Origin of the sequence: Bifidobacterium indicum, from assembly GCF_036987015.1 — a bacterium.
Lineage (GTDB): Bacteria > Actinomycetota > Actinomycetes > Actinomycetales > Bifidobacteriaceae > Bombiscardovia > Bombiscardovia indica.
In genome coordinates, this window is the sequence record NZ_BTXM01000001.1 from 230,686 (window position 1) to 346,028 (window position 115,343).

Annotated in this window: 95 protein-coding genes, 1 tRNA gene, 1 other RNA gene and 6 pseudogenes (1 of these 103 running past the window's edge); 75 read left to right on the forward strand and 28 right to left on the reverse strand. The window is 61.7% G+C overall.

All coding sequences use genetic code 11. The features are described from left to right. Positions 1–222 precede the first annotated feature (222 nt). Positions 223–1,062 (forward strand): aldo/keto reductase, encoded by an 840-nt coding sequence (locus tag AACP59_RS00890; RefSeq protein ID WP_297317206.1) that lies wholly within the window; start codon positions 223–225, stop codon positions 1,060–1,062. Between the two features lie 133 nt (positions 1,063–1,195). Here AACP59_RS00890 and AACP59_RS00895 read toward each other — a convergent pair whose 3' ends face one another. Next, on the reverse strand, positions 1,196–2,005 hold the full coding sequence (locus AACP59_RS00895; RefSeq protein ID WP_502260901.1) for a GTP pyrophosphokinase: 810 nt from the start codon (positions 2,003–2,005) through the stop codon (positions 1,196–1,198). Between the two features lie 96 nt (positions 2,006–2,101). Between AACP59_RS00895 and miaB the strand changes: the two genes are divergently transcribed. The 4 genes from miaB to AACP59_RS00915 are packed head-to-tail and all read left to right on the forward strand — an operon-like array spanning position 2,102 to position 6,226. Next, positions 2,102–3,529 (forward strand): tRNA (N6-isopentenyl adenosine(37)-C2)-methylthiotransferase MiaB, encoded by a 1,428-nt coding sequence (miaB, locus tag AACP59_RS00900; RefSeq protein WP_339349405.1) that lies wholly within the window; start codon positions 2,102–2,104, stop codon positions 3,527–3,529. Continuing rightward, positions 3,516–4,565: a tRNA (adenosine(37)-N6)-dimethylallyltransferase MiaA gene (miaA, locus tag AACP59_RS00905; RefSeq protein ID WP_339349406.1), complete on the forward strand. Its 1,050-nt coding sequence runs from the start codon at positions 3,516–3,518 to the stop codon at positions 4,563–4,565. The genes miaB and miaA overlap by 14 nt, the downstream gene beginning before the upstream one ends. A gap of 33 nt (positions 4,566–4,598) precedes the next feature. Next, positions 4,599–5,162: a MerR family transcriptional regulator gene (locus AACP59_RS00910; RefSeq protein ID WP_297317202.1), complete on the forward strand. Its 564-nt coding sequence runs from the start codon at positions 4,599–4,601 to the stop codon at positions 5,160–5,162. Continuing rightward, positions 5,159–6,226, forward strand: coding sequence for a zinc-binding dehydrogenase (locus AACP59_RS00915; RefSeq protein ID WP_297317201.1), 1,068 nt, complete (start codon positions 5,159–5,161; stop codon positions 6,224–6,226). Before AACP59_RS00910 ends, AACP59_RS00915 begins: the two co-directional genes overlap by 4 nt. Positions 6,227–6,404: 178 nt before the next feature. Here AACP59_RS00915 and AACP59_RS00920 read toward each other — a convergent pair whose 3' ends face one another. Then, complete coding sequence (locus tag AACP59_RS00920; RefSeq protein WP_339349410.1) at positions 6,405–7,151, reverse strand: Fic family protein; 747 nt, start codon at positions 7,149–7,151, stop codon at positions 6,405–6,407. A gap of 119 nt (positions 7,152–7,270) precedes the next feature. Between AACP59_RS00920 and AACP59_RS00925 the strand changes: the two genes are divergently transcribed. The 7 genes from AACP59_RS00925 to AACP59_RS00955 all read left to right on the forward strand — a co-directional run bounded on the left by AACP59_RS00925 (position 7,271) and on the right by AACP59_RS00955 (position 14,850). Beyond that, entirely contained in the window at positions 7,271–10,042 is a 2,772-nt protein-coding gene (locus AACP59_RS00925) for an FtsK/SpoIIIE family DNA translocase (protein WP_339349412.1), read from the forward strand. Positions 10,043–10,138: 96 nt separating this feature from the next. Further along, a complete protein-coding gene (gene pgsA / locus AACP59_RS00930) occupies positions 10,139–10,774 on the forward strand; it encodes a CDP-diacylglycerol--glycerol-3-phosphate 3-phosphatidyltransferase (protein ID WP_339349413.1) in 636 nt (211 codons plus the stop codon). 101 nt (positions 10,775–10,875) lie between these two features. Beyond that, positions 10,876–11,430, forward strand: coding sequence for a CinA family protein (locus AACP59_RS00935; RefSeq protein WP_297317208.1), 555 nt, complete (start codon positions 10,876–10,878; stop codon positions 11,428–11,430). Between the two features lie 112 nt (positions 11,431–11,542). After that, positions 11,543–12,064, forward strand: coding sequence for a helix-turn-helix domain-containing protein (locus tag AACP59_RS00940; protein WP_370465933.1), 522 nt, complete (start codon positions 11,543–11,545; stop codon positions 12,062–12,064). A 205-nt stretch (positions 12,065–12,269) separates the two neighbouring features. Further along, positions 12,270–12,503: a DUF3046 domain-containing protein gene (locus AACP59_RS00945; protein WP_297317197.1), complete on the forward strand. Its 234-nt coding sequence runs from the start codon at positions 12,270–12,272 to the stop codon at positions 12,501–12,503. Between the two features lie 252 nt (positions 12,504–12,755). Then, positions 12,756–13,940, forward strand: coding sequence for a recombinase RecA (recA, locus tag AACP59_RS00950; RefSeq protein WP_297317196.1), 1,185 nt, complete (start codon positions 12,756–12,758; stop codon positions 13,938–13,940). A 415-nt stretch (positions 13,941–14,355) separates the two neighbouring features. Continuing rightward, on the forward strand, positions 14,356–14,850 hold the full coding sequence (locus tag AACP59_RS00955) for a regulatory protein RecX (protein WP_297317195.1): 495 nt from the start codon (positions 14,356–14,358) through the stop codon (positions 14,848–14,850). 34 nt (positions 14,851–14,884) lie between these two features. On the opposite strand, the gene rnpB is transcribed toward AACP59_RS00955, so the two are convergent. After that, an RNA gene (gene rnpB, locus AACP59_RS00960) (RNase P RNA component class A) lies at positions 14,885–15,259 on the reverse strand. Positions 15,260–15,486: 227 nt separating this feature from the next. On the opposite strand from rnpB, the gene hpf reads away from it, so the two are divergent. From hpf to trpD, 4 genes and pseudogenes are all read left to right on the forward strand, one after another. Beyond that, positions 15,487–16,152: a ribosome hibernation-promoting factor, HPF/YfiA family gene (gene hpf, locus AACP59_RS00965; RefSeq protein ID WP_297317194.1), complete on the forward strand. Its 666-nt coding sequence runs from the start codon at positions 15,487–15,489 to the stop codon at positions 16,150–16,152. A gap of 271 nt (positions 16,153–16,423) precedes the next feature. Then, positions 16,424–18,914, forward strand: a pseudogene (gene secA, locus AACP59_RS00970) (preprotein translocase subunit SecA); the annotation flags it as partial. Positions 18,915–19,171: 257 nt separating this feature from the next. Continuing rightward, positions 19,172–19,357, forward strand: a pseudogene (locus AACP59_RS09570) (SEC-C metal-binding domain-containing protein); the annotation flags it as partial. Positions 19,358–19,557: 200 nt separating this feature from the next. Next, entirely contained in the window at positions 19,558–20,631 is a 1,074-nt protein-coding gene (trpD, locus tag AACP59_RS00975) for an anthranilate phosphoribosyltransferase (protein ID WP_339349415.1), read from the forward strand. A 144-nt stretch (positions 20,632–20,775) separates the two neighbouring features. Here the strand turns inward: trpD and AACP59_RS00980 are convergent, their stop codons facing one another. Then, positions 20,776–21,321 carry a hypothetical protein gene (locus tag AACP59_RS00980; protein ID WP_339349417.1) on the reverse strand — a complete coding sequence of 182 codons (546 nt, stop codon included), beginning with the start codon at positions 21,319–21,321 and terminating at the stop codon, positions 20,776–20,778. Between the two features lie 48 nt (positions 21,322–21,369). Here AACP59_RS00980 and AACP59_RS00985 point away from each other — a divergent pair, with 48 nt between their 5' ends. After that, complete coding sequence (locus AACP59_RS00985; protein ID WP_297316174.1) at positions 21,370–22,059, forward strand: lysophospholipid acyltransferase family protein; 690 nt, start codon at positions 21,370–21,372, stop codon at positions 22,057–22,059. 46 nt (positions 22,060–22,105) lie between these two features. On the opposite strand, the gene AACP59_RS00990 is transcribed toward AACP59_RS00985, so the two are convergent. Both AACP59_RS00990 and AACP59_RS00995 read right to left on the reverse strand, forming a co-directional pair. Next, complete coding sequence (locus AACP59_RS00990; RefSeq protein ID WP_339349418.1) at positions 22,106–24,352, reverse strand: protein kinase domain-containing protein; 2,247 nt, start codon at positions 24,350–24,352, stop codon at positions 22,106–22,108. 45 nt (positions 24,353–24,397) lie between these two features. Continuing rightward, positions 24,398–25,591, reverse strand: coding sequence for a polyprenyl synthetase family protein (locus tag AACP59_RS00995; protein WP_297316172.1), 1,194 nt, complete (start codon positions 25,589–25,591; stop codon positions 24,398–24,400). A 283-nt stretch (positions 25,592–25,874) separates the two neighbouring features. Between AACP59_RS00995 and AACP59_RS01000 the strand changes: the two genes are divergently transcribed. The 5 genes and pseudogenes from AACP59_RS01000 to AACP59_RS09575 all read left to right on the forward strand — a co-directional run. Then, positions 25,875–26,663, forward strand: coding sequence for a hypothetical protein (locus AACP59_RS01000; RefSeq protein ID WP_339349421.1), 789 nt, complete (start codon positions 25,875–25,877; stop codon positions 26,661–26,663). A 114-nt stretch (positions 26,664–26,777) separates the two neighbouring features. Next, positions 26,778–28,421, forward strand: a complete 1,644-nt coding sequence (locus AACP59_RS01005; protein ID WP_297316170.1) for an RNA polymerase sigma factor — start codon at positions 26,778–26,780, stop codon at positions 28,419–28,421. Positions 28,422–28,569: 148 nt separating this feature from the next. After that, positions 28,570–30,969 (forward strand): DNA gyrase/topoisomerase IV subunit B, encoded by a 2,400-nt coding sequence (locus tag AACP59_RS01010; RefSeq protein ID WP_339349423.1) that lies wholly within the window; start codon positions 28,570–28,572, stop codon positions 30,967–30,969. A gap of 106 nt (positions 30,970–31,075) precedes the next feature. Next, positions 31,076–34,075, forward strand: a pseudogene (locus AACP59_RS01015) (DEAD/DEAH box helicase); the annotation flags it as partial. Between the two features lie 528 nt (positions 34,076–34,603). Next, positions 34,604–36,049: pseudogene (locus tag AACP59_RS09575) on the forward strand (Lhr family ATP-dependent helicase); the annotation flags it as partial. 43 nt (positions 36,050–36,092) lie between these two features. On the opposite strand, the gene AACP59_RS01020 reads toward AACP59_RS09575, so the two are convergent. Continuing rightward, positions 36,093–38,711, reverse strand: a complete 2,619-nt coding sequence (locus AACP59_RS01020; protein WP_297316167.1) for a DNA gyrase/topoisomerase IV subunit A — start codon at positions 38,709–38,711, stop codon at positions 36,093–36,095. A 118-nt stretch (positions 38,712–38,829) separates the two neighbouring features. Here AACP59_RS01020 and AACP59_RS01025 point away from each other — a divergent pair, with 118 nt between their 5' ends. Continuing rightward, complete coding sequence (locus AACP59_RS01025) at positions 38,830–40,053, forward strand: alkaline phosphatase family protein (RefSeq protein WP_339349425.1); 1,224 nt, start codon at positions 38,830–38,832, stop codon at positions 40,051–40,053. A 59-nt stretch (positions 40,054–40,112) separates the two neighbouring features. On the opposite strand, the gene sepH is transcribed toward AACP59_RS01025, so the two are convergent. Further along, complete coding sequence (gene sepH / locus AACP59_RS01030) at positions 40,113–41,354, reverse strand: septation protein SepH (RefSeq protein WP_339349426.1); 1,242 nt, start codon at positions 41,352–41,354, stop codon at positions 40,113–40,115. Positions 41,355–41,505: 151 nt separating this feature from the next. Between sepH and AACP59_RS01035 the strand changes: the two genes are divergently transcribed. The 3 genes from AACP59_RS01035 (at position 41,506) to AACP59_RS01045 (ending at position 44,730) form a co-directional block, all read left to right on the forward strand. Continuing rightward, positions 41,506–41,799 carry a DUF4193 domain-containing protein gene (locus AACP59_RS01035; protein WP_297316164.1) on the forward strand — a complete coding sequence of 98 codons (294 nt, stop codon included), beginning with the start codon at positions 41,506–41,508 and terminating at the stop codon, positions 41,797–41,799. After that, on the forward strand, positions 41,799–42,287 hold the full coding sequence (dut, locus tag AACP59_RS01040; RefSeq protein WP_297316163.1) for a dUTP diphosphatase: 489 nt from the start codon (positions 41,799–41,801) through the stop codon (positions 42,285–42,287). The genes AACP59_RS01035 and dut overlap by 1 nt, the downstream gene beginning before the upstream one ends. A gap of 88 nt (positions 42,288–42,375) precedes the next feature. Further along, complete coding sequence (locus tag AACP59_RS01045) at positions 42,376–44,730, forward strand: RelA/SpoT family protein (protein ID WP_339350060.1); 2,355 nt, start codon at positions 42,376–42,378, stop codon at positions 44,728–44,730. A 123-nt stretch (positions 44,731–44,853) separates the two neighbouring features. On the opposite strand, the gene AACP59_RS01050 is transcribed toward AACP59_RS01045, so the two are convergent. Then, positions 44,854–46,476, reverse strand: a complete 1,623-nt coding sequence (locus AACP59_RS01050; RefSeq protein ID WP_339349429.1) for a DUF349 domain-containing protein — start codon at positions 46,474–46,476, stop codon at positions 44,854–44,856. A gap of 84 nt (positions 46,477–46,560) precedes the next feature. Here AACP59_RS01050 and hisS point away from each other — a divergent pair, with 84 nt between their 5' ends. The 7 genes from hisS (at position 46,561) to AACP59_RS01085 (ending at position 56,601) form a co-directional block, all read left to right on the forward strand. Beyond that, entirely contained in the window at positions 46,561–47,946 is a 1,386-nt protein-coding gene (gene hisS, locus AACP59_RS01055) for a histidine--tRNA ligase (protein ID WP_297316161.1), read from the forward strand. A gap of 38 nt (positions 47,947–47,984) precedes the next feature. Next, the gene (gene aspS, locus AACP59_RS01060) at positions 47,985–49,790 is read left to right on the forward strand and encodes an aspartate--tRNA ligase (RefSeq protein ID WP_297316160.1); all 1,806 of its coding nucleotides are present in this window, start codon (positions 47,985–47,987) and stop codon (positions 49,788–49,790) included. Between the two features lie 368 nt (positions 49,791–50,158). Continuing rightward, complete coding sequence (locus tag AACP59_RS01065) at positions 50,159–50,974, forward strand: amino acid ABC transporter ATP-binding protein (RefSeq protein ID WP_297316159.1); 816 nt, start codon at positions 50,159–50,161, stop codon at positions 50,972–50,974. Positions 50,975–51,031: 57 nt separating this feature from the next. After that, positions 51,032–51,871: a transporter substrate-binding domain-containing protein gene (locus AACP59_RS01070; protein WP_339350061.1), complete on the forward strand. Its 840-nt coding sequence runs from the start codon at positions 51,032–51,034 to the stop codon at positions 51,869–51,871. 2 nt (positions 51,872–51,873) lie between these two features. Continuing rightward, complete coding sequence (locus AACP59_RS01075; RefSeq protein ID WP_297316158.1) at positions 51,874–52,551, forward strand: amino acid ABC transporter permease; 678 nt, start codon at positions 51,874–51,876, stop codon at positions 52,549–52,551. A 5-nt stretch (positions 52,552–52,556) separates the two neighbouring features. Beyond that, on the forward strand, positions 52,557–53,735 hold the full coding sequence (locus AACP59_RS01080) for an amino acid ABC transporter permease (protein ID WP_297316157.1): 1,179 nt from the start codon (positions 52,557–52,559) through the stop codon (positions 53,733–53,735). Between the two features lie 340 nt (positions 53,736–54,075). Further along, on the forward strand, positions 54,076–56,601 hold the full coding sequence (locus AACP59_RS01085) for a DEAD/DEAH box helicase (RefSeq protein ID WP_339350062.1): 2,526 nt from the start codon (positions 54,076–54,078) through the stop codon (positions 56,599–56,601). 111 nt (positions 56,602–56,712) lie between these two features. Here the strand turns inward: AACP59_RS01085 and AACP59_RS01090 are convergent, their stop codons facing one another. Both AACP59_RS01090 and AACP59_RS01095 read right to left on the reverse strand, forming a co-directional pair. Next, on the reverse strand, positions 56,713–57,555 hold the full coding sequence (locus AACP59_RS01090; protein ID WP_370465937.1) for an amino acid ABC transporter ATP-binding protein: 843 nt from the start codon (positions 57,553–57,555) through the stop codon (positions 56,713–56,715). Then, positions 57,552–59,063 carry an amino acid ABC transporter substrate-binding protein/permease gene (locus AACP59_RS01095; protein WP_297316156.1) on the reverse strand — a complete coding sequence of 504 codons (1,512 nt, stop codon included), beginning with the start codon at positions 59,061–59,063 and terminating at the stop codon, positions 57,552–57,554. The genes AACP59_RS01090 and AACP59_RS01095 overlap by 4 nt, the downstream gene beginning before the upstream one ends. A gap of 321 nt (positions 59,064–59,384) precedes the next feature. Here AACP59_RS01095 and AACP59_RS01100 point away from each other — a divergent pair, with 321 nt between their 5' ends. After that, on the forward strand, positions 59,385–60,776 hold the full coding sequence (locus AACP59_RS01100) for a replication-associated recombination protein A (RefSeq protein ID WP_339349432.1): 1,392 nt from the start codon (positions 59,385–59,387) through the stop codon (positions 60,774–60,776). Positions 60,777–60,952: 176 nt separating this feature from the next. On the opposite strand, the gene AACP59_RS01105 is transcribed toward AACP59_RS01100, so the two are convergent. The 6 genes and pseudogenes from AACP59_RS01105 to AACP59_RS01130 all read right to left on the reverse strand — a co-directional run bounded on the left by AACP59_RS01105 (position 60,953) and on the right by AACP59_RS01130 (position 65,512). Then, a complete protein-coding gene (locus AACP59_RS01105) occupies positions 60,953–61,393 on the reverse strand; it encodes a MarR family winged helix-turn-helix transcriptional regulator (RefSeq protein WP_297316154.1) in 441 nt (146 codons plus the stop codon). Positions 61,394–62,305: 912 nt separating this feature from the next. After that, entirely contained in the window at positions 62,306–63,352 is a 1,047-nt protein-coding gene (locus tag AACP59_RS01110; RefSeq protein WP_339349435.1) for a Gfo/Idh/MocA family protein, read from the reverse strand. After that, on the reverse strand, positions 63,345–63,836 hold the full coding sequence (locus AACP59_RS01115) for a very short patch repair endonuclease (protein ID WP_297316152.1): 492 nt from the start codon (positions 63,834–63,836) through the stop codon (positions 63,345–63,347). Before AACP59_RS01115 ends, AACP59_RS01110 begins: the two co-directional genes overlap by 8 nt. 15 nt (positions 63,837–63,851) lie before the next feature. Continuing rightward, a complete protein-coding gene (locus tag AACP59_RS01120) occupies positions 63,852–64,391 on the reverse strand; it encodes a peptidylprolyl isomerase (protein ID WP_339349438.1) in 540 nt (179 codons plus the stop codon). 52 nt (positions 64,392–64,443) lie between these two features. Beyond that, positions 64,444–64,697, reverse strand: a pseudogene (locus AACP59_RS01125) (YccF domain-containing protein). Next, entirely contained in the window at positions 64,694–65,512 is an 819-nt protein-coding gene (locus AACP59_RS01130; protein ID WP_297316149.1) for a TetR/AcrR family transcriptional regulator, read from the reverse strand. Before AACP59_RS01130 ends, AACP59_RS01125 begins: the two are co-directional and overlap by 4 nt. A gap of 325 nt (positions 65,513–65,837) precedes the next feature. Here AACP59_RS01130 and AACP59_RS01135 point away from each other — a divergent pair, with 325 nt between their 5' ends. The 16 genes and pseudogenes from AACP59_RS01135 to AACP59_RS01210 all read left to right on the forward strand — a co-directional run bounded on the left by AACP59_RS01135 (position 65,838) and on the right by AACP59_RS01210 (position 85,677). Further along, a complete protein-coding gene (locus tag AACP59_RS01135) occupies positions 65,838–67,553 on the forward strand; it encodes an MFS transporter (protein ID WP_297316148.1) in 1,716 nt (571 codons plus the stop codon). A 322-nt stretch (positions 67,554–67,875) separates the two neighbouring features. Next, positions 67,876–69,558, forward strand: coding sequence for an NAD+ synthase (locus AACP59_RS01140; protein WP_370465939.1), 1,683 nt, complete (start codon positions 67,876–67,878; stop codon positions 69,556–69,558). A gap of 123 nt (positions 69,559–69,681) precedes the next feature. After that, complete coding sequence (locus AACP59_RS01145; RefSeq protein WP_297316147.1) at positions 69,682–69,927, forward strand: hypothetical protein; 246 nt, start codon at positions 69,682–69,684, stop codon at positions 69,925–69,927. A gap of 265 nt (positions 69,928–70,192) precedes the next feature. Beyond that, entirely contained in the window at positions 70,193–72,568 is a 2,376-nt protein-coding gene (pflB, locus tag AACP59_RS01150) for a formate C-acetyltransferase (RefSeq protein ID WP_297316146.1), read from the forward strand. A gap of 96 nt (positions 72,569–72,664) precedes the next feature. Then, a complete protein-coding gene (gene pflA, locus AACP59_RS01155) occupies positions 72,665–73,546 on the forward strand; it encodes a pyruvate formate-lyase-activating protein (RefSeq protein WP_297316145.1) in 882 nt (293 codons plus the stop codon). A gap of 179 nt (positions 73,547–73,725) precedes the next feature. Continuing rightward, positions 73,726–75,006, forward strand: a complete 1,281-nt coding sequence (locus tag AACP59_RS01160) for an HRDC domain-containing protein (protein ID WP_370465978.1) — start codon at positions 73,726–73,728, stop codon at positions 75,004–75,006. 49 nt (positions 75,007–75,055) lie between these two features. After that, positions 75,056–76,462 (forward strand): trigger factor, encoded by a 1,407-nt coding sequence (tig, locus tag AACP59_RS01165; RefSeq protein WP_339349443.1) that lies wholly within the window; start codon positions 75,056–75,058, stop codon positions 76,460–76,462. A 262-nt stretch (positions 76,463–76,724) separates the two neighbouring features. Continuing rightward, positions 76,725–77,342, forward strand: a complete 618-nt coding sequence (locus AACP59_RS01170) for an ATP-dependent Clp protease proteolytic subunit (protein ID WP_297316142.1) — start codon at positions 76,725–76,727, stop codon at positions 77,340–77,342. 8 nt (positions 77,343–77,350) lie between these two features. After that, positions 77,351–78,019 carry an ATP-dependent Clp protease proteolytic subunit gene (locus AACP59_RS01175; protein WP_297316141.1) on the forward strand — a complete coding sequence of 223 codons (669 nt, stop codon included), beginning with the start codon at positions 77,351–77,353 and terminating at the stop codon, positions 78,017–78,019. A 167-nt stretch (positions 78,020–78,186) separates the two neighbouring features. Next, complete coding sequence (clpX, locus tag AACP59_RS01180) at positions 78,187–79,545, forward strand: ATP-dependent Clp protease ATP-binding subunit ClpX (protein WP_297316140.1); 1,359 nt, start codon at positions 78,187–78,189, stop codon at positions 79,543–79,545. Between the two features lie 120 nt (positions 79,546–79,665). After that, positions 79,666–80,589: an NAD kinase gene (locus AACP59_RS01185; protein ID WP_339349446.1), complete on the forward strand. Its 924-nt coding sequence runs from the start codon at positions 79,666–79,668 to the stop codon at positions 80,587–80,589. Then, positions 80,589–82,322 carry a DNA repair protein RecN gene (gene recN / locus AACP59_RS01190; protein WP_339349448.1) on the forward strand — a complete coding sequence of 578 codons (1,734 nt, stop codon included), beginning with the start codon at positions 80,589–80,591 and terminating at the stop codon, positions 82,320–82,322. The genes AACP59_RS01185 and recN overlap by 1 nt, the downstream gene beginning before the upstream one ends. Before the next feature lie 72 nt (positions 82,323–82,394). Next, positions 82,395–83,060 (forward strand): HAD family hydrolase, encoded by a 666-nt coding sequence (locus AACP59_RS01195; protein WP_339349450.1) that lies wholly within the window; start codon positions 82,395–82,397, stop codon positions 83,058–83,060. Positions 83,061–83,366: 306 nt separating this feature from the next. Further along, positions 83,367–83,640: pseudogene (locus AACP59_RS01200) on the forward strand (GntR family transcriptional regulator); the annotation flags it as partial. Positions 83,641–83,848: 208 nt separating this feature from the next. Then, entirely contained in the window at positions 83,849–84,958 is a 1,110-nt protein-coding gene (locus tag AACP59_RS01205; RefSeq protein WP_370465942.1) for an ABC transporter ATP-binding protein, read from the forward strand. Continuing rightward, the gene (locus AACP59_RS01210) at positions 84,955–85,677 is read left to right on the forward strand and encodes an ABC-2 transporter permease (RefSeq protein ID WP_339349452.1); all 723 of its coding nucleotides are present in this window, start codon (positions 84,955–84,957) and stop codon (positions 85,675–85,677) included. The genes AACP59_RS01205 and AACP59_RS01210 overlap by 4 nt, the downstream gene beginning before the upstream one ends. A 158-nt stretch (positions 85,678–85,835) precedes the next feature. Here AACP59_RS01210 and thrC read toward each other — a convergent pair whose 3' ends face one another. Continuing rightward, positions 85,836–87,326: a threonine synthase gene (thrC, locus tag AACP59_RS01215; RefSeq protein WP_339349454.1), complete on the reverse strand. Its 1,491-nt coding sequence runs from the start codon at positions 87,324–87,326 to the stop codon at positions 85,836–85,838. Positions 87,327–87,617: 291 nt separating this feature from the next. Here thrC and glyA point away from each other — a divergent pair, with 291 nt between their 5' ends. The 12 genes from glyA (at position 87,618) to AACP59_RS01275 (ending at position 99,048) form a co-directional block, all read left to right on the forward strand. After that, entirely contained in the window at positions 87,618–88,925 is a 1,308-nt protein-coding gene (gene glyA / locus AACP59_RS01220; RefSeq protein ID WP_339349456.1) for a serine hydroxymethyltransferase, read from the forward strand. 255 nt (positions 88,926–89,180) lie between these two features. Beyond that, a complete protein-coding gene (locus AACP59_RS01225; RefSeq protein WP_339349457.1) occupies positions 89,181–90,515 on the forward strand; it encodes a glutamate-5-semialdehyde dehydrogenase in 1,335 nt (444 codons plus the stop codon). Beyond that, positions 90,512–91,105, forward strand: a complete 594-nt coding sequence (locus tag AACP59_RS01230; protein ID WP_297316132.1) for a phosphoribosylglycinamide synthetase — start codon at positions 90,512–90,514, stop codon at positions 91,103–91,105. The genes AACP59_RS01225 and AACP59_RS01230 overlap by 4 nt, the downstream gene beginning before the upstream one ends. Next, complete coding sequence (gene nadD, locus AACP59_RS01235) at positions 91,102–91,824, forward strand: nicotinate-nucleotide adenylyltransferase (protein WP_339349461.1); 723 nt, start codon at positions 91,102–91,104, stop codon at positions 91,822–91,824. Before AACP59_RS01230 ends, nadD begins: the two co-directional genes overlap by 4 nt. Positions 91,825–91,910: 86 nt before the next feature. Continuing rightward, positions 91,911–92,927: a ribose-phosphate diphosphokinase gene (locus AACP59_RS01240; protein ID WP_502260903.1), complete on the forward strand. Its 1,017-nt coding sequence runs from the start codon at positions 91,911–91,913 to the stop codon at positions 92,925–92,927. Between the two features lie 103 nt (positions 92,928–93,030). Beyond that, positions 93,031–93,101 (forward strand) — tRNA-Gln (locus AACP59_RS01245). Between the two features lie 66 nt (positions 93,102–93,167). Then, complete coding sequence (locus AACP59_RS01250) at positions 93,168–93,965, forward strand: HAD-IIA family hydrolase (RefSeq protein ID WP_297316131.1); 798 nt, start codon at positions 93,168–93,170, stop codon at positions 93,963–93,965. After that, on the forward strand, positions 93,965–95,356 hold the full coding sequence (gene glmU, locus AACP59_RS01255; RefSeq protein ID WP_339349463.1) for a bifunctional UDP-N-acetylglucosamine diphosphorylase/glucosamine-1-phosphate N-acetyltransferase GlmU: 1,392 nt from the start codon (positions 93,965–93,967) through the stop codon (positions 95,354–95,356). Before AACP59_RS01250 ends, glmU begins: the two co-directional genes overlap by 1 nt. A gap of 134 nt (positions 95,357–95,490) precedes the next feature. Beyond that, positions 95,491–95,976, forward strand: coding sequence for a ribosome silencing factor (rsfS, locus tag AACP59_RS01260; protein WP_339349465.1), 486 nt, complete (start codon positions 95,491–95,493; stop codon positions 95,974–95,976). Next, a complete protein-coding gene (locus tag AACP59_RS01265) occupies positions 95,973–96,704 on the forward strand; it encodes a histidine phosphatase family protein (RefSeq protein ID WP_339349467.1) in 732 nt (243 codons plus the stop codon). Before rsfS ends, AACP59_RS01265 begins: the two co-directional genes overlap by 4 nt. A 170-nt stretch (positions 96,705–96,874) precedes the next feature. Then, positions 96,875–97,834, forward strand: coding sequence for a hypothetical protein (locus AACP59_RS01270; protein ID WP_339349469.1), 960 nt, complete (start codon positions 96,875–96,877; stop codon positions 97,832–97,834). Between the two features lie 128 nt (positions 97,835–97,962). Next, positions 97,963–99,048, forward strand: a complete 1,086-nt coding sequence (locus AACP59_RS01275) for a glycerol dehydrogenase (RefSeq protein WP_339349471.1) — start codon at positions 97,963–97,965, stop codon at positions 99,046–99,048. A gap of 67 nt (positions 99,049–99,115) precedes the next feature. Here the strand turns inward: AACP59_RS01275 and AACP59_RS01280 are convergent, their stop codons facing one another. The 5 genes from AACP59_RS01280 to AACP59_RS01300 all read right to left on the reverse strand — a co-directional run bounded on the left by AACP59_RS01280 (position 99,116) and on the right by AACP59_RS01300 (position 105,098). Continuing rightward, complete coding sequence (locus AACP59_RS01280) at positions 99,116–100,105, reverse strand: PfkB family carbohydrate kinase (protein WP_339349473.1); 990 nt, start codon at positions 100,103–100,105, stop codon at positions 99,116–99,118. Then, positions 100,098–101,564, reverse strand: a complete 1,467-nt coding sequence (locus AACP59_RS01285; protein WP_339349475.1) for a purine-cytosine permease family protein — start codon at positions 101,562–101,564, stop codon at positions 100,098–100,100. The genes AACP59_RS01280 and AACP59_RS01285 overlap by 8 nt, the downstream gene beginning before the upstream one ends. 144 nt (positions 101,565–101,708) lie before the next feature. After that, complete coding sequence (locus AACP59_RS01290; RefSeq protein WP_297316123.1) at positions 101,709–102,704, reverse strand: ADP-ribosylglycohydrolase family protein; 996 nt, start codon at positions 102,702–102,704, stop codon at positions 101,709–101,711. After that, positions 102,691–103,440, reverse strand: coding sequence for a GntR family transcriptional regulator (locus tag AACP59_RS01295; protein ID WP_339349477.1), 750 nt, complete (start codon positions 103,438–103,440; stop codon positions 102,691–102,693). The genes AACP59_RS01290 and AACP59_RS01295 overlap by 14 nt, the downstream gene beginning before the upstream one ends. Positions 103,441–104,354: 914 nt before the next feature. Continuing rightward, positions 104,355–105,098, reverse strand: coding sequence for a hypothetical protein (locus AACP59_RS01300; RefSeq protein WP_339349479.1), 744 nt, complete (start codon positions 105,096–105,098; stop codon positions 104,355–104,357). Between the two features lie 206 nt (positions 105,099–105,304). Between AACP59_RS01300 and AACP59_RS01305 the strand changes: the two genes are divergently transcribed. Next, positions 105,305–105,676 carry a hypothetical protein gene (locus AACP59_RS01305; protein WP_339349481.1) on the forward strand — a complete coding sequence of 124 codons (372 nt, stop codon included), beginning with the start codon at positions 105,305–105,307 and terminating at the stop codon, positions 105,674–105,676. A 125-nt stretch (positions 105,677–105,801) separates the two neighbouring features. On the opposite strand, the gene AACP59_RS01310 is transcribed toward AACP59_RS01305, so the two are convergent. Both AACP59_RS01310 and AACP59_RS01315 read right to left on the reverse strand, forming a co-directional pair. After that, positions 105,802–106,152 carry a YebY family protein gene (locus tag AACP59_RS01310; protein WP_339349482.1) on the reverse strand — a complete coding sequence of 117 codons (351 nt, stop codon included), beginning with the start codon at positions 106,150–106,152 and terminating at the stop codon, positions 105,802–105,804. Positions 106,153–106,218: 66 nt separating this feature from the next. Then, the gene (locus tag AACP59_RS01315) at positions 106,219–106,518 is read right to left on the reverse strand and encodes a hypothetical protein (protein ID WP_339349483.1); all 300 of its coding nucleotides are present in this window, start codon (positions 106,516–106,518) and stop codon (positions 106,219–106,221) included. Between the two features lie 213 nt (positions 106,519–106,731). Here AACP59_RS01315 and AACP59_RS01320 point away from each other — a divergent pair, with 213 nt between their 5' ends. Further along, positions 106,732–107,766, forward strand: coding sequence for a hypothetical protein (locus tag AACP59_RS01320; protein WP_339349484.1), 1,035 nt, complete (start codon positions 106,732–106,734; stop codon positions 107,764–107,766). A gap of 238 nt (positions 107,767–108,004) precedes the next feature. On the opposite strand, the gene AACP59_RS01325 is transcribed toward AACP59_RS01320, so the two are convergent. The 3 genes from AACP59_RS01325 to AACP59_RS01335 all read right to left on the reverse strand — a co-directional run bounded on the left by AACP59_RS01325 (position 108,005) and on the right by AACP59_RS01335 (position 109,641). After that, positions 108,005–108,607, reverse strand: coding sequence for a hypothetical protein (locus tag AACP59_RS01325; protein WP_339349485.1), 603 nt, complete (start codon positions 108,605–108,607; stop codon positions 108,005–108,007). Between the two features lie 210 nt (positions 108,608–108,817). Continuing rightward, positions 108,818–109,261, reverse strand: a complete 444-nt coding sequence (locus tag AACP59_RS01330; RefSeq protein ID WP_339349486.1) for an ImmA/IrrE family metallo-endopeptidase — start codon at positions 109,259–109,261, stop codon at positions 108,818–108,820. Continuing rightward, positions 109,258–109,641 carry a helix-turn-helix domain-containing protein gene (locus AACP59_RS01335; RefSeq protein WP_339349487.1) on the reverse strand — a complete coding sequence of 128 codons (384 nt, stop codon included), beginning with the start codon at positions 109,639–109,641 and terminating at the stop codon, positions 109,258–109,260. Before AACP59_RS01335 ends, AACP59_RS01330 begins: the two co-directional genes overlap by 4 nt. 99 nt (positions 109,642–109,740) lie before the next feature. Here AACP59_RS01335 and AACP59_RS01340 point away from each other — a divergent pair, with 99 nt between their 5' ends. The 11 genes from AACP59_RS01340 to AACP59_RS01385 all read left to right on the forward strand — a co-directional run. Further along, a complete protein-coding gene (locus tag AACP59_RS01340; RefSeq protein ID WP_339349488.1) occupies positions 109,741–109,989 on the forward strand; it encodes a hypothetical protein in 249 nt (82 codons plus the stop codon). A 143-nt stretch (positions 109,990–110,132) separates the two neighbouring features. Next, positions 110,133–110,288: a DNA-binding protein gene (locus AACP59_RS01345; RefSeq protein ID WP_339349489.1), complete on the forward strand. Its 156-nt coding sequence runs from the start codon at positions 110,133–110,135 to the stop codon at positions 110,286–110,288. 20 nt (positions 110,289–110,308) lie between these two features. Next, positions 110,309–110,626 carry a DivIVA domain-containing protein gene (locus AACP59_RS09440; RefSeq protein ID WP_370465979.1) on the forward strand — a complete coding sequence of 106 codons (318 nt, stop codon included), beginning with the start codon at positions 110,309–110,311 and terminating at the stop codon, positions 110,624–110,626. Then, entirely contained in the window at positions 110,623–110,820 is a 198-nt protein-coding gene (locus tag AACP59_RS01350) for a hypothetical protein (RefSeq protein WP_339349490.1), read from the forward strand. Before AACP59_RS09440 ends, AACP59_RS01350 begins: the two co-directional genes overlap by 4 nt. Next, positions 110,817–111,014 carry a hypothetical protein gene (locus AACP59_RS01355; RefSeq protein ID WP_339349492.1) on the forward strand — a complete coding sequence of 66 codons (198 nt, stop codon included), beginning with the start codon at positions 110,817–110,819 and terminating at the stop codon, positions 111,012–111,014. The genes AACP59_RS01350 and AACP59_RS01355 overlap by 4 nt, the downstream gene beginning before the upstream one ends. Further along, complete coding sequence (locus AACP59_RS01360; RefSeq protein ID WP_339349494.1) at positions 111,011–111,616, forward strand: single-stranded DNA-binding protein; 606 nt, start codon at positions 111,011–111,013, stop codon at positions 111,614–111,616. Before AACP59_RS01355 ends, AACP59_RS01360 begins: the two co-directional genes overlap by 4 nt. Positions 111,617–111,659: 43 nt before the next feature. Further along, positions 111,660–112,133 carry a RusA family crossover junction endodeoxyribonuclease gene (locus AACP59_RS01365; RefSeq protein ID WP_339349495.1) on the forward strand — a complete coding sequence of 158 codons (474 nt, stop codon included), beginning with the start codon at positions 111,660–111,662 and terminating at the stop codon, positions 112,131–112,133. 206 nt (positions 112,134–112,339) lie between these two features. After that, entirely contained in the window at positions 112,340–113,407 is a 1,068-nt protein-coding gene (locus AACP59_RS01370; protein ID WP_339349497.1) for a helix-turn-helix domain-containing protein, read from the forward strand. Continuing rightward, positions 113,400–114,380 (forward strand): DNA-methyltransferase, encoded by a 981-nt coding sequence (locus AACP59_RS01375; RefSeq protein WP_339349498.1) that lies wholly within the window; start codon positions 113,400–113,402, stop codon positions 114,378–114,380. The genes AACP59_RS01370 and AACP59_RS01375 overlap by 8 nt, the downstream gene beginning before the upstream one ends. Positions 114,381–114,390: 10 nt before the next feature. Next, positions 114,391–115,158 (forward strand): DNA-methyltransferase, encoded by a 768-nt coding sequence (locus AACP59_RS01380; RefSeq protein WP_339349499.1) that lies wholly within the window; start codon positions 114,391–114,393, stop codon positions 115,156–115,158. 55 nt (positions 115,159–115,213) lie between these two features. Next, positions 115,214–115,343, forward strand: partial view of a hypothetical protein gene (locus tag AACP59_RS01385; protein ID WP_339349501.1) — the start only. 317 nt of this gene lie beyond the right edge of the window; only the first 130 of its 447 coding nucleotides appear in the window; it begins with the start codon at positions 115,214–115,216; its stop codon lies beyond the right edge, outside the window.

The window sequence follows — 115,343 nt, forward strand, 5'->3', positions numbered from 1 at the left end:
TCAAGTATACCTTGTGGCAGGCATGCGGGTATTTGCATTCAATATCGTTCTCTTATAACGGTAAAGGTTGTCTAATTGGCAAGGTAAAACAGTTACGAGTGCTTGGGCTCTTTAAAGCGCCTACTTTGTTTTTGATGTCATTTTTTGTCTTTGGTTAGTAAGCGTAATTGAACTTAGACTGTGTTTACATGCTCAATACAATCAAGCAAGGAGCGGAACCGTATGAGTGAAAACGTCACCGACACCATGATCACCCTGAACAATGGGGTTGATATTCCCCAGCTGGGATTGGGCGTCTTCCAGACCCCGGACGGGCAGGCCACCAGCCAGGCGGTGACCTGGGCCCTCCAGGCCGGGTACCGCCACATCGACACGGCGATGATCTACGGCAATGAGGAGTCCGTGGGGCAGGGGATGCGCGATTCCGGGCTGAAGCGCCGGGACATCTTCCTGACCACCAAGTTGTGGAACGACGACATCCGTGCCGGTCGGACCAGGGAGGCCTTCGAGGAGAGCCTGGACAGGCTGGGCACCGACTACATCGACCTCTACCTGATTCACTGGCCTGCCGAGGGTTGGCAGCAGGCCTGGGAGGATATGGAGGAGCTCTATACCCAGCGCCGGGTGCGGGCCATCGGGGTCTGCAACTTTCAGAAGCACCACCTGGAGGAGCTTCATTCCATCAGTTCCACCAAGCCGGCCGTGGACCAGGTCGAGTCCTCACCCCAGTTCGTCAACCAGGAGCTGATCGACTACTGCCACGGGGAACTCCGGGTGGATGTCGAGGCCTACAGCCCGCTGGGCGGCACGGGCGGATCCGTCCTGACCGATCCCAGGCTCGAGGCCATCTGCAGGAAGGTCGATCGGTCCCCGGCCCAGGTCATTCTCCGCTGGCACATTCAGCGGGGTCTGATCGTCATCCCCAAGTCCACCCACAAGGAGCGGATCGAGGAGAACGCCCGGGTCTTCGACTTCGTCCTGGACGAGGATGATATGAGGACCATCTCCGCCATGGATTCCGGAGTCCGCCACGGTAGCGATCCGGACAACTTCGACTTCTGATTCCCCTTTATGTGTGTTGACTCCTGAACGACCGCTCCACGGAGTGGGGCAGGCATGGAGGCCGTATGCAGGACAAGGCCGGGTGGAGTTGGTGAACTTCCACCCGGCCTTGCCGTCTGTTCCGTCTTCAGGATCAGCGTTCGGCGGAATCCTGAAGACGGCCGCCGATTCGCATGTCGGAACCGTTGGCCAGGTTGGACTTGGCGGCCCGGATGGCGGCGTCATCCGATTCCTGCTCCTGGGGCGACCCCGAGATGTCGCGGTGGATGGACTGCATCTGCACCTCGATGTTCTGCAGGGACCGTGCGCAGTCAAGCAGGGTCTGGGAGTGCTCCGCCAGACGGTTGTCGGGCAGGTTCGATTTGTAGCGGAGCTGATGTTCCAGGGAGGCCCAGTAATCCATGGCGATGGTTCTGAACTGCACCTCGACAGGGGTGTAATGGGGGCCGGAGGTCAGGAAGACAGGCACGGCGTAGATCACGTGGAGGGAGCGGTATCCGTTCTGCTTGGGGTTGCGGATGTAGTCCTTGACCCTGAGCACCTGGATATCGGACTGGTCCGACAGATAGCGGGAGACCGAATATACGTCATCGCGGTAGTTGCAGATGACCCTGACCCCGGCCACGTCGAAGATATGGTCCCGGACCGACTCGATCGATACGGGCAGATCCTTGCGGCGGAGCTTGCCGACCAGGGAGTCCACGCTCTTCAGGCGGCGTTCCATGTGGTGGATGGGATTGTGGCTGAACCTGACCTGGAATTCGGTGTCCAGAACGTCCAACTTGGTCGAAATCTCATACATGGCCCCCTCATATGTCTGCATGAGGTTGACGAATTCGACGATCTCGTCCTTGTCCAGGCTGGGGCGGTTTTGCTCATCCAGGTCCGCAAGCCGTTGTCTCATCTCGGATGCACTCATGGTGTTGTTCCGGTCAAGTATCACACAAACCTCCCAGGCCGTCCTTCATCAGACACACCACCATGGTACGCACATGCTGCGATGGCTTCCTGGACGTAGCCTGTGGATACAATCGGGCTTATGAAGACAGGACAGGGCGTGGGACCCGCCAGGGTGGCTGACAGGGCGGTGGCGGACCGGGGCGTCTATTACGTGCACACCCTGGGATGCCAGATGAACGAGCATGACTCCGAGCGCATTGCCGGGGTCCTGGAGGCCCAGGGATACCGGCCGGCCAGCCACGAGCAGATCGAGCGTCGCGAGGTGGACGTGATGGTCCTCAATACCTGCGCCGTTCGTGACAACGCCACCCAACGGATGTATGGAACCATCGGGCGATGGCATCGCTTCAAGCAGCACAAGCCCGACACCCGCATCGCCGTGGGAGGGTGCATGGCCCAGAAGGACCGCGACCGGATCACCCGTACGGCTCCCTGGGTGGATGCGGTCTTCGGCACCAAGAACATCGGTTCCCTGCCCAAGCTGCTCGACCAGGCCGAGGCCACCGAACGGCCCCAGGTGGAGGTCGCGGACGACCTGACGGTCTTCCCCAGCCAGTTGCCCACGGTCCGTGCCTCGCGCTCGCAGGCCTGGGTCTCCATCTCGGTGGGATGCAACAACACCTGCACCTTCTGCATCGTCCCTGCCGTGCGTGGCAGGGAGCGTGACCGGTCCATGGGCGACATCCTGGAGGAGATCCGGCGTTGCGTCGATGGGGGAGCCCGCCAGGTCACCCTCCTGGGTCAGAACGTAAACTCCTACGGGTGGTCGGTGGGAGACAGGTTCGCCTTCTCCAAACTGCTCAGGGCCTGCGGGCAGATCGAAGGCCTGGAGCGGGTCAGGTTCACCTCGCCCCATCCGGCCGCCTTCACCGATGATGTGATTCTCGCCATGGCCCAGACGCCCAATGTCATGCACCAGTTGCACATGCCCCTGCAGTCCGGTTCCGACCGGATCCTGCGGGCCATGAGGCGTTCCTACCGGTCCCAACGCTTCCTCTCCGTCCTGGACAAGGTGCGCCGGGCCATGCCCGATGCCCAGATCAGCACCGATGTCATCGTCGGCTTCCCCGGGGAGAGCGAGGAGGACTTCCAGGAGACCATGTCTGTGGTCGAGGAGGCCCGGTTCTCATCGGCCTTCATCTTCGAATACTCGCCCAGGCCGGGCACCCCGGCGGCCGGGCTGGAGCAGCTGCCCAAGGAGGTTGTCCAGGACAGATTCGAGCGTCTCCAGGCCCTTCAGGAGTCCATCACCCAGGAGCAGATGCAGGGCTTTGTCGGCAGGCAGGTGGAGGTCCTGGTCGAGGGAGGTCATGGCAGGCACGACCGGACCACGCATCGCCTGACCGGGCGTGAACGGACCGGCGTCCTGGTCCATATCGGCCGGCCCCGGGGTCTGTCGGAACCGAAGGTGGGCGACCTGGTCACCTGTACGGTTACGGACTGCGGGCCTCACTATCTGATTGCCGATCCCGACCCGGAAGCCGGCCAGGTCTATGAGGTCAGATAAGGCGGAGGTATCCACCCGGCGGCGGATCGTCTCCATCGTCGGCCCGACCGCTTCGGGCAAGACCGGCCTGGGGGTGGCCCTGGCCCTGGCCCTGCGTGAGCGCGGCGAGCAGGTCGAGATCATCAATGCCGATGCCTACCAGATGTACCGGGGAATGGATGTGGGCACGGCCAAGCCCACGGCCCGGGAACGGGCCGCTGTTCCCCATCATCTGATTGACGTGATCGACCCTTGGGATGCCATGAGTGTGGCCCGGTTCCAGGAGATGGCCCGGGCCCTGATAGGTGATCTGCGTGGGCGGGGGGTCAGGCCCATCCTGGTCGGCGGGTCGGGTCTGTACACCCGAGCCGTCATCGATGACCTCTCTTTCCCCGGGACTGACCGGGCGGTGCGGGTTAGGCTGGAGAATCGCGCAGCGGAGGAGGGGCCGGGTCTGCTCTTCAAGGAGCTTGAGGAGAAAGATCCCCAGGCGGCCGCCAGAATGGATCCAAGGAATGTCCGGCGCACGGTGCGGGCCCTGGAGGTCATGGAGATCACAGGCCGTCCTTATTCCGCCAGTCTGCCCCGGTACCGTTACCTCCTGCCGGCTGTTCAGATAGGTCTGGACCTGCCCAGGAGGGAACTGGACGAGCGCATTGATCGGAGGACCGAGGAAATGCGCCGCAAGGGCCTGGTCGATGAGGTCAGCCATCTTCGTGGGCATCTGGGCACCACGGCCGCCCGGGCGCTGGGATACCCGCAGATCGAGGATTACCTGGACGGGCGCATCGATGAGGATCAGGCGTTTGTCCTGATCGCCCAGAAGACCAAGCGACTGGCCCGTAAGCAGATGGGGTGGTTCGGGCGTGACCCTAGAATCCACTGGCTGGATGCCCTGGCCCCCGACCTGATCGCTCAGGCCCTGGCCTTGGTGGACCGGGCCGACCAGGGCGACTTCGACCGTGCCGATCTGGAGGCCGACCGGGATGCGGGTCTTCCCGGCACCAGGCATCCTCTGGGTTCTCTGGGGGAGGAATCCATCCGACACCCGTGTTGACTTCAAGTACTCGAAGTTCTTAGGGTAACGGGTATGACAAGCATCACGGAAGTCGAACCCCAGGCAGGGCACGCCCAGTCCGACCAGGAGGGGCCCACTCGCTGGCATACCATCCGCCAGGCCTCGCTCATGACCGGCCTTCCGGAGTCCACGCTCAGATACTACGAGTCCATCGGCATCATCCCACCCATTGCCAGGGACCCGTCCAGCGGACATCGGTCCTACAGCGACCGGGACATCGACCTCCTGCTGACCGTTTCCTGCCTGAGTGCCACCGGCATGTCCCTGGAGAACATGAAGGAGTACCTGGCCAACCGCAGCCAGGGTGCCGAACGGGCCGGGCGGCAGATGGAGCTCATGGCGGAGCAGGGTCGCCGTCTGGATGTGGAGATCGAACGCCTTCAGGCACAGCGTCGGTATGTGGAGGTCAAGGTCCACTACTGGCAGCACGTCCGCGACCATGATGAGCGTGGTGCGGCACAGATTCTCGACCGGGGGTCCTCCATCATCGAGGCGGCCCGGTCCAGCGCAGTCAACAGGATCAACACAGGCAGGCAGGCTGACAGGAAGTCGGCAGACAGGAGCAGGCAGTCATGAAGGCAGTGATTTTCGAGGGAACGGGTGCGGACGGCCTGGTGGTCAAGGATGTGCCCAGGCCGGAGATTCAGGAACCCACCGATGCGGTGGTTCGCGTGGTGCGTGCCTGCGTCTGCGGATCTGACCTCTGGTACTACCGCGGGTTGACCGACATGGCACCGGGCAGCACGATCGGTCACGAGGCCATCGGTCTGGTCGAAGAGGTGGGAAACCAGGTGAGCGTAGCCAAGGAGGGTGATTTCGTCATCGTCCCCTTCCCCTTCAGCTGTGGCCACTGCCCGGTCTGCAAGGCCGGTTTTGAGTCCGGCTGCCCCAACGGGGGCTTCTTCGGCGGCGCACCGGGTATGGGTGCCCAGGCCGAGTACTTGCGCGTGCCCCAAGCCAACGGAACCCTGGTGGTCGTGCCTGGTGGGGTGGAGCGTGCCCGGGACTTCTCCGAGGGGATGCTGGACTCCCTCCTGACCCTGTCCGACGTAATGGCCACCGGCTACCATGCTGCGGTCAGCGCCGAAGTGAAGCAGGGTGACACCGCCGTGGTCATCGGCGACGGGGCCGTGGGCCTGTGTGGGGTCCTGTCCGCCAAGCTGCGCGGGGCCGAGCGGGTGGTGGCCATGAGCCGCCACCAGGATAGGCAGGAGCTGGCCAAGGCCTTCGGGGCCACCGACATCATCCCCGAACGGGGCGATGAGGGTGTGCAGGCCGTCATGGACCTGACCGGTGGATACGGTGCCGATGCCATCCTGGAGTGCGTCGGTTCCCAGGAGGCCAACGAGAGCGCCTTCGCCATGGCCCGTCCGGGTGCCATTGTGGGCAGGGTCGGGGTTCCCCACGACGTGACCATTCCCGCTCTGGAGACCTTCTACCACAACATCGGCGTCCGCGGAGGATCCGCCACCGTCCACACCTACGACGTGAACGGTCTCCTGGACCAGGTCCTGGATGAAAAGATCAACCCGGGCCGCGTCTTCACGGCCAGCTTCGACCTGAACCACATCCGCGATGCCTATCGGGCCATGGACCAGCGCAAGGCCATCAAGTCCCTGCTCAAGGTCAGTGAGATCTGACTCACCACCCGTTCATCGCCCCTGCCGGTCTGCGTGCTTCGCGTCCGGCAGGGGCATTGTTTTCCAATGGTGCAGAACCGGTTCCGGTCCTGTTGTGGCGATTCACCGGTGCCGTGGGCTGACCGAGTCGCTGATTTCCCGGTTGGACGGGACGGGTCGAGGGGGGCAGCCTCATGAATCAGTGGGCCGGACCCTGGTCCCATCCGGCGATCAGGAAGATCCTGGTCGGATTGACCGGTCTGATGATGGCGGCGAAAAGGGCCATGAGCCCAGACAGGTCGCCCAGATATGCCCGGTGGGTGGCCTCCTGGTAGGCGTGGCGGTCCACCGTGCCCCAGTCCAGGTCCCAGCCGGCATCATGGGCCAGACGGGATGCGAAGATGCGCAGGGTCATGGCATTGCCTCGGTCGAATGGGTGGAGAAAACCCAGTTCGTCATAGTAATAGGCCAGCCTGTCGCGAAAGTCGGGCCTGTCCAGGCTGGTAAGGTTCCGTTCGGAGGCCAGGCCGCTGCCGATACTGGCCGCCCCCTGGTTCAGGAGTGCAGGGGGAAAGTACCCCTTGGATGAAGAAGAGATCTGGTCGGCCGTCCGTAGCCGGCCGGCCCAGGGCCCAAGGCCCCCGAACAGGCGGATGTGGATGGCCCGGAGTTCATCCAGATCGCTGCTGGCCGTCCACGGATGCCGGCAGACCAGGACCGTCCTGACGAAGACCGCATCGGTCGGCAAGTCTGCAGTTCGTTCATTTTTCAATGCTCGTGGTGCTTCGTCCCCCGCATCCAGCCGCTTGATCAGGGCATCTTCATCGATGTCCCCGGCCGAATAGGCGGCAGCCAACCCCATGGCCCGGGCGCTTGGCTCCAGTCCGTCGATCAGGAGGTTGCGGCGGGCGAAGGCGATTGAGCTCTCGCGTTCGGCAGGTGTCATGTCATTGATGCTAGTACCGGCGGCCGGGTGGCGCCACCGGACGCCCAGTCTGAATTCTTTGTGGACGCTGGCCATACCGACTGCGCCGGGGTGGAGCCTTGGGTAGTCTGAAAGACGTTATGACACAAAAGCAAGACACAGACAGGAAGGGCCGACCCGGCTTATCGAAGTCCGGAGACGCCAGGAAGGGCGGCCGGTCCTCGGGGTCGAACCAACCCCAGGAAGCCCTCTGGCACCAGGTCCTGCTTGCCCTGCCCAGGGGAATCGGCTCCCTGATCCGCGGACAGACGGGTGATGAGTACGATCCGGCCTACCGCAAGGATGGGATCTGCTTCATCCTGGTCATTGTCGCCGTATTGTTCTGTGCCAGTGAGTGGTTCCGGGTCGACGGGTTCCTGGGGCGCGGCCTGCATATCGTGGCCTCCGGGGCCCTGGGTCTGTGCAGCATCATCCTGCCCGTGGTCCTCCTGATCGTGGCCTATAGGCTGGTACGGTATGCCGGTCATGAATCCGGGAACACCCACGTCATCGGCGGCCTCTTCATCCTCCTCTGGTCGGTCTGTTCGATCATGGACGCCATCATGGTGTCGGATCAGGGCGGATTTGATTTCCAGGCGGTCAGCGGTTCCGGTGGCCTCCTGGGGTTCGCTCTGGGTTCGCCGTTGGCATGGGGTCTTTCCAAGGCCTTTGCGGTCATTCTTTTCGTCATCGTGGCCCTCTTCGCCCTGATGCTGATTTTCCGGATTCACGTCCGGGACATCTTCGACTGGTTCCGCGCCCTCTTCAGCAAAGGCGGGGGAGCGAAGCCGGATGATGTGCAGACCGGGGTCTTCCCCAACGAGGTGCGATTGGAGGACGGCACCCTTGATCTGGCTCCGGGTGTTCCCACCCACGAGGGGGATGGCCAGGAGGAGGCCGCCCCCGCCGAGCCCTCCAAAGGAAACTGGTTCCAGCGACTCTTCCACCGGAGGGGTGCGGATAAGGACGATGACCGCCTGGAGCATTATGAGGCGGATGATCCCTTTGACCACGCGGCCAACCTGCCCAACTCCCCGGTGGATCCCTATGGTTCCTCTCCTGATGTGGATGGGTCCACTGCAGATGATCTGCCCTTGTCCGGAGGGTTCGGTTCTGGGGCGGATCCTGCGGGAGACGAGGGTGATGCCGGCCAGGATCCCGCCACCGGGCAGATGCCGGTAAGTCCCGCAGCCCTGTCCGGGGTGGGGGCATCCGACCCCTGGGCCGCCGCTGCGGCCGCAGCGGACACCGTTCGGATGGGCCAGGTGGAGTCGCCTGCCGCTACCGACAGGGACGATTCTCCTGCTGAATCGGACCGTCCGGACGTACCGGTTGACGAGTCCCTTCCTTATGTCCTGCCCAGCGCGGATCTCCTGTCCAGGGGCAAGCCCCATGCGACCCGGACCCAGGCCAACGAGAACGTCATCAGGGCCCTTCAAACCACCTTCCGTCAGTTCGACATAGACGCCAAGGTGGTCGGTTTCCTGCGTGGCCCCTCGGTCACCCAGTACGAGGTGGAGCTGGGACCCGGGGTCAAGGTCGAGAAGGTCACCAATCTCCAGCGCAATATCGCCTACGCCGTGGCCAGTTCGGATGTGCGTATCCTCTCACCGATTCCCGGCAAATCGGCCATCGGTATCGAGATCCCCAACGTGGACCGTGAAATCGTCCACCTGGGCGACGTCCTGCGTTCGGACCAGGCCCGGAGCGATGACAATCCGATGATGACGGCCGTCGGCAAGGACGTGGAGGGTCACTACGTCACTGCCGACCTGACCAAGATGCCCCACCTCCTGGTGGCGGGTGCCACCGGTTCGGGCAAGTCCAGCTTCATCAACTCCATGCTGGTCTCCCTGATCATGCGGGCCACACCGGAGCAGGTCCGTCTGATCATGGTGGATCCCAAGCGGGTCGAGCTCAGCGCCTACGCGGGCATCCCCCACCTCCTGACCCCGATCATCACCGACCCCAAGAAGGCAGCCCAGGCCCTGGAGTGGGTGGTCAAGGAGATGGACGCCCGCTATGACGATCTCCAGTTCTTCGGATTCCGTCATGTCAAGGACTTCAACAAGGCCGTCCGTGAGGGCAAGGTCCATGCCCCGGCCGGGTCCAACCGGAAGGTGGCTCCCTACCCCTACCTGGTCGTGGTGGTCGACGAGATGGCCGACCTGATGATGGTCGCCAAGAACGATGTGGAAAGCTCAATCCAGCGCATCACCCAGTTGGCCCGTGCGGCCGGTGTCCACCTGATCCTGGCCACCCAGCGCCCCTCGGTCGATGTGGTGACCGGCCTGATCAAGGCCAACATCCCCTCCCGGCTGGCCTTCGCCACCTCCTCCTCCACTGATTCCAGGGTCATCCTGGATGCCACCGGGGCCGAGACCCTGATTGGCCAGGGCGATGCCCTCTTCCTGCCCATGGGTCAGGCCAAGCCCACCCGTGTGCAGGGGGCCTGGGTCTCCGAGTCCGAGATCCGCAAGGCGGTGGACTACGTACGGACCCAGCGCAAGCCCCACTACCGTGAGGACATCGAGCAGATGGCCGACACGGCTGAGAAGAAGAACGAGATCCAGGAGGAGATCGGTGACGACATGGACGAGCTCCTCCAGGCGGCTGAGCTGGTGGTGACCACCCAGTTCGGATCCACCTCCATGCTCCAGCGCAAGCTCCGCGTGGGCTTCGCCAGGGCCGGTCGGCTCATGGATCTCCTCGAGTCAAGGGGCATCGTCGGACCGTCCGAGGGGTCCAAGGCCAGGGAGGTGCTGATTCAACCCTCCCAGCTCCAGGAGGCCCTTGCCTTCATCAGGGGTGACCGGTCCACCATTGGTCCGGCCCGGTCCGAACCTGACGGGGATGGGCAAGCGGATGGCTGAACTCCGGTCCGGTCAGGCATGGTGTGGACTACCGTTAGTATGGCACTACAGCGCGGGATTGGGATGCACGGAAGAAGCTGTGAATAAGGAGTGGTAATGCAGGAGCATGCCGAGTCTACGACCTCCGGTGGGAAGCGCTCGCTTCTCGACGGGTGGAACAGTCCACCCAACCTGGTCACCTATACCCGGATTCTGCTGGTCATCGTCTTCATCGTCCTTGATGTCATGGCAGGAGACTGGGGCCATGACAATATGGGGCTACGCTGGACCGCGGCCATCCTCTTCATCATTGCCGCCTCGACCGACAAGCTGGACGGCTGGATGGCCCGCCGCTACAACCAGGTGACCGAGCTGGGCAAGCTTATGGATCCCATAGCCGACAAGCTTCTGATCTGCTCGGCCCTGATCGTCGCCTCCCTTCACCACGAGGTCCGGTGGTGGATCACCGTCCTCTTCCTGATTCGCGAGATCGGCATCACCCTGCTCAGGGTCATGGTCATCAACAAGAAAGGAATGGTCATCGCCGCCTCCAGGGCCGGCAAGTACAAGACCCTCCTGCAATGCTTCGGTCTGGGGATGCTGATGGTCCCCCTGGGGTCCTACTGGTCAGGGTACCTGCCCCTTACCCAGGCGGTCATCATCCTGGCTCTGGTCCTCTGCCTCTATTCGGGTGGGGAGTACCTCGTCGGGGTCTATGGCGTTGGCCCAAAGGCAACCTCCTCCCGCTCCTGACGGTTCGCCCGGGGGTATAGTGGGGGCAGATTCCCCGTCTGGCATGGCCCGGTCTGCCCGCCTTCTTACGGGGAGTGACGAGGTGACCAATGACAACAGACATGCAGCAGCGATGTGACGATTTCGCCAGCAGGGCCATGGATGTCTGCCGTGATTCCCGCTACTACCTGGCTGCGGCCGAATCCCTGACCGGTGGGCTCCTGGCCGATGCCTTCGTCAGGATCCCCGGGGCCTCGGACGTCTTCCTGGGGTCGTCGGTCACCTACGATATCGCGGCCAAGGCATCGGTCCTGAAGGTCAACCACGACCTGCTCAGGATCCATGGGGCGGTCCACCCCCGAGTGGCCGAGGAGATGGCTCTGGGCACGGCCCGCCTCTACTCCCGGTATGACTGCGAGGGCAGGGTGATCGGCATGTCGACCACCGGAGTGGCAGGCCCGGGGCCTGACGGCGACGACCCCGCAGGCCTGGTGTATATCGGATTCGCCCTGCCCAGGCGTCTGGTCAAGCCGACGGCCATGCATCGGGAACTGGTGGATGATTACCGGACCTTTTCATACGAGCTCCATCTCGATGGTGACCGGGAAGAGGTCAGGCGGGGGACCGTCATGCAGGTGCTCGACCGGTTGGACAGGACCCTCCAGCTCTATACGTGACCTTGGTCACAAACACTCCCTTCCGGTTCCTCCGCTGGAATAATCCATCTTTATCCCTGTTGGTCACTATGTAATGGAATACAGGAAGCAAGAAATGGCGAAAGGGGCTGCAATGGCCAGCACCGAGACCGTGATGACTCGAAACGACACAAGGTATGAGGTCAAGCCGACCGCACCGGTGGCGGAGCGCAATGCCCGTGTGCGCGATCTGACCCCCGCCCAGCGCCGTGCTGTGGTCTTCGCCCAGCAGCAGGTGGTCAAGGCCAGGGCTGCCAAGAAAGCCAAGGAAGAGCGGCAGGCCAGCCTGAATAAGATGTGGATGGAGGAAGACGGCATGGAGGCGGGCAGGCAGCGTGCCTCCTCGACCAAGGAGACCCAGGCGGTTTCTCCCCATAGGGTTTCCCTGCGTGAGGCACTGGGGCATGTCCTGCGCGAGCTCCGTACCGGTGATCACAAGACCCTGCGCGAGGTCAGCGAGAAGGCCGGCGTATCCCTGGGCTACCTGTCCGAGGTGGAGCGCGGTCAGAAGGAAGCCAGCTCCGAGCTGCTCAGCTCGATCGCCGATGCCCTGGGACTGGGTGTTCCCCAGACACTGCGCATGGTCGCCGACTATCTGGAGTCGACCCAGGAGTAATCCTTCGGATTTCTTCATCCTGGTTTCCTGACCCCATCTGCATGGCTTTCGGTTTGGGATGTAGACCGCAGGTCGGTTGCTGAGGAAGATGGTTCTCAAGTATGTGGTGCAGGAAAGGCGTCCGGTTCGTATAGTCCGGACGCCTTTCCTATGCGTCTTGGTTGGTGCTGGGCTTGGCAGAAAGCTGAAGCGGAGGTGATTGCTTGTGCGCGAACGGGAGTTCTGGCAGCTCTTGGAAGAGGTCTTCGGGCGTGTCTATGGGCGGAGCCTGGCCCGGGACCAGCGGCTGAACAAGTTGGATTCCATGACGGTGGTGGAGGCCCTTGACACGGGCGTGGAACCCCGCGTGGTATGGAACGTCCTCTGCGATCAGATGGAGATTCCCGATTCCCGGCGGTGGGGCAAGGACCACAATGCCCCGCCCATGCCTGCTGCCTGATTTGGGGCCTGCTCCGGCCTGGTCAATCGGTTGTATCGCCTGCGGCAGGGTTGACGGGTGGTGGAGTCGCCATGAAGGGGATTCACTCCCTGAGAAGGGTTTCGAACATTTGTTCGTATCGCAGGATATACTATTCCTCAGATGATTCGGGTGTCTTCTGACGTCCGACCACATTGATCGGACTGTTGCCCTGGAGGGCGGAGGGCGGATAGCCTGAGGTTCGTAAGGTCGTTTTGGGAAAAGGAGAGCCATATGGCACGACAGAGCAGCAGTGGCAAGGCGAAGAAGGAAGAAGAGAAGGACGGGATCGATCCCCGTCGTCAGGCCGCCTTGAACACTGCCCTTGCGCAGGTTGAGAAGAACTTCGGCAAGGGTTCGGCCATGCGGCTGGGAGACAGGCCGGCACAGGATGTCGAGGTCATTCCCACCGGCTCCCTGGCCTTGGACATGGCCCTGGGTATCGGCGGTCTGCCCCGCGGCCGCATCGTTGAGATCTATGGTCCCGAATCCTCGGGTAAGACCACCCTGGCCCTGCACGCGGTGGCCAATGCTCAGGCCAATGGGGGAGTGGCGGCATTCATCGATGCCGAGCATGCCCTGGACCCGGAGTACGCCCGGAAGCTGGGCGTCGATACCGACTCACTGATCGTCTCCCAGCCCGACAATGGTGAGCAGGCCCTGGAGATCGCGGATATGCTGATTCGTTCAGGTGCCTTGGATGTCATCGTCGTCGACTCGGTGGCCGCCCTGGTGCCCAAGGCCGAGATCGAGGGCGACATGGGAGACAGCCATGTCGGTCTCCAGGCCAGGCTGATGAGCCAGGCCCTGCGCAAGATGACCGGCGCCCTGGCCCAGGCCAACACCACGGCAATCTTCATCAACCAGCTCAGGGAAAAGATCGGTGTCTTCTTCGGCAGCCCGGAGACCACCACCGGTGGTAAGGCCCTGAAGTTCTACTCTTCGGTCCGTCTCGACATCCGTCGTATTCAGACCCTGAAGAACGGGGACGAGGCTGTCGGCAACAGGACCAAGGTCAAGGTTGTCAAGAACAAGATGGCCCCGCCCTTCAAGATTGCCGAATTTGACATCCTATACGGTGAGGGCATCTCCAAGGAGGGGTCGGTCCTCGACATGGCCCTGGAGACCAATATCATCAAGAAGTCCGGATCCTGGTTCACCTATGAGGGTGACCAGTTGGGTCAGGGTCGAGAGAATGTCCGTCAGTTCCTGAAGGACAACCCCGGTCTGACCAAGGAGATCGAAGACAAGGTCAAGGCAGCCTTCGGACTCATGCCCGAGTCCAAGGACGATCACGGTTCCCAGTCCGGAGACAAGGACAGGTCCATACAGGGCAATGCCGGGTCTCCTGCCGCCCCCGGCTCGGGAACATCAGCGGACGCTGCCAAGAGTGCCCCAATGACGGCTCAGGCTGCATGATCCCATGATTTCGGCCGAGGACTTTCTCAAGTCCAATTCGATCCTGCTCCCCCAATCCGGGGAGCAGAAAGCTTCCGCTCTCGCCGAAGACGAGGCCGGAAGAGCCCATGGTCAGACTGGCCATGCCCAGGTGGAAGCTCGTGCCGACCACGGAGAGAATTCCCCTGAGCGGTCTCCGTCTGAACACGGGTCCGTGGAGGAACCGCATCTGCCGTCTCCTGCCGTACTTGTGTCCGACACCTGGGTGGAGGATGCTCATCTGCATACATGTGGCCGGTTGGGGTCCCATGCTGGTGATTCAGCTGCAGGCAGCGCCGATGACGAGACTGGGAGCCGCCGGACCAGGTCCAAGCGCAGGGGCAGGCGCCGGTATCCGGTACGTGAGCCCAAGGCCGGTGGATTTGGTGCCGGTGGGATGACGAATCCGGATGTCCGTGCCGATGCAGACGATGTGGATGCCTGTCGTGAAGCGGCCCTGACCCTCTTGGACGCTGCCGCCCGGTCCAGTGGAGCCTTGGCGCAGCGCTTGTCCAGGAAGGGTTTTGATGAGCCGACCATCGAACAGGTGATAGCCAGGCTTACCCGGTTGTGCCTTCTTGACGATCGCAGCTATGCCCAGGATCTCCTGCGCTCATGTCTTCATCGCACCATGGGGGAGCGTGGTGTCCTCAATGAGATGACCCGGAAGGGGTTGAATCGTACCCTGTCCGAGGAGGTCATAGCCCAGGCGGCTGAAGAGGGACTCTTTGTGGACTCCGCCTACGAGCTGGGTCGCAAGGTCGCCAAGAGGACCGAAGGTCTTGATCTTCGGGTCCGCAAACGCCGCCTCTGGAGTGCCGGATCGCGGAAGGGCCACGACCCGTCCCTTCTGACCCGGGTGGCCAATGACCTCCTGGTCGAGTCCGATTGAGGTGGTCGAGGCCAGGCTGTAGCAGGGGTGCAATGAAATGAGACCTCTCATATACCCCGGGTTCTGTCATCCGCCGAATGGATCCGACGGAAGGATGGCCATCCATCTCGACCTGACGTTGCCGCCAGGCTCTAGCGGCCTACCCGAAGGCGGGACGAGCAACCCCTGAATGCCTTCTGCTTGGCCTTGCTCCCGATGAGGCTTGCCATGCAACCGCTGTCACCAGCGGCCCGGTGGTCTCTTGCACCGCCGTTTCACCCTTACCTGCCCTAGGGACAGGCGGTCTGTTCTCTGTTGCGCTATCTCTCAGGTCGCCCTGGGCGGACGTTATCCGCCATCGTGCTCTATGGAGCCCGGAAGTTCCTCAGCCATTCCCAAGAGGAATGACCGCGGCCATCGAGAGGTCTCGAGTGGTCAGCCTATCCCAACCGAGCGACGGGTGCCGATCCTGATTGCATATGCGCATGGGTGCGCACCATGGAGTGTCGGTTGTCCTGACTGGCCGTGCCGGAGGACCACGGGTGGGATTTGCCGGTTCGTCTATCCTTTTCAGCTACAATCGGAAATACAGTCGACGGCGACTTTTCCCGCCGTCGCACCAGCGGCCCGGCCGCTTACGAATGCAAGGAGATTCTCATGGAGATCGTCATTACCGGACGTCACACCCAGATCAAGCAGCGGTTCCGTGAAGTCGTCGAAAGCAAGATGAATCGTGTAACAGCCATCGCTCCTGATGCCCAGCGCATTCAGGTCGTGCTGACCCATGAGGGCAATCCCCGTCAGGCCGATAGCGCCAAAAGGGTCGAGCTGACCGTTCTGGCCGGCAAGACCGTGATTCGTGCCGAGGCCTCCAGCGCCGACGAGTTCAGCGCCCTCGACATGGCCCTTGACAAGCTCACCCTGCGCCTGCGTCGTGCGCGTGATCGCCGCAAGGACCACCGTCGTGGTCTGGACCATGCCCCCCTGCCGGTCGAAGTCCTGCCCGAGGAACCCCGGCGACCCGAGGAGGTGTCGGCTCCCGATCCCGACAACAGCGCCCAGGATGCCGTGGCATCCGACCTGGAGCCAGGTCAGTCCGTGGAGGTCCAGGTGGGCGACACCCCTATAGTCATCCGCCGCAAGCTGCACATTGCCGAGCCCATGAGCATTGACGAGGCCCTGTATGAGATGGAGCTGATAGGTCACGACTTCTTCCTCTTCGTCAACAAGGAGACCCACCGTCCCTCCGTGGTCTACCGCAGGCATGGATGGAGCTATGGTGTCTTCGAAATCGACACCCCTGAGCATGTGGGCAAGAAGTAATCAAGGTAGGGATACCGACTGGGCCCGTCAGTTCCGGGTGGCCGATTGGACGGCCCGGGCTGGCGGGTTCGTCGAGCCTCCAGGGAGGTCGTTCGGGTCGGCGCGGGAGGTTGGATACGGGTCCGGGGATACCCGTATCCGGGCATCGCGTCGGTCGCCCACGGTATGCCTAGTGAAAATCTGTGCATTCGCGTAATATGGTGAAAGTCTGGGCCTCCGTCGGTACATGATGGTGTAACGGGGGATTGAATGAACGTGTAGGGAGCGCAACGTGGTATCAGTCTTGGACAAGGTCCTTCGTATGGGTGAGGGACGGCAGATCCATAAGCTTCAGGGAGTCGCCGATGCGACCGATGCCCTAGAGGACAAGATCTCCGCCATGGAAGACGAAGAACTGAAAGGCCAGACGGCGAAATTCAAGGAGCGTCTGGACAGGGGCGAGTCCCTTGATTCCCTGATGCCAGAAGCCTTTGCCACCGTCCGCGAGGTCTCCAAGCGAACCCTGGGCCAGCGTCACTTCGATGTCCAGCTCATGGGTGGCGCCGCCCTCCACTGGGGGAACATCGCCGAGATGAAGACCGGTGAAGGCAAGACCCTGGTCGCCACCCTGCCCAGCTACCTGAACGCCTTGGAGGGCAAGGGTGTCCACGTGGTCACGGTAAACGACTACCTGGCCTCCTACCAGAGCGAACTCATGGGCCGTATCTTCCGTTTCCTGGGGATGAGCGTCGGCTGCATCATCACCGACCAGAAGCCGACAGAACGCCGCAAGCAGTATCAGGCGGACATCACCTACGGAACCAACAACGAGTTCGGCTTCGACTACCTGCGCGACAACATGGCCTGGGACAAGGCCGATCTGGTCCAGCGTGGCCACCACTTCGCCATCGTTGACGAGGTGGATTCCATTCTGATCGACGAGGCCCGTACCCCTCTGATCATCTCCGGGCCGGCCGAGGGCGATGTGACCCGTTGGTACCGTCAGTTCGCCAAACTGGTCCCCAAGCTCAACCGTGACGAGGACTACGAGGTCGACGAGAAGAAGAAGGTTGTCGGCATCCTGGATCCCGGCATCACCAAGATCGAGGATTATCTGGGCATCGACAACCTCTACGAGCCCGCCAACACGGCCCTCATCGGCTACCTGAACAATGCCATCAAGGCCAAGGAACTCTTCCTGCGCGACCGCGACTACGTGGTCCAGGGCGGCGAGGTTCTGATCGTCGACGAGCACACCGGCCGTCTGCTCAAGGGCCGCCGCTACAATGAGGGCCTCCACCAGGCCATCGAGGCCAAGGAGGGTGTCGAGGTCAAGGCCGAGAACCAGACCTTCGCCACCATCACCCTGCAGAACTACTTCCGCATGTATGACAAGCTGGCGGGCATGACCGGTACGGCCGAGACCGAGGCCGCCGAGTTCATGAACACCTACAAGCTGGGCGTCCTGCCGATTCCCACCAACAAGCCGATGATCCGCAAGGACCAGGATGATCTTATCTACCGGTCCAAGAAGGAGAAGCTGACCGCCATCGTCAAGGATGTGGCCAAGCGCCATGCCAAGGGCCAGCCGGTCCTCCTGGGTACGGCCTCGGTCGAGTCCTCCGAGGTGGTCTCCTCCCTGCTTGATGTGGCCGGAATCGACCACCAGGTCCTCAATGCCAAGCAACATGCCCGTGAGGCCTCGGTCGTGGCCGTGGCCGGTCGCAAGGGCGCCGTGACCGTGGCCACCAACATGGCCGGTCGTGGTACCGACATCATGCTCGGCGGCAACGTGGAGTTCCTGGCCGATCAGCAGCTCAAGGAGCAGGGCTACTCCCCGGACGACACCCCGGAGGAATACGAGAAGCTCTGGCCGAAGACCCTGGACGAGGTCAAGGAGCAGGTCAAGGACGAGCATGAGGAGGTCGTCGAGCTTGGCGGTCTCTACGTTCTGGGCACCGAGCGCCACGAGTCCCGTCGAATCGACAACCAGCTGCGTGGCCGTTCCGGCCGTCAGGGAGACCCGGGCGAGTCCCGCTTCTACCTGAGCCTGGAGGATGACCTGATGCGGCTCTTCAACACCCAGCTGGTGGCCAGGGTCATGTCGTCCGGCCTGCCGGAGGGTGAGCCCATCGAGTCCAAGAGCGTCTCCAAGGGTGTGCGCAACGCCCAGAAGTCGGTGGAATCCCGCAATTATGAGATTCGTAAGAACGTCCTGAAGTATGACGACGTCATGAACAAGCAGCGCAAGGTCATCTATGCCGAGCGTCAGGCCGTCCTCCAGGGTGAGGATATCCATGACGATGTCATGCGCTTCATCAAGGAGACCATCGAGTCCTATATCCGCGGCGCCCAGAAGGGCTCCGACAAGCCCAAGGATTGGGATGCGGACGGGCTCTGGAAGGCCTTGGCCTCGGTCTATCCGATCACCCTGGACCAGGAAGAGACCATGAAGTCCCTGGAGGGCACCAAGGGAGACAAGGCCGTCAAGGCCCTCCTGGAGAAGGTCCTCGGGGATGCCGAGGACATCTACCATGAGCGTGAGGAGGAGCTGGGCGAAAGGGGCACCCGCCAGCTGGAGCGCCAGGTGGTCCTGTCGGTCCTCGACAGCAAATGGCGCGAGCACCTCTATGAGATGGACTACCTCAAGGACGGTATCGGCCTGCGTGGCATGGGCCAGCGTGACCCTTTGGTCGAGTACCAGCGCGAGGGGTATCAGATGTACAACTCCATGATCGATGCCATCAAGGAGGAGAGCGTCCAGCTCCTCTTCAACGTGGACCTCTCCCAGATCGCCGCCAGCCAGGAGGCCGAGGAGCTTGCCCGTAAGCAGGATTCCAGCCAGGACGGCGAGGACCTGTCCGATCGGGATGAAGGCAAGAGCGCATCAGAAGATGAGGACGATTCGGAGGAAGTCAGCTACGAGGCGCCTGAGGAACCCGACACCGAGGATGAGGATGCCGAAATCGACCAGGTGGCCAGGGAGAAGAAGGAATCCGAGGATGAGGACGGATCCGAGGGAAATGAGCCCGGCCCCGCTGTGCTCGGTCCCGAACCCCTGAGCCATGCCGAGGGCAAGGTTCCGGTCAGCAAGCGCCCCAAGGCCGAAGAGGAGCACTCTCCCTGGGCCGATGGCAGGACCTTCCCCGGTACCTCCAGGAACGCTCCCTGCCCCTGCGGTTCCGGTCGCAAGTACAAGATGTGCCACGGCCAGAACGAGAAGTGACGGTACCGGTCAGCGGGTGTTGAACCTCAAGGCTGATGATTCAATGGACGGCCATTGCCCCATGGGTAATGGCCGTTTCCATATGCCGGTCAAGGGTTGACCATCATATGGGACGCCCCTGAGGCGGTTGAGTGCAGGGGAGTAAACCTAGAGCAAACAGCGACGCACCTCACGTCTCCCAACCAAAGGAAAGAGTCATCATGCGGCCACCTACATGGAAATCCATCCTGAACTCGCTGGTGTCCGGTCGACACCTGAGTTCGGATGAGACCGAGTGGTACATGAACGATCTCATGGACGGGAACGCCGACCCGGTCCAGGTGGGCGCCGTACTCGCCATGCAGTCGGCCCTGGGGCTGACCAGTCAGGAGGTCGAGGGGGCGGCCAAGGCCATGGTGGGCCATGCGGTACCGCTGAGGGTCAGCGGCGACGTGACCGATATCGTCGGTACCGGCGGGGACGGGGCCGCAACGGTCAACCTGTCGACCATGGGAGCCATCGTCGCCGCCGCGGCTGGGGTCAGGATCGTCAAGCATGGGAACCGGGCCGCTTCCAGCAAGAGCGGAACAGCCGACTGCCTGGAGCAGCTTGGTCTTCCTTTGGACCTGTCTCCCCGAGAGGTGGCGGCCATGGCCGATCGGTTCGGCATCACCTTCGCCTTCGCCAAGACCTTCCACCCTGCCATGCGGTTTGTGGGCCCCGTCCGTTCGGCCCTGGGCATTCCGACCGTCTTCAACCTCCTTGGACCCCTGACCAACCCGGCCCGGCCCCGGTACGTGGCCATCGGGTGCGCCCAGCGCCAGCTCAGTCCCATGATGGCCCAGGTCTATGCCTCACGCGGCCAGGAGGGCATGGTCTACACCTCGGCTGAGGGGCTTGACGAGATGGCCCCGACCGGTCCGGTGTCCATTTGGGAGATCCACCAGGGCCAGGTGGAGGAGCGGTCGTTCGACCCCGCCAGGGAGCTGGGTCTCGACCCCGTCGACCTGGACGACCTGCGCGGTGGTGACCCCGCCTTCAACGCCAATGTCGTCAGGGACTTCCTGGCTGGCAAGTCCGTTCCTTCCCGTTCCACGGCTCTGCTCAATGCCGCATCGGCCATCGTTGCTGATGGTTCGCAGATCGACGCCGGTCCCGGGACCGACCTGACCACCCGTTTCGGCCAGGCCTACCAGCTGGCAGCAGAGGTTGTGGACCAGGGCAGGGCCGCCTCCCTGTTAGCCGAGTGGATCCAAGGTGCCCAAGCTGCCCGGTCTTCCTCGGACCAGGACTGATCCGAGCCGCGGGCGATCTCGACCATCTTGGAATACAGCCCTGCGCCGGTCGATGCAACTGACTTCAGGACAACGGCACCATGCTGATTCATGCCCTGCCGGGTGGCTCTCCGGCAGGGCATGAATCAGCATGGTCCTCCAGTGTCAACGTCGGTAGATGCGATCGTCATCATCGAAAAGACCGCTGGAGGCATCCCGGAAATGCTTCCTGTCGATAATCAGCCCGGCAATGCCAATCAGGAGGAGGAGCCCCGCCAGGGTGCCGGTCAGTCCGGACCAGCGCGGGGTGAAGATGGTCAGGAGGAAGCAGACCAGCCCCAATACAGTCAAGATGATGAAGATGATACGGCTCCTGCCCAGGTCGCTCAGGTCCGGGTTTGGCGGGGTGAAGATCGACGATTGGTCCATGACCTCGTCGGTGTCCAGCCAGCTGTTGCCCCGAAAATCACGGGGCCCGGTCCCGCCCACGAAAGAGTCCCGATTCAGGTCCTCGGCTTTCAGGGCCGTCTGTTTCTCGGACTTGCGGGCCTGTTTCTCGAACTTCTTGGCCGTCCTGGATGATTCCAGAGCATCCAACTCGTCGGCGTGCGAGTTCAGGAAGTCCTCCCAGGCCTCGTCACCCTGTTCGGCGCCGGTTCCCTCCCCGCTGTTATACTGTTCCCCGGCGTTGTTATTCTTGTGCTCGGTCATGTACCCATCGTAACCTCGGCGGAAGGCATCCGCTACCAAGGAGTCCTTGTGCTGTACTGGTTCTTCGTCAAACTGCTCGGCCCCCTGGCGCGTATCTGGTTCAAGCCGACCGTCGAAGGCACGGGGAACATTCCCGAGAACGGAGCCGTCATCATCGCCTCCAACCACCTGGCGGTCATCGATGATGCCCTCCTGCCCATCACCTGCCCCAGGATGATTCACTTCATGGGCAAGGCCGAGTATTTCAATGGCAAGGGTCTCAAGGGCAGGTTCAAGAAGTGGTGGTTCAGTTCAGTGGGTGTCTTTCCTGTCGACAGGTCGGGTGGTTCCAAGTCGCTGGGGGCCATGGAGACGGCCCGATCCATACTGGAGCATGGGCACATCTTCGGCATCCATCCGGAGGGTACACGCAGCCCTGACGGCAGACTCTACCGGGGGCATACCGGTGTGGCCCGGCTGGCCTTCGAGACCGGTACCACCGTGGTGCCCGCGGCCATCATCGGCACCAGGGAGCTTCAGGAACCCGGACGTGTGCTTCCCCACCGGGGCAGGTCCCGGGTCATTTTCGGCAAGCCCATCATCGTGCCCTATATTCCGGTCAACAGACTGACCCATGAGGAGGTCCGGAACCTGACCGACAGAATCATGCAGGAGATTCAGGAGATGAGCGGGCAACAGTACGTGGACGTCTACGCTCAGGTCATCAAGGCGCGTCAGGCCAAGGAAGTACAGGACTGACCCATAGGGGTCGCCGAGGAGGTGGCCGTACTCGGAGCCGAATCGTTCAGACCACGGTCAGGGTCACGACGGATGGCGAACCGTCACCCGTGACAACTCTGACCTGGCTGCCGGGGTTGGGGTCCTGGAATCGGACCGTGTGGGTCAGATTGCCCAAGGGGGCGGAGATGTTGACCCTGAGGCCGTACCCTTCCAGGATCCTCGTGGCCTCGTCCTGACTCCTGCCTTTGACATCAGGCATGGTGATCACCTGTGGCCCCCTGGAAATCACCACGCTGACGGTATCTCCCCAATGGAGCTGTTCCTGGGCCTGGTGGGAGGCGGAAATCACCGTGTCTCGGGGCACCTTGTCGGACCAGTCCTGGCTGTAGGTGACTTTGAGGTGGAGGGCCTCAAGAGCCGCATTGGTCTCTTCCTTGCTCTTACCGACGATATCGGGCATGGCCACAGGCATCCTCCCCTTGGAGAGGACCAGGGTGACCCTGGTATCGTGCCGGGTTGTGGTGCCAGGGACCGGGTCCACTGAAATGGCCGCCCCCTCGGGTACATCCATTGAGTACTGGTCCTTGGACCGGTCATGATCGATCCTGCTGAATCCGGCCGCTCTCAAGGCTTTTTCAGGGTCCTTGCCTTCGGGGGTGCCCGCAGTGAGCAGGTCCTCCGGCACCGTGGCCCGGCGAACGCCCTTGGAGACGGTGAGATTGAGCCGACCGGTACGTTTGCTGACACGGGCGCCGACCGTATCCGGATCTGCGGCCATGATGGCACCCTTGGCCACACGGTCGCTGTAGTCGTATGCGGTATCGACATCGATTCCCGAAACCTTGAGGGTGCGGGCGTATTTGGCGAAGTCGGCGCCGATCACCTTGCAGTCCTGGTCCTGCGCACAGGCGACATCATCCGGCTTGGGCAGGATGCGGTAGCTGCCCGGGCCGAAGAAGTACCACCAGGCACCACCACCGCCTCCTGCCAGGGCGATGACGAGGATGACGATCAGGGTGATAACCAGGCCGCGATGCTTCCGACCCTTGGGGTTTCCGGAACCCGCGGGGAGAATTGCCGCATACTGGGCCAGGTGTGCTGTTCCGGTCTGGAGGCCCTGGACGTGGGTGTCGTTCCCGCCTTGGACGGTCCTGGCCTGGTCTGTGGTCATGGCAGGCATGACCTGGGTCCGTTCAGGGTTGACATGGTTCAACAGGTACCGGCGGGTTCCCATCGGGTCCGCGCTTCCTGCCAAGTTTCGGCCGGACTCCTGGGGAGGCACGGGAACGGGTGAGATAGGGGAGACCGGCTGGTCCATGGCGATGGTGGCATCATGCTGGTCGGTCTGCGCCGGGGTTGATGCTTCCCGGGATGCGGCCGCGGTCGTCTGCAGGTCATCAGCACCGGCCTCTGGCACAGGTACCTCCGGGGCGGGCACGATGAACTGGAGGGCCTGCATGTCCAATCCACGCTGGACCCTGTTCAGTTCGGTCAGGGCCTGGGTGGCATCCTTGGGTCTGCCCTCGATGGAACGCCTGGTCAAGCGTGAGACCAGGTCCGAAACGGATGGATCGATGCCGGGACAGACCCGGGTCAGGGCGGGTACGTCTTCGTGGACGTGTTTGAAGACGATGGTGACCGGGTTCTGACCGGCGAAGGGGACCGCCCCTGTCAGCATCTCGTAGGCGATGATTCCCACCGCATAGAGGTCGCCCTGGGTGGTTGCCTGGTTGTCCTCGATGGTTTCCGGGGCCAGGTAGGCGGCGGTTCCCAGAAGCATGCCGGTCGAGGAGAGGGTGGCCTGGGAGGTGGCCCGGGCCAGACCGAAGTCGGTGATTTCCACATGGCCCCGGTCGTTTATCAGGATGTTCTCCGGTTTGATGTCTCGGTGGACCACACCGGCCTGGTGGGCCGAAGAGAGCCCGTCGAGGATCTCACCCAGGATGCGCATGGTCTCCCGCAGGGTGAAGGTGCCCTGACGGCCCATCTCCTGGCGCAGACTGATACCGTGCACATACTCCATGACCAGATAGTCCAGTCCCTTAAAGAGGCCGGTGTCATAGACCTGGACGATGTGGGGATTGGCTATCGCAGCGGCCGATTGTGCCTCCCGGCGGAATCGTTGCTCGAACTGGGCGCGATGCGGGCCCTGGGCCAGTTGGGTATGTATGACCTTGACCGCCACATGGCGGTTCAACCGTTCATCCAGAGCCTCATAGACGGTGGCCATCCCACCCTCTGCCACCTTGCGCAGGATGCGGTAGCGGCCGTCGATGACCCGGTCCCTGGTCGTATCTTCCGCTTCACTCATGCTGGTATCGTATGGCCTTCTGGTCCCTGGGAGGCCGGTTCAGCCTCATTGTTCATCAAATCCATGCCCATGATACCCGGGAGCCGGAGCATCGGGCATAAAACGGCGGCAGGCCTCCTCGATGATCGAACCTTGTTCCTCGTTCATGGACAGCTCCTGCCTGAGGGTGCTGATTCCCGCCTGGACCGACTGCGAGAGACGGTCCAGGCGCCGGCGGCTTTTCTTCACTGCCCCGCTGGTTTCCATCAGGTGACGGGTCCAGTCCACCTGATCCGGTGTGCGGTGGGGGGCCGCATAGGTCTCCCTGAGTCTTGCCGCGTCAGCCGGATCGACCAGGGAGAGGGTATCGGCCAGGAGGACGGTACGCTTCCCCTCCAGGATGTCGCCGCCCTGGGGTTTGCCGGTCTGGTCGCTGCGGCCCACCACGTCCATCAGGTCGTCTCTGAGCTGGAAAAGGAGTCCAAGGTCCAATCCCAGGTCGTAGGACAGCTTGCGGGACTGGTCCGGGTCGATGCCGCCTGCCATCAGCCCCAGTGCCAGGGGGGCCATGGCCGTGTAGGAGGCGGTCTTCCATCCCATGGTCCTCAGGGCCTCCCGTTCCAGCTGGTCGGGATGGTCCAGGGGCATGACCTCCATGCCCATGTCGAGGACCTGTCCGGTCTCCACGGCGGTCTGCATATCCAGGAAGGTCTTGAGTATCTCCCCGCACGAAGGCAGGGCGGAGGCGGCCTTGGAGGCCATATCGGTGCTGGCGGTGGCCAGGAGGTCTCCCAGCAGGATGCCTAATCCTTGACCCCTGGGCGTTGCGGTTCCGGGAGCCGGACGCTCTGCCGAGGTGGCCTGGTCTGGTTTGCTCCCGGGGTCTGTCAGGTTCGACAACACCCTGTGGGCGGATGGTCTGCCGCGGCGGAGGGGGGAATTGTCGATGATGTCATCATGGACCAGGGCACTGGTCTGATATACCTCGAGGGCGCAGGCAAGATCGAAGGTCGCCTGGTCTGTCTGGTCGGTTTTCCCTTCCCTTGTGCTGGCCGCCCGGTAGGAATCCCACAGGAGGAGGGCCCTGAGCCGTTTGCCGCCTCTGCCTGCCAAACCCGCTTCGGCCCAGACCGCATCCAGTGTGCGGATGGATGTGGGGACTGGACCGCCTTTTCCTGCGCTGTCATGGAGGTCCTGGCGGCAGGCCTCGACCAGTTCGCTCATGTGCTCTTCGATGGCCTGGGGTGTGAGGGTGTCCATAGGTATGAGCCTATCCGCAGATATCCCCAGGCATCAGGCTCCTCATGACAGGAGGGGTATTCCACTCTGGTCGCATGACTGCTCGGGAAGATGGCCTGATTTGTTCAGGGAAAGGAGAATCCTCCTGTGGATGGGCTGCCACGCTCGACCACATTACCTGTAAAGGCGTGCATCCTTCCGCTGCCGATGACAGGCTGTACACACGAAACCAAGCGGTTCCGGTGGTCCACGGTTGCAATCCCCGCGGGCAGGAAGCAGATCGGCAGGTCGGGAGGGGCCATAAATGACACAGGGAAATTCAGTTGAGGCATGGGTCGAGACCTTGGATCTGCGTGAGGTTCTTTCCCCATCCCAGAAGGAATCCATTCTGACCCGGTACCGGGCGACCAGGAGGGAATCCGGGGTCGAGGAGGCCGACAGGGCCTGGCTGCAGGCGCCACTCAAAACCTGGTTCTCGGTCCTTAAGGTGGCCGGTACGGAGGCACGGACCGATGCGGGTGAGTGCGCCGATGCAGGTGACCAGGCCGGGGTGGAGGTTCTGACCGGTCTTGGCAACCGATCCGATTCGGCAAATCAGGACGATGCGGATGAGCAAACCCGGGGGATGGGTGATGGCAGGGGCATGACCAGGAAGGACATGGCGGTTCTGGGAATACTGATCGGTGAAACCCTGCCCATCCGTGATGGGCTGATCGTTTCCTTGATGTATACCAGGGATGACCTGGACTTCTCCAGACTTCTTGATCTTTGTCTGCGGCCCCATAGGCCGGACAACGTCGCCCTTCTCTGTGAGACCCTGGATTCGGCCTTCAAGGACAGGCGCTTTCATCCCAACCTGTCCAGGTGTCGGGCAGGACTCCTTCTTCTGGACAAGATGGCCCGGTTCATGTGCCCGGGGCATAAGGCCCAATCCCGGGCCGTGGCCGCCTACGCCCTCTGGTGGATGGGTGGGGATGAGGCCGCCGACACGGCTCAGAAGGCCCTGGAGGATGACGGGCAGTGCAGTCTGGCAGCCATCGTGCTCAGCCTTACGATTCACGGCATCCTGCCGGCTTGGAAGGAATCCGGCTGAATCGGGAATAATCGTCCCACGGAAATGGTTCACTGTATTGAGTCATGGATTTGACCTTGCCACAGCTGTGCCCATAGGACGGTTTGCAGGGTGGGTATATCTCAGGAGGATAATTTGGCCGCTAAGGACACCAAGTCAGTCGAGACAGCCGAGGTGGACACCGAGAAGGGCAAGACCCGCGCGACTTCCGGTACCGACCGGAGTGAAAAGGGCGGCAAGGCCAAGACTGGGACCCAGGCCAAGGGCAGGAACACAAACAAGACCACGGCGGCGTCGACAGCCAGGAAATCCTCTGCCAGGAAGACAACAGCGGCCAAGTCAACCGCCAAGAAGACGACAGCCACCAGGTCCGCTTCCACCAAGGCCGGTGCATCCGTCAGGGAGGAACCCGCCAAGGCAGGTTCTAAGAAGGGGAGTGCCAAGTCCGCCGGCAACAAGACATCCTCCTCCAAGCCTTCTGAGGCCAAGGCCGGGTCCGCCAAGAAGACGACCAGGAAGAGCACCTCGGCCAAGGCCGGCAAGCAGGCCACCAGGCCTCTTGAAGACACGGCCCTGGAGGACCGGACCGGCGAGGACGAGTTCGATGACACCACCCTCGAAGAGGACGATGACCTGGAGCCCGATGAGCTGGACAAGGACCAGGACCAGCTGGAGGATGAGCCCGGAGAAGACGACGAGGAGGAGGACGAGGCCCGCGACGTCCTCGAGGAGGCCGAGAAGGACCGGAAGGCCGCCCACGAGATGGCCGCCAAGGTCAAGGGCGCCTTCGTCGTCGATGATGCCGAGGACGACGAGAATGTCACTCCCTCCGGCAACCCCAAGCGCCGTGTGGTCACCGCCGGTGCCACGGCGGACCCGGTCAAGGACTACCTGAAGCAGATCGGCCGTGTCAGCCTGCTGAACGCCGAGCAGGAGGTGGACCTGTCCGAACGCATCGAGGCCGGCCTCTATGCCCAACATCTGCTGGACACCGAGGGCGAGGGGATGGAATTCAAGCGTCGGCGTGAGCTCAAGTGGGCGGCCAACGACGGGAAGAAGGCCAAGGACCACCTCCTGGAGGCCAACCTTCGTCTGGTCGTCTCCCTGGCCAAACGATACACCGGCCGTGGCATGCTCTTCCTGGACCTGATCCAGGAGGGCAACCTGGGTCTGATCCGCGCGGTGGAGAAGTTCGACTACACCAAGGGATACAAATTCTCCACCTACGCCACATGGTGGATTCGTCAGGCCATCACCAGGGCCATGGCCGACCAGGCCCGTACCATACGCGTGCCCGTCCATATGGTCGAGGTCATCAACAAGCTCTCCCGCGTCCAACGCCAGATGCTGCAGGACCTGGGCCGTGAGCCCACCCCGGACGAACTGGCCCGGGAGTTGGACATGCCGGTCGAGAAGGTCCAGGAGGTTCAGAAGTACGGCCGAGAGCCCATCTCCCTCCACACACCCCTGGGAGAGGACGGCGATTCCGAGTTCGGGGACCTGATCGAGGATACGGATGCCATCGCCCCCTCGGATGCGGTGGCCTTCTCCCTCCTCCAGGAACAGTTCAAGCAGGTCCTGGAAACCCTCAGCCCCAGGGAGGCTGGTGTCATCAAGATGCGCTACGGCCTGGAGGACGGCCAGCCCAAGACCCTGGATGACATCGGCAGGGTATACGGGGTCACCCGTGAGCGCATTCGACAGATCGAATCCAAGACCATGTCCAAGCTGCGTCACCCGTCGCGTTCGCAGACCCTTCGTGACTTCCTGGACCAGTGAGGTCAGGCGGGGAAACCCGGCGCCTGTCGGGGGTCCCTTGCTAGAAATGGGTGACGGTAGGTGAGGTCAGGTTCCCCGGGTCGGCCCGGAATCATCCGGAGTGGCGTGCGGGGCCTGCCCACGGTTTCTAAGGTGGACAGCGAGGAAAATGGCTGGCAGCAAGGCTGAGACGGGTAAGGCATACGGCGCCAATAGTCTGACCGTTCTGGAGGGTCTGGACGCGGTACGTAAGCGCCCCGGCATGTACATCGGCACCACCGACAGCCAGGGGCTCATGCACTGTCTCTGGGAGATCATCGACAACTCGGTCGATGAGGCCCTGGCCGGGGCCTGCACCGAGATCACGGTCATTCTCCATCAGGACGGTTCCATCGAGGTGGATGACAACGGTCGTGGCATTCCGGTCGACATCGAGCCCAAGACGGGCCTGAGCGGTGTTGAAGTGGTCCTGACCAAGCTCCATGCCGGGGCCAAATTCGGCAACGCCTCCTACAATGCCGCAGGAGGTCTGCATGGTGTAGGCTCATCGGTGGTCAACGCCTTGAGCTCCCGTCTGGACGTCGAGGTCGACAGGGACGGCAAGACGCACCGGATGCAGTTCCACCAAGGCCATCCCGGTGTCTATCAGGATGTGGATCCCGAGCATCCCACGCCGGATTCCCCCTTCAAGCGCACCAGAAAGAACCGACCCACACCTCTGCAGGTCATCGGGAACGTGTCCAAGCGCAAGACCGGAACCAGGGTCAGGTACTGGGCCGACCCTGAGATTTTCAACTCCACCGCGAAATTCTCCTATGAGCAGCTGATTGACAGGGTCAGGCAGACCAGCTTCCTGGTTCCCGGACTGAAGATCACGGTCATCGACGAACAGGTGCCGGCGACGGGCGACCTGGACCAGGATCGGATGCTGGAGGTTGATCATGATTCCTCCCGGCCCGTCGACTCTGATCCACCTTCTGAACCGTCGGTGGATTCCACAGGGGAGGAACCTGAAGCAGGGTCGGCCTTCGCGGCTCAGACGCGCAAAGAGAAGACCGGGGTTTCTGACTTGTCCGATCAGGGTGACGGGGCTTCTGACTTGCCTGATCAGGGGTACGTGGCCCCCGGCCCGACCGAGCAGGCCGATCAGGCCATGCTGGAACCGGTCGAGGGGGTCAGGCACCGTCGTGTCGAGGAGTTCCTCCACACCGGCGGTGTCAAGGATTTTGTCGACTTCCTTTCCAAGGGGGAGCCCGTCAGCGATGTCTGGCACATCACCGGCGAGGCCACCTACCAGGAGGAGACCCAGAAGGTCGGTCCTGACGGGGAACTCCATGCCGAGCAGGTGGAACGGACCTGCGGGGTGGATATAGCCCTGCGCTGGGTCAACGACTACGATTCGGTCATCCGCAGCTTCGTCAATGTGGTGGCCACGCCCGGCGGCGGCATGCACGTGGACGGATTCATGAACGCCATGACCCGCCAGGTTCGCAAGGCCGTCGAGGCCAATGCGCGCAGGCTCAAGGTCAACCTGAAGGATTCCCACAGCAAGATCGAGCGTGACGATGTCCTGGCAGGCCTGGTGGCCGTGGTGACGGTCCGCATCGCCGAGCCCCAGTTCCAGGGGCAGACCAAGGACGTCCTGGGAACTGCCCAGGTCAAGCCCCTGGTGACCAGGATGACCGATGACCAGTTCGGTCAGATGATCACCGGGGCCAGGCGGGGCTTCAAGGAGCAGTCGGGCAGGGTCCTGGAGAAGATCGTCGGTGAGATGCACGCCCGCATCCAGGCCAGGAAGACCAAGGAGGTCACCCGGCGCAAGAACGCACTGGAATCCGCCTCCATGCCCTCCAAGCTCTCCGACTCCATGCCGGGCAATGATGACATCGCCGAGCTCTTCATCGTGGAGGGGGACTCCGCCCTGGGTACGGCCAAGGCGGCCAGGAATTCGATGTTCCAGGCCCTTCTGCCCATCAGGGGGAAGATCCTCAACGTCCAGAAGGCCTCGCTCTCCCAGATGCTGACCAACAAGGAATGCGCCTCCATCATCCAGGTGGTCGGTGCCGGATCCGGCGCCGGTTTCGACATCAATCAGTCCAGGTACAACAAGGTCATCATGATGACCGATGCCGACGTGGACGGGGCCCACATCCGCATCCTCCTCCTGACCCTCTTCTACCGCTATATGCGCCCCCTGATCGAATATGGCCATGTCTATGCGGCCGTGCCGCCCCTCCATAGGATCGCCCTGGCGGGCAAGCACAAGGGTGAGTTCATCTACACCTATTCGGACGATGAGCTGGAGGGGAAGCTGGCCGACCTGCGCAAGCAGCACATCGACTACAACCCCGATGTCCAGCGTTACAAGGGTCTGGGCGAGATGGACGCCGACCAGCTGGCCGATACCACCATGGACCCCAGGACCAGAATGCTGCGTCGGATCCGTATGGAGGACGCCGAACGGGCAGCCGGGATATTCCCCCTGCTCATGGGTGACGATGTGCCGCCCCGCAAGCAGTTCATAGTGGACAATGCCGATGATTTCGATCGAAGCAAGATCGATACCTGATTGGCCCTGAGTCCGGCGTGGCGGTCACGGTGCAAACGGTGTCGAGTCTTTTGCTCCCTTCCGGAGCTTCAAACACCACCCGCCGGAAGTGGGAGGAGTGATGGTCATGTCGGATGGACTGGAAGGGTTCTCCCCGCAGACGGTGGCCTGGTTCAGGTCGGCCTTTGCCGATGGCCCCACACCCACCCAGGTCCAGGCATGGCCTGCCATTCGCTCGGGTCGGGATGTCCTGGTCATCTCGCCCACCGGGTCCGGCAAGACCCTGTCGGCCTTTCTCTGGGCCATCGACTCCCTCATGTCCGCAAAAAGCAATGGGGAGGCCGGTACCGGGCAGGGGCTGTCCGGGGCCAAGAGCGTCAGTATCCTCTACATATCGCCGATGAAGGCACTGGGGTCGGATGTGGCCAAGAACCTCCAGGCCCCCCTGGCCGGCATCGCCAGGGAGTACGGGTCCGGAGCCGGTCAGACTCCCCGTGTCAGGGTCGGGGTCCGATCGGGTGACTCGGATTCCCGCGAACGCCGGGCCCTGGCCGTCCATCCACCGGATATCCTGGTCACCACCCCAGAATCCCTCTACCTGATGCTGACCTCCAAGGTCGGCAGGACCCTGGCCGGGGTGCATACGGTCATCGTCGATGAGATCCATGCCCTGGCCGGCAACAAACGGGGTGCCCACCTGGCCCTGAGTCTGGAGCGTCTCGATGCCTTGGTGGGGAAACCTGTCCAGCGCATCGGCCTGTCGGCCACGGTCAAGCCACCCAGTGAGGTTGCCCGCTTCCTGGGCGGTGCCAGACCTGTCACCCTTATCGAGCCCAAGACTCCCGCCGCCATGGAATTGAACCTGGTCGAACCGCTGGCCGATATGGAAGACCTGGCCGCGGGTGGGGCTTCCGGGCATGATGATCCCGACGTTCAGAGGGCCGCAGGATCCATATGGCCGTCCGTGGAGCGGGCTGTGCTGGACCAGGTCCCGGTCCACAGGACCACCCTGGTCTTCGTCAATTCCCGCGGCCTGGCCGAGCGTCTGACCGCCCGGCTCAACGACCTGTATGCCAAGGACCGTTCCGGAGAGCAGCCGGAGGCAAGGGGCCTGGCCCATTATGACTCCGCTACCGGCTCCACCTCCGAGCGGTCCGGGGGAGCGGAACCCGCCCAGGCCATCGCCATGGCCCATCACGGATCCGTCTCCAAGGAGCGACGCCACCAGGTGGAACAGGACCTCAAGGCAGGACGGCTGCGGTGCGTGGTGGCAACCTCAAGCCTTGAACTGGGCATCGACATGGGGTCGGTCGATCTGGTCGTCCAGGTCAATGCCCCCCTGTCCATCGCCTCGGGCCTGCAACGTGTTGGGAGGGCGGACCACCAGGTGGGCGGTGTCTCCCATGCCCTGCTCTTTCCCCTGACCCGCCAGCAGATACTTCTGGGCACGGCCAGCGCTGAGGGGATGGAGGAGGGGGACATCGAGGCGACCGTCATCCCCTGCAACCCCCTTGACATTCTGGCCCAGCAGACCGTGGCCGCCGCGTCCATGGAGGGTACGCCCTGGTCCGTCGTGCGGCCCCCTTCACAACCCTGGATGAGCGGGTATACCGGTCGGTTCTGGCTATGCTCAGCGGCGAGTTCACCTCCGAAGGGTTCACGGCCTTCCGGCCGATCCTCGTCCGGGACCGGCAGACCGGCAGGATCAAGGCCCGTCCCGGGGCCCAGCGCTTGGCTGTGACCTCAGGCGGCACCCATACCCGACCGCGGCACCTACAGCGTTGTCATGCCCCCGGAGGAGGCTGGTTCCAAGCCCCGCCGGGTGGGGGAGCTGGACGAGGAGATGGTTTACGAGTCCCGTAAGGGAGACGTCATCACCCTGGGCACCACCTCCTGGCTGATTCAGCAGATCACCCGGGATCGGGTGGTTGTGGTTCCTGCGCCGGGCAGGTCGGCCCGCTTGCCCTTCTGGCACGGGGACGGGTTGGGTCGGGATCCCGGATTCGGAGCCAGGGTCGGTGCCCTGGCCAGGGATCTGGGACGTGGCCTTGAACCAGCCATACGGTCAGTCCCTGGGCAGGCCGACTTTGTGGGGCCGGTTCGCAAGCGTCTGGCCTCCGATGGGCTGGATCGGAATTCGATCGACAATCTGGCCGCTTTCCTGGCCAGGCAGGAGGCCAGCACCGGGGTGATCCCCGATGATCGGACCCTGGTTGTGGAACGGTGCCCCAATGAGGAGGGGGACATCCGGCTGATCCTGCACTCGCCCTACGGCAGGAGGGTTCACGACCCCTGGGCTCTTGCCATCTCGGCTCGGCTGTCCCGCAGGCGCGGGTATGACGGTTCCGTCTGGGCTGGCGATGACGGGATCCTCGTGCAGATTCCCCAGGCTGATGCGGACATGAGCGATGAGGAGATCTTCCTCTTCAGGCCGGATCAGATCGAGGAGGCCGTCCGTGACCACCTGATCGGTTCCGCCCTCTTCCAGACCCGCTTCCGGCAGTGCGCGGCCCGGTCCCTCTACATGCCCAGGACCGAACCCGGCAGGAGGGTCCCCCTCTGGCAACAGCGGCTCAAGGCCTCCCAGCTTCTGGATGCCGCCTTGAAGAAGCAGGGCTTTCCCCTGGTGGTCGAGACCATGCGGGAGTGCCTCCAGGATGTCTACGACATGCCTGCCCTGCTCGACCTCATGACCGACCTGGAATCGGGGCGGGTAGGGATGGTCCAGGCCCGGACCGAGTCCCCCTCGCCCATGGCCTCCAACCTCCTCTTCGGGTATCTGGCCAACTTCATGTACCAGTACGACATGCCCCGTGCCGAGCGGGACTCGGCCGTCCTCTCCATGGACCCGGAGGTCCTGGAGTCCATGATCGGCCGGGTCAACATGACCGCCCTCCTGGACCAGGACGTGGTTGACCAGGTGGAGTCCGAACTGCAACGTCTGGCCCTGGATCGAGGGGCCAGGGGCGAAGAGGGACTCGCCGACCTCCTCAGGGTCCTGGGACCGCTCAGCCTTGACCGGATCGTGCTCAGGATGCGTCCCTCCGGTGATGTCGACGAGGTCCAGGACATGTTGGCATCCCTGGCGGCAGATAAGCGGGTTGAGCGGATCAGGATGGCCGGGAAGGAGCAATGGATCTGGTCAGGCCACCAGGAGCGCATCCTGGCGGTTTTCGGTAGGCGGGCCTTCGAACAGGATCAGGACCGGGGTGCCTTGACGGAAGACCAGGACCCCTCCGGTATGGCCGGGGGCGGCACCTCGGCCGGAGACGGTGACCAGTTTGATGATCTGGTCCTCCAGTATGCAGCCACGCACGGTCCCTTCGGCACCGAGGTGCTGGCCGAGCACTTGGGGCTGGGCCTGGCCCTGGTCCGTCGGGAGCTGGGATCACTGGAATCACGGGGGCTCCTCCTTCACGGTGATTTTCCAAGGCCCAACACGACCCCGCCCCCGGAGGCGGCCTCTACTCAGGAACAGCCCTTATCCAGGGACTTACCGGAATACCAGGGCTCGGGATCCTCACCCGCGGGTGAGGACGGGGCCGGCGGATCCAGGCAGGATAGGCTCAGCTGGCTTCACCCGGAGGTGTTCAGAATACTGCGTGCCCGGTCCCTGGCCAAGGCCCGTAAGGCCACCCGACCCGTCACGCAGGAGACCTACAGCGCCTTTCTTCTGGAGTACCAGGGGCTGGGACCCGTCGGTCGCGAACCCTACCAAGGTCAGGATGGTCTGCTTGAGGTGATCGCCCAACTCGAGGGGCTCTACCTTCCCGTGGGACTCTGGGAATCGGCGGTCTTCCCCAGTCGTATCCGTGACTACAATCCCTCCCTGCTCGACGGTCTTTTGGCCTCCGGCCAGGTGGTATGGCTGGGTGGTCAGACCGGTGGGGAGCCACTGGGTTCCCTTGCCTTCTTCCTGGTCGAGGACATCGACTGCTTGGTTCCTCCTCTGCCCGGGCTCCATGGGGACGGGGACGAAGTGGGGGCCGAGAGGGCGGGGGATGGTGGTAGTCCTGAAGATGCCATGGTTGCCGCCTTGCAGGGCGGGGGTGCCTACCGTTTCGAGGACCTGGTCAACCTGTGTCGCTCCGGTGAATCGGAAGCGGGATCAGGGCGGAACCGCGAGACCATGGCAGAAACCCTCTGGCGGCTGGTCGGACAGGCACGGGTGACCAACATCTCCATGGCGCCCGTCAGGGTCCTCCTTCAGGGATTCTCCCAGGCGAAGCCGACTACATCCCGACGGCCCCCCTCCCGCCTGCGAGGCCTTGGTCGGCCGGGTAGGCGGGCACCTGCGATGCCTCAATCGGCCTCCATCATGGCCGCGGATCAGGGACTATGGACCCTGGTCAGGCCTGCCGAGGGGACCGTTTCGTCAGACCAGGCAAATCGGGAACCCGGCAAGCCTGAGGTCGAGCAGGGGGCCGAAGCCTCCCGCCTGGTCCAGTCCACACGGCTCCTGATCGACCGGTATGCACTGGCGGCATCGGTCCTCCCCGAGGCCAGGGAGAGCGCTGGCGGATTCTCCGCCATATATCAGGTCTGCCAACAGATGGAGGATGCCGGACAGTTGATTCGGAGCGTGGTGGTCCAGGACTTCGGCGGTGCCCAGTTCACCTCCCGGGAGACCATCGAGGACCTGCGGCGGTATGAGGAGGAGCGGGAACGCCCCTGGCAGGGTGGTGGGAGCAGGCAGCCCGAAGAGGTTCAGCCCGGCATCGTCATGGATGTAATCGATCCCGCCAACCTGTACGGATCGGCCCTGGATTGGCCTGCTCCGGCCCCGGTTCCAGATGCTGACGCCATCCTTGAGCCGCTGCGCCCCATCAGACGGGCGGGAAACCTCCTGGTCCAGATTGGTGGCAGGGCCGTTCTGTATGCAGCCCCCAAGGGGCATCGGATCCTGGTCTTCGAGGGGGCTGACCGTTCTCAGGCAGGGGAGGCCTGCAGGCAGTTGGCGGCCTGGCTGAGGCGCTCGCAGATTCACACAGCCCTCTTCAAGGACGTCAATGGCGTTTCCCTGGGGCAGCGCAATCCTTATACGGATGCCATGCGCCAGGCGGGTTTCACGGCAGGTCCGGGCGGCATGCGACTCTACTGAGCCTGGAATACGCCGGTTTCATGGCTGCAGGATGCCGACGGCCTCAGGCCACGTAGGCAATGGGTGCGGCCAGCTCCTGACCGGAGGCATCCCTGCGCATGTCCACATCAGGGAGCTCCACGGGGGCACCAGCGGCCGTTGAGGCGTGAAGCGGCCAGGGACCCACACAGGCCGTCAGGAGGGTGTCCTGCCCCTTCAGGAAGCGCTGGGAGCGTACCCCGCCCGTTCCGCGTCCCTTGACCGGGTACATCTCCAGGGGGGTCACCTTGGCTGCGCCGTTCTCGGTTCCGGGCAGTGCCTCCGAATCGCCGGCCACGGTCAGGATCACCGTACCGGACTGAGAGGTCAGACCAGCTTCGGTCTCCTGGTAGGTCCAGGCCAGTTTGCCGGCGGGCGCCACGGCGAATGTGCTGACCCGGCAACCCTCATCCAGCCTGATTCCGGCCATGCCTGCGGCGTTGCGCCCCTGAGGGCGTACCTTGTCGGCCTGGAAGGTGAGGAGGCTGGCATCCGAGGACACGAAGACCAGACGGTCCTTGTCGTCGGAAGGTGCCGCGAAGACCACCTCGTCTCCCTCCTTCAGATCGATGATAGGCCAAGAGTCCATGGTTGTCGGTGCCTCACGGTTCCAGCGCTTCACGGTGCCCTGCCTGGTGCCTATGGCCAGGGGGGCGGTGCCCTTCAGGTCGATGACCGTCACGGCCTCCTCCCCGGGAAGGGGATCGGTGCTTTCGGTCCCGCTCAGGAGTTCGCTTCCGTGGACCCCTCCGGTCAGGCTCAGGTTGGCCGTGGCCGGTATGAGTGGAAGGTCTGCCACCTGGGCGGTGACCAGACGCCCGGCCGAGGTGACAAGACCATAGGATGAGAGCGTGGTGGTGGGGAAGATGGCCAGAATCTGGTCATCGGTCGCCCGTCCGTCGACATTGCTCCTGCTCTGCCAGACCTCCATGGCACCGGGTGTGCTCCGGGCCAGGAGACCAGTGGCGCTCATCATGACCGTGCATGGCTGATCATCAAGTTGGAGACTGGCCCCTGCACCGGCATCGCTCTTGCCGGGTTGGCCGGCGACTGCCAGGGCCCTGGTGGCGTTGGCCAGTCTCCGCGCGCTTTCCTCGTCCTCCTGGGCGGTGACCGGTGCCAGTTCGCCGGAGGGCTCCTGGTCCAGGATCACGGTCCGGCGGGGGTCGCCCCACTCGTCAACGGCCTTGTCCATCTCCTCGATGACCACCCGGTCCAGAGCCGTGGCGGAACCGAGGATATTCTCCAGTTCTTCCAGTTGACGGCGCAGATCGTCCCGTTCGCTTTCCAGCTCGATCCGGCTCATCTTGGTCAGACGGCGCAGGCGGAGGTCAAGGATGTACTGGGCCTGGATCTGATCCAGGTCGAAGACGGCCATCAGTCGGGTCCTGGCCTCCTCGGCGTTCTCCGAGCTGCGGATGACCTGGATGACCTCGTCGATGTCAACCAGGGCCAGAAGCATGCCCTCGACCAGGTGGAGACGTTCCTTGGCCTTGACCCTGCGGAACTCGCTGCGCCGTCTGATGACCGTGCGCCGGTGCTGGACCCAGACCTCCAGGAGCTCCTTGAGTCCCATGGTGTGGGGACGCCCGTTCACCAGGGCCACGTTGTTGATGGTGAAGGAGTCCTCCAGGGGGGTGTACTTGAAAAGCTTGCCCAGGACCTTGCCCGGATCGAACCCGGTCTTGATCTCGATGACGATCCGGGTGCCGTTGTGGCGGTCGGTCAGGTCAATGGCGCTGGAAATCCCCTCCAGCTTGTGGTTCTTGACCCCTTCGCCGATGCGTTCCAGGACCCGCTCCGGTCCGACCATGAAGGGGAGTTCAGTGACGACGATGGCCTTCTTGCGGGCGGTCACGTTCTCGACATGGGTCACCGAGCGGGTCACGAAGGCCCCGCGGCCCTCGGCATAGGCCTGGCGAATCCCGTCACGTCCGACGATGACGCCTCCGCCGGGGAGGTCCGGACCGGGAATATAGCGCATCAGGTCGTCCAGGCTGGCATCCGGGTGGCCCATCAGGTACTTGGATGCGGCCACCACCTCGCCCAGGTTGTGGGTGATCATGTTGGTGGCCATGCCCACGGCGATGCCGGAGGCCCCGTTGACCAGGAGGTTGGGGATGGCCGAGGGGAGGACGTCCGGCTCCTTCAGTTTGTTGTCGTAGTTGGGGGAGAAGTCGACCGTGTCCTGGTCGATGTCGGCATTCATGCCCAGAGCGGCCGGGGCCAGGCGGGCCTCGGTGTATCGGGAGGCCGCCGGACCGTCATCCAGGGAGCCGAAGTTGCCGTGTCCGTCGACCAGGGGCAGACGCATGGCGAAGGGCTGGGCCAGGCGGACCATGGCCTCGTAGATGGAGGAGTCCCCGTGGGGGTGGAGCTTGCCCATGACCTCACCCACGGCACGGGCGGACTTCATGTAGGGCCGGTCGGGGTTCAGGTTCATCTGACCCATCTGGTAGATGATTCTGCGCTGCACCGGCTTGAGACCGTCACGGGCGTCAGGCAGGGCCCTGGCATAGATGACCGAGTATGCATACTCCAGGAAGGACTTGCTCATCTCCTCGTTCAGGGGGGTTTCGACGATGTTCTCCTTGACCTCCCGGGGGTCGTACCCGGCAGCCTTGCTCCTGCGTTGCCTTGCCATGCTGTCTGCTCTCCTGCTTCCTGACGTTCCGCCCTATGATAACTTGATGGACCGCCAAACGGATCCGACAGGGCTGGCGGGTGGCCTCTTATCGGCAAAGGGTGATTGAATAGGGGATATGGGGCTGGATGTACCGGAGATGAAGGAACTGCTGCACCCCACCCTGCCCCTCCACTATGGGGATCAGATTGGCGAGGGGGAGGTCGGGGGTCCCCGTCATCTCTCCTCGGTTCTGCCTGCCGTCAGCGCGGCCATAGGCCATCCGGTTTCGACCCCCATGCACCCTTCTCCCAGGAAGCTCCAGGAAGCACTGAGCCTGCCCGATGCCAGGTCGGCGGTTGTGGTCCTGGTCGATGGACTGGGTTTCTGGAACCTGGCCACCCGGGCCGGGCATGTGCCCTACCTGCGCTCCCTTCTGAACGAACCCCTGAACCAGCGTCCTCTGACCACCTGTCTGCCCTCGACCACGGTCGCCGCCATGGGGGTCTTCGGTACCGGCACCTGCCCCGGGCTGACCGGGATGACCGGCTACACCCAGCTCAATCCCGAGAATGGCCTGATCAGCCAGATGATCCAATTCCGGAATGCCATCGACCCCCTTGACCTGCAGCGCCAGCCCACGGTCTTCGAGCAGCTGGCAGCCCAGGATGTCAGGGTGACCTCCTGCGGCCTTCCCCGGTTCCGTGATTCCGCCCTGACCCGGGCGGCACTGCGGGGGAGTGATTACCGGTCTGCCGATCATTCGCGTCAGCGCATCATGGACACCGCCAGGGCCGCTCGTGAGCCGGGTCTGACCTACCTCTACATTCGTGACGTGGACAAGGTGGGGCATCACCGGGGCTGGGATACGCCTGAGTGGATCGCCGCCCTGGAGGGTGCCGATTCCCTCCTGGCCCTCCTGCATCGGAGCCTGCCCAAGGGAACCCTGGTCCTGATCGTGGCCGACCACGGCATGGTGGCGGCCGACCCCCACCAGAGAATCGACATCGCCCGGGAACCCGTTCTGAAGGATGGGGTGGACCTGGTGGGAGGGGAGCCCAGGGCTGTCATGCTCTACGCCCGGAAGGGCACGGATCCCGGGGCCATAGCCGAGCGCTGGAGGAACCGACTGGGTGACCTGGCCCAGGTCATGACCAAGGAGAAGGCCATTGGAGCCGGTCTCTTCGGTCAGGTCGAGGACCGGGTCAGACCGATGATCGGTGACCTGCTGGTCCTGGCTCATGACCGGATGACCCTGGTCGATTCAAGGATTCAGATCGACGCGGCCACACGCCTGCCCGGGGTGCACGGTTCATCGACGATTCTGGAGACGCGGATTCCCTGCCTGATCGACCTGGTCTGAACCCCGGTCGGATTCGATTGAGCTGCCTGGTCATCGTCCAGGTTCGCTCCTGGCCGGAATCAGTCGCCGAAGAGGATTTCATCCCAACTGGGAACTGCGGAACGCCCAGAATGCTTACGTTGGCCGCCCTTTGTCCGCTGCTGTGGCTGCTTCATCGGCTGCTCGGATTTTCGATTGCTCGGGTCCTGCCGGGGGAGGGTCTGGGTCTGTGCTTCCTGCTCGCGGGAGGCGGCCATATCGAACCCCTGTCTGGCCGGTTCCTGGACCGGCATTGCCTGTTTGGCCTGATTGCCATCAGCGGTTGTTTCCGTTGCCTGTGACTCGGCGGACCGGAGGAAGGAGGGCCTGGTCTCATCGTCCAGATTCTGGCGGGTCTCCTTGGGCTGCGGTTTCTCGGCCGACGGCTTTCCGTAGAGCCAGGCGGTCAGGGCGGAGTGCCTGTCGCCGTCGTCCGGCTTCGGATCTTTGCTCCCAGGTGTTTGCGATGACCGGGGCCTGTTGCTTACCGCCTCGGCAGCGGTCATGGGCGTGCTGCCGACGGAGGTTCGTATCGGGGCGGGGTCGTACTCCGGCCTGGTCTGTTCCCCCTGGAAGGAACCCTGTCCGGTTTCAGTGGTTTCGGGTTGAGCTGGGAGGGGCTTCGGCTCGTCGGTCCGGCACGGTTCGGCCTGCTTTGGAGGGGCCGGGGAAGCCATGTCCCCGAGCAGATCGGCCAGGTTGGACTGGTCAAGGAGGGTCCTGGCCGCATCGTTCAGGCAGGTCACCGTATTATCGTGCATGTTCCAGGCCCACTGGGCATTGACTATCCGCTTGTCGATCTGGATGACCCCGCTGATCTTCCAGGGTTCATATCCCTGTCGGGTCGCCTCCCAGATCAGGTTCTTCATGGTTGCACCCGCCTGCCGGAGTACCCTGGCGATCAGGTCCTGGTTGGTGTGTCCTGCCGACCCCTTGGGGGCCTGCATGGTCAGGAACTGCTCGATGGCATATTTCTTTTCTGTTTCGACCGGGGCCGCGAAACGCCGAACGAGGGCTTCGTTGACAGCGAATTGTTGAGCTACGTTGGCGGGGCGTGCCCCGGCCCTGATCGCGGCCTGTATCGACGAGACCGGCAGGGGTGCGGCTGCCTGCGGGCGGGGTGTCCCCTCCTCTTCCTCCTTGACCTGCTTGGCCTCGAGAATGGCGTGATCAAGCGCATCGTCGACTGGTACGGCGAAGTGCCGATGGTCACATACAAAGACCAGATCGCCCTTCTCGCTCACATGGTCAAAGCGGGCCATCCTGATCCCATTCTCAGACATGCACGCCCCTATCTCCTCGGTGGTCACGGTTTCTTTCATTGTGCCCTATGGTTTGTATTTTACGTGCTTTTGAAATCGTGTATCCTATGCGCAGTACATGTCGTATATGCTTCACCGGTGAACAGGGCCGGATGATAATGAAAGGGTAATGATGGCACAGGATTACGATTCCCCCCGCGATAAGGACGAAGATGAGGAATCCCTGCAGGAGCTCGGCAAGACCAATCAGGATGCCGGAGCGGACCTGGATGATGACGAGAACGCCATTGCCGAGGACTACGAACTTCCGGGGGCCGATCTGAGCAACGAGGATTCCTCCGTCACCGTCATCCCCATGCAGGGTGACGAGTTCATCTGCTCCAGCTGCTTCCTGGTCAAGCACCGCAGCCAGCTGGCCTACGCCACTCCCGACGGGCAACCCGTCTGCAAGGAGTGCGCCGCCTGATGGCCTACGACGAGACATACAACGAGCCTGAATCCATCGAGGTCCTGGTCAAGACCGTCGGTGGACCGGACGGGGAAGCGACGGGGGACCCGGTCCCCCTGGTCTATGCCATGGAGGGTGATGCCGGTGCCGACCTGAAGACCAGGGAGGCCGTGGAACTGGCCCCCTTCCAGCGTGCCTTGGTGCCCACAGGCATCGCCCTGGCCCTCCCGGCGGGGTATGTGGGTCTGGTGCATCCCCGCTCCGGACTGGCCGTCAAGCGGGGTGTCACCGTCCTCAATGCGCCGGGGACCATCGATGCCGGGTACCGGGGTGAAATCAAGGTCCCCCTGATTAACCTGGATTCCGACCGGACGGTCCGTTTCCAGCCGGGCGACAGGATTGCCCAGCTGGTCATCCAGCGGTACGTCCAGGCACGGTTCATCCCCGCGGCATGCCTTCCCGGTTCGGCCCGTTCCTCACGGGGTTTCGGTTCCACGGGAGTCTGATTCACGAAGGCAGACACGGTAGGGGTTTGACATGCCCGATGCGTGTAGGATTGGTGCATTATCGGACATTGGAGGCTTGATGGTCGCTATGGAGGGCAGCGTCTGCGGCAATGACGTGAGCGGCAAGGGTCCGTCTGAGCTGTCCTCCCGTGCCCTGGGGTGCGAGGTGAGCGACAACCCCCTCAACCCCCTGGTTCCCATACGGCAGATCTGTCGGGAGCATCATCCCGACGAGGACCTTTCCATCCTCCAGAAGGCCTATGACCGCGCGGTGAGGCAACACGCCGAGCAGAGGCGCAAATCAGGAGAGCCGTACATCATCCACCCCCTGGCCGTGGCGCAGATCCTGGCCGACCTGGGCATGGGGTCGACGGTGGTCTCGGCGGGCCTACTTCACGACACGGTCGAGGACACCGATTACACCCTGGACGAGTGCCGGGAGGAGTTCGGCGATACGGTGGCCGGACTGGTCGACGGGGTCACCAAGATATCGAAGATGGACTATGGGGATTCGGCCCAGGCCGAGACCACCCGCAAGATGATCGTGGCCATGAGCCGTGATGTGCGTGTCCTGGTGGTCAAGCTGGCCGACAGGGTCCACAATGCCCGGACCTGGCGGTATGTCAAGGCCTCCTCGGCTCAGCGCAAGGCGCGCGAAACCCTGGATGTATACGCCCCCCTGGCCAACCGCCTGGGCATGAACGCCATCAAGACCGAGCTGGAAGAGCTCAGCTTCAAGACCCTCTATCCGAAGATCTATGACGAGATCGTGGTCCTGGTTTCCAGGCGTGCAGGGCAGCGTGAGGTCTATCTGCGGCAGATCCTGGACGAGATCCATGAGGACCTGGATTCCCAGGGCATCGACGCCCAGGTGACTGGCCGACCCAAGGACTACTTCAGCATCTATCAGAAGATGATTGTCCGAGGGCATGATTTCGCCAACATCTACGACCTGGTCGGGGTCAGGATCATCGTCGATTCCATCCGCGACTGCTATGCGGCCCTGGGTGCCGTCCACGCCCGCTGGTCCCCGGTGCCCGGGCGCTTCAAGGATTACATCGCCATGCCCAAGACGAACATGTACCAGTCCCTCCACACGACGGTGGTGGGGCCGGGGGGCAAGCCGGTGGAAATCCAGATCCGGACCTGGGAGATGCATCGCAGGGCCGAATTCGGCATCGCGGCCCACTGGAAGTACAAGGAGAACGGGTCGGCGGGCCGGGAACTCTCCCAGCCCGACAAGTCGGATGTCAAGCGTGAGAAGCAGGAGGTCAGCGAGCTCTCCCAGGAGGATAACCTCAAGTGGATCCAGCAGCTGGCCGACTGGACCAGTGAGACCCCAGACTCGGACGAGTTCCTGGGCTCCCTCAAGGACGATCTTGGGTCATCCGAGGTCTACGTCTTCACCCCCAAGGGGAAGATCGTCTCACTGCCGGCCGAGTCCACACCGGTCGACTTCGCCTATTCGGTCCACACCGAGGTGGGGCACCGAACCATGGGCGCCAGGGTCAATGGGCGTCTGGTCCCCTTGGATACCAAGCTTCAGAACGGCGACACGGTAGAGATACTGACCAGCAAGTCCGATACCGATGGGCCGTCCAGGGACTGGCTCAGCTTCGCCAAGAGCCCCAGGGCGCGCAGCAAGATCCGTCAGTGGTTCAGCAAGGAGCGTCGCTCCGAGACCATCGAAGAGGGCAGGGATGACCTGATCAGGGCCATGCGCAAGCGCAACCTGCCCGTGGCCACTCTCCTGACACCTGAAGCCATGGTAGGTGCCGCCGATGAGCTGAACTACCCCAATGAGGACGCGATCTATGCAGCCTTAGGGGATGGGCAGGTCTCCACCCAGAACGTCATCTCACGTCTGGTCCGTGATGCCGGCCGGTCCAACCTCGAGGACGAGGTGGAGCAGGAGGCCATACCCCTGCGCCAGGTGACCAAGGCCTCCCGGTCGGAGTCCTCCCAGGGAGTTTCAGTCAAGGGTGTGGACGATGTCTGGGTCAAGCTGGCCCGCTGCTGCACTCCGGTACCGGGTGACAGGATCGTCGGGTTCATCACCCGGAACCAGGGCGTCTCGGTCCATCGGGCCGACTGCCAGAATCTCTTGGACCTGAAGCGCAACCAGCCCGAGCGCATCGTCGAGGTCTCCTGGACCAGCAAGCAGGGCACCTTCATGGTCCAGATTCAGGTCGAGGCCCTGGACAGACCCCATCTCCTCTCGGACATCACCCAGGTCCTCTCGGACCACGGGGTGAACATCCTCTCGGGCAGCCAGTCCACCGGCCGTGATCGGGTGGCGGTCAGCCAGTTCGTCTTCGAGATGGGCGATCCCCAGCACCTTAACACCCTCCTGGCGGCGGTACGCAAGATTGACGGGGTCTTCGACGCCTATCGCCTGACCGGCGCCAAGGGTTCGGCCACTCCGCACATGCGCAGTATCTAGACCCTTGCCGTATCAGGGCGGGAATAAAGACATGGAAGAATAAAGATATGAACGAGGGGTCCGCACCTGGTTGGTGCGGACCCTACAGGTTCTGCCCCGGATACGGGACGGAAAATGTACCGGTTACTTAACGGCGTTCAGCCACTGCTCCTTGGTGGCCTTCTCCGTCTCCAGCTGACGCTTCTTGTCGGGGTCGGTCTCCGCGGCGATCTGCTGGTTGAGCTCATCCAGTTGGGCCGTGAGCTGCTCCTCGAAGCTGGACACGCGGGCGTCGGCCTCGGGGTCGGACTGGTTCCAGGCGGCATCTTCCACGGACTTGATCTCCCGGTCGACTGCATCCATGCGCCCTTCAATACGGCGGACGTCATAGCGTGGGACGTACCCGATCTGGTCCCATTCCTCCTGAATGGAAGCCAGGGCCTGACGGGCCTGCTTTGCTGCCTTGACATCCTTGACCGGGAGGAGGGCCTCGGCCTTGGTCAGAAGGGCCTCCTTCTTGGCCAGGTTGTCCTTCTCGTCCACGGAGGTCTTGTCGCGGTCGGCCTGCCTGGCATCGAAGAAGACATCGGCCGCCTGGCGAAAGCGTGCCCAGAGCTGGTCATCATCCTGACGGCCCGCCCGTCCGGCCTGCTTCCACCGGTCCATGAGCTCATTGAACTCGTGGGAGGTGGTGCCCCAGTCGGTCGAATCCTTGATCTTGTCGGCCTGGGCGATAATCTCCTCTTTGATGCGCTTGGCATCGGCGCGCTGGGAGTCACGCTGCTGGGCCCACTTGCGCCTGGCCTGGTTGAAGGTGGTCCGGGCGGAGGAGAAGCGCTTCCAGAGGGCGTCGGCGTCGGTCTTGTCGATACGGATGGTTGTGCGCTGGTGGTTCTGCCACTCCTCGAAGAGGGAGCGGAACTTGTCGGCGGTGGAACGCCAGTTGGTCGACTCATCCAGGGAATTGGCCAGTTCCTCGGCTTTTTCGACGATGGCGGTGCGTTCCTCGATGGCCTTGGCCATGGCCGCCTTGCGGGCCTCGGCCAGTTCCTCCTTCTTGACCTGACCCTGCCTGGTCAGATCCTCCAGTCGGGTGCGGAGGGAGGCGATGTTGCCGACGACATCGGGTTCCTTGACCTCCTCGCCCAGGCTCCTGATCGACTCGTCAATCTCGCGGGGCTTGACCTTTGTGGTTTTCAGCCGGGCGTCGAAGAGATCCAACTTCTCCTTGATGTCCAGGAAGCGGCGTGCGTAGAGGTTCAGGGCCTCGTCCTTGGTGGCATGGGGGAATTGGCCTACCTGGCGCTCCGTCTCGCCTTCCTTGACGAAGACGTTGCCCCGGTCGTCCACGCGGCCAAAGGTCTCGGCCTCCTTGATTTCCGCTTCGGAGTAGGTGGGGGCGCTGGGTGCCGGAGCCACATGGGGGGTCTTCTTGGCGAAGGCGGCAGGGGTGGGAGCTGGGCCCCGTGGCTTGGCCGGTGCCGGGACGGGTGCGGGAGCAGATGTTGCTTCCGGATTCCCGACAGGTGCAGGCGGCACAGGAGAGGGTGTCGGTGCTGCCGGAGCAGGTTCAGACCTGGGCTCTGCGGGAACCGGGGCCGTCTGTGCTGGTGCCGGGGTCTCTTCAGGGCTCTCGGCTGTGGCAATGGGTTCGGCGCCGGCCTGGGGGGTCTCGGCGGCAGTGTTCTCCTCTGCCGTCTGATCCGTGCGCTGCTCCTCCTCAGGCGTCTGGGTGTTCTCGGGTGTGGTGGCAGTCTCGTCGGCCATGGCCAGCTCCTTAAGCTTGTGTGTTGGAGAGATCGCAGAATACGGCGATGCCATTTTCCTTGACCTCTTCTATTATAGGTTCTTATGGCAAAAGGCGCATCATTATCAGGATTTCCGGAATGGCTGCCCTCCCAGCGGGTGGTTGAGCAGCGGGCCATCGATACCCTTCGCAGGGTTTTTGAGCTCAATGGCTACATCGGCATAGAGACCCGGGCCGTCGAACAGGGCTCCAGCCTGCTCAAGAAGGGGGAGACCAGCAAGGAGATCTATCTCCTTTCCCGCCTGCAGGATCTTGGCCAGGAGAAGGACGTGCCCGTCGAGAACCGTCTCGGTCTTCATTTCGACCTGACCGTGCCTCTGAGCCGGTACGTGGTCGAGAACAGCGGTCAGCTCACCTTCCCCTTCAAGCGCTGGCAGATTCAGAAGGTCTGGAGGGGGGAACGGCCCCAGGAGGGTCGGTTCCGCGAGTTCGTCCAGGCCGATGTGGATGTGGTGGGCAACGGTGACCTGCCGGACCACTATGAGGTCGAGGTGCCCCTGGTCATGCTCAGCGCCCTGGAGGGGCTACGGGCCCTGGGGCTCCCCAAGCCCACCGTCCACGCCAACAACCGCAAGCTCTCCGAGGGGTTCTACCGGGGGATAGGACTTACCGACATCGAGGGTGTCCTCCGTGAGATTGACAAGCTGGACAAGATCGGGGCCGACGATGTGGCCAAACTCCTGGTCTCCGAGTGCGGCGCCAGCCAGGACCAGGCCCGTGCCTGCCTTGACCTGGCCGAACTGACGGCCCAAAATGGCACCCAGCTGCGTGAGCGCTTCGAGGCCCTGGCCGACAGGGTCGGGATCGACATGGCTTCCGATGCCTACAGCCTGGCCATGGAGGGACTGGGGACCCTGGCCATGATCATCGACGAGGCGGATCGGATCCGGCCTGGTTCGGTCATTGCAGACCTGAAGATCGCCCGCGGACTGGACTACTACACCGGGTCCGTCTACGAGACCTTCCTGGAGGGGGCGGAATCGCTGGGTTCCATCTGCTCGGGCGGCCGTTACGACAACCTGGCCTCCCAAGGCAATCGGACCTACCCGGGAGTGGGCCTGTCCATAGGGCTCTCCCGTCTGCTCTCCTACCTGCTGGCCCAGGGCGCCCAGGCTTCGCGCGTTTCCCCCGCCACGGTCATGGTGGCCGTCTGGAACGAGGAGGAACGGCCCGTCAGCAACCACATCGCCCAGGGTCTGCGGGCACGGGGGATTGCGACCGATGTTGCACCCACCGCCGCGAAGATCGGCAAGCAGATTCGTTATGCCGACCACCTCGGCATTCCCTATGTCTGGTTCCCCGCCCAGGAGGATCAGGAGGAAGGGGACCAGGTCAAGAACATCGTCACCGGGGATCAGGTCCCCGCCGACCCGGTGTCGTGGACGCCCGATAGCGTATACGCCCGGCAGACAGTGGAATTCAAGGCCTGACACAGGGCCAGGCGAGCACTATGGAGGAACGAGGAAGCATGGGCCATTCGGCTTACAGAACCAGCTACGCCACGGAGGTCACCGAGGCCAGGATCGGCGAGGAGGTCACGGTCGCCGGTTGGGTGGATCGTCGTCGCGATCACGGCGGCGTGGCCTTCATCGATCTGAGGGATCGTTCCGGTCTGGTTCAGATCGTCATCTATGACGAGGAGGTTGCCCGCCCCCTGCGTAGTGAGTTCGTCATTCAGGTCAGGGGGAAGGTCAGGGCCAGGCCCGAGGGCAATGACAACGAGCACCTCTCCACAGGCCACGTCGAGATCGTCGCCGATGCCATCACGGTCCTCTCCAGGTCCGACGCCCTGCCCTTCCAGGTCTCCACAGCCCTGGAGAACGAGTCGGAGAACAGGCTGCCCGGCGAGGATGTCCGTCTCAAATACCGGTACCTGGACCTGCGCAGGCCCTCCATGCAGCACGCAATCCGTCTCCGGGCCAAGATGAACAAGGCCGCACGAGCAGCCCTGGACGACATGGACTTCTGCGAGATCGAGACACCCACCCTGATCAAGTCCACCCCTGAGGGCGCCCGTGACTTCCTGGTTCCGGCCCGCCTGGTGCCCGGCTCCTGGTACGCCCTGCCCCAGTCGCCCCAGCTCCTCAAGCAGCTGCTCATGGTCGGTGGGTTCGAGCGCTACTATCAGATCGCCCGTTGCTACCGTGACGAGGACTTCCGCGCCGACCGCCAGCCCGAGTTCACCCAGCTGGACATCGAGATGAGCTTCGCCTCCCAGGAGGACGTCATGGCCATGGCCGAACAGGTCATCGCCGCCGTCTGGAAGGCCGCCGGGTTCGAGGTCAGGCTCCCCATCCAGCGCATCTCATGGCATGACGCCATGGATAAGTACGGTTCCGACAAGCCCGATCTCCGTTTCGGCAACCAGATCGTGGAACTGACCGACTACTTCAAGGACACCCCCTTCAGGGTTTTCCAGGCCCCCTACGTGGGTGCCGTGGTCTACAAGGGGGCCGCGGACCTGCCACGCAGGCAGTTCGACGCCTGGCAGGAATGGGCCCGGCAGCGTGGGGCCAAGGGTCTGGCATACGTTCAGTTCTCCACGGATGGTGTCCTCAAGGGCCCCGTGGCCAAGAACCTCTCCGACCGGGAGCGTGAGGGTCTCAAGGCGGCCGTTCATGCCGAAGACGGGGATGCCGTCTTCTTCGCCGCCGGGCGGCGTGAGGTCTCGCAGACCCTTCTGGGTGCGGCCAGGGTGGAGATCGCCCGCCGCCAGGGTCTTCTCAAGCCTGATGAGTTCGCCCTGGCATGGGTCGTGGACTTCCCGCTCTTCAAGCCCACCGATGACCCGGAGGACGACGATGTGGCCGTTGGCCACTCCAAGTGGACATCCATGCACCACCCCTTCACCATGCCCTCCGCCGACTGGATCGACACCTTCGACCAGGACCCTGAGCATGCCATGAGCGATTCCTATGACATCGTCTGCAACGGCGAGGAGATCGGCGGTGGTTCCGTCCGTATCCACCGGGACGACATCCAGGACAGGGTTCTGAAGGTGCTGGGCATCGGGCAGGAAGAAGCCCAGGAGAAGTTCGGGTTCCTACTGGAGGCCTTCAAGTATGGAGCACCTCCCCACGCCGGCATCGCCTTCGGATGGGACCGGACCGCTCAGATCCTGGCGGGCGTCGATTCCATCCGCGATGTCATCGCCTTCCCCAAGTCAGGTGGCGGTCAGGATCCGATGACCGGTGCCCCGGCTCCGATCTCCGATGATCAGCGTGCGGAGACCGGCGTCGACTACGATCCTGATGAAGTGGGCAAGGCCGACTGATAGCCGTATTCCTTGCAGGGGAGGACCGCCAGGTTCGGTCCTCCCGTTCTTGTCTGTGATGTTCCACGGTGGTCTCGGTCCCCGGATCTGATGGTCGGCTATGCTCTGTGTCGGTCTTCTCGAGTCCCATGGGCAGGTCATGGCGGCCTTTTCGTGTGCCGCTGAGGAGTCCATGCAATGCGATGTGCGGGGAGGATTTCAGGTTTCAGTGCCTGGTTGCGCCCACTATGTGAGACAGTTTCTCCCGTCTCTGACCCCCTGGAGATTTTGGCGACTTTCCGGCGCTTTCGCGCACCCCTGAACCTCCCGTGGATTTGGAATCCGTTCCGTTATCTGCCAGCTAACAATCCTTGGGTACACTGCCGTCTATGAGTGAAACCGAGACAAGAACCACGCCCATCGACGCAAGTCGTACTGATAGGGGCGCCTCAGCAGCAACAACAGCCACCAGGCCCCTGGTGGAACTGTCGCATGTCGAAAAGCACTTCGGCTCCCTCCATGTCCTCAAGGACATCAACCTGCGGGTCAACATGGGGGAGGTCCTGGTGGTGGTCGGGCCTTCCGGCTCCGGGAAGTCGACCATGTGTCGGACCATCAACAGGCTGGAATCCATAGACTCCGGCGTCATCAGGATCGATGGTGAGCCCCTGCCCCAGGAAGGCCGGGACCTGGCCAACCTGAGGGCCGAGGTGGGCATGGTCTTCCAGTCCTTCAACCTCTTCGCCAACAAGACCATACTGGAGAACATGACCCTGGCTCCGATCAAGGTGCGCCACATGGACAAGAAGGATGCCGAGGACCTGGCCATGGATCTCCTGGCCAGGGTGGGTGTGGAGTCGCAGGCCTCCAAGATGCCCTCCCAGCTCTCAGGCGGTCAACAGCAGCGTGTGGCCATCGCCCGCGCCCTGGCCATGAAGCCCAAGATCATGCTCTTCGACGAGCCGACCTCGGCCCTGGATCCTGAGATGGTCAACGAGGTCCTGGATGTCATGATCCAGTTGGCCCAGGAAGGTATGACCATGATCTGCGTCACACACGAGATGGGCTTTGCCCGCAGGGCCGCCAACAGGATCGTGTTCATGGCCGATGGGCGCATCCTGGAGGAGGACACCCCGGATGGGTTCTTCGACCATGCCAAGACCAAACGTGCCCAGGACTTCCTCTCCAAGATTCTGACCCATTGATTCTGGTGGCGGCAAGACTTTGAACAGTCATAGAAAGAACGTTGAATGAAAGACACAATGCAAGGAACGGGGATTCATGCCAGGCGGTTCTTCCGCAATCTGACGGCCTTCCTGTGCGCCCTGGCCTGTCTCTTCTCCCTGACGGCCTGCGGGTCAGACAAGGAGGCCGGAAAGATTCGTATAGGGATCAAGTTCGACCAGCCCGGTCTGGGATTCAAGAAGTCCGGCACCTACGTGGGCTTTGATGTGGATGTGGCCACCTACGTGGCCAACAAGCTGGGGTACTCGAAGGATGACATCATCTGGAAGGAGGCCCCATCCAAACAGCGTGAGGCCATGCTCCAGAACGGCGATGTGGACATGATTGTGGCCACCTACTCGATCACCGATGAACGCAAGAAGGCCGTCAGCTTCGCCGGACCATACATCGTGGCCGGCCAGGACCTGATGGTCAGGACCGATGATCACCAGATCAACGGACCGGAGGACCTGAACGGGAAACGCCTCTGCTCGGTGACCGGTTCCACTTCGGCCGTCACCGTCAAGCAGAAGTTCGCCAGCGAGGTCCAGCTCATGGAGCAGCCGGGGTATGCCGAATGCGCCACGGCCCTTTTCTCGGGGATCGTCGATGCCGTGACCACCGACGACATCATCCTGGCCGGTCTGGCCTCCGCCTCCCGTGGGCGTCTCAGACTGGTCGGCAAGCCCTTCACCCAGGAACGCTATGGGGTGGGCATCAAGAAGGGCGACAAGGCCCTGGCAAAGAAGATCAACGCGGCCCTGGCCGATATGGAGGCCAACGGCTCCTGGCAGCGCGCCCTGGACAACAACACCAGGGGAACCCACTACAGACCAGATCCCCGGTACAATCCGCCCAAGCCTCAGGAAGGGGAGTGATCATGGGTTCCGTGCTCCAACTGTTCTCCGAGTACAATATCCCGGGCGCTTTCTGGGTCAACATCCAGCTGACCCTCTGGTCCGCCCTCTTCTCGCTGATTCTGGGTGTCATTCTGGTTGTCATGCGCATCTCTCCGATCTCCTCCATGAGGGTCTTCGGCAGGACATATGTGGAATTCTTCCAGAACATGCCTCTGACCATCATCATGGTCTTCATGGTTCTGGGGGTCTTCGCCCAGCTCAAGTTGAGCTTCTCGACCGTCTTCTCGGTCAACTTCTTCTGGTTGGCCGTTGTGGGGCTTTCCCTCTACACGGCGGCCTTCGTCTGTGAGTCCTTGCGTTCGGGCATCAACACGGTTCCCCTGGGTCAGGCCGAGGCCGCCAGGGCCCTGGGGCTGAGCTTCATCCAGTCGGCCTCCGAAATCATCCTGCCCCAGGCCTTCCGCGGATCGGTGGCCCCCCTGGGCAACACCTTCATCGCCCTCCTGAAGAATTCGACGGTGGCTGCGGCCGCCTCGGTGGCCACTGAGAGCTCCTCCCTGATGAGCGAGATGATCGAGTACCATGCCAATTCCATCGTGGCCATCTTCCTGATCTTCGCCCTGGGGTATGTGATCCTGGTTCTGCCCATCGGGGCCCTGACCACCTTCCTGTCCAACAAGCTCGCTGTGAGGAGGTGACCCGGATGGCACAGACAAACGAAAGTTCGCTCCTCTTCGACCAGCCCGGTCCCAAGGGTCGTCGCACCATCCGCATCGCCAACCTGATTGCGGCGGTGATCTTCGCCCTGGTCATCCTCATGATCCTGATGCGCCTGCACAATCCGCCGGATGGGGAGAACCAGCTCAGTTGGGAGCTCTGGAAGCCCGCCCTGGATTACGAGGCCTGGTCGGACTTTTACCTGCCAGGCCTGTGGCTGACCATCAAGGCCTCGGTGCTGGCGGTGATCGGGTCCGTCCTCTTCGGTTTCATCTTCGGCATCGGGCGTCTCCTGCCAAATCTCATCCTCCGGACGGTTTCCGGGGTGATCGTCGAATTCTGCAGGGCCGTGCCCGTGCTGATGCTGATGATTTTCTTCTGGCGCTGGTTCGCCTTCTCGGGTGTCAGCGAGGCCTCCTACTGGGCCGTGGTCCTGGGACTGATCCTGTACAACGGTTCGGTCGTGGCCGAGCTGATCCGCTCTGGTGTGGGCAATCTCCCCAATGGACAGCGTGAGGCCTCCCTGGCCCTTGGACTGACCAGGACCCAGTCCCTGATGCAGATTGAGGTGCCCCAGGCGGTCTACGCCATGCTGCCGGCGGCCGTGACCCAGCTGGTCGTGGTCCTCAAGGATACGGCCTTGGGCTCGATCATCATGTATACCGACCTCCTCCAGGAGTCACGGCGCCTGGGATCCATGTATTTCAACATTCTCCAGACCCTGGTCGTAGCGGCCGTGATCTACTTCCTCGTTTGCTTCCTTCTCTCGCACTTCGCCAGGTGGCTGCCCAAGAAGATGCAGGAGCGGACGGCGGCCCCGGCCGACTTCGTGGAGCCTGTGGCCCCCCTGGCCATCATGGATCCGTCGAATGTCAACCAGATCGCCGTGGCCAAGGAGGTTGACGAGGACAAGTACGGTGGCGCCCCCAGGCAGTACCACGCCCACCACCGCGGCTCCAACGCCTCCATCAAGCATTGGAAGAAGACCAGGTACATCCAGGGGTATGACAGGACACAGCCGGATACGCTGGTCGACCCGAAGAGCCTGGATATCCCTGAATTCCTCAAGCCTTCCCCACCGCATAAGGTCAAGGGCGGCAAGGGGAAGAAGAAGGGGAACGGCCACTCCAAGGGTTCTTCGGACACTCCGGACAAGGAGTCCTGAGGAAGGTTCCCGAACGCGGCGCCCCCGCATACGGCAGGCCGGTCATGACCGGGCTTGTCCTGGCGGGGGCGCCCTCTGTATGCGGCAGCCCGATATCGTGTACCTCGTTCCCAATCAATACCCAGTGATGGCGTGTTTGTGTGAGGTTCCCGGCACCAGTCGTTTCCCGGTCTAGGTCGGGGGGAGGTCCATGAAAGGCCATCTCTTGTGGTTGCCGGCGGATAGACTGGAGGACATGTCTGTGTCAGCAAGCACCCAACCCACCTCATCCGAACCGGGGGAGACCTCGACGATCGGAGGGGGTGCCGAACCCGTCTCCTTGGGCGACCTGGTCCCGGGCATGGGGGAGCCGCGCAACCTGACCGATGATGACATCTATGGGCGCTTCTTCCAGTGGGTCGAGTCGAGTGGCATCACCCCCTGGCCCCACCAGGAGGATGCCGTCCTCTCTCTGGTGTCGGGCAATCATGTCATCCTGTCCACGCCGACCGGGTCGGGCAAGTCCATGGTGGCCCTGGCCATGCATTTCATCGCCCTCTGCACCGGCAGGCGCTCCTACTACACGGCCCCCATCAAGGCCCTGGTATCGGAGAAATTCTTCGACCTGGCCAAGGTGTTGGGGCGTGACCGGGTGGGGATGGTTACCGGGGACACCCATATCAATACGGATGCACCGGTCATCTGCTGCACGGCTGAGATCCTGGCCAATCAGGCCCTGCGCGAGGGGCGGCAGGCAAATATCGGCTGTGTGGCCATGGACGAATTCCACTATTACGGGGACCCGGATCGGGGCTGGGCCTGGCAAGTGCCCCTCCTGACACTTCCCGACACCCAGTTCCTGCTCATGTCCGCCACCCTGGGCGATGTGAGCCAGATCGCCGAGGATCTGGAGAGGAAGACCGGAGTGGATGTGGACATCGTTTCCGATGCGCCGCGGCCCGTACCCCTGTCCTATGAGTACGTCGAAACCCCTCTGCCCGCCACGGTCGAATCCCTGATGGAGGAACAGGACACCCCGGTCTACATAGTCCACTTCTCCCAGGATGCCGCTCTGGAGACGGCCCAGGCCCTGTCGGCCACCGGGGTCTCGGACCGGCAGCAACGTGACCGGATCAAGGAGGCCATGGCTGGGACCCGGTTCACCACGGCCTTCGGCAAGATCCTGCAGAGACTGTTGCGGACCGGTGTCGGCATTCATCACGCCGGCATGTTGCCCCGGTATCGTCGCCTGGTCGAGCGGCTGGCCCAGGAGGGGCTCCTGCCGGTCATTTGTGGTACCGATACCCTGGGGGTGGGTATCAATGTTCCCATCCATACGGTCCTCCTGACCGGGCTGACCAAGTTCGACGGGTTCAAGATGCGCAGGCTCCGGGCCAGGGAGTTCCATCAGATCGCCGGTCGTGCGGGTCGGATGGGCTTCGATACCCAGGGCCTGGTGGTGGCAGAGGCCCCCGAATACGAAATCGAGAACGCCAGGGCCGTGGCCAAGGTGGGCAATGACCCCAGGAAGCTGAAGCGGATCAAGAAGAAGAAACCCAAGGAAGGGTTTGTCACGTGGAGTGAGGGGACCTTCGACAAGCTGATCCATGCCAGTCCCGAGACCCTGACCCCCCACTTGAAAATCACCCATTCCATGGTCCTGAACGAGGTGGACCAGGGTGGCGACGCCCGGGCCCGTGTGGATGATCTGATCGAGGATTCCCGCCAGACCCCCCAGCAGAAGGAGGACCTCCAAGACAGGGCCGATGAGATATTTCAGACCCTGACCGACTCCGATGTCATCGAGACCGAGCGGAACCCCGATGGTGGGCTGAATTATTACACCACTGTCGACCTGCCCGAGGATTTCGCCCTGGACCAGCCGCTTTCGCCCTTCCTTCTGGCGGCCCTGGAGCTCCTGGATCCGGAGGACCCCTCATACGATATGGACCTGATCTCCCTGGTCGAGGCCACCCTGGAGGACCCCAGGCAGATCCTCAAGGCCCAGCAGCGCCGGGCCCGCGATGCGGCCATCCAGGAGATGAAGGAGGAGGGGCTGGAATACGAGGACAGGATGGAGCGTCTCCAGGAGGTGACCTACCCCAAGCCCTTGGAGGAGATGCTGACCCAGGCCTTCGACCACTATCGGAAGGATGTTCCTTGGGCCAATGACTATGAGATCCACCCCAAGTCCGTCCTGCGCGACATGGTCGAGACGGCCTCGGACTTCAACGGGTACATATCACGCTACGGCATCTCCCGGTCGGAGGGGACCCTCCTGCGCTATCTTTCGGACGCCTACCGGGCCTTGGACAGGACGGTTCCCGAGGAGTACCTGGACGACCGCCTGGACGACATCGTCTCCTGGCTCGGGTTGATTGTCCGCTCGGTCGATTCCAGCCTGGTCGACGAGTGGGAGGCCGCAGGTGTTACGGATTCAGGGGAGAGGACCGGCCTGGACGCCGCACCGCCCAGTCAGGCCGATCAGGTGGTCAGGGACCGGCGTGGGCTGATCGTCCTGGTCCGCAATGCCATGTTCCAACGGGTGGAGCTGGTGGCCTATGACAGGCCCGAACGCCTGGCCGAGTTGGATGGCGACTGGGGGTATGGCCTACGGGCCTGGCAGGATACCCTGGATGACCTCTACGAGGAGCACGAGGGGATACGGACCGATGCCCAGGCCCGGTCCGCCGACTACTTCAGCATCGACCAGAAGGGGGAGTCGAAAAACCATACCTGGAAGGTCCGTCAGATCTTCGACGACATGGAGGGGGACCACGACTGGGGGATTGTCGGTGTCGTCGACCTGGATGCCACCCAGGACAGCGGTCAGGTGGTCTTCAGCGCCTACAAGGTCGGTCCCATCGAAGATATCCTGGACATCTGAACCGGCAGACGCAAGGGTCCCTGTCTTCGGTTACGCAATCCGAAGACAGGGACCCTTGCGTGTAGTAGGCTTGTTTCCACACGGGGCTTTTCGGGCCAGGGAATCCGTCTCCTAGAGGACCTTGGAGAGGAAGGACCGGAGCCTGGGGCTTTGGGGGGTGCCGAAGATCTGTTCGGGTGTCCCTTCCTCCTCGATCACTCCGGCATCCGTGAAGATCACCCGGGAGGAGACCTCCCTGGCGAATCCCATCTCGTGGGTGACCAGGATCATGGTCATACCGCCCTCGGCCAGGGACCGAATGACCTCCAGCACGTCGCCCACCATCTCCGGGTCCAGGGCCGACGTGGCCTCGTCGAAGAGCATGACGGCGGGATTCATGGCCAAGGCCCGGGCGATGGCAACACGCTGTTGCTGACCGCCCGAAAGGTCGGTGGGGCGTACGTCCGCCTTCTCCTTGAGTCCGACGATCTCCAGAAGGTCCAGGGCCTGCTGGTAGGCGTCCTCCTTGGGGGTCTTGTGGAGCATGCGCGGGGCCAGCATGATGTTCTCGGCCACGCTCATGTTGGGGAAGAGGTTGAAGTGCTGGAAGACCATGCCCACATGTTCACGGACCTTGTCGATATTGGTCTTCGGGTCGGAAAGGTCCATTCCGTAGACGGTGACCGAGCCGGAACTCGGCCGTTCCAGGGCGTTGATGCACCGCAGAAGGGTGGATTTGCCGGCACCCGAGGGGCCGATGATCGAAATGACCTCACCCGATTTGACCTCCATATCGATGCCCTTGAGCACCTCGGTATCGCCGTAGCGTTTGTGTAGGTCCTTGATCATGATGGCCACCCCGGTCTGTCCCTGCTCGTCGCTCTGCTGGGTCTGACGGATGCGCTGGGTCAGTCGGCTGGTGTCCATCGCGGAATCCTCGAGTTCGCTCTTGGTCCGGTTCAGTGTCTGGTTCATCGATTCATCCTTTTATCGAGAATATTGGCCAGCCATGTCAGCAGGGTGATGGCCACGAAATAGATGACACCCACCATGAAGAGGGTTTCGGTCACGCGGAAGTTGGCCGCATAGATCTGCTGGGCCTGGTAGAGCAGTTCGCCGAAGCCGATGGCCAGCAGGAGCGAGGAATCCTTGAGCATGATGACCAGCTGGTTGATGATGGACGGAGTCGCGATGCGGACGGCCTGGGGGAGAATCACCCTGCGCAGGGCCATCCGGCGGGTGAGGCCCAGGGACCGTGCTCCCTCCATCTGCCCGGTGTCGACCGATTGGATGGCCCCCCGGACGATTTCGACCAGGTAGGCTCCGGAGTTCAGGGAGAGGGTCAGGGCACCGGCCAGCCAGATGCTGATCTTATGGCCGATCAGCTGGGGAACGCCCAGGTAGAAGAAGAAAGCCCAGACCAGGACGGGTGTGCCTCGGAAGATGGCCACGTAGATCCTGGCGACCCAGGAGAGTATCCTGTTGGGGCTGACCCGCCAGAGGCCGAGGATGATGCCGATCAGGAGAGCAATGACGAAGGCCATGGCCGTAATCAGCAGGGTGTTCTTCAGACCCAGCATCAGAGCGGGGAAGGATTGACGGACCAGACCGAAGAAGCTGAGCTTGTGTGCCGCCGCCCCCTTTCCGGTGGTCCCCTGCCCGCCAAGGTACTTCTTGAGAAGTTTGTTGTAAGTGCCGTCGGTCTTCATCTTGGCCAGGCCCTCGTTGAAGGCAGCCACGAAGTCCTGGTTCTGCCCCTTGTTGACGGCCACCCCGTAGGAACCGCCCCTGACCTTCGCGGTGACGGTCTTGAGCCCGTTGCCCTGGGTGATGCCATAGGCCAGGACGGGGTAGTCGTCGATGACAGCCTGGGCGTTGCCGGACTTGACCATCTCGTACATGGTCGAGGACTGGTCGACGGCCTTGACCGTGTACCCGTACTTGGACGCGTTCCTCTTGGCGAAGGCCTCGCCCTCGCTGCCCGTCTTGACGGCGACGATTGCGCCCTTGAGATCCTTGTACCCCTTGATCTCTTCATTGTCCTTGGCGATGGCCATCTGGACCCCGGAATCGAAATATGGGTCCGTGAAGTCATAGACCTGCTTGCGGTCCTCGGTGATGGTCATACCGGCTATGACGGCATCGGCCTGCTTGGAGGTCAGGGCCTGGAGGGCGGCATTGAAGCCCAGGGACTGGATTTCAACCTTGAATCCTTCGGTCTTGGCGATCTGCTGGATCAGATCCATATCGATGCCGACCAGTTCGCCTGTCGTGTCGCGGAACTCGAAGGGGGCAAAGGTGGTATCTGTGGCGATTCTGAAGGTCTTTCCCTTAACCGCTCGGGAGATGGTGGAGGCCTGAGCCGGCGCCCCGGTGGTCACCACGGTCCCCGCCAGGGCGGCCATGCCCAGGAGCAGGGCCAGAAGGGCCGCAACCCACCTGGACAGGCTCTGGGTCCCGCCTAGAACTTTCCTCAGAGGCATCACGTGCATCCCTTCCTGTCTGTTCTTGCCCCATCGGGGGCATGGATACGAAACCGTGCGTTTCAAGACGTGTCTCACAGCATGGTCCACCCGGTATAGGGATCCGGGCACGACACAAGTCGCATCAAGGCATTGGTCCCGCCTGTGAAGTCGAACAATACTGTACTCGCCGATGGTTACGAACCGTTGAATTCGCGTAAGGCGATGAGTCTTGTTGTTCGTCCATACCGTCCCCGGTTCTCGTCGGTCTGCCTGCGGCCCGTCCTATGCTGGAGGGCAGTATCGGTGCTTGGATGCGGTCAGTGTACAAGGAGGACTTTCATGGTAGATGATCTGTTCCAGGTGGCGGATCCGCCACAGGACCATACCCTGCCCCTGGCCGTCAGGATGCGCCCCACCAAGCTTGACCAGGTGGTCGGGCAGGACAAGGTCATCGCCCCGGGCACGCCCCTGGAACGACTGGCCCAGGCGGATCCGGTCAACAGGCTGACCGCCCCAAGCTCGATCATCCTCTTCGGGCCTCCCGGTGTAGGCAAGACCACCCTGGCCTACATCGTCGCCGGTCAGTCAGGTCGGCATTTCGAGGAGCTCTCAGCCGTCACCTCCGGGGTCCGTGAGGTGCGCGACATCATCGCCCAGGCCCGGGACCGCCTGGTAAGCCGGGGTCAGGAGACGGTTCTCTTCATCGACGAGGTCCACCGGTTCTCCAAGTCCCAGCAGGATGCCCTCCTGCCCAGTGTGGAGAACCGTGACGTGACCCTGATCGCCGCCACGACCGAGAACCCCAGTTTTTCGGTCATCTCCCCCCTGCTTTCCCGATCCGTGGTGGTGAAGTTGGAGGCCCTGGATGAGGAGGACATCAGGACCCTGATTGAACGGGCCCTGAAGGACGAGCGGGGACTCAGGGATCAGGTTCGACTTGATCCTGCGGCCTTGGACCAGATCGTCCGCTTCGCCGGAGGGGACGCGCGCCGGTCCCTGACCATCCTGGAGGCGGCGGCTGGTGCCGTCACCGAGGGCAAGACCCGGGCCAAAAGTGCCCGCCGCCCGGTCATCACCGCGGACGTGGTCTCCTCGGTCATGGACGTGGCGACGGTCAGATACGACAAGAAGGGCGATGACCACTACGACGTGGCCTCGGCATTCATCAAATCCATGCGGGGGTCGGATGTTGACGCGGCCCTGCACTACCTGGCCAGGATGATCAGGGCGGGGGAGGACCCTCGCTTCATCGCCAGGAGGATCATGATCGCCTCGGCCGAGGAGGTCGGTATGGCCTCCCCGGAGGTCCTGCAGGTAACGGTGGCGGCGGCCCAGGCCGTGGCCATGGTGGGGATGCCCGAGGCCCGGCTCATTCTGGCTGAGGCCGTCATAGCGGTCGCCACGGCTCCCAAATCCAACGCCAGCTATATGGCCATCAATGAGGCCCTGGCCGATGTGGATGCAGGCAGGACAGGTCCGGTTCCCCTCCACCTGCGCAACGCTCCCACCAAGCTGATGAAGCAGTGGGGCAACCACGAGGGTTACCAGTATGCCCATGATGCCCCGGGGGCCGTGGCACCCCAGCAGTACATGCCGGACGGCCTGGTCGGGCGGCGGTATTACCACCCCAACGATCGCGGATACGAGCACCAGTTGGGGCCCCGCCTGGCGGCCATCAGACGGATACTGGACCAAGCCGGTGATTCACCGGACGAATCCCATGAGGGGTAAAGGAAAGCAACGGAATCTGCATGCGGCACGGCTCTTCACCATGCTGGTCGGCTCATGCGTGGGCCGTTTCCCTCCAGGCACCTGACCATCATGTTCCTCAACCGGTGCAACGGGTATGGCTGTGCCCCGACCCGGAAAGGAATCGGGGCACAGCCATTGATCAGACCAGGGAAATATCAGACATCTGTAGCCAGAAGCCGGTTGTACACGCAACGTAGTTCATCGTGGAAGCCCTGTGGGTCGATCTGGGGATTCTGCTCGAAGAGTTCGACCCACCAGTTGTTGATGGCCTTGATCCTGTCCCGGGCCATATCGGCTCCCTCACGGGTCAGGGCGATGATGTTGACTCTGCGGTCGGCGGGATTCTGTTCGCGGCTCACCAGACCCTGGTCGGTCAGAGTCTTCAGGTCCCGGGCGAGCAGGCTGGGGTCCACGCTAAGATCACGGGCAATCTGCCGTTGGCTCAGTCCCGGGTGGTCATAGAGATACATGATCAGGTCGCTTTGCGTCCCCCTGATGCCGTTGTCCATGACATACCTGTTGATATCGTTCTTGGAATGCCTGTAAATGCCGGCAATGCAACCGCTGAGGTTATGGTATTGCTTTTTCTTGAGCATCGTTCCGTTGCCTTTCCCTAGCCAATGCGAGCATCAAACCGGCATAGATTTCATGCTCCCCTTCGTGTTCCGCACCTGCCCGGGCATGCCCCTTGTTTCATGTGGGAACAAGCAGAACCAGGAACAATAGTACATATCATGGAACCAAAATTGCAATATTCAATTGATTGCAAAGCGGCCTAATCATTTGGCCTCGTGTGATAAGGCGGGTATTCGTATGGGGGGAGCCGATTTCCCGTCTTTTGACAGCATCGGTGATCTTGGTTTCTTTGCTGTCATTACTCCACGATATGGTTCGCTTCGTTTTGCGGACGGGAGCGGAAACGTCGGTATGCGGGTACTGGATTCCGACGTGACCTTCACGATGGTGAGAGCCTGCCCGACTTCCGCTTCCTCACCCTGTACCGGTATGGCGGCCTGGCCGGGTTCTGCGCCCACCGCCATGTATTTCGCGCTCAGGTACAGGTCGGGAAGGACGGCCCAGGAAGAACTGGACGGGCCATGCGCCGGTTGACCTCCGGACCCGGTTTTGATATGGACGGGCTGGTCGGGGAATTCTGGGATCGGAACATGCACAGGGTCATGGATCGGTACCGGCCCCGGGAGGACGACGTCGTGCTGCCGGCAGGTTTTGACCTTCCTGTTGGAGAGGCCTGCCGGCGCATGGGTGTGGGCGGGTGCATCGGATCCACCCTTGACCAGGGGACCTTGGAGGTCGGACACCTCGACTTCGGCCCGGGCAAGCCCCGTTCACTTCCTTGAGATGGTCGGGGAGGGGCACCGTGATTGATTTCTTCCGCAACGGCAGCGGTTTCGATGCCCTGATGACCGGTCTGGCCAGGAAGGCCTATCTGGTTGAGGGGGGAGGGCAGTGCCGCCGCATCAAGTGAGTGACCCCGCCCCGGAGGTTGGTCAGGCCTCGAAGGGATAGACAAGTCCCCACTGGTGGCGAATGGAATCCATCAGCTCCATGATGCGCAGGGTGTCCTGGTGGGGCATCTCCGGGCACTCGGTCTTTCCGTCCAGGATGGCTTCCGCTGAGCTGGCCACCTCATATTCATATCCGGTCAGCTGGGCGGGGATGGGGTAGCTGCGTGTCAGCCTGTGGTCGGAATTATAGAGGTCCAGGGATTCCACGTTGTTGATGTTTCCGCACATGAGGTACCCCCTGCTTCCCCAGACGGAACCGAACCGGTCGCTGTCGGAGACCATGGAACTGGTCGCGGCCCCCATGGACCCATCCCGGTAGAACAGGGTCATGGAATTCTGGCTGTCGACCCCCTCGGGACTGCGGACCCAATCCGTGCTGATTCGCTCGATGGGCTTGGGCCCCATGACCATGTCGATGAAGTTGAGCGGGTAGACACCCACATCCAGGAGGGCGCCGCCGGCCAGGGCGGGGTCCGTCATCCTGGCCTTGCCGGTGGTTACATAGCCGAGGTTTCCGGTTACCGTCTGCACGGTACCCAGGTCTCCCGAGGCCACGACCTGGTCGATGATCGAGCGTGAGGGCATGTACCTGGTCCAGATGGCCTCGGTGCAGAGGAGCCCGGTCTCCCGTGAGGTCTTCAGGACCTGCCTGGCCTGTGATGCGTTGGCTGTGAATGACTTTTCGACCAGCACGTTCTTGCCGGCCTTCATGCAGGCTATGGCCTGTTCGGCATGCAGGTTGTGGGGGGTGGCGATGTAGACCAGATCCACATCGGAATCCTCCAGAAGCTCCTGATACGAGCCGTAGGAGCGCTCGAATCCGTACTGGGCCGCGAAGGCCCTGGCGCGCTCGCCGCTCCTGGCGGCCACTGCATAGGGGGCTATCAGGTGGCTGTACCGCTCGTCCATGGTCATCATGACCAGGGTCTTCGCCAGGGAGTGGGCTATCCGCCCGGCCCCGAGAATGGCCACTTTGACGCGAATCCTCTTCTGCTCGGCTTCCTGACGTTTGCCGTTCAATCTACTCATCCTTGACTCCTTTGTTGGGATCGTCCGCCTCGTCGGTCTCCCCGATTCGACCGGGGTCGGTGAGGGCTTCATACAGGTCGTTCAGGGTCTTCTTGCTGTGGGCGGCATCCAGCTGGCACTCCCAGACCGTGAAGACCCTCCACCCCATGGCACGCAGTTTGCGACCCTGCTCCAGGTCACGCTGACGATTCCTTGTCAGCTTGGTGGTCCAGAATTCGACGTTGGACTTGGGAATGGAGAATTTGGCACAGCCCTCATGCATGTGCCAGAAGCAACCGTTGACGAAGACCATGGCCCTCCATTTGGGCAGGACCACATCGGGGTGGCCCGGGTACCTCTTGTCGTTCTTGCGGAAACGAAGTCCGCGGGCGAAGAGGTAGGACCGGACCTGGCGCTCGATGGAGGTCTCCTTGCCCCTGATGCGGGACATGGTGTAGCTGCGGGTGCCGGGCTTGTACTTGCTTGGTATCGTCTTGGAAGCCATGCCCGGACCGCCGGCTCAGAGCACTTCGATGCCGTTGATGAAGACCGGTTCCTGGGGGCGGTCGCCGGAGTCGGTGGCCAGGGCATCAAGCTTGTCGACAACGTGCCTGGAATCCTCATCGGCCACCTGGCCGAAGATCGTGTGGTGGCCGTCCAGCCAGGGGGTGGGGACCGTGGTGATGAAGAACTGGGATCCGTTGGTGCCGCGGGCCTGTCCGGTGGCGGGGTCGCGGCGGAGTCCGGCGTTGGCCATGGCCAGCTTGTAGGGCTGGTCGAAGGTCAGGGAGGGATCGATCTCGTCATCGAACTCGTACCCGGGGCCGCCGGTGCCGGTGCCCAGGGGGCAGCCGCCCTGGATCATGAAGTCCTTGATGATACGGTGGAAGGTCAGGCCGTCGTAGAAGGGGTCCTTCCGCTCCTTCCCGGTCTCCGGGTCCGTCCAGGCTTTCCTGCCCAGGGCCAGGTCCAGGAAGTTGGCCACGGTCTTGGGGGCCTGGTCGTCAAAGAGGTCGAGGCGGATGTCGCCTTCTGATGTGTGCATGATGATGGTAGTCATACACTTGATTCTTTCATGACTGCACGACGCCCCGGCCCTGGTCGCCACCTGGTCAGAGGATGACGGCCCCGAAGGGCATCAGGGCCAATTTGGCCATCTTGAAGGACTGGAGACCGAAGGGGATGCCGACGATGGTGATGAGGTTGAGGAGACCGGCCGTGAAGTAGGTCAGAGCCAACCACCAGCCTCCCAGGACCAGCCAGACCAGGTTGGCCAGGGTGGATCCGACCTGCCGATGAGGGCCCAGATCAATGAGATGACCAGGCCGCCCAGAATGAGCCAGATGATGTTGCCCAAGAGTTTCATGAGTTCATGTCCTTGCATGGGTTCGCCTGGTTTGTCCGGCGGTCCCCGTTCGTCCTGACTGCCCGGCTTCGCTGATCCGTCTGCCTGATCGGGTCCGCCAGGGTTCTTTGATCGTTCCGCCCGGTTTCGGTCTGCTTCTTGGACAATGCCACTATCACGGCTCGTGTGGCCTCGGTGATGTCTTCGATGATGGTGGAGACCATCTTCGGATCGGGTTCCCCCTCCCGGTTGTCCAGGGCGTCAATCAGCCGCATGCCGGATTGGACAATGCCCCGGGTGACCTCCACGCCGGTTCTGGCATCGTCGGGCCTCAGGGATTGCCAGGCGTCGATCAGGGGTTGGTTCACCTGTCGATGGAAGTCCACCATGGCATCTGTGGTCAGGTCGGACGGTTTGGTCTGGTCCTGCCCCCGGTCGAAAGGCTGCCCGTAGAGGAAGGACCGCCGGAACTGGGTGTCGTTGCCGTCCGTGTAGAGGTTCATCAGCCAACTGTGGCCATGTCGGCCGGCCTGAACAAGATTGGTCCGGGTCCAGGCCAGGATGACCTCCTCTGCGGTTCCGGCCCGGGCCAGAGCCTTGGTCAGGGCCTGGGCCCAGACGGGCAGGTGGACCTCCAGGACCATGTCGCAGAGCTGGTCGGTATCGGCGGCGTACCGGTAGAGCGAGTTTCGCGCCATGCCCGCCTGCCTGCTGACCGCCGCCATGGTCAGCCCGCCCCGTCCCGAGGTTCTGAGGATGCGCTCGGCGGCTGCAAGGATGCGCGAGCGGGTCCTGGAACGATGCTCGTCCAGGCTGGCTTCCTCGATTTTCGGCATGGTCCTCCTCGGGTTGTGATTCGGGGGTCGGGTGTCTGCCGGCCCTGTGGCCTCCTGGCCTTCCCGGGTCTCTGTAAGGAATCCTATGGCCTAAGGGGAGTGGACTCAACCGGGTTGTATTCCTTTGGCTCCGAATGCTGATGAGACCTACCTGTTTCTTCCAGGCCGGATTCCGAGGTTCAGCCTTGAGCGAGCGCGCGTGTCGGGACTTGTCAATGACATTTTCGCGACGTATAGTCTCAAAAAGTTCCTGAAGGAGGGACTGAAAAGCTTGGATGGACATCAGGTTCCAAGGATTCCGGAAGGTGAAAGAGGGGGGCACGGGATGAGTCAGGATCAGGTTGCTGGGGGGAAGCGGTCCCAGGCCGCAGGGGAAGGCCGGACCAGTCCGGTCGGAGCCATGGACACTGCCGGGAAACCACCATGGAAGGCGCTCTGGGTCCTGGCCCTGGGCCTGGCCATGATCGTTCTGGACTCTTCCATCGTCAACGTATCGATACCGGCCATCATCAATGCCATCCATATCGACATGACCGATGCCCAGTGGGTCACCGCCCTCTACAGCATCGTCCTGGCCGCCCTCCTCCTGCCCGCGGGGCGTCTTGGTGACATGGTGGGGCGGAAGCGGATGCTCCAGGTGGGCACCGTGATCTTCGTCCTGGGTTCCCTGCTGGCGGCCTCCTCCACGAGTGGTTCCTGGCTCCTGACGGCAAGGGTCGTCCAGGGCATCGGCGGGTCCCTGGTCATGCCCTCCACCCTCTCCTCGGTTTCGGCCACCTTCCGCGGCAGGTACCGGGCTGCCGCCTTCGGGGTCTGGGGGGCGGTCATGTCCGGGGCTGCAGCTGTCGGACCCTTCCTGGGTGGACTGTTCACCTCCACGATCGGTTGGCGCTGGATCTTCCTGGTCAACCTCCCCCTGGGGCTGATCGTCATCCTGACCTCCATGGCCTTCGTGCCGGAGACCAGGTCCGCGCCGGCTTCCGGCACCAGTCGATTCGGGTTGCTCAGTGACTGGAGGGGGATTCTCCTGTCGGCGCTTGGCTCGGCCTTTGTGGTCTTCGCCCTGATCGAGGGGCAGACCTACGGGTGGTTCAGGCCTTCGAAGAAGCTGGTGCTGGGGCCCCTGGTCTGGTCTGTCAACGCGCCCGTGTCCCCGGTGCCCGTCAGCCTGGTGGTGGGGCTGGTCCTCCTGATCTGCTTCACGCTGGTGGAGTTGCGCCGCAAGCGGCAGGGCCGCATCATCATCCTTGACGTGACCATGTTCACCATCGGCACCTTCGGATGGGGGAACCTGACCGCCGCCATCATCAACGCCGGCCAGTTCGCCGTCATCTTCATCCTGCCCCTCTATATGATCAATGCCCGCGGTCTCAGCCCTCTCCAGGCCGGTTCGGTCCTGGGCATCATGGCCCTGGGCGCCGTCTTCTCCGGTGGGCTCGCCCGGCTGGTCTCCGCCCGTCTCGGTGCTGGCGGCACCGTCCAGCTCGGTCTGGCCATGGAGATTCTCGGGGTGGTCGCCTCGGTCCTGCTCATGCGTGGTTCCGTACCGGTCTGGACCATGCTGATCACCCTGATCATCTACGGAACCGGCCTGGGCTTCGCCTCCGCCCAACTGACCAGTCTGGTCCTGTCTGGCGTGCCGGTGGCCCAGTCCGGCCAGGCCTCCGCCACCCAGTCGACGATTCGGCAGTGGGGCACGGCCCTGGGTGCCGCCGTCTCGGGCACCGTCCTCTCCGCAGCCCTCAGCATGGTCATGCCGGCCCATCTGAATGCCATCCCCGGTCTTCCGGCTGGCGCGGCCAGGGGACTGGTCCAGTCCGTCCGTTCCTCGGCCGGCAACGTCATCTCCTCCTTGAGGATGCAGGGTGCCTCCGGTCGCCTTGGCGGACTGGGCCCCCAGGTGACCCAGGCGCTGACCCAGGGCTTCACTCAGGGTGCCCAGTTGGCCATGGCCTTCGCCGGGGTCCTTCTCCTGGTCGGGTTGGTCACCTCGGTCAAGGTCAGGCAGGCCGCTCGCAAGGCCGGTGCCGACAGGGTCTGATATACCGCATGCAGGACCGGCCCCGTGTGGTCACGTCGCGTTCCGGGATCGTTCCGGAGTCGTGGGCGTGACCGGTCCGAGTCGCTGACGTGATTGTCGCCGATGTCATCTTGCGTGACCGTTCACCAGCGTCGGCCTGATCGTCCGGCGTCGTCAGCACCGGTCCTGAGCCTGCTGGAGCAGATCCGCCTGGATAGGTGAGGCGTGATCCCAAGATTGGTTCCCGGTTCTCACGCCGAGCCGGACGGTTCGGCACTGGAGCGGGAAAGGAATTCGGCGCGGTTGCCCCTTCCCGGCACCTCTTCGGTTTAGAATCGCCAGTATGAGTATGGAAGAACGCGATCAATCATCGGATGGCTCCCTTCTGGTGGCCTTGGCGCAGATCGACACCTGTGTTGGCGACCTGGACGGCAACGCCGCGAAGGTCATGGATTATTGCCGCAAAGCCGCCTCCCGGAAAGCCGACATGGTGATCTTCCCCGAGATGACCCTGACCGGGTATCCGATTGAGGATCTGGCCTTCCGGGCCACCTTCCGCCGGGCCGCATGGGCCAGGGCCGACCAGTTGGCAAGGGACCTGAAGGATGCGGATCTGGGTGACCCCTATGTGGTGGTCGGCACCGTCGGGACCGACCGGGAGCATGACCGACCGCGCAATCGCATGGTCGTCCTCCACGATGGTCTGGTCTGGGCGGGATACGACAAGCACTTCCTGCCCAATTACGGGGTTTTCGACGAGTATCGAATCTTCACGCCCGGGGAAAAGAGCGTCATCCTCGACATCAAAGGGCGGCGCATCGGCCTGGCCATCTGTGAGGACATCTGGCAGGAGGGCGGCCCCATCAGCGACATGGCCGCCAAGGGCATCGATCTTCTGGTCACCATCAACGGGTCGCCCTTCGAGGAGGGCAAGGGGCACGTCCGCCGGGAACTGGCGGCCAAGCGCGCCCGTCAGGTCAAGGCTCCGGTCATCTATGTCAACCAAGTGGGCGGCCAGGATGATCTGGTCTTTGACGGTGGCAGTTTCGTGGTGGATGCCGATGGGGCCATCCTGGAGCATTCCCCCCAGTTCGTGGAGCACCTGGGGTACTGGGCCCTGTCGGCCTCGGGGGAGTCGGGGGCATCCGCCCAGCCGGTCAGATCGCTTCTGGCCGATGACCTTCCCGGCGATGAGGAGGTCTACCGGGCCTGCGTGCTTGGACTCAAGGACTACATGGTCAAGAACCATTTCACAGGGGTCTGCCTGGGTCTGTCCGGGGGAATCGATTCGGCCCTGGTGGCGGCTATTGCCGCGGACGCCTGTGGCGGCTCCAATATATGGGGCATCTCCATGCCCAGCCGATACTCCTCCGAGGGGTCGCGTGACGATGCCGCAGACCTGGCCCAACGACTGGGTCTGCATTATGAGGTCAAGGCGATCGGCTCCGAGTTCGATGCCTTCCAGGATGAGCTTCATCTGGAGGGGGTGGCCGAGGAGAACATCCAGGCCCGTATTCGCGGGGTCATCGTCATGGCCTATTCCAATTCCAAGGACCTCCTGGCCCTGGCCACCGGGAACAAGTCCGAGTTGGCCTGCGGGTATTCGACCATCTACGGAGACGCGGTGGGCGGGTATGCGCCCATCAAGGACCTCTTGAAGACCAGGGTATGGGAACTGGCCAGGTGGCGCAACCAGGAGGCCAAGCTCCATGGTCAGGTCGAACCCATTCCGGTCAATTCCATTGTTAAACCGCCATCGGCGGAGTTGCGCGAGGGGCAGAAGGATTCCGACTCCCTGCCTGATTACGCCCTCCTGGACCAGGTGCTCGAGGCTTATATCGAGAAGGCGCACGGTCGTGAGGATCTCCTTGCCGACGGATTCGACCCCGAAACCGTCAACACGGTCATGCGTCTGGTGGACCGTGCAGAATGGAAGCGGCGCCAGTACCCCCTGGGGCCCAAGGTCACCTCGCTGGCTTTCGGTCGTGACCGCCGCCTGCCCATCACCAATGCCTTCAGGGAGTGATGCGAAGCAGTGATTCAGGGCGGGCCGGGCCGCTCATATTCTCGGAGGATGATTCGGTGCCAGAAGTGGTATCTGGGCCTGGCGGGATCTGATTCCACCAGGTTCATCGGCAAAGAGGCGATCATGGCTGAGCAGCAGGGCGAGTGGTTTCTCAACACGGTGACGGGTAAGCCCGAATTGGGCAAACTGTCGCCATCGGACTACCGGATGGGTCCCTACCCTTCCTATGAGGACGCACTTGATGCGTGGAAGATCGCCAAGAAGCGCAACAAGGTCTGGGAGGAAGAGGACCGGCGTTGGCGCCGACAATGGGAGGGAGACCCGAACGGGTCATCAACCGGCGGAGATCGGGACCAGGGTCAGGACTGAGAAAAGCGATGCCCGCCGCAGGGCCGCTTCGTTTTGGCCCGGAGTGCAGATGGAGTCAATCGCTTGGACCTGAAATCCAGGTTGTCGTCTTGCTTTTACGACGAAGGTCCCTCGTCAACGCTTGTAAGGGGAAGCTTCAAGACTCGGTTGGCTCAATGTGACAAAGCTCACGTCCATGGCCGACTTTCGGCGTCAATCCCCACCCTATACTGGACGTAACAGTGGTGTGAGGAAGCGCCATTGACATATCAACAAGGAGTTGAGTATGACAGCAGTTGAGACCATGTCAGTCTCACCCGATGAGCTGCAAGCCAAGGCTTGGGACAGCTTCAAGGGTGAAGACTGGAAGAAGAACATCGACGTCCGTGACTTTATTCAAAAGAACTACACCCCCTATCTGGGTGATGAATCCTTCCTGGCGCCTGCCACTGAGAAGACCAAGTTCCTGTGGAAATATCTCGACGACAATTTCCTTGCCGTCGAGCGCAAGCAGCGCGTTTACGATGTAGACACTCACACACCCGCCGGTATCGACGCTTTTCCCGCCGGATACATTGACGGCAAGTCGGCTGATGAAACACAGGATAATGTCATCGTCGGCCTGCAGACCGACGTTCCCTGCAAGCGCGCCATGATGCCCAACGGTGGTTGGCGCATGGTCGAGCAGGCCATCAAGGAGGCCGGCAAGGAGCCCGATCCGGAGATCAAGAAGATCTTCACCAGGTATCGCAAGACCCACAATGATGGTGTCTTCGACGTCTACACCAAGCGGATTAAGCTGGCCCGCCACAACAAGATCCTCACCGGTCTCCCTGATTCCTACGGCCGTGGCCGCATCATCGGCGATTACCGTCGCGTGGCCCTGTACGGCATCAACGAGCTGATTGCCCGCAAGCAGGCCGACAAGGATTCGATTCCTTACCGCAATGACTTCACCGAGGAAGAGATCGAGCACTGGATTCGCTTCCGCGAGGAACACGCCGAGCAGATCAAGGCCCTGAAGCAGCTGCTGAAGCTGGGTCAGGAGTATGGCCTGGATTTGAGCCGTCCAGCTCAGAACGCCAAGGAAGCCGTCCAGTGGACCTACATGGCATACTTGGCATCCGTCAAGAGCCAGGATGGCGCGGCCATGTCCATCGGTCGTCTTTCGGCCTTCTTCGACATCTACTTCGAGCGGGACTTCCAGAAGGGTCTGATCGACGAGACCGACGCCCAGGAGATCATCGACAACATCGTCATGAAGCTGCGTATCGTCCGCTTCCTGCGTACCAAGGACTACGACAATATCTTCTCCGGCGATCCCTATTGGGCAACCTGGTCGGATGCAGGCTTCGGCGACGACGGCCGTCCGCTGGTCACCAAGACCTCCTTCCGCCTGCTGGCCACCCTGACCCTGGAGCATCTTGGGCCCGGTCCTGAGCCCAACATCACGATCTTCTGGGATCCGAAGCTGCCTGAGGGCTACAAGCGCTTCTGCGCCCGTATCTCCATCGACACCTCGGCCATCCAGTACGAGTCCGACAAGGACATCCGCGCCCACTGGGGTGACGATGCAGCCATCGCCTGCTGCGTCTCCCCGATGAGGGTCGGCAAGCAGATGCAGTTCTTCGGTGCCCGTGTGAACTCCGCCAAGGCACTGCTCTACGCCATGAACGGCGGGCGTGACGAGATGACCGGTATGCAGGTCATCGATGAGGGCATCGTCAAGCCCGTAACCCCCAAGGAGGACGGCTCCCTGGACTTCCAGGAGGTCAAGGACAACTACGAGAAGGCTCTGGAGTGGCTGAGCGAGACCTATGTCGAGGCTCTGAACATCATCCACTACATGCATGATAAGTATGCATATGAGTCCATCGAGATGGCCCTGCACGACAAGGAGGTCTACCGTACCCTCGGTTGCGGTATGTCCGGCCTGTCGATTGCCGCCGACTCACTGTCCGCCATCAAGTACGCCAAGGTCTACCCGATCTACAACAAGGATGCCAAGGGCACCCCGGAGTATGTCGAAGGTGCCGACGACGACCTGATCGTCAACTACAAGACGGTCGGCGAGTTCCCGATCTACGGTAATGACGATGACCGCGCCGATGATCTGGCCAAGTGGGCCGTCTCCACAGTCATGGGTCAGGTCAAGCGCCTGCCCGTCTACCGTGGCGCCGTGCCGACCCAGTCCATTCTGACTATCACCTCCAACGTGGAATATGGCAAGAACACCGGCTCCTTCCCCTCGGGCCACAAGAAGGGTACCCCGTATGCACCTGGTGCCAACCCCGAGAACGGCATGGATTCCCACGGCATGCTGCCCTCCATGTTCTCCGTCGGCAAGATCGACTATGACGATGCGCTCGATGGCATCTCGCTGACCAACACGATCACTCCTGACGGTCTGGGTCGTGATGAGGACGAGCGGATCAACAATCTGGTGGGCATCCTGGATGCCGGCAACGGACACGGGCTCTACCACGCCAACATCAACGTCCTGCGCAAGGAGCAGCTTGAGGATGCAGTCGAGCACCCCGAGAAGTACCCGCATCTGACCGTGCGCGTCTCGGGTTATGCGGTCAACTTCGTCAAGCTGACACGTGAGCAGCAGCTTGACGTCATCTCTCGTACCTTCCATCAGGGTGCCGTGACCGACTGATTGATTTCAGTGGTCCGACCCGTTGAAAGACGGTGAGCCGAAGGGGGGCGGGGCAGATACCCCGCCTCCCTTCATTTTCGTAGTCAGGAGGTTCCAATGACGGAGGCCATGACCTTCCACACCACCCAGCCGCATATGCTCAAGGAGTCCAAGGCATACCAGAGCCAGACCCTGATGGGGGGATTATCAGGGTTTGAGTCACCTATAGGGTTGGACCGGCACGACCGGATGGCAGCCTTGAGAACAGGCGATATCGGTTTTGTGCATTCCTGGGACATCAACACCTCGGTGGATGGACCGGGCACCAGGATGACGGTATTCATGAGTGGTTGCCCACTCCGGTGTCAGTACTGCCAGAACCCTGATACCTGGAAAATGCGTGACGGGCAGCCCGTCTATCTCCAGGCCATGATCGACAAGGTGGCCCGTTACCAGGACCTCTTCAAGGCCACAGGAGGCGGTATCACCTTCAGCGGTGGCGAATCCATGATGCAGGGGGCCTTCGTGTCCAGGGTCTTCCGTGCAGCCAAGGAGATGGGTGTCCACACCTGTCTCGATACCTCAGGCTTCCTCAACCGCAACTACACGGACGAGATGATCGACGACATCGATCTCTGCCTGCTGGATGTCAAGTCGGGTGACGAGGAGACCTACCAGAAAGTCACCGGTGGCACCCTGGCCCCGACCATCGCCTTCGGCAAGAGGCTGGCCGAGCGCGGCAGCAAGATCTGGGTACGGTTCGTTCTGGTCCCTGGATTGACCGACTCGGAGGAGAACGTGGAAAAGGTGGCCGAGGTCTGTGAGCAGTTCAAGGATGCCATCGAGCACATCGATGTTCTGCCCTTCCACCAGCTGGGCAGGCCGAAGTGGCATGAGTTGCGCATTCCCTACCCCTTGGAGGATGCCAAGGGCCCCTCGGCGTCCTTGAAGAAGCGTGTGACCGAGCAGTTCGAAGCCCATGGTTTCGTGGTGTACTGATCATGGAACGGAAGACCCCGACGACTATCAAGTTGGCGGGGTCTTCTTCTTGGGCTATGCTTTCTGCCGTGCGAGGACCCAGGTGAGGCACCTCCGGAAAGAGAACAGGTATGGAGGATAATGCCCGTCGAGAGGACGTGACCGTCCGCTACCGGTGCCGTGCAAAACCGATACAGTCAATCGACAAACGATCTCAGCTGCTGACCGAGCCGCGGGGCGGTGTTCCCCAGGTCGTCGATGATCGGCAGGGATTCGTCAAGGCCTGTCGAGATCTCTCCCTGGCTGACGGGGCACTGGGTGCCGATGCGGAACGTGCCTCCGGATTTCGCTATGGGCATGATGATTATCTGGTTCAGTTCAAACGTGGTTCCTCCCGGATCATCCTTCTGGACCCGCCGGCCTTGAACCGGGCGGGATGCGACTGGAATGACTTCAACCAGGCCGTGGAAGGTGTCCAGTGGATCATCCACGATTCTCCTCAGGACCTGCCCGGTTTCCATGATCTGGGTATGAGGCCCTCGTCCCTCTTCGATACGGAGCTGGCCGCGCGGCTGCTCAATCTCAGGCATTTCGGCCTGTCCGCGGTGACCGAGCACTTCCTGGGGCTTTCCCTGGCCAAGGAACATTCAGCGGCCGATTGGTCCTACCGGCCGCTGCCCAGGGACTGGCGAAACTATGCCGCCCTTGATGTGGAGCTTTTGGACCCCCTCCGGGAGTGCATGGAGAAGGAACTTGTCCGGCAGGGCAAGGAAGACTGGGCCAGGCAGGAATTCGAATGGCTCCTGACCGATCGGATCCAGGGTAAACCCAAGCAGGAGCAGCCCTGGCGGCACTTATCCCATATCAGTGCCCTGCGTAATGACAGAAGGGGCCTGGCCGTGGCCAGGGCACTCTGGACCAAGAGGGACCAGCTGGGCAGGGAGTACGACATCGCCCCCAATCTCCTCCTGACCGACAAGTCCATCATCATGGCCTCGCAGGTCAAGCCCCACAACGCCGCCCAGTTCCGAGCCGTCCGATCTCTGAATGAACGGGTCAGGATCCACACGGGAGGCGAGCAGGACAAGATGTTCGAGCGGTATGCCCCCATCCAGCGTCAGGTTCGACCCAGGATCTGGAGGGAGACCATCATCGAGGCCCTGAACCTACCCGATGAGGACCTCCCCATGGGGCCAAAGGTGCAGACGGACCAGAACAACGCCCCCAGGTCCATGCAGGTCTGGCGACAGCGCCATCCCGACCGGATGGCCAGACTTCAGGCGGCCCGCAGGATGGTGGCCCGTATAGGGCAGGACACCAATACCCCGGCCGATGTCCTCATCAAGCCCAAATACCTGCGTAACCTCTGCTGGACCGACGAACCCGGCAAAAGGGATGTCGCCGACTTCCTGACAGAGCAGGGAGCCCGACCATGGCAGGTTTCCCTCCTGTCAGAGTCCCTAAGTCGAGCTATCATGTAACGGTTGCCTTACTGGCAGATCAAACGGTTTTGATGAATTGGAGCGCAGCGTGAAAATCAGCGTCAGGAACCTCGAGCCCACCAAGGTCAGGCTCACAATCACCGTCGACAAGGACGAGCTGGACCCTTACCTGGACCAGGCCCGCAAGGAGATCGGCAAGCAGGTCACCATCCCCGGCTTCCGCAAGGGGCATGTGCCCGGAGCGATCATCGATCAGCGCGTAGGATTCGCCAGTGTTGCCGGCGAGGCCATCAATGCGGGTGTTCCCGAGATCTATTCAAAGGCCCTGGCCGAGAAGAAGCTGCATGCCATGGACCAGCCTCAGATCGACGTCAAGGACGTACCCCAGTCCGCCAAGGACGATACCAAGCTGAAGTTCACTGCCGAGGTGGAGATTCGCCCCAAGTTTGACCTGCCCGACTTGGATGGAATGGAGGTCGAGGTCCGCAGGCCCGAGGTCAGCGATGAGGACGTCGACAAGCGCCTGGACAACCTCCGTCAGCGCTTCGGCACCCTGGTCAGTGTCGATCGCCCCGCCAAGAAGGGCGATTACGCCAGCATCGACCTGGATGCCGTCATCGACGGTGAGTCCGTGGACTCCCAGCAGGGCATCAGCTACGAGCTGGGCTCCAACACCATGCTTGACGGACTGGATGAGGCTCTGGACGGCCTGTCCGCCGACGAGGAGACCACCTTCGAGGGCACCCTGGAGGCCGGTGACCATCAGGGAGAGAAGGCCCAGATCAAGGTCAAGGTCAACTCGGTCAAGGCCGAGGAACTGCCTGATCTGGATGACGAATTCGCCAAGGAGGCCTCGGAGTTCGACACCCTGGACGAGCTCAAGGCCGATGTGCGCAAGCAGTGCGAGAGCGATGCCGAGGGACGTCAGGCCACCGATGCCCGTGACGCCTTCATCGCCAAGCTCCAGGAGGGGTTGGATATCCCCGTCCCCAAGGGCATCGAGGCCAACATGGTGACCGAGCAGCTCAAGAACACCGGCAAGGATCCCGAAAAGGCCACCAAGGACGAGAAGGCCGAGGCCGAGAAGAACGTCGATAAGGAACTGCGCGACCAGATGACCCTGGACGCCCTGGCCGAGAAGATGGAGGTCAGCGTCAGCCAGGTGGATGTGACCAACTTCCTGGCATCGATCGCCCAGCAGTACGGGATGGACCCCTCCGCCTTCATCAACTCCATCGTCCAGAACGGCCAGCTGGGTTCGGCCGTCCAGGAGGTCGGTCGTTCCAAGGGAATGCTGGCCGGTATGCGGACCGTGACCTTCAAGGATCCCGAGGGGAACGAGGTCGATCTGAGTCGGTTCCTGGGGTCCGACGAGGAGCAGGGTGAGTCCATGGAGGACCAGGACGAGAGCGTCCAGGCCGCCTCGGCAGCGGCTGCCGTGGCTGACGAGCTCTCGGGTTCCGCTGAGGAGACCGAGGACGAAGACAAGGGCTGACCTCCCCATCCACGGGGACCGGGTCGCTTCGGCTGCCTGTGCCCCCCCCCCCCCCCCCCCCCCCCCCGGTGAGATGACCGCTTGATCATGGGATGCCCGGCGATGACTTCGCCGGGCATCCTTGTGTTTGTGCCCCGGCCCGGGCGCATCCCACCTGGCCCGTGCAAACCCTCCAGGGGTTGCGCAAAGAGCGGAAGTCCCCCCATGCGTCGGTTCCGGGCGCTAGGCTCGAATGCATGACACGTTTATCGAAGGAGACACGGTGAGCAATACACTTGCAACCAGCCCCGTCATGGAGGAGGGGGAGGCCCCTGCGGTGACCGACCCCATTTTCAACAGACTGCTCAAGGACCGGATCATCTGGTTGGGTGATGAGGTCAAGGATGCCAACGCCAACGTCATCTGCGCCCAGTTGCTGATGCTGGCGGCTGAGGACCCCAAGAAGGACATCTGGCTCTATATCAATTCCCCCGGCGGTTCCATCACGGCCGGCATGGCCATCTACGACACCATGCAGCTGATCGAGCCCGACGTGGCCACCGTGGCCGTGGGCATGGCCGCATCCATGGCGCAGTTCCTCCTGTCCAGCGGGGCCAAGGGCAAGCGTTTCGTCACCTCGCACGCCCGGGTCCTCATGCACCAGCCCTCGGGCGGTGTGGGTGGCACGGCCACCGATGTTCGGATCAACGCGGAGCTGATCATGGACATGAAGAAGTCCCTCTCGGAATTGACGGCCGAGCAGACCGGGCACACCCTGGAGGAGATTTACCGCGACAACGAGTACGACCACTGGTTCACGGCCCAGCAGGCCCTGGAGTACGGCTTCGTTGACAAGATCGTGACCACCCCGGGCACCATGAGCGCCCAGGAAGGGAAGTGAGCTGTTCCATGGCATCAGAAGAAGCGAAATTCGTGGCACGGGCCCAGCGTCTGGCCGGCCCCCGTGGCCTGGCGGCCATGCCCCAGGACAGGTATGTGCTTCCCCAGTTCGAGGAGCGCACCCCTTATGGCTACAAGCGCCAGGATCCCTATACCCGGCTTTTCGACGACCGGATCATCTTCATGGGTGTCCAGGTCGATGACACCTCGGCCGATGACATCATGGCCCAGCTCCTGGTTCTGGAGAGCCAGGACCCCAACCGGGATGTGATCATCTACATCAACTCGCCCGGTGGTTCCATGACGGCCATGACCGCCATCTACGACACCATGCAGTACATCAAGCCTGATGTGCAGACCGTCTGCCTGGGGCAGGCCGCCTCGGCCGCAGCCATCCTCCTGGCTGCCGGCACCAAGGGCAAGAGGCTCATCCTGCCCAATGCCCGGGTGCTGATCCACCAGCCGGCCATGGAGCAGGACTTCGGCAAGGCCACCGAGATCGAGATCCAGGCCAAGGAGATGCTGCGCATGAGGACCTGGCTGGAGGAGACCCTGGCCAAGCACACCGGTCAGAAGGTCGAAAAGATTCGCAAGGACATCGAGATCGACACCATCCTCACGGCCCAGGAGGCCAAGGAGTACGGGATGGTCGATGAGGTGCTGGAACACCGCAAGTAGGCGGGCCCTGCACGGTTCCATTTGGGGAGAGACCCTGGTCCCCGGTTGTGCACTGGTTCAGACGCAACCGGGGATTGTCATGACGGACGGGCCCACCCTGGCCTATCATGGGTAAGAATGGGAGGGATTCCTGTGGGGCCTCGCCGATTCAACGGGAAGGTTGAGCGATGGGACGAGTGGTCAGTTACAACGACGGCCTGAGCCGGTGCGAGTTCTGCGGGAAGAACGAGCACCAGGTGCGCCGTCTGGTCAAGGGGCCATCGTCGGCCATCTGTGACGAGTGCATCCAGCTCTGCATGCAGATCATCCAGGAGGACAAGGCCAAGGATGCCGCCAAGGACCGGCGCTCCCTGCCGGTGCCCAGCCGTATATTCGACTACCTGAACAGGTACGTGATCGGCCAAGAGGCGGCCAAGAAGACCCTGTCGGTGGCCGTCTACAACCACTACAAGCGGGTCAATATGGAGTTGAGCGACCTGCAGTCGGATGTGGATGATCCGGACCAGATCCCCATGGTGATCAGATCCGATGACGGACAGACCGCTGGGGTGCAGGCGGATCCGGCCCTCCGTGCGCAGGTGGCCAAGTCCAACATCCTCCTGTTGGGGCCGACGGGTGTGGGCAAGACCTACCTGGCCCAGACCCTGGCGAGAATCATGAACGTCCCCTTCATCATCACCGATGCCACGACCCTGACCGAGGCCGGGTATGTGGGTGATGACGTGGAGACGGTCCTGCAGCGGCTCCTTCAGGGGGCCAATGGAAACCTGGACAGGGCCCAGCACGGCATCATCTACATCGACGAGATTGACAAGATAGCCCGCAAGTCCGGCGAGAACACATCCATCACCCGTGACGTGTCGGGGGAGGGTGTTCAACAGGCGCTTCTCAAGATCATCGAGGGCACCGTGGCCTCCGTTCCCCTGGAGGGCTCCCGCAAGCACGGTGAGGCCAGGACCGTCAAGATGAACACCCGGAACATCCTCTTCATCTGTGGAGGGGCCTTCGTGGGCTTGGAGGATATCGTCCGCAGGCGTCTGGGGGTGCATGAAAGCGGATTCTCGGTCTCCCGGGCGCAATCGCAGGTTCCCGACGAGGACATCCTGGCCCAGGTGAACGCCGATGACCTGGAGGAGTTCGGACTCCTGCCCGAGTTCATCGGCCGCCTTCCGGTCGTTTCGACCCTGAGGCCCCTTTCGGTGGAACAGCTCAGGCAGGTTCTGACCCAACCCGACAACGCCCTGGTCAACCAGTACCGGCGCATGTTCCTGGACGACGGCACCGACCTGGAGTTCACTGACGAGGCCCTGGATCGGGTGGCCGACATCGCCATGGAAGGCGGGGTCGGGGCCAGGGGTCTGCGGGGTATCATCGAGCGGACCCTGGAGGATGCCATGTTCGAGATTCCCGACAGGGATGATGTGACCAAGGTCCTGGTAGACACCGAGGCCGTGGACGGTCTGCGCCCGCCCCGGTATCTGAGCGACCGGTCCCCCCGGAAGAAGGCGGACAGGCGAAAGGCCTGAGCCGGTTCCATCCGGTCTGTTGGGCGGAGCGGATAGGATGGAAAACACTGCGGCTCGCCGATGGGTGACAGGTCCGGTCCCCGTCATGGGCCGTCAAGGTCATACTTGGGAGGTATGCCCATGGGCAAACGCAACGCGGTGGTGGTCACGCACAGCAGCGTGCGCTCCAGCGGCAACCTGGTCAACGAGGTGGTCCATCAGCTCCAGACCGACGGCTTCAGGGTCGACATCATCGACAACATCGAGGCCCCCGCCTTCGGTGAACCCTCGCAGCGGGTCCAGGACGACACCGAGATCGTCATCGTCCTGGGAGGGGACGGGACCATCCTGCGCGCGGCCGAGCTGGTGAAGTGCACCGAGGTACCCATACTGGGGGTCAACCTGGGCCATATCGGGTTCCTTGCCGAATTCGAGAGCTTCCAGATAGGGGAGGCCATCCGACGGGTGGCCGACCACGACTACTCCATCGACGAACGCATGGTGGCCCATGTGGACCTTTGGCTTCCGGGGGCCGATGAGCCCCTGACCGACTGGGCCCTGAACGACATGACCCTGGAGCGCTATGACCGGGGCAAGATGATCGAGGTCTCCGTACGGGTGGACGATGTGGAGATGAGCTCCTTCGGGTGCGACGGAATGATCGTGGCCACCCCCACCGGGTCGACCGCCTACGCCTTCTCGGTCGGGGGGCCCATCGTCTGGCCCGATGCCCGTTCCCTGCAGATGGTGCCCATCGCGGCCCATGCCCTCTTCGCCCGATCCCTGATCATCGGCCCGGATTCCACCTTTACCCTGGACATCCTGGGGGACTCCCAGTCGGCCGGCTGGATATGCAACGACGGGCGGCGCCAGCGCGAGGTTCCCAGGGAGTCCCGGGTCGTCGTCCGTCAGTCCCATGACATCCTTCGCCTTGCCCGCCTGTCCGGAGTGCCCTTCACCCAGCGGCTGGTCTCCAAGTTCGACCTGCCGGTTGTCGGATGGCGCGAGCAGCACAAGCCCAACCTCCCCGGGGCCGGTACCCGGGTACCCGACGGGGGCCGCTGATGCTGGAAGAATTGGAAGTCCGTGATCTGGGACCCATCCACCAGGCCTTGCTGCGACCCGCTTCCGGCATGACGGCCATCACCGGGGAGACCGGGGCCGGCAAGTCCATGCTGCTCAATGCCATCAGACTGATCTCCGGGGCTCCGACCCGGTCCGACCTGGTTGCGCCGGGTTCTTCCGAGGCCTGGGTCCAGGGCATCTTCCTGCCGGAGGGGGATCGCGCCCCTGTCGAGGTCATCAGCCAGGCGGGACTGCCCGGTGAGGAGGATGGCCAGATTTTCATCTCCCGGTCGATTCCGGTCACGGGACGTTCCCGGGCGAGCGTCAACGGGCGGACGGCCCCTCGTTCCTTACTTGAGGAGGTCTCCGCCGACCTGATCACCGTGCACGGTCAGGCCGATCAGCTGAGGATGGCCGCTCCGGGCCGGCAACGGGACTTCCTGGATGCCTATGCCCGTGACGGGCAGGAACTGGCCGCCTTCCGTGCGGCCTGGGCAACCTACCAGGAGACCAGGGAGCACCTGGAGACCCTGCGCAATCAGGAGACGGGCATGGCGGCCCAGGCCGACTACCTGCGTGAGTCCATTGACCGGATTGATCGGGTGGATCCCCATCCCGGGGAGGACGATGATCTGCAGCTGCAACGCGACAGGATTGAGCATGCCGCCCAGATCAGCCAGGGGCTGCGGGTGGCGCTGGGAGCCTTGGATGCCTCCCAGGTCGATCCTGACGGGGATGGGCCCTCGGTCTCAGGACTGATCGACCAGGCCATCTCCGCCCTGGATGGGATCGGGGTGGATGGGGTCTTCAAGGAGAGCGCCGAACGGCTGCGGTCAATCAACACCGACCTGGCGGACCTGGTCTTCACCCTGAGCAGCGAGGTGGATGACGAGGTTCAGGAGGGCGACCTGGACAGGATCAACGCCCGGATCCACGATCTATCGGAGCTGACCCGGCGTTGGGGGCCCACCATTGATGATGTGCTGGCCTGGCGGGAGAAGTCCCGGTTGGACCTGGAAGATATGGACGCCTCGCCCGAGAAGCTCCAGGAGCTCCAGGACCGGTGCGACCTGGAGAGGGACCGGGCCCTGCAAGCGGCCAGGGCTCTTTCTCGGGTTAGGGACAAGGCCGGACGAGACCTGGGTGGCAAGGTCTCTGATGAGCTGAAATCCCTGGCCATGGCAGGGGCCGGCCTGGAGGTCAAGATCGTCCAACGGCCCGACGAGGCCCTGGATTCGCAGGGGCTGGATGATATAGCCTTCCTCTTCACCCCCTACCCGGGGTCGCCCCGGTTGCCCATGGGCAAGAGCGCCTCGGGCGGTGAGCTGAGCCGTCTGATGCTGGCCATGGAGCTGGTGGCGGCCGATGCCAGGGCCATTGATCGGAAATCCGGAGACGGCCGGGATGAGGCCGGGCCTTCCATGACCTTCATCTTTGATGAGGTCGATGCCGGTGTGGGCGGTCGTGCCGCCGTGGAGCTGGGACGTCGTCTGGCCAGGCTGGCGGCCACATCCCAGGTGATTGTGGTCACCCACCTGCCCCAGGTGGCTTCCTGGGCCGATGCCCATTTTGTGGTCTCCAAGGGGGCCGGCCAGGCTGGCGGGGTGGAAACGGTCATAAGTCAGGTCAGCGGTGAATCCCGCCAGCGGGAAATCGCCCGCATGCTGGCCGGGAGCGAGTCGGAGACCTCCCTGGAGCATGCACGGGAGCTCCTCGATTCCAGCCGTCTCTAGCTGATGCGGGAACGTTTTTCACCACATCGAAGCATCAGGGGTTCGAAAAACCGGAAAGGATGGCCGTCCAGGATGACACAGCCTGTCAATGCCGGTAAGGGCGCTATTTTCGATTTGGATGGGACCCTCTTGGATTCCATGGGTGTCTGGGCGGAAGTGGACAGGATCTTCTTCGAGCGTCGTGGCATTCCCATGCCCGCCGACTACGCCCACGAGGTGGCGGCCATGCAGTTCGGCGACATAGCCGACTACACCATCAGGCGATTCTCCTTGGATGAGGACTGGAAGGACCTGATGAGTGAATGGAACGATACTGCCCAGGAACTGTATGCCACCAAGGTCAGGCCTAAGCCGCACGCCCTTAACTACCTGCATCACCTGCGAAATACCGGGGCCCGATTGGCCGTGGCGACCAGTCTGGCCCCCCGGCTGAGGGAGACCGCCCTGGAGCATGCCGGCATCCGGGATTGCTTCGACATGGTCTGCAGTGTCGACGACGCCGGTCCGGGGGGCAAGGAGCGCCCGGACATCTTCCTCCATGCCGCAAGGGGGCTCGGTCTGCCTCCTGAAAGGTGCACGGTCTTCGAGGACATCCTTATCGCGGTGCGCACGGCCAAGTCACTGGGCATGCGGGTCTGGGCCATGTATGACTCTTCCTCCGACAGGGACTGGGAGCGCATCTGCCAGGAGGCGGACGGCGGCATCCACGATTTCGAGCAGGCGCCACTCCGGATCTGAGCGGTCCTTCATCCCTTTCTTCGCCCAATGAGGTAATGCATAAGAGCGAACCGTTCTTGCAGGGGCCTCACAACGTCTCATGGGCGAACCTGAAATCACGGGCATGACCATCACTGTGAACAGGCTTCTTGCCCCCCCCCCCCCCATGAAGCCGATTAGGTTCCATGGGTGATGTCTTTCGACTGGGAGATACGGGCAACTGTTATATAACCGACTTGCACAGTTGGCCAAACTGTTATATTGTATAACTTAACAGTGATACAGCCTAACCGGGCGGTTCCTGTTCAAACACAGAAGGAGGACTGGATGAAACTGATCATCTCATCCGTGTCCGGAAAGCCGATTTACCAGCAGATAGAAGACCAGATACGTTCTGCCATCCTGTCCGGCGACCTGGCGGCGGGGGAGGGGCTCCCCTCTCTCCGCCACCTGGCCCGCGAACTCAGGGTGTCCGTGCTCACCGTGACCCGGGCTTACAACGAACTGGCCCAGGAGGGTCTGGTGGAGAACATCCAGGGCAAGGGGACCTTCGTCATGGACCGGGGCAATGAGGTCATGCGCCGGCAGCTCCAGAACAGGGTCCAGAACCTCCTGCAGGAGGCCGTGCAGGTTTCCGCCCAGGCAGGCATGGGCCCCGAATGGGTCCGTACCAACCTGGAGCAGGTCCTGGATGACACCGTCTCCGACTCGGTACCTGAGCGAGGGGCCGGGGAGACGTCAGGATCCGTATCCGCATCTGGTCCTTTCTCGTCAGCCGGTCGTCGGCGACCAGGGAAGGGAACGGAATCATGGCTGCAATAGGTCAGGATGATGTGCAATACGCTCTCCGTGCCAGTGATGTCGGCAAGCACTTCCGGGCGCGGCCTGATCATGACCCGGATTCCAGGGGACCGAAGGGACTTCTTGGCAGAGGCGGTACAGGAATGGCGGCCAGCAAGGAGGGATTCGGTCTCAAGGACGTGACCCTTGATCTTCCCTTGGGATACATCATGGGGTTGATCGGTCCAAACGGCGCCGGCAAATCAACCCTGATCAAGCTGATCCTGAACATGATCAGGCGAGATTCGGGTGACATCCAGGTCCTGGGACGAGACAACATCCAGGAGGAGGAAGCCATCAAGGGCGATCTGGGTGTGGTCTTCGACTCCATCTTCCTCAACGGCCAGTGGTACGTGGAGGCGGCCGAGAGGATCATGGCGCCCTTCTACCCAAGATGGAACTCCCGGCGCTATGCCGACTACCTGCAACGGTTCGGACTCCAGCCCGGGCAGAAGATCAAGAAGCTCTCCCGGGGCATGCAGATGAAGCTCATGCTGGCCATCGCTCTGAGCCACGATGCCAGACTCCTCATCCTTGACGAGCCCACGAGCGGGTTGGATGTCCTCTCCAGGGACGAGCTGATGGACATCCTCGTCGACTACATAGCGGATGGGCGGCATTCGGTCCTCTTCTCCACCCACATCACCGCAGACCTGGAGAGTGTGGCCGATTTCATCACCTACATCAATGCAGGATCGGTCTATTTCACCGGTCCAAAGGACGAGTTCGAGGATTCCTTCATGCTCGTTCAGGGGGCCCATGGCGATATCAGCCGGGCGCAGGAATCCATGCTCCTGGGTCTGCGCGCCTATGCCACCGGCTTCGATGCCCTGATCCGAAGCGAGGACAGACAGACCTTCCTGGAGGCCGCCGACCCTGCACATTCCGGAGTCCGGGAAGGCCGTTACCAGATGCAGCGTGCCGATTTCGACACGGTTATGCGTCTGACGGTCCATGGGCCGCGACAATTGGGGAGCACCCCTGAATTCCATAGCGTGGATGGCGGAACCGCCTCCTCCCGGGTGAAGAGCGGTGCTTCCCTGTCAGTCCGGAATGGCCACGAGGGAGGCAAACAATGAATCAGATAATGCTGGCGGCCAAAACCGACTGCAGAAGTTGGTCTCATCGTGGCAGGGCTTGGATGATTCTTGCCATCCTCGGGGCCTTCCCTCTGGTTTCGTGTCTGCTGATTGTGCTTGTCGGTCTGGGCGATGAGGTCTCTGATGTATTGGTGGGCCTGTTGACAGGCAGCTGTTTCGGTCTGATGATAGGTCAACTGGTGGATTGCTTCTTCAACTTCGATGGACCTGAAGGCAACCTCTTCGGACTCATGCCGGTACAGAGGAAGAATCAGATTCTGGGCAGGTATCTGTATCTTCATCTGACTCCGCTGGGAATGGGTCTGGGTTTCATCCTTATGGTTTTCACGGCCCGAGCCTACCGGAACAGGGTCCTGGACTTCAGCGGTGCCGTGAACGAGCTCGGAAGCATCGTCCTGGCTGGTCTGGCGCTCCTGGCTCTGGGTATGGTGTTTCTTGACCTGTGTCTGCCGCTTTTCTATCGCAACACCGCCACCCAGGCGATGTTGAAAATATTCACCTATGCTGTCGGGTTGATTGTTCTCGGTCTCCTGATTGCCCAGATACCCCTGGATTGGTCCGCCTTCCTTAGCGAGGTCCTGCTGTTCTTCTCGGCCAATACCTGGCGGACAATGCTGATCGGTTTGGCGCTCCTGGTGGTCATCGATCTGGTTTCCAAGTACATTTCCCGACAGGCCTATCTGGCCAAGGATCTATGACCCTTCCTCCGGTTTGCTCAGTTGGCATCCGGGCCGGATTGTCTTGTCTCCGTGGACAGTGGCTATGAGGCCAACGCCGGAGTTGGCCGGCAGGCCTTTTCCAAGGGAAGGACACTCGTGACGGCAGGACTGTGAACCCAAGGTCCGTCGGCTTTTGGCTAGGCCCTCATCTCTATGGCAGCGCGGCGGACATAAGCGGGCATGTCGGCGATGTCGATGCAGTCCTCGAAACGGACCTCCTCGGTCTCCAGGTTGCGCAGGTTGACCGGGGCCGTGGTGCCGGTGGCCTGTGCGATGGCATCCATGCAGGCGAAGTCGCTCTCCGGGGTGTCCAGTCCCAGGGACCGGCCCACCACCCGGGGGAACTTGTAGGGGCTGGCGGTCGAGAGGAGGACCCGGGGGATGCCGTCCTGACGGCGCTCGCGGTCCATCACATGGTAGCCGCAAGCCGTGTGGGGGTCGATCAGGTAGTGGTGGTCCTGCCAGCAATCGTGAATGGCCGCCGATACCTGACCCTCATCGGCCCAGCCGCAGGCGAAGAGGGACTGGATCCTGGCCAGGAGGTCGGCCGGGACCTGGTAGCGGCCGGTGGTGGCCAGATCCTCCATCAGGGAGGCGATCAGTTCCGTGTCGCCGTTGGACATGTAGTAGAGCATCCGCTCCAGGTTGGAGGAGATGAGAATGTCCATGCTGGGGGAGGTGGTGGTGTAGAAGGGCCGGTTCCTGTCGTAGACGCCGGTGGTCAGGAAGTCGCTCAGGACCTTGTTCCGGTCCGAGGCCACGGTCAGCCGGGCCACGGGCAGGCCCATCATCCTGGCATAGTATCCGGCCAGGATGTCGCCGAAGTTGCCGGTTGGCACGCAGAACTCCACCGGGTCGCCCACCTGTATACGGCCCTGGTCGAGGAGGGAGCCGTAGGCATGGAAGTAATAGACGACCTGGGGGACCAGGCGCCCCACATTGATTGAATTGGCCGACGACAGGACGGTTCCGGCCCCACTGGCCAGATTCGAGGCCAGGTCCCGATCGGCGAAGATGGTCTTGACGGCCGACTGGGCATCGTCGAAGTTGCCCCGGACGGCGCAGACGCGAACGTTGGAGCCCGCCTGGGTGACCATCTGCAGCCGTTGCACCTGGCTGACCTTACCCTCGGGGTAGAAGACCGTGATACCCGTGCCGGGTGCATCGGCGAACCCTGCAAGGGCGGCCTTGCCGGTATCTCCAGAGGTGGCGGTCAGGATCATGATCCGCTGGTCCGCCCCGCCCTGGGGGAGGGTGCGGCTCATCAGCTGTGGCAGCATCTGCAGGGCCACATCCTTGAAGGCCGAGGTGGGTCCATGAAAGAGTTCCAGGATGTAGTCATCGCCCACCTTGGTCAGGGGGGTGATCCTGGGGTCGGACCACTGGTCCCCGTAGGCGGCACGAATCGATTGGTCCAATTCGTCTGCCGTGTAGTCGTCCAGCAGCAGTCCCAGTATCCTGGCTGCGGTCTGCTGGTAGGTCTGACCGGACAGGCAGGCCGGATCGACCTGGACCGATGCCAACCGGTCGGTGACGAAGAGACCGCCGTCCGGGGCCATGCCCTGACGGATGGCCTGCCTGGATGTCATGGTCCGGTCGTTGTTGCGTGTGCTGTGGAATGCCTTCATGCGGTAGTGCCCTTCCGCCCTGGTCTCTCACTGATGGTCCCCCCGCAAGGCGAACCGGATATGGGTTGATTCTAGCCCAAGGTACGGCCGAGGTGGCCCTGTACAGCCGAGGGGCAGAACCGTGTTCCAAGAAGACCGAAGAGGGTATCCTGATTCCACACCTGCCCAGGCCCGGTTCACAATGTGGACACATTCTAAGAGAAATGGCTGTTTCGTTAACGTGGCCAGCGTACAGTATTGCCAATCAGTCCTGAGTGAGTGCGGCTGAGCGTCAAACAAAAGGAGAGACCGATGGTCGAAGAGAAACTGGTACAGCAATACGACGATGCCTTCAACTCTTCGATCTCGCAGGTCGATCCTGAGATCTCCCGGCTGCTTGATCATGAGTTGGACCGTCAGCGCGACGGTCTTGAGATGATCGCCTCCGAGAACTTCGTTCCCAGGTCCGTCCTGCAGGCCCAGGGGTCCGTGCTGACCAACAAGTATGCCGAGGGCTATCCGGGCAGGCGCTACTACGGCGGCTGCGAGTGGGTCGACCAGGTCGAGACCCTGGCCCGCAACAGGGCCAAGGAACTCTTCGGCGCCGAGTACGCCAATGTCCAACCCCACTCCGGGGCCCAGGCCAACGCAGCCGTCTACCAATCCCTGATCAAACCGGGTGACACCGTCCTCGGCCTGGCCCTGGACCACGGCGGCCATCTGACCCACGGCATGAAGATCAATTTCTCCGGTCGTTTCTACCACGCGGAGGCTTACGGGGTGAACCCCGAGACCTTCCGCATCGATCCGGAGATCATCCGTCGGCGTGCCAAGGAGGCCCACCCCGCCCTGATCATCGGAGGATGGAGCGCCTATCCGCGCATCGAGGACTTCAAGGCCATGAAGGAGATCGCCGACGAGGTGGGTGCCAGGTTCTGGGTGGACATGGCCCACTTCGCAGGCATGGTGGCGGCCGGTCTGCACCCCAGCCCGGTTCCCTATGCCGACGTGGTCTCCTCCACGGCCCACAAGACCCTGGGAGGTCCCCGTTCGGGCTTCATCCTGGCCAAGGAGGAGTACGGCAAGAAGATCAATTCCGCCGTCTTCCCCGGGAACCAGGGCGGCCCGCTCATGCACGTCATCGCCGCCAAGGCCGTTGCCTTCAAGCTGGCTGGAACCCCCGAGTTCAAGCAGCGCATGCAGCGCACCCTTGAAGGGGCCAAGATCCTGGCCGAGCGCCTGATGGCCCCCGATGTGGCGGCCAACGGGATCACCGTCCTGACCGGTGGAACGGATGTCCACCTGGTCATGGTCGACCTGCGCAACAGTGAGATGGACGGCCAGCAGGGGGAGGACCTCCTGGCCCAGGTCGGCATCACGGTCAACAGGAACACGGTTCCCTTCGATCCCCGTCCGGCCTCCGTGGCCTCCGGTCTGCGTATCGGCACCTCGGCCCTGGCCACCCGCGGCTTCGGCAATGCCCAGTACGAGGAGGTCGCCGACGTCATCGGTACCGCCCTGGCGCAGGGCAGGAACGCTGATGTCGATGCGCTCAAGGCCCGTGTGGACCGTCTGGTCGAGGAGTTCCCGCTCTATCCGGGACTCAATCAGACCCACTGATTGCAGGAATCGTCCATCCGTGACCATCAGGAAGGCCCGGCCGGAATCCGGTCGGGCCTTCCTGCCATTTCAGCAGCCCCGGCCAGGACATGCCGAATGGATCCTCGGCACTCGCCTCTTCGCAATCCGACCGCTGCTTCGCGTTTCTGCGACGGACACCATTGCTGGGCGAATCGGGCGACCTCAACCTCAGGGTTACAATCAGAGCAGTGATAAGGATGGGCCATCGGCCCCGGAGCGTGAGAGGACCGCAGGATGAGTGATCAAGAGACCTCCCTGAGTCAGTCGGATGTCTCCGCCAGGGTCTGCGCCATGGCGGACCGGGCCGCCAGCGCCCAGACCAAGCTGGCCATGATGGATGGGGACGCCAGGAACGCCCTGCTCACGGCTCTGGCCGATGCCCTGATCGCCTCGGCCGAAGAGATCGAGGCCGCCAACCGTTCCGATCTGGATGAGGCCTTCGAGTCCGGTATGTCGGCCGGTCTGATCGACCGGCTCCGCCTGGACAAGGTCAGGGTGGCCGCAGCGGCGCAGGGGGTGCGTCAGGTGGCCGCCCTGCCCGACCCGCTCGGCAGCCTGGTCCGGGGGCATGAGATGCCCAACGGGATGCGGCTCAACCAGGTCAGGGTCCCCTTGGGGGTCGTGGCCATGATTTACGAAGCCCGCCCCAACGTGACCGTCGATGTGGTCTCCCTATGCCTGAAATCAGGCAACGCCGTCCTCCTGCGTGGTGGCCACGCGGCGGAACGGACCAACCGGGCCCTGGTGGGCCTGATTGGCAGGGTCCTTGATCAGGGGGGTCTGGACCCCGCCCTGGTGGCGGCAGTGGACGAATTCGGCAGACAGGGTGCCCAGGCCCTGATGCAGGCCCGGGGTCACATCGACCTCCTGGTGCCCCGTGGTGGTCGGGGGCTTATCCGGAGCGTCATCTCGCAGGCCACGGTGCCGACGATCGAGACCGGGGCCGGCAACGTCCACATCTATCTGGATCGTTCCGCCGACCTGGACAAGGCCATCCCGGTCATCATCAACGCCAAGACCCAACGCGTCGGGGTCTGCAACGCCGCCGAGAAGCTGGTCATCCACCGTGACGTGGCCGCCAGGTTCCTGCCCCGGATCGCGCAAGCCCTTACCGCCGCCCAGGTGGAGCTCCACCTGGACACCGTCTCCATGGACATTCTCAGGTCCCTGGATGCCGACCAGGGAGACCAGGGGATTTCCCTGCCGTCTGAACTGCTCATGGAGGCCAGGCCCGAAGACTGGGAGACCGAGTACCTGGACCTGAAGATGGCCGTCAAGGTGGTCGACTCCCTGGACCAGGCCATCGATCACATCAACCGGTACTCCACAGGGCACACCGAAGCCATCATGGCCGAGGACTATGAGGCCATCGAGGAGTTCACCAAACGGGTGGACTCGGCCGTGGTCATGGTCAACGCCTCGACCAGGTTCACCGATGGCGGCCAGTTCGGCATGGGGGCCGAGCTGGGCATCTCCACCCAGAAACTTCATGCCAGGGGCCCCATGGGTTTGCAGGAGCTGACGACCACCAAGTGGATTGGCTACGGAAGGGGGCAGGTGCGCCCGTGAACGAAGAGATTGAGGAACTGTTCCGTCAGGAGCAGGACAATCCACGCATATGGCTCCGGGTGGCATCGGAGCGGCTCAGCATACTCAGGTATGTCTTTTTGGTCCAGATAGAGGACGGCATCCCCGATGCCGAGCAGCGTGCCTGCCTGGAGTACGCCGATGCGGTGCTGATCGGTTGGCCCGACGAGGTTTCCGAGGAGGTCCGCGACCCGAGTGATGAGGAACTCAATGAGGTCCGCCGCCAGATAACGGTCATGGAGAACCATGTTCCTGACTTCCGCAAGCAGGAACAGGATGGGAAGATAGCCGACCTGTCGGCCTCCCTGGTCACCATCACCCAGTGTGTGGCACAGGTGCGCCGGGCCTACCAGCCCAACTTCCCCCTGCCCACCTTTGCGGAGATTCGCCGGGTGGTCCAGGAGGAATGGAATGCCGATATGGAGCGGATCGATCCGGACCGGGTCAGTCCCAGTGCCGAGCAGCTCAAACAGGAGGTCACTGAGGAGAAGAAGGAGAATGCCTTCCTGGCCAAGGCTGAGGACCAGGAGGAGGCTTCCGGGGAAGCCGAACCGTCCGGGGAGGCCCGATGAATCCGGGGGAGTCGGACGGGAACCGCAAGATGTCCGACCTGTCCAGGAAGGACCAGCCCAGTCCGACGGAGCCCACGCGGCTCCATACCGATGCCCCCGGGGTGGGTACACGCCCCAGGGTCGGAATCATGGGCGGCACCTTCGACCCGATCCACAATGGCCACTTGGTGGCCGCCTCGGAGGTGGCCTGGGTCTACGACCTCGATGAGGTCATCTTCGTGCCGACCGGCCGGCCTGTCTTCAAGTTGGACAAGGCCGTGACCAATGCCGAGGACCGTTATCTGATGACGGTGATCGCAACCGCCTCCAATCCCAAGTTCACGGTCTCCCGGGTCGATATCGACCGGCCGGGCATCACCTACACCGTCGACACCCTTCGTGATATTCAGCGGTTGAGGCCGGACAGCGACCTCTTCTTCATCACCGGGGCAGACGCGGTAGCCGAGATCATGCGATGGAAGGACGCCGATACCATGTGGGACCTGGCCCACTTCGTGGCAGTGACCCGGCCCGGGTATTCACCCAGCCTGCCTGCCCTGAACCTACCCGACCAGAAGGTCGACATGCTGGAGATCCCCGCTCTGGCCATCTCCTCTACAGACATCAGGCGGCGCTCCGCCAAGGGGATGCCGGTCTGGTACCTGGTGCCCGACGGGGTGGTCCAGTACATCAACAAACACGGTCTCTACAGTCGTGGTGGCGAGTCCGACACGGACTGAGCCCGGTCAACACGAACTCCCCGCCGTGTCAGTGCGCGCGATTATCATGGATGCTGTCCGCTTCAGCGACAACAACGTTTGGAGATATGGTGAGTGCAATCCTCAAAGGCAGACCAGGCAAAAATCTCATTCTTGTAACGGGCAGAACCCACCCGAGGCTTGCGGCGGATGTGGCCAATCAACTTGGCATCGAAGTTCTGGAAACCACGGCCTACGACTTTGCCAACGGAGAGATGTACGTGCGGTATACGGAGTCGGTGCGCGGGGCCGATGTTTTCGTCCTGCAAAGCCACGCTGACCCTATCAACAAGTCCATCATGGAACAGTTGATCATGATCGATGCACTGAAGCGCGCCTCGGCCGGCAGCATCACCGCCGTCTGCCCCCTCCTGGGATACTCCCGCCAGGACAAGAAGCATCTGGGTCGTGAACCCATCTCCTGCCGACTCATGTTCGACCTGCTCAAGACCGCTGGTGCCGAGCGCATCATGTCGGTCGACCTGCACGCCGCCCAGTCCCAGGGCTTTTTCGATGGCCCGGTGGACCACCTGATCGCCATGCCCGTCCTGGTGGACTATGTTCGTGACAGGATGGACCTCTCCAAGGTGGCCGTGGTCTCGCCCGACGCCGGCCGTATCCGGGTGGCCGAGCAGTGGGCCCAACGCCTGGGCGGCGTTCCTCTGGCCTTCATCCACAAGACCCGCGACGTCACCCAGCCCAACAAGGCCGTGGCACACCGCGTCGTCGGCGATGTGAAGGGGTTGGATTGCGTCCTGGTCGATGATCTGATCGATACCGGTGGCACCATCGCCGAGGCTTGCAACGTGCTTCGTAAGGCCGGTGCCAGCTCCATCACCATCGTGGCCACGCACGGGGTCATGTCCGGTCCTGCCGTCCAGAGGCTCCAGGACTGCGAGGCCAAGGAGGTCGTCGTGACCGACACGGTCCCGATTCCTTCCGAGAAGCGTTGGGATGGACTGACCGTGCTCTCCATCGCCCCCCTCCTGGCTTCAGCCATCAGGGCGGTCTTCGAGGACGGCTCCGTGGCCAAGCTCTTCGATACCTACCCGGCCCATCACGGTCAGGGATTTCTCTTCGCCTGAGCGGCCCGGGGCCGACATATGCTGGCCGCGCCGGTATGACCGGTGTGCCGCTATCGTCGGTTTGTGGCATAATGATTTCGGTGGTGCACCTTGCTTCCGCCTTTCCCCCATGGTGTAATGGCAGCACACGGGTCTTTGGAACCCTTGGTCTTGGTTCGAATCCAGGTGGGGGAGCTTACGCTCGCCGATTCCGGTCGGAGACGGCCTTGAGGGGTTGGTGATCAACCGAAAGGAACTGATTTGGCAGTCAAGAAGATCGAAACCTGGCTCACCGATATGGATGGGGTGCTGGTGCATGAGAACACCGCCCTGCCCGGAGCTGCCGAATTCATCGAAACGCTGAAGGAACATAACCGACAGTATCTGGTACTGACCAACAACCCCATTTACACACCGCGCGACCTCTCGGCCAGACTGGGCCGGAGCGGCATCGACGTTCCTGAAGACAAGATCTGGACCTCGGCCCTGGCCACGGCCGACTTCGTCTCCCGCACCATCCCGCGCGGATCTGCCTATGTGATCGGCGAGGCCGGTCTGACCACGGCCCTCCACGAGGCCGGGTTCATCCTGTCCGACATCAATCCCGACTATGTCATCCTGGGCGAGACCAGGACCTACTCCTTTGAGTCGATTACGACGGCCATCCGTCTGATCCTGGGGGGTGCCCGGTTCATCTGCACCAACCCCGATGCCACCGGCCCCAGCGAGAACGGCGTTCTGCCGGCGGCCGGATCCGTGGCTGCCCTGGTGACCAAGGCCACCAACCGGGAGCCCTACTTCGTGGGCAAGCCCAACCCCATCATGTTCCGCACCGCCCTGAACAGGGTCGGTGGACACTCGGAGACCACCGCCATGATCGGCGACAGGATGGATACGGATGTGGTGGCCGGCGTGGAGGCGGGCCTCAACACCTTCCTGGTGCTGACGGGCATCACCAAGCGCGAAGAGGTGGAGACCTTCCCCTTCAGACCCGATAAGGTGGTCAATTCCATCCACGACCTGATTGATGTCGCCGAAAGCGGGGTGGTGGAGTTTTGATGCCGGAATCAGGGCTGACGGCGGGCATCATCCTGGCCGCCGGTGAGGGTACCCGCATGCGTTCCTCCCTGCCCAAGGTCCTGCATAAGCTTGCCGGCAGGACCTTCCTTGAGCGGGTCATGGCATCGGTTACGGCCCTGGATCCGGGGCTGACCGCAGTGGTGGTCCACTTCCAGGCCGAGAAGGTGGCCGAGGCCGCACGTTCCTACGATGGCCAGGTTCGCATCGTCCAGCAGGACGATTGCCCCGGTACCGGCCGCGCCGTCCAGTGCGCCATGGACCAGTTGCGTCAGAGCCTGGATCCGAACGGGTACGTGCTGATAGCGGCCTCCGATATGCCCCTTCTTGACACGGACACCCTTCGAGGCCTGATCGACCACCATGTCAGGACCGGAGATGGGGCCACGGTCCTGACCGCGAACCTGGACGATCCAACCGGGTACGGGCGCATCATCCGTGACCAGGACGGGCGGGTGCTCCGCATCGTCGAACAGAAGGACGCCACCGGTACCGAGCTTGCCGTCAAGGAGGTCAATACCTCCGTATACGTCTTCGACGTTGACGTGCTTTGCCAGGCCATCAGGGGGCTTCGGGACAGCAACGCCCAGGGGGAGTTCTACCTGACGGACGCCCTGGAGGTCGCCCGCCAATCCGGTACCGTCGGTGCCTTCACTGCGCCCGACCCACTCAGCGTCGAAGGTGTCAACGACAGGGTGCAGCTGGCTGTCCTGGCCAAGGACCACAACATCCGGGTCTGTCATGAACTGATGCGGTCCGGGGTGACCATCCTGGATCCGGCGACCACATGGATCGAGGACGATGTGTCCATCGAACCCGATGCCACCATCCTGCCCGGGTGCCTCCTCCAGGGGCATACCGCCATTTCCGCGGATGCGGTCATCGGTCCCTATACCACCCTGATTGATGCGACCATCGACCAGGGTGCCACAGTGGAACGCTCCAGGATTCAGGAGACCCACATCGGCGCCAGGGCCAGCATCGGGCCCTGGACCTACCTGAGACCCGGCAACGACCTGGCCGAGGACACCAAGGCCGGAGCTTTCGTGGAGATGAAGAAGGCCCATATCGACCATGGGACCAAGGTCCCCCACCTTTCCTATGTCGGTGACACCCATATCGGCCACGACAGCAATGTCGGGGGTGGAACCATCACGGCCAACTACGACGGGGTCCACAAGAACAGGACCGAGATCGGGTCCGGGGTCCATGTCGGTGCAGGCAACCTTTTCGTGGCACCGGTCCAGGTGGGCGACGAGGCAACGACCGGGGCCGGGTCGGTGATTCGTCACCAGGTTCCCGAAGGGGCCATGGTCTACTCCACCAACGATCAGCACACGGTCGGGGACTGGAAGCCCGAATGGGAGCGTTGAGCGTATCCCGCCCGGCGCGATCCCCTCACTTGGAACCGGGTTCCTCCACCGGTCGAGGAGTGAGGAATAATGACAGGTAAGATAAACCGAGCAGTTTCCGAGACCTCGGACAGATCCAGTTGAAAGGCATATCAGTGCCAGCATTGCAGGATTCCATAGACGCGGTACGGGTGGCCGCCAAGGCCGCCAACGATATCAAGGCCATGGACATCGTCGCTTTCGACGTGTCCCAGCCCATCGCCATCACGGACATCTTCATGGTGGCCACGGGCGGCAACGAACGTCAGGTCCTGGCCATCGCCGAGGAGGTGGAGAAGCAGCTGCACATCCAATGCAAGCGTGACACGCGTTCACGCGAGGGCATCGACGAGGCACAATGGGTCCTCCTGGACTACGGCGACTTCGTCATCCACGTCATGCACAAGCAGGCCCGGAAGTACTATGACCTCGAGCGTCTCTGGAAGGACTGCCCCCAGGTCGACCTCCAGCTGGAGCACCGGTTCACCCTGGAGGATGACCAGACCGATGAGGACCCCGATTCCATGATGGCCGGTTTTGAGGATACGGACATGCGCAGCAGGTTCGCCTGGCCCGACCGGGACGAGGAGTCCTTGTCATGAACGAAGGGGCGGGTTCTCTTCGTCATGTCCGCTCCCTGACACTGGTCAGGCATGGGCAGACCAACTACAACGCCAGGCATCGCATGCAAGGGCAGATTGACATCCCCCTGAATACGACCGGCCGTTGGCAGGTTGAGCGTTCGGCCGAGGAACTGCGCCGAGAATACGTCGATACCGTACCCGAGGGACGCAAACAGCTGGTGGTCGCATCCGACCTGTCCCGGGCCATGGACACGGCAAGGGCCTTCGCCGATCCACTGGGGGTGGAGGTCCATCCCGATACCCGACTGCGTGAGCGTGGATTCGGCGACTGGGAGGGTGTCAGTGCCGCAGAGGTCATGGACCGGTGGCCCGAGGACTATACATCATGGATGTGTGGCGGCGGCGGTGAGCTCAAGCACGGCGCGGAGTCCAAGCCCCATGTGGGGGAGCGTGGATTCGAGGCCATCACCGAGTGGGCCCTGTCGGCCGACGAGGACACCGATCTCTTTGTCTTCTCGCACGGTTCCTTCATCTCCCAGGCTCTTCAGGCCATTCTGGGCATGGCGAAGACCTACCCCGAGTATGTGGGCATGGTGACCATGCGCAATGCGCATTGGGCCAGACTTTCAGCCAGGAGCATGGAGGACGGTCAGTTGCGGTGGTCCATGATCGACTACAACAGGGGCCCGGCCATCGCCATGCGAGGAGACTGGGATCGCCCCATGGGACTGGTCGACCAGGACTGATTACCGCTGCGCGAAACCTTCGGGCGCCAGCCAAGAGGGGCCGGGTCGTAACCATTCGGCCTTGCGCGAGTGCGGCCTGCATACCCGGAGGCCTATCACAAGTTCGACACAGGTCGGCGCTATCATGATTCATCAGTACACGCAGCCGATGGGTATGAAGGAGCCGGGGGTTGAAGAATTTCTTCCATGACATTTCGTGGGCCCAGATAGCCGCCGGAGCCCTGGCTGCCATGACCTCGTTCTGGCTGGCGGCCAAGATCGGCGTAGCAGGGTCCATCATTGGAGTGGCCATAGGTTCCATTGTGTCGGCTGTGGCCTCACAGATCTACAAGAACGTCCTGGAGGCCTCCGGGCAGAAGTTCCAGGAGACCGTCATCGGCGGCGATGACGACAAGAACGCCGTGGACACGACTGACGATACTTCGAACCGGGAAACCCAGACCATGCCCCAGGTCGGTCGCGAAACCACGGTCATGCGGCCTGTGGGTGGGAAGACGGGAGGCGGTCAGGCCTCAGGAGAAGAAACGACCCTTTTGCCTCCGGCCCGGCATGATTCCGGCCGGACCACTGTCATGCAGCCGGTTTCGGCCGACAACGGAGGGAGACAGAACGGCGGCAGAACCGTGGTATCCACCAATGGGGGAGGAAATCACCGTGGTGATGATGCCCTCGGTGGTTCCCATCAGGGTGGTCGGGCCATTGCTCTTTCCCCCGCCCAGATCAAGCGCAGGAAACGGAACATCATCATCGTTTCCGTGGTCAGTGCCCTGGTGGCGGTCATCCTGAGCGCCCTGGCCATCAATCTCCTGACCAAGGGTGAGGGGACCGACCATGTGGTCCGCAACGTGGTCAGTCCATCGACCACCGAGCAGACCACCGAAGGCAACCCTACCGAAACGACCCGACCCCAGGATGAACGGGGGGAGACGAATCAGCCCAGTGTGACCACCCAGCCCAGCCAGGGGCATACCCAGACGCCCCAGCAGACCACCAGACCGACCCAGCAGGAGCCTGAACCCAGTCCGGACGCCTCGAACTCCAAGACCCCGACAGCTCCTGAAACGACACCTACAACAGGGTCGTCCCCGGATTCCGCATCCCCGGCACCACCGTCAAAGGCGGCCCAGTAGTCAGCCTTGGGTCTTGTCCGGGTGCCACGGTCAGCGTATACCGGTAGAATCGGTCCTGATGGATGATGGACTTCATCCAAGGAGCCGATGACGGTTCAGCGAAATATGTCATCTAGATAGGGGTTGCCATGCGTAAGGTTCTATGTTCTCCCGGAAGCTATATCCAGCAGGAAGGTGCCATGGGGCAGCTGGCCGATGAATATGCGGCCATAGGTTCCAGAGGCGCCCACATCATCGTCGATCCGATGATCGACAAGCTCTATCACGATCAGATCGTCTCCTCCTTCGATCAGAAGCAGATGCCTTATCAGCTCATGGAGTTCGGCGGTGAGTGCTCCGCCGAGGAGATCGACCACCACCGGGAGCATCTGGGGTCCAGCGATGTGGTCATCGGCATCGGTGGCGGCAAAACGCTGGATACGGCCAAGGCCGTGGCTTTCTACGCCCACCTGCCGGTCATGATCGTCCCCACTGCTGCATCATCCGATGCACCCTGCTCCCGTCTGTCCGTCCTTTACCGTCCGGACGGCGTTTTCGACAAGTACCTGCCCCTGCCTTCCAACCCCAACGTCGTTCTGATGGATACCGACATCATCGCCAAGGCCCCGGTGCGGTTCCTGGTCGCAGGGCTCGGTGACGCCTTCGCCACCTATTACGAGGCAGCAGCCTGCGTGCGGTCCAATGCCATCACCATGACCGGAGGCCATGCCACCAACGCCGCCTTCACCCTGGCCAAGCTCTGCCACGACACCCTCCTCGAGGATGGGGCCAAGGCGGTTGCCGCCGCAAAGGCAGGCATCCGCACGGCCGCCCTGGAGAACATCATCGAGGCCAACACCCTGCTCAGCGGACTGGGATTCGAAAGCTCCGGTCTGGCTGCGGCACACGCCATCCATGACGGGATGACCGCCCTGGAGGGCACCCACAAGATGCTCCACGGGGAGAAGGTGGCCTTCGGCACCCTGGCCGAGTTCGTCCTGGAGGATCGCTCATTCGACGAGACGGCTGAGGTCTATGACTTCTTCCGTCAGGTCGGCCTGCCCACATCCCTGGAGGAGATCGGCATTGGCGACGCCACCGACGAGGACCTGCTCAGTGTTGGCGAACATGCCTGCGGCCCTGATGAGACCATGGGGAACATGCCCTTCGAGGTCACCCCCGTCGACGTGGCCCACGCCCTGCGCGCAGCCGACGAGGTGGGGAAGCGTCTCTGATCCCTTGAATTGCAGGAGGGCCACCGCTGTGAAGCCGATGGCCCTCTTCTATATGTACTTTGTTCGCTTATCTCAGCATGGACGAGACAGCTTTCCGTATGGATTCCGCATCCGGGCAGGTGGCCGGTCCACGTTGCGTGGTGGAAAGGGCTCCTGCGCAGTTGGCCCAGATCAGTGCTTCCTCCATGGGCATGCCTTGGAAGATGGCTGCGCAGAGGACACCTGCGTGGGCATCTCCGGCTCCGTTGGTGTCAACAGCATTGACTCGCGGAGTGGGGATGTACCGGCATCCCTTCGTATTGTCCGGCTGACAATACCATGCTCCGCGGGCACCGGCCCTGAGAATTACCGGGCTGCCGAGACCTAGACAGAGGCTGCTGCAGATGGATTCCGGTTCGGTCCCATCAGCCGTTGCAGGCCTGCACCCAAGGCGGTCTGCCAGGATTGGTCCCTCACGCTCGTTGAGGGACCAGATTGGATGAAGACCGTTGACCGTTTTGAGTACGTTCAGGTCTATATCGGCCACCATGGGCCCGATATCGAAGAGGACCGGTAATCTGTCCCCCTGGTGTTTCCTGGCGAACCCGACCAGACTTCGACTGTTGTCCTTATGGCAGAAGGAATATCCGCTCATGTAGATGACATCACCGGCAACTAGGCTCATGCCTTCGTAGGTACCTTCGGGTACGCGGGTTTCGGCTCCTCGTGCGGAGACGAAGGTCCGTTCACCCGAGGGTTCAATCAAGGCGATCGAATATCCGGTATCGCAGTCGTCGAGGACTGGCCCCTTGGCGGGAACCTGTATGGATGCCAAGGCCTGACGGGACATATCCGCCATGGGTCCTGTACCAAGAGCACCCATATAGGAAATCGGGGCCTCCATTTGCCTGGCGGCACGGATTACGTTGTATCCACCACCGACCGCCATGGCACTCCGAGTGGCGAATATGTCCCCACCGCGCTCCGGGAGGTGGTCGATATCCATGCTCAGGTCCACCACCACCTGACCGAGATGGAGAATGCAAGGTTTCCTGGTCGCTGAATCGGATTCATTCATGGTTATTCTCCTTCATTGCTGCGGATTCCCCGGAGAGGATATGCAGAAAGCCATAGAGGATCCCTCCCAACAGGAGGGAGACAAGCCATGCCAGGCCATTCCTGCCCAGGAAGCTTTCAGCCAGGGGGCCGGAGAACCAGATCTCATCTTTGGAGACCTGGGCCGTCACGAAGAGGAAGCCTGCAATGATTCCAACCAGCCAGCTGATGATGGCCGGAAGATTGATTCCGTGCCAGTACCAGTAGGGGGAGTCGGGTTGAAGATTCATGAGACCGTCGGCATCATAACGTTTGCGGGAAATCATATCTGTCAGGAAGATACCTGCCCAAGTGCTCAACGGTATGGCCAGCAGGGAGATGAAGGTGACGAAGGGACCGTAGAAACCGCCTGATCCCAGGGTGAAGTATAGGGCTCCGCAAGTTGTCACCACCACATCGACGATGACCGCATAGGCGCGGGGAATCCTGATGCCCAGGGTGATGGTGGTCAGGCCGGCTGAATAGACGGAAAGGTTGTTGGACATGAGCAACCCGGCGAAAGCGGCAACCAGATAGGGGATGGAGACCCATGCAGGAAGTGCGCCACGGACAGCGGCTACCGGATCAGCAGCGGCGGCAATGGTTGAATTGCCTGCGGTCAGTGCTGACCCCAGGCCGATGACGACGACAAGAGGTATGCCGGCTCCGGCTGCGGCGCTAAGAACCAGGGAGCCGGATTTTACCGAGGTTTTCTGGTAACGGGCCATATCCGCACCGGAATTGACCCAGCCGATGCCCGAGCCGGCGGCAATGGTGCCGATGCCGATTAGAAAGGCGCTGGCTGAGCCGGGTGCATTACCGACAAAAGAAGACCAGTCGACGGTCGTTGCCAGATAGATTGCCACCAGAAGGGTAAGTGCTCCGAATACCCAAGTGGCCCACTTCTGCACGTTGAGGATGAAGGCATGACCGGCGGCCGAAACGACCACCGTCAGCGCCACGAAGATGGCAATGCAGGCGAAGGTCAGGAGGGGAGAGTGCTTGGCATCGGCCGAGGTGCCGAAGATGATGGCTAAGAGCGACAGTAGCGCGAATGCCCCGGTCATCGTGTTTACCGTTTCCCAGCCCAACCTGGAAAGGAGAGCCACGAGTGTGGGGCCTGCATTGCCTCTGACACCGAAAATGGCTCTGGATAGGGTAAGGGTTGGGGCTCCGCCCCTTTTCCCGGCTATGGAAATCACGCCCACCAGTGCAAAGGAGCCGAAAGCTCCGATGATCGTAGCGAGGACGGCTTGCCAGAGGTTGAGCCCCTGGGCAATCAGGGTGGCTCCGAGAGGTATTCCCATGATGGAGATATTGGCGGCGAACCAGACCCAGAACAGCTGACCGGGTGATCCGTTCCTTTCGTTTTCGGGCACAGGTTCGATGCCTCTTTGCTCCACCCTGGAGAGAATGGTGCTCTGTTTTGTTGTAGTTGGCATGTATTGTCTCCTTTGACTCATGTTGAACATTGGAATCGGCATGCTCCGGGTAGAAGATGTGGCATACAGCAATGTGGCGGTCTGCGAGTTGGCTGAGGCTGCCGCAACCATGAAAGGTGTCAGATTTCGGCCCGGTCGGAATAGTTATCTCAAGGCGGTTAGCGCACGGGCCGCTTTCGGCAGGTTGAGGTGGGATACCGCGGCCACCTGCGAACATAATGCGGCATCGAAAGCGTCGGGACCGGCACAGGCACCAGTCATGGCACCGGTCATCGCGGCGATGGTATCGGTATCGCCGCCAAGGTTCACCGCTGTGAAAAGGGAGGTTTGGGGGTTGTCCGCAAACCTCCAAGCCAGGGCAAAGGAAGCCGCGACTGATTCATTTGATTCAACCGAGGTGCCGCAGTCCGCTATCAGGTGCTGCTCGAAATCGTCTTCGTCCAGGAATTCCTCGGACAGATGTATTGCCTGACGGGCACGTGCGGGGACAGAAGCCTTGGGTGTCCAGGCTCCACGGGAGTCCATGGAGTGCACCACGCGCAGGGATTCTTCCAAAGCCTCGCGAATGGGCATTCCCTCAACCCCCAGGCTCACCACCGTGCTGATCAATGCGGCGCCTTGGAAGCCCGCAACCGTATCGTGGGTGACTTGGCAGGACTCGTAGATCCGGTTCGCCAGCGTCCGCGTATCATCAGGCCTGTTGGCTATGCCGACGGGGGTGACACGCATGGCTGCCCCATTGGTGGTACCGGTTTTCCCTGTGCTTGATATGTCCGCACCCTGACGAACCTGCTCCAGGGCCAGCTTGGTGGAGGGTCCCAAGAGATCGAGCGATCCTCGGGATTTCATATCGTCCTCCCAGGCCAGAAGGCGTTTAGAGAAGTCAACGGGGTCGATATGGCCCCGGCCATTGATGATTAAATCTGCCACAATCAATGCCTGTTCCGTGTCATCGGTGACTGAACCTGCAGGCATACCAGGGGCGATGGGTTGATTGGGTATAGCGTCACGCAGGGTATCAACCCTGCCATAGGCTTCACGAATGGCTGCTGGACTCATGCTCTGCGTGGGCATGCCCAGTGCATCTCCCAGCGATAATCCCGTCAATGCACCAAGGGCGCTTTCTTCAGTCTTGTTCATTGCTCTGTGTACCTCCGAATTCGATGTGCAATGTGAAGTGCTCTGGATTTAAGTAGGACGTAACGAATTCCACCAGTCGATTGTCCTTGTCGAAACTGGCCCTGTCCACAATCAGGAAAGCATGGTCTCCGGTCATTCCCAAGGGTTGCCTATACTCTTCCGGTGGCAGGTCCACACGGGCATCCTGGACACCGCTGACAGGTTCGAGGCCCGCGGCTTTCATGGTCATTGATATGGAGTCACCAAGCAGACCGCGTTCCATGAGCAGGTCGAGAACCGGGGTGGATGGCAGGTGTGATATTTCCACTGAAACGGGAATGCCCCCACTCAGTCTGCGCCTGACGATCTTGTACATATCGACGTCTATCCCGTATGCTCTGCCTAACTGTTCGGGTGCTGAGCCCTTGGTGGTGGAGAGGATTTCCGTAGTAGTGGGGGAGCCTGTCTGAGCTGTGGCTTGCGCCCATCCCCAGGAATGCCGCATGTTGTGACCGTGGTAGGAAACGAAAGAGCCCACACCCGGTCTGGTGGTCACCATCCTGCGCTCGTTGAGTATAGCCAGGGCGTTGCGTAAGGTTCCGCGGGCGACGCCGAACTCTTCGGCAAGAGCCTGTTCAGAGGCCAGACGTTCCTCATTCTGGAGCTGCCCCTTGATGATACGCTCCGCAAGTTTGTCGGCGACGGACTGTGACTGCAGTCTGTGCGCCTTTGCTGATTTCTTGCTGCCATCGTTCATATCTGTATTGTACCTTAATAATGTCGACATGTCCAGTACCTGTATAGTACATGTCTATTCTTGGTTTGTTGTCGTATAGCTGAAACAAGTGTGACAGGATTGAAATGGAACGTAGTCGGCATGGTTTGAATCATGTCGTCGGCCGCGGCATGCAACGCCGTTACAGTGACCGAGGGTCGATGACGGCTTCGGCTTGACCGGGCCGGAATGGTCTGCCCGGTAGTGCCTTGTTCCTCTGATCGTGAGTTAGCTTCCTCTGACGCCACGGGTGCGTAACCTTCCCTGGGTTATCCCGCCCGGTCCTGGACCGTTCTTGCAGAACACAGACACCTGCGGGATGCTCTTAGACCGGTGGGAAAATCAGGAGAAAATGAAAAGGGCTCCCGGGAAACCCCGGAAACCCTGTCCGTGGAGCTAGGGGGAATTGAATTATAGGTGCTCTAAAGCAAGTAATATCAACGTTTCAAAGGGGCTAACTGTATTGCTGTCATATGAGTTGTCCTATCCGTTGGGTCTTACTCACTGCCTCTCAATATGAAGCCTGACGATCGCGGATTTGAGAGGGACACCATGGACCGGTATCCACTTTTCGTGCTGTATGGTATCCGTTCCGGTCTGCTTGACCGATGCTCTTAAATTCTATTCCTGCCTGGTTGATTGTCTCCAGAACCTGTGGCTCATGCCAGAATACAGCTTTAACTAGACAGGAGAGCGTAAAAGAGCAGAGAGGCAAAATCAAAAACCGGAGAGCGGATATTCCCGGCTGTTCTAGTGTACTTCTGGGGGGGGGGTCGTGGAAAGGTTCGTAGGTCCTATATGTCTTAAGACTTGCAGTCTGTAATGGTCGATTATGAGGTCGTTGCCTAATTCTGTTGCTTCTCAGTTGGTTATTGGCCCAAAGCACGGTCTTTATGCTAGTCTGCTTTGCATTCTATGCCTTCAGCCCTCTTCGCGTGTTTGAAAGCAAGATCAATTGAATCCCGATCTGATTTATCTTCATCGAGTTCCTGTGCATAGGAGATTAGCCCGTCCGCTGTGACTATGCCCAGTTGAGTATCTTCGACTTTCAGCCCTTCCGTGAAATCAGAGGTGTTGAATTTACCGATGATTACTTTAGATTCACCTGGCTTGAGGGTGACGCCGTTATAGTGACACATGCTAGATACACTTGTTTGCTTATTACCCAACCTCAACGAGAGTATATTCGCCTGCAACCTGCCGGTATTGGAGATCAGGAACTGCTGCTCCACCACGCCATCTTTATGCAGGTCGACCGACATCGACCCGTTGCTGTCCAGTGTTTTGGTTGCAACGAGATATCCATTCATATTGTCTACAACAAAACTAAAACGAGGTCCTGAATTGGTCCATTGCTCTTGCGACTGTTTAATGCTGCAGCTTGACCAGGCATTAGATAATATTATTCCGACAAGGGATACAAGTATGGTTATTATCTTGCCGATCTCCCATTTATTCTTGCTGGTGGTGACAGCATCCTCTTGTTTCTTGGGCTTATTCTCTTTTGGTTTCGCGGATGTTGCTTGCTGACTTTGTTCTTTGTTTGTTTCACTTTTTTGGGGCTGTTTTGCTGTCGGAGACTTAGGTTGATGTATCCGCTTTCTGTTTTTCTTTCTCTGTCCTTTTTCCTTCCTTGCCATAATTCAGATGCTAACAAAGCCATGTTCCATGCTGAGGACTTAGTAGAGAAAGTCACGGTCGTATACCCTGATGGGGAGCAGGTCACCTACCATAAAACAGAGATGAGCATCGCACAGAACCCGAAGTTCGTAAGCAGCATGGGCAAATCGCTCTCGGGCCCTGCATCCCAGGAGGGTGTGGAAGGGCAGAGATCTCAGCCGATGGCATGGCTAAGGATGTGGACCGGGACACCGCCAAAGAGATGGCTAATTGGGAACCATCGGAAAAGGTGGTGGATGAGGTTGATAACGAACTCACGGTCCAGCCCGTGGATGCGCACTTCAGGTCAGGTAAACGCTGGCATGTTACGGCAGGTGGAGGAACCGACTACGTGGTCGACATTGAGGACAAGGAGTTCATCAACAAGATTGAGGACGGGCTTCGTATAGGCATCAAGGATGTCTTCAGGGTTTCCATGCATACCATCTCAACATTGGGAAGGGATGGGAAGCTTCGCTTGAAGCACACGATAACCAAAGTCATGCAGCATGTACCCGTGTCGAGAACCGATCAAGGCACTTTCGATATAGAAATCTGAATGCGAGAAGCCCCTTGGAGCAAGGCTTGATGCAATTGGAAAATCGTTCCCAAATTCTCGGTGCTGTGGATAAGGGACGCGACAGGGTTATCGTAAATGCTGCTGAGATGCGGCCATCTTGACAGTCAGTTGGCGTTGCAGAAGTCGTTTGCCATGTTGGTGAAGTCCATGCTGGATATCTTTGCTCCTGGAATGCCGGGGTCGTCTTTCCATATCTCACGTGGGTCAGCTCCAAGTCCCCGGTCCTTAGCTGTTCCATTCCCGTAGTACTCCCTGCCGGATGTACTTATGGTAAAAGCGCCGGCGCCTTTACAGTTGATTTTCACTTCATTCTCTTCCCAAGGCCATTCGCTGTCGAACTGCTTTGAGTAGGACATTTCCGTGACGGTTTCCGACTTGGTTTCCTGGCTTCCACAACCAGCGATGCCAATCATCAGTCCACAACACGCAAGCAAGGCCACAGCTTTTCTTTCCATCACATCTCCCTTGGTCTGATCGCATTCACTTGTAGGATACCGCCGGATGGAATCCGGGCTCATCGTCTATTGTCTGTCAATGCTGACTCTTGATTGTGTAAGACAGTTTCGGCACCCGTCCAACAAGGCCCTGTAATCCTGGATGACTCGAAGGGTAACGTCGAGTTCGCAGGCGATCTGGTACGGGTCTCCCTCGTACATGGTTTCAGCGGTCCGGTACTCCAACGGGTCGATCAGCTTCAACGCGGTCTCCCTCCGGGTCCGGTGCTCGACCCGGGTGCCGAACAGGCAGTTCTTGGTCGAGTCCTTATACGTCCAGTGGATGAGCTCGTGCAGGAGGGTGCACCGCTTCTGCGTGTAGGTCATACCACGATCGATGAGGATAGTGCTGGAGGGGTACGGTTACTGCACTCACACCAATGGCGTCTGCCGGTTTTCCCGTGCGGGTTTTTGTGCGCGGGGTTTTTCTGCTATCGCTTTGGTGAATTGATTCCTGTATTCAGTCATGGTCTCTCCTGACGATCCAATGATTGTTGGAGAATGGAGTCAATGGCGAAAGGCATGCGAGGAGGAGTTGTCATGGGTGAACACGGTTTGGCAGGGTCTACAGGCATCCAACCAGCGGGAAGGCAGCCGGGTGAGCCCGGGTCGACCGGGGGGGAGCCCGCACAGGGGACGACCAGTGGAACCGGTAGCGTGCGGGGGAATGGTGGGGGGCTTGGGCGGCGCATCATCGTGATCACGGTCATCGTGGCCGTGATGGTTGCGGCTGTGGTTGTGGGTGTCTGGGTGTTCAGGCAGCGTCATGCCAGTGCTCTTGAAGGCTGCGACCATGCCTACCAGTCGTACACGGCCGGTGCCACCAAACAGCGGCACGCGCGGGAGGAGGCCAGGAGGACCCTCCAGGCCACACCCGAGCAGAAGGTGGCCGACCCCGCCACCCGCAAGACACTGGAGAGGACCGTACGGGAGCCTGCGGGCCACACCACCGCCACCTGCACGGCCAACCAGGACACCGGACAGTTGGACCGGAACAGGGACGGGCTGGACAAGGCCGCCACCACCAACAGGGCACTCGTCGACCGGTACAGGGTGGCCATTGCTAAAGTACGGGCCTCCGTCGGGGTCAAGAGCCTGGCTGATGGGAAGAAGGGCTTGGATGACGTCATCAATTTGGCTTCCTCCCTGTTGGGCGATTCAGACGGGAAGGTGGCGGACAATGCCGCCAGGGACGCCTTGGCCAAAACCATCGACACAGCCAGGCAGGTCAGTGGCAGGAAGGGTGTGACCGATCCGAAGATTTACACGGACGCGAGGAAGGGGCTGGAGGATGCCGTCAAGGCCGTCAACGACTCCATCGGGCGGAAACAGGCCGCCGACGCGGCAGCGGCCACGCAAGCATTCACACCCACGGCTCCCGCGACGGGAAGCTCCCGAACCGGCTACACCAGTGGCGGCTACGCGGGCGGTACACGCTCAGGTGGTGGATCTGCGCCTATACAAGTCCCTCATCCACAAGTTCCACAAGGCGGAAGTTCGTCAAACAGTGGCGGATTGGTAGATATGGGTGGTTCCTGGACACCGGGATCCGACCCAGTTATGACTAATCCATAGAAAATGGATTAAGAATTGGAAGACATAAGATGAATTAACAATTACGGTTGCCGATTTGAGAGGGACACCATCGTCTGGTACCCACTTCCAGCTTGCTTGTTATCCGTCCAATCTGCTTGACTGATGGTCTCGTATTTACTCCTGCCTTGTTGATTCTTACCTGAACCCGTGGCCTATGGCAGAGGTCACATCCTGCAGTGGGTGAAGTCTGGTTAAAACAGGCATGCGAAACCAAGGATCAGGAGAGCGGATACTCCCATCCGGTCGAAGGTCCGTTTGAATAGCGGAGAAAGCCATCCGTCGAAGGGGCGTCCAGGACCACTATTCCGTGCGCCCGTAGTCCTTGTCCGATGTTGTAGGGAAGAAGCTGTTCCTGAGGAAGGCAGTTTTCTGAGCTGTCGCTGATGAGCGTGGAATTACTGAGAGTGCCGTCGCTGGATATGAACTTCCACGCAGCCGGGGAGCCCAGCATGAGGACGCCGTATTCGGGTTCGGTGAAGTCTTTTGTGGTTGAGGCATCGATGTCCAGTCCTACCAGGTGGTGACCATCTGCGGGTGGTTTATGATTTTCAACCGTGCACTGCTGGTCTATGGTGATGCTGTTTACGTTCCATTGTGCGATGAGTGTTTGTGAGGATTCGGATTTTCTGATTCCTGCGGTTTCGCCGATATGCTTGACCAGGTTGCCTCTTGTGTTTTTGCTTGGGCTTGGTTGTGGTTTGTGTGTGGTTGGTGACTGGGCGGGGCTGTTGGAAGCTTGGGATGTGTTATTGGTCCCACATGCTGATAGGCCTCCCATCAGCAGGCAGATGATGGTGAGGGTGCATAATCTCTTTTTCATAGGAACCTTCCATGTCGTCTGCGACTTTATACAAAAGCTATCAAAGTCGGGGGACCAGGCTTACTGGTACTGGATTCCGACAATAGGCCTTCAGCATTTGCGACTCTGACGATTTGATTGTCCTATCCAGCAACTTCGGGGCCCGGGGCTGCTTGCAGCTTCTGGTTATCTTGCTTCATCGCTTTGGTAGGGAGCGGGTATATGGTCGCTTCAGCGTAAGGTGCGGTAGATAATGCCTTTGTCCATGACAAGGAGCTTCTGGAAGTCCTTTAACACCTGGAATGTTACATTCAATTCGCTAGCCATTTGAAACAGGTCCCCATCGTAGGCCAGTTCGGCTGTTTTATAAGATTCAGGATCTATGAGGCGAAGTGCTGTTTCTCTTCTGGCCCTTGTCTCTTCTTTTGAAACCATCAGAGATATGCCGGTATCGCGGTATCTGGCATGGCATAGTTCGTGACAGAGGACACAGCGTTTCTGAAAATCGAAGAGATTGCCATCGATGACGATGGTTTTTACCTGGTCCAAATAGAAACCACATAATCCACTGCCAAGGTTCCTTTCCTTGACGCCTACTCCAAGCTGCTCTGCTTCCAACAGAAAGGCATCGTAGCTGTTTCTTGTTGGCTGGTAGGTTGTTCCGGTGGTTCTCACTCTCTCGGTGTCTCCCTTTCTATCTCTTTGAGATCGTTCTGGTTGGCGGCAATGTCGAAGGCGTCGGGGTTGGCGACTACTTCGTCGATGAACACATCAATGTCGAATCGGCCGCTGTCGTCTTTGGACAGTGACTTCTCCAGCTGATCCAGAACCGTCGAAGGCGACAAGTTGAAAAGGCGGCATAGTTGGATGAACTCATCAAGGGTCGGAACTCCTGAATCCATGTTGAGCATGCCGCTCAGTCTTCCATGTTTGATGCCCGTCAACTGTTCAATGGTGCGCAAAGACAGGTTTCTTGAATCCTGTCTGCGCTTCTCTTTGATGAACATGACGAAGCGTTTGTCCAGTTCGGACCAGGTGCGTCCCTTTAGTGCCATGCGCCTAGTCTAACCCAAGTGTCCAAATAATACGACACACAGAGAACCGGACTTGTCTTAGTGTCCAAATATTTGTACAGTACAGATATGACCAAATATTTGAACAAACTGACTGGTGTGGCGGTTGATGAACTGCAGCGTGCCAAGAGAGCGGCTGGGCTTAGCAACATACAAGTTGCTGGGGCTTTGGGTCTTAACCGTCAGACTGTCGGTACTCGTTTCCAGAACAAGAACATGACGTTGGACGAGTTCATCAAGACGGCGATGCTCTCGGATGAACGACCATCCGACATATTGAAACGCGCCGAAGTGCATGCGACCCTTGCCAGCCAGGAAGGCGAGAAATGACATGTACTTCCGCAAACCAAGTGGCAGATCAATCACCTTTGGATCAGCAAATCGTTCTTCTGCAACAGTTGGCGCGACTAGTGGCTCTCCTCGAACAGTTGTCGCGGGAGGTGTCGGCTCCTCCTCAGCAGGTGGCTGTCCCGTTGAGGCAGGCCACGAAGATGCTGGGCATGAAGGACGAGGGGTTCACCAAGAGCCTGATCAAGGCCGGCAAGATACGTTCCCGCAAGCACGGCAAGACCGTCCTGGTGAGTGTGAAGAGTATCCGCCAGTACATGGGGGACGAGCCGAAGAGATAACGGACGGCTCCCACTGTCTGCTGACACCCAAGGATGTACGCGAGAAGGGTTTCACCTTCTCCACCCGAAGGAAACACGACTGGTACGACGCCGACGAAGTGGATGCCTTCCTTGACCTTGTAGAACAAACCATCAAGGAACTCGGCAGATACCCGGCACTTCTCGAAATGGACAAGCAGACACTGCAAGCCGAAAACACCCGACTACTCCTACGACTCAACCAAAAGAAACCCCGAACACACGCCCACCCCAAACACATACGGAAACACCACCAGCGCCACACAAAACACCAACCACAAAACACAAGCACAACAAACAACCGAAAGCACAAACCATGAAGCCGACAAACAAGGACATCATCCTGATTGCGCTCGCAGCACTGAACGCAACCGTTGCTTTCTTCGGTGGAGCATGGTTCATCTACGGGCTCCTGAATCAGGTCCTGTCCATAATACCAGCGCTCGCCATGATCCTTGGCATCATCGCGTTCCACGTCTTCATGAGCTTGCTGGAGAAGGAGGACCTGGGATGAAGACAGCAGGTGGCAGCAAGAGGCCTATCAGTGATGAAACGGCGCTGGAGCATGATGGCCTGCTGGTCGGGCTGTGTGTCCATTTCATGCGGTTCCCCTCGTTTCGTGAGGCCCTCAAGCAGTCAGACGAAGACATGTGGAAGTACCTGTCCGGGTTGACCAGGGTCAGGATTCGGAAAGGAATCAAGGCATGAGTGGAGAGACTCTTCTTACGGTTGTCGGCAATCTCACGGCGGACCCGGAGATCCGGACGACCAGCAGTGGCGGCGTTGTCGCCAACCTGACCATTGCCAGTACGCCACGGCAGTACAACCAGGGGTCGGGCCAATGGGAGGACGGGCCGGGCCTGTTCATGCGCTGCTCGGCATGGGATACCAGCTATAACCCCATGGCTTCGAACATCCAGGCGAGCCTGACCAAGGGCATGAGGGTCATAGCACGGGGACGCCTGGTGCAACGCTCCTACGAGGACCGGGAGGGCAACAACCGGACGGTCATGGAGCTGCGGTTGGACGAGATAGGCCCGGCCCTGTCCCGTAACACGGCACTGGTCACTAGGAACCAGAAGATCGACGACGGCCAGCAGCGGGGCGGATTCGCAGGGGCCGCGCGCAACCAGGCCAGCGGTTTCATGGACACAGGCGGGCCGATGCATTCTGCCCCTGGCCGGATGCCGCCCGCGTCCCCGGGGAACACCACCCCTGAAGCGTCCGCCCCTTCCACGGCTCAGGGCCCATGGTCCCAGCCTCCGGCCGACGTGGACGGGGGTGACAACCATGACGAGCCGGAGTTTTGAACCGACGCGAAAGGAACCCTCGCGGGGAGCCGGGAAGGAACGGTTGCACGCTGGGCATGAGGACAACCGGGGCCGGAGCCTGGGTTTCCACGCCGCCGGCCAGCCGATCACCAAAGGGAGTGTGAAGCCCTACATGGGTGCCCGTGGTCATGCCATCCCTGATGATCCGAGACTTGCGGCCTGGGAACAGACCATGGCCTGGAGCGCGAAGGCTGCCATGGCCCGGGCGGGGTTGCGCCCATACGATTGCCCGGTCCGTGTTTCAGCCGAGTTCCGATTGCCTTGCCCCGCCAGCCCGGCCTTCCGTGTCCCGGCCACGGCCGCTGACAAGGACAAGGGCGGTGGGGACCTGGACAAGCTGCTGCGCGCCCTGGGCGACGCCTTGCAGTCGGCCGGCGTGGTCCGGGACGACAGCCGGATCAGTGATTACCGGGATTGCATGAAGAGATACGCGGATGACAGGCACCCCATGGGTGTGACCGTGACCGTAACCCCTTTGGGAAAGGAAGAACAGTGAGCAAGCACAAGAACGGACGCCAGGCACGTAGCCATATGAGGCAGCGGGAAGCGAGGAAGCGCCGTCCCCATCAGAAGCACGAGGAGTCCTCAAGGCCGGTTCGTGAGGGTTTCTAGGGAGGATCGCAGGACCGTGTGGCAGACCATATTGGCGATCCTGCTGTATGTCGCGGCCGGTTTCCTTGACTGGCTGAATGGGAGAAGATCATGAGTGTACAAGCGGTCAGTTGGGCGCTGAGGGATGCGCCTGTGGGTGGTGACTGCACCAGCCGTCTGATCCTGGTGATCCTTGCGGACTATGCGAAACCGGACGGCAGGGGTGCGTATCCGAGCGTGCAGACCGTCAGCCAGGTGGCGCGGGTGTCCGAGCGGTGCGTGCGCCAGCATCTGAAACGGCTCCGGGAGGATGGGGTCATCCGTCACGGCGACCAGAAGCTGGTGTCCCATGTGCGTGCCGACCACAGGCCCACGGTGTGGGATCTGTGCATGCGGCCGGTGGGGGAGTCGGGCATGCCCGTCACCCAGGAGCGGGCCATCTCCGCCGCCATACCAGAGGACGGGGTGAACGGGACTGCACCCCGCATCCTTGACCAGTCTCAGGAACCCAGTGATTCCAACGATTCCCGAACCATACCCGACCACGGGGTGAACGGTACTGCATCCCGCGATCCCGCCAACGACCTGAACCAGACTGCACCCCGCACCAAGCCACGGGGTGAACGAGCAGGTATCCACGGGGTGAACCAGCGTTCACCCAAACCATCAGTAGAACCATTAACTACATCCCCTATAGTCCCCAACGGGGGCGGAAACCCACAACACAAGACCCGACGACACCACCTGCCCAAGGACTGGCAACCCAACCAGGCCGCACGAACCTACGCCACCGAGCACGACATCGACCCAGTACGCTCCGCCGAACGGTTCCGCCTCTGGGCCGAAGCCGAAGGCAAACGCCTCACCGACTGGGACGCCCGCTACATGCTCTGGCTCACCAACGAGAAACCCACACCCCCGGAACAGAAACCAACCCCAATCCCACCCCGCAGAACCCCACAACCCCACAAGCACACCGCAGGATGCGAACACGTCCAGGCTCTCCTCGCCCCATACGACCCCACCCTCGACCACACCAACACCACAGGATTCGGCACCAGCCCCCGAACCCAGGCCGCATGGACCATAGCCGACACCCTCAACCAAGGAGGAACCCACAGCCAAGCACTCCAAGCTGCGGGACTTGCGAACTACGCTAAGGAGCCGATCCATGCGTGAACCCTACTACCGCGACGAAGGTGTGACCCTATGGCAAGGCGACGCCCTCTCAGTCCTCAAGAGCCTGCCTGCGGACAGCGTGGACTGCATCGTGACTTCCCCGCCATACTACGGGTTGCGCGACTACGGTGTGGACGGGCAGATAGGCCTTGAGGAGACCCCGCAGGAGTATGTGCACCGTCTCGCCGGTGTCTTTCATGAGGCCGCCCAGGTGCTCGCGAAAGACGGAACCTTGTGGCTGAATCTGGCCGATTCGTACTCAGGGTCAGGTAAAGGACGCCAAGGAGACGGCACGAGAGCCGCCTACTCCGGCAAGCAGGCCACCAACAGGGGAGCCCGCGTGGGGAAGCTGACCTCAGCATGCCGGTCCATCAGAGCCAAGAGCCTGCTGGGCGTCCCAGTCGGTGAGGCGTTCGCACTGATGGATGACGGGTGGATACTCCGCAACAACATCATCTGGTATAAGCGCAACGCCATGCCCACCAGCGCTGCCGACCGTCTGGCCGTCAAGCACGAAGACCTGTTCCTGCTGACCAGGTCGGAACGCTACCACTTCGACCTGGATGCCATCAAGGTGCCCGCCACTGTGCAGAGCGAAGGATCACTCACATGGGACAGGGACAGCGACGAACCCAACCGCCCAAGGCAGACATACAGCCAGCACAGGCGTGGACGCGCCCACTCGGCCACCAACCCGATGATGGCTAATCCGGGGGACGTGTGGGACATCCCCAACCAGCCTTTCATGGGTGCCCATTTCGCCACCTTCCCGGAAGCACTGCCCACCACCTGCATCCAGGCCGGCTGCCGACCTGGAGGAACAGTACTCGACCCGTTCATGGGCTCGGGTACGACCGGATTGGCGGCCCTCAAGTCAGGATGCAAGTATGTGGGCATCGATATCAGCCGCGACTACCTGGACCTCAGACTTAAAACCAGACTCGCCCAACCCGCGCTCGCAGTTAGGGGATGAAGAAGTGGTGATGAACGATGAGATTATCAATGCCGACTTCAAGGACTACGAACAGTATGAGGTTGGCAAGTTTGATCTGCTTCTGTCGGATATCCCTTATGCTCTAGGTTCTGCTGCTGACGGTTCGAATCCCATGTGGTACAAGAAAGGCGATAACAAGAAGGGTGTTTCGGAGTTGGCGGGGCAGCCTTTCTTCCAGACGGACGGGGACTTCGATCTCGGTTCATATGCCCGCGTGTGCGCGGCACTATTGAAACCGTCGACTGGGAAGCCGGGGGAGGATGGGTGTGTAATCACCTTCTGCTCATTTGAGCAGCAGGTTCTCTTGATATCCGTCATGAAGGAGCACGGCTTTAAAGGGTATATCCCGCTCAGTTTCGTGAAGAAGAGCAGTCCACAGGCGTTGAAAGCGAACCAGCGGTACTGCGGTGCAACGGAGCATGCCATCGTCTCGTACAGGGGGAAACTCCCCTTGTGGCGGAATGGAAGACAGATGGTGCTTGATTGGATGCCGTGGCTGGCCAAAGAGCAGACAAGATTGCATCCCACGCAGAAGCCACAAGCTCTTATGGAGGAGCTGATCAGGCTGCACACGAAACCAGGGATGCGGGTCTGTGACCTTACTTGCGGATCGGGAACAACCTGTGCGGCCGCAAAGCACCTGAATCGGCATTATCTGGGATTCGAGATCGACTCGACTTTTGCCAAACTGACTCGCCAGCGCTGTACGGGCGAAACGACAGTGATGGATCTGTTGGAAACACTGGAGGCAGCATGAGCGGGGTTTACCGTCCGAGTCTCGGTCGGTTTCTAGAGAACAGGAAGGACACGAAATGGTAGGGAAGACGGACGAATACGGCAACCAGGTGCTCGATCTTCCGGACGAGGAGGATGGTGACGTCCTGGGTTCGGAACCGAGACTGATCTACTTCCCTGATGAGGGGAACTTCCAGTTGTCGGGTC

Coding starts and splice junctions, on each gene's coding strand:
- AACP59_RS00890 (WP_297317206.1), top strand. CDS start 223: ATGAGTGAAAACGTCACCGACACCATGATCACCCTGAACAATGGGGTT.
- miaB (WP_339349405.1), top strand. CDS start 2,102: ATGAAGACAGGACAGGGCGTGGGACCCGCCAGGGTGGCTGACAGGGCG.
- miaA (WP_339349406.1), top strand. CDS start 3,516: ATGAGGTCAGATAAGGCGGAGGTATCCACCCGGCGGCGGATCGTCTCC.
- AACP59_RS00910 (WP_297317202.1), top strand. CDS start 4,599: ATGACAAGCATCACGGAAGTCGAACCCCAGGCAGGGCACGCCCAGTCC.
- AACP59_RS00915 (WP_297317201.1), top strand. CDS start 5,159: ATGAAGGCAGTGATTTTCGAGGGAACGGGTGCGGACGGCCTGGTGGTC.
- AACP59_RS00920 (WP_339349410.1), bottom strand. CDS start 7,151: ATGACACCTGCCGAACGCGAGAGCTCAATCGCCTTCGCCCGCCGCAAC.
- AACP59_RS00925 (WP_339349412.1), top strand. CDS start 7,271: ATGACACAAAAGCAAGACACAGACAGGAAGGGCCGACCCGGCTTATCG.
- pgsA (WP_339349413.1), top strand. CDS start 10,139: ATGCAGGAGCATGCCGAGTCTACGACCTCCGGTGGGAAGCGCTCGCTT.
- AACP59_RS00935 (WP_297317208.1), top strand. CDS start 10,876: ATGCAGCAGCGATGTGACGATTTCGCCAGCAGGGCCATGGATGTCTGC.
- AACP59_RS00940 (WP_370465933.1), top strand. CDS start 11,543: ATGGCCAGCACCGAGACCGTGATGACTCGAAACGACACAAGGTATGAG.
- recA (WP_297317196.1), top strand. CDS start 12,756: ATGGCACGACAGAGCAGCAGTGGCAAGGCGAAGAAGGAAGAAGAGAAG.
- AACP59_RS00955 (WP_297317195.1), top strand. CDS start 14,356: ATGACGAATCCGGATGTCCGTGCCGATGCAGACGATGTGGATGCCTGT.
- hpf (WP_297317194.1), top strand. CDS start 15,487: ATGGAGATCGTCATTACCGGACGTCACACCCAGATCAAGCAGCGGTTC.
- trpD (WP_339349415.1), top strand. CDS start 19,558: ATGCGGCCACCTACATGGAAATCCATCCTGAACTCGCTGGTGTCCGGT.
- AACP59_RS00980 (WP_339349417.1), bottom strand. CDS start 21,321: ATGACCGAGCACAAGAATAACAACGCCGGGGAACAGTATAACAGCGGG.
- AACP59_RS00990 (WP_339349418.1), bottom strand. CDS start 24,352: ATGAGTGAAGCGGAAGATACGACCAGGGACCGGGTCATCGACGGCCGC.
- AACP59_RS00995 (WP_297316172.1), bottom strand. CDS start 25,591: ATGGACACCCTCACACCCCAGGCCATCGAAGAGCACATGAGCGAACTG.
- AACP59_RS01000 (WP_339349421.1), top strand. CDS start 25,875: ATGACACAGGGAAATTCAGTTGAGGCATGGGTCGAGACCTTGGATCTG.
- AACP59_RS01010 (WP_339349423.1), top strand. CDS start 28,570: ATGGCTGGCAGCAAGGCTGAGACGGGTAAGGCATACGGCGCCAATAGT.
- AACP59_RS01020 (WP_297316167.1), bottom strand. CDS start 38,711: ATGGCAAGGCAACGCAGGAGCAAGGCTGCCGGGTACGACCCCCGGGAG.
- AACP59_RS01025 (WP_339349425.1), top strand. CDS start 38,830: ATGGGGCTGGATGTACCGGAGATGAAGGAACTGCTGCACCCCACCCTG.
- sepH (WP_339349426.1), bottom strand. CDS start 41,354: ATGTCTGAGAATGGGATCAGGATGGCCCGCTTTGACCATGTGAGCGAG.
- AACP59_RS01035 (WP_297316164.1), top strand. CDS start 41,506: ATGGCACAGGATTACGATTCCCCCCGCGATAAGGACGAAGATGAGGAA.
- dut (WP_297316163.1), top strand. CDS start 41,799: ATGGCCTACGACGAGACATACAACGAGCCTGAATCCATCGAGGTCCTG.
- AACP59_RS01045 (WP_339350060.1), top strand. CDS start 42,376: ATGGAGGGCAGCGTCTGCGGCAATGACGTGAGCGGCAAGGGTCCGTCT.
- AACP59_RS01050 (WP_339349429.1), bottom strand. CDS start 46,476: ATGGCCGACGAGACTGCCACCACACCCGAGAACACCCAGACGCCTGAG.
- hisS (WP_297316161.1), top strand. CDS start 46,561: ATGGCAAAAGGCGCATCATTATCAGGATTTCCGGAATGGCTGCCCTCC.
- aspS (WP_297316160.1), top strand. CDS start 47,985: ATGGGCCATTCGGCTTACAGAACCAGCTACGCCACGGAGGTCACCGAG.
- AACP59_RS01065 (WP_297316159.1), top strand. CDS start 50,159: ATGAGTGAAACCGAGACAAGAACCACGCCCATCGACGCAAGTCGTACT.
- AACP59_RS01070 (WP_339350061.1), top strand. CDS start 51,032: ATGCAAGGAACGGGGATTCATGCCAGGCGGTTCTTCCGCAATCTGACG.
- AACP59_RS01075 (WP_297316158.1), top strand. CDS start 51,874: ATGGGTTCCGTGCTCCAACTGTTCTCCGAGTACAATATCCCGGGCGCT.
- AACP59_RS01080 (WP_297316157.1), top strand. CDS start 52,557: ATGGCACAGACAAACGAAAGTTCGCTCCTCTTCGACCAGCCCGGTCCC.
- AACP59_RS01085 (WP_339350062.1), top strand. CDS start 54,076: ATGGGGGAGCCGCGCAACCTGACCGATGATGACATCTATGGGCGCTTC.
- AACP59_RS01090 (WP_370465937.1), bottom strand. CDS start 57,555: ATGAACCAGACACTGAACCGGACCAAGAGCGAACTCGAGGATTCCGCG.
- AACP59_RS01095 (WP_297316156.1), bottom strand. CDS start 59,063: ATGCCTCTGAGGAAAGTTCTAGGCGGGACCCAGAGCCTGTCCAGGTGG.
- AACP59_RS01100 (WP_339349432.1), top strand. CDS start 59,385: ATGGTAGATGATCTGTTCCAGGTGGCGGATCCGCCACAGGACCATACC.
- AACP59_RS01105 (WP_297316154.1), bottom strand. CDS start 61,393: ATGCTCAAGAAAAAGCAATACCATAACCTCAGCGGTTGCATTGCCGGC.
- AACP59_RS01110 (WP_339349435.1), bottom strand. CDS start 63,352: ATGAGTAGATTGAACGGCAAACGTCAGGAAGCCGAGCAGAAGAGGATT.
- AACP59_RS01115 (WP_297316152.1), bottom strand. CDS start 63,836: ATGGCTTCCAAGACGATACCAAGCAAGTACAAGCCCGGCACCCGCAGC.
- AACP59_RS01120 (WP_339349438.1), bottom strand. CDS start 64,391: ATGACTACCATCATCATGCACACATCAGAAGGCGACATCCGCCTCGAC.
- AACP59_RS01130 (WP_297316149.1), bottom strand. CDS start 65,512: ATGCCGAAAATCGAGGAAGCCAGCCTGGACGAGCATCGTTCCAGGACC.
- AACP59_RS01135 (WP_297316148.1), top strand. CDS start 65,838: ATGAGTCAGGATCAGGTTGCTGGGGGGAAGCGGTCCCAGGCCGCAGGG.
- AACP59_RS01140 (WP_370465939.1), top strand. CDS start 67,876: ATGAGTATGGAAGAACGCGATCAATCATCGGATGGCTCCCTTCTGGTG.
- AACP59_RS01145 (WP_297316147.1), top strand. CDS start 69,682: ATGGCTGAGCAGCAGGGCGAGTGGTTTCTCAACACGGTGACGGGTAAG.
- pflB (WP_297316146.1), top strand. CDS start 70,193: ATGACAGCAGTTGAGACCATGTCAGTCTCACCCGATGAGCTGCAAGCC.
- pflA (WP_297316145.1), top strand. CDS start 72,665: ATGACGGAGGCCATGACCTTCCACACCACCCAGCCGCATATGCTCAAG.
- AACP59_RS01175 (WP_297316141.1), top strand. CDS start 77,351: ATGGCATCAGAAGAAGCGAAATTCGTGGCACGGGCCCAGCGTCTGGCC.
- clpX (WP_297316140.1), top strand. CDS start 78,187: ATGGGACGAGTGGTCAGTTACAACGACGGCCTGAGCCGGTGCGAGTTC.
- AACP59_RS01185 (WP_339349446.1), top strand. CDS start 79,666: ATGGGCAAACGCAACGCGGTGGTGGTCACGCACAGCAGCGTGCGCTCC.
- recN (WP_339349448.1), top strand. CDS start 80,589: ATGCTGGAAGAATTGGAAGTCCGTGATCTGGGACCCATCCACCAGGCC.
- AACP59_RS01195 (WP_339349450.1), top strand. CDS start 82,395: ATGACACAGCCTGTCAATGCCGGTAAGGGCGCTATTTTCGATTTGGAT.
- AACP59_RS01205 (WP_370465942.1), top strand. CDS start 83,849: ATGGCTGCAATAGGTCAGGATGATGTGCAATACGCTCTCCGTGCCAGT.
- AACP59_RS01210 (WP_339349452.1), top strand. CDS start 84,955: ATGAATCAGATAATGCTGGCGGCCAAAACCGACTGCAGAAGTTGGTCT.
- thrC (WP_339349454.1), bottom strand. CDS start 87,326: ATGAAGGCATTCCACAGCACACGCAACAACGACCGGACCATGACATCC.
- glyA (WP_339349456.1), top strand. CDS start 87,618: ATGGTCGAAGAGAAACTGGTACAGCAATACGACGATGCCTTCAACTCT.
- AACP59_RS01225 (WP_339349457.1), top strand. CDS start 89,181: ATGAGTGATCAAGAGACCTCCCTGAGTCAGTCGGATGTCTCCGCCAGG.
- nadD (WP_339349461.1), top strand. CDS start 91,102: ATGAATCCGGGGGAGTCGGACGGGAACCGCAAGATGTCCGACCTGTCC.
- AACP59_RS01240 (WP_502260903.1), top strand. CDS start 91,911: ATGGTGAGTGCAATCCTCAAAGGCAGACCAGGCAAAAATCTCATTCTT.
- glmU (WP_339349463.1), top strand. CDS start 93,965: ATGCCGGAATCAGGGCTGACGGCGGGCATCATCCTGGCCGCCGGTGAG.
- AACP59_RS01265 (WP_339349467.1), top strand. CDS start 95,973: ATGAACGAAGGGGCGGGTTCTCTTCGTCATGTCCGCTCCCTGACACTG.
- AACP59_RS01275 (WP_339349471.1), top strand. CDS start 97,963: ATGCGTAAGGTTCTATGTTCTCCCGGAAGCTATATCCAGCAGGAAGGT.
- AACP59_RS01280 (WP_339349473.1), bottom strand. CDS start 100,105: ATGAATGAATCCGATTCAGCGACCAGGAAACCTTGCATTCTCCATCTC.
- AACP59_RS01285 (WP_339349475.1), bottom strand. CDS start 101,564: ATGCCAACTACAACAAAACAGAGCACCATTCTCTCCAGGGTGGAGCAA.
- AACP59_RS01290 (WP_297316123.1), bottom strand. CDS start 102,704: ATGAACAAGACTGAAGAAAGCGCCCTTGGTGCATTGACGGGATTATCG.
- AACP59_RS01295 (WP_339349477.1), bottom strand. CDS start 103,440: ATGAACGATGGCAGCAAGAAATCAGCAAAGGCGCACAGACTGCAGTCA.
- AACP59_RS01300 (WP_339349479.1), bottom strand. CDS start 105,098: ATGGCAAGGAAGGAAAAAGGACAGAGAAAGAAAAACAGAAAGCGGATA.
- AACP59_RS01305 (WP_339349481.1), top strand. CDS start 105,305: ATGGCTAAGGATGTGGACCGGGACACCGCCAAAGAGATGGCTAATTGG.
- AACP59_RS01310 (WP_339349482.1), bottom strand. CDS start 106,152: ATGGAAAGAAAAGCTGTGGCCTTGCTTGCGTGTTGTGGACTGATGATT.
- AACP59_RS01315 (WP_339349483.1), bottom strand. CDS start 106,518: ATGACCTACACGCAGAAGCGGTGCACCCTCCTGCACGAGCTCATCCAC.
- AACP59_RS01320 (WP_339349484.1), top strand. CDS start 106,732: ATGGGTGAACACGGTTTGGCAGGGTCTACAGGCATCCAACCAGCGGGA.
- AACP59_RS01325 (WP_339349485.1), bottom strand. CDS start 108,607: ATGAAAAAGAGATTATGCACCCTCACCATCATCTGCCTGCTGATGGGA.
- AACP59_RS01335 (WP_339349487.1), bottom strand. CDS start 109,641: ATGGCACTAAAGGGACGCACCTGGTCCGAACTGGACAAACGCTTCGTC.
- AACP59_RS01350 (WP_339349490.1), top strand. CDS start 110,623: ATGAAGCCGACAAACAAGGACATCATCCTGATTGCGCTCGCAGCACTG.
- AACP59_RS01355 (WP_339349492.1), top strand. CDS start 110,817: ATGAAGACAGCAGGTGGCAGCAAGAGGCCTATCAGTGATGAAACGGCG.
- AACP59_RS01360 (WP_339349494.1), top strand. CDS start 111,011: ATGAGTGGAGAGACTCTTCTTACGGTTGTCGGCAATCTCACGGCGGAC.
- AACP59_RS01370 (WP_339349497.1), top strand. CDS start 112,340: ATGAGTGTACAAGCGGTCAGTTGGGCGCTGAGGGATGCGCCTGTGGGT.
- AACP59_RS01375 (WP_339349498.1), top strand. CDS start 113,400: ATGCGTGAACCCTACTACCGCGACGAAGGTGTGACCCTATGGCAAGGC.
- AACP59_RS01380 (WP_339349499.1), top strand. CDS start 114,391: ATGAACGATGAGATTATCAATGCCGACTTCAAGGACTACGAACAGTAT.